The organism is Nocardia jinanensis (assembly GCF_014645735.1).
In the GTDB taxonomy this organism is placed as follows: domain Bacteria; phylum Actinomycetota; class Actinomycetes; order Mycobacteriales; family Mycobacteriaceae; genus Nocardia; species Nocardia jinanensis.
Genome location: NZ_BMMH01000012.1, coordinates 1 through 114,742 on the forward strand (window position 1 = coordinate 1; position 114,742 = coordinate 114,742).

General features: G+C 67.6%; 109 protein-coding genes and 1 pseudogene (1 of these 110 cut by a window edge). 57 read left to right on the top strand and 53 right to left on the bottom strand.

What is annotated here, in order from left to right; genetic code table 11:
• Positions 1–1,836: RNA polymerDNA-directed RNA polymerase subunit B (locus IEY68_RS24550; RefSeq protein ID WP_505784553.1), on the bottom strand; the 1,836-nt coding region annotated here is incomplete at its 3' end.
• Between the two features lie 781 nt (positions 1,837–2,617).
• On the opposite strand from IEY68_RS24550, the gene IEY68_RS24555 reads away from it, so the two are divergent.
• The gene (locus IEY68_RS24555; RefSeq protein ID WP_062999237.1) at positions 2,618–3,865 is read left to right on the top strand and encodes an MFS transporter; all 1,248 of its coding nucleotides are present in this window, start codon (positions 2,618–2,620) and stop codon (positions 3,863–3,865) included.
• 122 nt (positions 3,866–3,987) lie between these two features.
• Here IEY68_RS24555 and IEY68_RS24560 read toward each other — a convergent pair whose 3' ends face one another.
• Positions 3,988–4,620, bottom strand: coding sequence for a TetR/AcrR family transcriptional regulator (locus tag IEY68_RS24560; RefSeq protein WP_062999238.1), 633 nt, complete (start codon positions 4,618–4,620; stop codon positions 3,988–3,990).
• A gap of 67 nt (positions 4,621–4,687) precedes the next feature.
• On the opposite strand from IEY68_RS24560, the gene IEY68_RS24565 reads away from it, so the two are divergent.
• From IEY68_RS24565 to IEY68_RS24590, 6 genes are all read left to right on the top strand, one after another.
• Positions 4,688–6,235: a flavin-containing monooxygenase gene (locus IEY68_RS24565; RefSeq protein ID WP_062999239.1), complete on the top strand. Its 1,548-nt coding sequence runs from the start codon at positions 4,688–4,690 to the stop codon at positions 6,233–6,235.
• Positions 6,232–7,062, top strand: coding sequence for an SDR family NAD(P)-dependent oxidoreductase (locus IEY68_RS24570; RefSeq protein WP_062999240.1), 831 nt, complete (start codon positions 6,232–6,234; stop codon positions 7,060–7,062). The genes IEY68_RS24565 and IEY68_RS24570 overlap by 4 nt, the downstream gene beginning before the upstream one ends.
• 22 nt (positions 7,063–7,084) lie before the next feature.
• On the top strand, positions 7,085–8,008 hold the full coding sequence (locus IEY68_RS24575; RefSeq protein ID WP_062999242.1) for an alpha/beta hydrolase: 924 nt from the start codon (positions 7,085–7,087) through the stop codon (positions 8,006–8,008).
• 127 nt (positions 8,009–8,135) lie between these two features.
• On the top strand, positions 8,136–9,929 hold the full coding sequence (locus IEY68_RS24580) for an AMP-dependent synthetase/ligase (RefSeq protein WP_062999258.1): 1,794 nt from the start codon (positions 8,136–8,138) through the stop codon (positions 9,927–9,929).
• A gap of 301 nt (positions 9,930–10,230) precedes the next feature.
• Entirely contained in the window at positions 10,231–11,319 is a 1,089-nt protein-coding gene (locus tag IEY68_RS24585; protein WP_268241632.1) for a patatin-like phospholipase family protein, read from the top strand.
• Positions 11,316–12,833, top strand: coding sequence for an HAD-IB family hydrolase (locus tag IEY68_RS24590; RefSeq protein ID WP_062999246.1), 1,518 nt, complete (start codon positions 11,316–11,318; stop codon positions 12,831–12,833). Before IEY68_RS24585 ends, IEY68_RS24590 begins: the two co-directional genes overlap by 4 nt.
• On the opposite strand, the gene IEY68_RS24595 is transcribed toward IEY68_RS24590, so the two are convergent.
• The 3 genes from IEY68_RS24595 to IEY68_RS24605 all read right to left on the bottom strand — a co-directional run bounded on the left by IEY68_RS24595 (position 12,763) and on the right by IEY68_RS24605 (position 16,475).
• Positions 12,763–14,241 (bottom strand): MDR family MFS transporter, encoded by a 1,479-nt coding sequence (locus IEY68_RS24595; protein ID WP_062999252.1) that lies wholly within the window; start codon positions 14,239–14,241, stop codon positions 12,763–12,765. The genes IEY68_RS24590 and IEY68_RS24595 overlap by 71 nt on opposite strands.
• 211 nt (positions 14,242–14,452) lie before the next feature.
• Complete coding sequence (locus tag IEY68_RS24600) at positions 14,453–15,355, bottom strand: glycine betaine ABC transporter substrate-binding protein (protein WP_229718963.1); 903 nt, start codon at positions 15,353–15,355, stop codon at positions 14,453–14,455.
• 205 nt (positions 15,356–15,560) lie between these two features.
• Complete coding sequence (locus tag IEY68_RS24605; protein ID WP_062999260.1) at positions 15,561–16,475, bottom strand: helix-turn-helix transcriptional regulator; 915 nt, start codon at positions 16,473–16,475, stop codon at positions 15,561–15,563.
• 131 nt (positions 16,476–16,606) lie between these two features.
• On the opposite strand from IEY68_RS24605, the gene IEY68_RS24610 reads away from it, so the two are divergent.
• Complete coding sequence (locus IEY68_RS24610; protein ID WP_062999256.1) at positions 16,607–17,524, top strand: SDR family NAD(P)-dependent oxidoreductase; 918 nt, start codon at positions 16,607–16,609, stop codon at positions 17,522–17,524.
• Positions 17,525–18,118: 594 nt separating this feature from the next.
• On the opposite strand, the gene IEY68_RS24615 is transcribed toward IEY68_RS24610, so the two are convergent.
• The 3 genes from IEY68_RS24615 to IEY68_RS24625 all read right to left on the bottom strand — a co-directional run bounded on the left by IEY68_RS24615 (position 18,119) and on the right by IEY68_RS24625 (position 20,978).
• Positions 18,119–19,324 carry an NAD(P)-dependent malic enzyme gene (locus tag IEY68_RS24615; RefSeq protein WP_062999262.1) on the bottom strand — a complete coding sequence of 402 codons (1,206 nt, stop codon included), beginning with the start codon at positions 19,322–19,324 and terminating at the stop codon, positions 18,119–18,121.
• 536 nt (positions 19,325–19,860) lie between these two features.
• Positions 19,861–20,127, bottom strand: coding sequence for a hypothetical protein (locus IEY68_RS24620; RefSeq protein WP_062999264.1), 267 nt, complete (start codon positions 20,125–20,127; stop codon positions 19,861–19,863).
• A complete protein-coding gene (locus tag IEY68_RS24625) occupies positions 20,124–20,978 on the bottom strand; it encodes a PHP domain-containing protein (RefSeq protein WP_062999266.1) in 855 nt (284 codons plus the stop codon). Before IEY68_RS24625 ends, IEY68_RS24620 begins: the two co-directional genes overlap by 4 nt.
• Before the next feature lie 122 nt (positions 20,979–21,100).
• Between IEY68_RS24625 and IEY68_RS24630 the strand changes: the two are divergent.
• A pseudogene (locus tag IEY68_RS24630) lies at positions 21,101–22,173 on the top strand (magnesium and cobalt transport protein CorA).
• A 22-nt stretch (positions 22,174–22,195) separates the two neighbouring features.
• Here IEY68_RS24630 and IEY68_RS24635 read toward each other — a convergent pair.
• From IEY68_RS24635 to IEY68_RS24645, 3 genes are all read right to left on the bottom strand, one after another.
• Positions 22,196–22,777: a suppressor of fused domain protein gene (locus IEY68_RS24635; protein WP_189094490.1), complete on the bottom strand. Its 582-nt coding sequence runs from the start codon at positions 22,775–22,777 to the stop codon at positions 22,196–22,198.
• Positions 22,778–22,780: 3 nt separating this feature from the next.
• The gene (locus IEY68_RS24640) at positions 22,781–23,272 is read right to left on the bottom strand and encodes a YflT domain-containing protein (RefSeq protein WP_030522047.1); all 492 of its coding nucleotides are present in this window, start codon (positions 23,270–23,272) and stop codon (positions 22,781–22,783) included.
• A gap of 235 nt (positions 23,273–23,507) precedes the next feature.
• Positions 23,508–24,452 (bottom strand): HpcH/HpaI aldolase/citrate lyase family protein, encoded by a 945-nt coding sequence (locus IEY68_RS24645; protein ID WP_062999270.1) that lies wholly within the window; start codon positions 24,450–24,452, stop codon positions 23,508–23,510.
• A 53-nt stretch (positions 24,453–24,505) separates the two neighbouring features.
• On the opposite strand from IEY68_RS24645, the gene IEY68_RS24650 reads away from it, so the two are divergent.
• The 10 genes from IEY68_RS24650 to IEY68_RS24695 all read left to right on the top strand — a co-directional run bounded on the left by IEY68_RS24650 (position 24,506) and on the right by IEY68_RS24695 (position 32,782).
• Entirely contained in the window at positions 24,506–25,786 is a 1,281-nt protein-coding gene (locus IEY68_RS24650; protein ID WP_062999272.1) for a magnesium transporter MgtE N-terminal domain-containing protein, read from the top strand.
• 14 nt (positions 25,787–25,800) lie between these two features.
• On the top strand, positions 25,801–26,391 hold the full coding sequence (locus IEY68_RS24655; RefSeq protein WP_062999275.1) for a DUF1003 domain-containing protein: 591 nt from the start codon (positions 25,801–25,803) through the stop codon (positions 26,389–26,391).
• Between the two features lie 144 nt (positions 26,392–26,535).
• A complete protein-coding gene (locus tag IEY68_RS24660) occupies positions 26,536–27,873 on the top strand; it encodes a lytic transglycosylase domain-containing protein (protein ID WP_063916362.1) in 1,338 nt (445 codons plus the stop codon).
• Positions 27,874–28,150: 277 nt separating this feature from the next.
• Entirely contained in the window at positions 28,151–29,005 is an 855-nt protein-coding gene (locus IEY68_RS24665) for a lytic transglycosylase domain-containing protein (protein ID WP_058854022.1), read from the top strand.
• 19 nt (positions 29,006–29,024) lie between these two features.
• Positions 29,025–30,161, top strand: a complete 1,137-nt coding sequence (locus tag IEY68_RS24670) for an Mrp/NBP35 family ATP-binding protein (protein WP_058854023.1) — start codon at positions 29,025–29,027, stop codon at positions 30,159–30,161.
• A gap of 19 nt (positions 30,162–30,180) precedes the next feature.
• Positions 30,181–30,498, top strand: a complete 318-nt coding sequence (locus IEY68_RS24675; RefSeq protein WP_058854024.1) for a DivIVA domain-containing protein — start codon at positions 30,181–30,183, stop codon at positions 30,496–30,498.
• Positions 30,495–31,076: a DNA-3-methyladenine glycosylase I gene (locus IEY68_RS24680; protein ID WP_058854025.1), complete on the top strand. Its 582-nt coding sequence runs from the start codon at positions 30,495–30,497 to the stop codon at positions 31,074–31,076. Before IEY68_RS24675 ends, IEY68_RS24680 begins: the two co-directional genes overlap by 4 nt.
• A 158-nt stretch (positions 31,077–31,234) precedes the next feature.
• The gene (locus tag IEY68_RS24685; RefSeq protein WP_011211259.1) at positions 31,235–31,402 is read left to right on the top strand and encodes a DUF3117 domain-containing protein; all 168 of its coding nucleotides are present in this window, start codon (positions 31,235–31,237) and stop codon (positions 31,400–31,402) included.
• The gene (locus IEY68_RS24690; protein WP_058854026.1) at positions 31,389–32,258 is read left to right on the top strand and encodes a putative RNA methyltransferase; all 870 of its coding nucleotides are present in this window, start codon (positions 31,389–31,391) and stop codon (positions 32,256–32,258) included. Before IEY68_RS24685 ends, IEY68_RS24690 begins: the two co-directional genes overlap by 14 nt.
• Positions 32,259–32,374: 116 nt before the next feature.
• Entirely contained in the window at positions 32,375–32,782 is a 408-nt protein-coding gene (locus tag IEY68_RS24695; protein ID WP_058854027.1) for a group I truncated hemoglobin, read from the top strand.
• Positions 32,783–32,797: 15 nt separating this feature from the next.
• Here the strand turns inward: IEY68_RS24695 and glgA are convergent, their stop codons facing one another.
• Complete coding sequence (glgA, locus tag IEY68_RS24700; protein WP_058854090.1) at positions 32,798–33,955, bottom strand: glycogen synthase; 1,158 nt, start codon at positions 33,953–33,955, stop codon at positions 32,798–32,800.
• A gap of 123 nt (positions 33,956–34,078) precedes the next feature.
• On the opposite strand from glgA, the gene glgC reads away from it, so the two are divergent.
• The gene (gene glgC / locus IEY68_RS24705) at positions 34,079–35,293 is read left to right on the top strand and encodes a glucose-1-phosphate adenylyltransferase (protein WP_058854028.1); all 1,215 of its coding nucleotides are present in this window, start codon (positions 34,079–34,081) and stop codon (positions 35,291–35,293) included.
• A 65-nt stretch (positions 35,294–35,358) separates the two neighbouring features.
• On the opposite strand, the gene IEY68_RS24710 is transcribed toward glgC, so the two are convergent.
• From IEY68_RS24710 to IEY68_RS24725, 4 genes are all read right to left on the bottom strand, one after another.
• Positions 35,359–37,014 (bottom strand): ABC transporter permease, encoded by a 1,656-nt coding sequence (locus IEY68_RS24710; RefSeq protein WP_058854029.1) that lies wholly within the window; start codon positions 37,012–37,014, stop codon positions 35,359–35,361.
• Positions 37,011–37,931, bottom strand: a complete 921-nt coding sequence (locus tag IEY68_RS24715; protein ID WP_058854030.1) for an ABC transporter ATP-binding protein — start codon at positions 37,929–37,931, stop codon at positions 37,011–37,013. The genes IEY68_RS24710 and IEY68_RS24715 overlap by 4 nt, the downstream gene beginning before the upstream one ends.
• A 79-nt stretch (positions 37,932–38,010) precedes the next feature.
• Positions 38,011–38,790, bottom strand: coding sequence for a TetR/AcrR family transcriptional regulator (locus IEY68_RS24720; RefSeq protein ID WP_063916363.1), 780 nt, complete (start codon positions 38,788–38,790; stop codon positions 38,011–38,013).
• Positions 38,791–39,015: 225 nt separating this feature from the next.
• Positions 39,016–39,648, bottom strand: a complete 633-nt coding sequence (locus tag IEY68_RS24725; protein WP_373293008.1) for an O-methyltransferase — start codon at positions 39,646–39,648, stop codon at positions 39,016–39,018.
• 453 nt (positions 39,649–40,101) lie between these two features.
• On the opposite strand from IEY68_RS24725, the gene sigE reads away from it, so the two are divergent.
• From sigE to IEY68_RS24755, 6 genes are all read left to right on the top strand, one after another.
• Positions 40,102–40,776 (top strand): RNA polymerase sigma factor SigE, encoded by a 675-nt coding sequence (gene sigE, locus IEY68_RS24730; RefSeq protein ID WP_373293011.1) that lies wholly within the window; start codon positions 40,102–40,104, stop codon positions 40,774–40,776.
• Positions 40,777–40,840: 64 nt separating this feature from the next.
• Positions 40,841–41,236 carry a zf-HC2 domain-containing protein gene (locus IEY68_RS24735; protein ID WP_058854032.1) on the top strand — a complete coding sequence of 132 codons (396 nt, stop codon included), beginning with the start codon at positions 40,841–40,843 and terminating at the stop codon, positions 41,234–41,236.
• 10 nt (positions 41,237–41,246) lie between these two features.
• On the top strand, positions 41,247–42,788 hold the full coding sequence (locus IEY68_RS24740) for a S1C family serine protease (RefSeq protein ID WP_058854033.1): 1,542 nt from the start codon (positions 41,247–41,249) through the stop codon (positions 42,786–42,788).
• Positions 42,789–42,821: 33 nt separating this feature from the next.
• Complete coding sequence (gene tatB, locus IEY68_RS24745; RefSeq protein ID WP_058854034.1) at positions 42,822–43,238, top strand: Sec-independent protein translocase protein TatB; 417 nt, start codon at positions 42,822–42,824, stop codon at positions 43,236–43,238.
• A 51-nt stretch (positions 43,239–43,289) separates the two neighbouring features.
• Positions 43,290–44,150 (top strand): hypothetical protein, encoded by an 861-nt coding sequence (locus IEY68_RS24750; RefSeq protein WP_058854035.1) that lies wholly within the window; start codon positions 43,290–43,292, stop codon positions 44,148–44,150.
• A 231-nt stretch (positions 44,151–44,381) separates the two neighbouring features.
• Entirely contained in the window at positions 44,382–44,810 is a 429-nt protein-coding gene (locus IEY68_RS24755) for a hypothetical protein (protein ID WP_058854036.1), read from the top strand.
• A gap of 32 nt (positions 44,811–44,842) precedes the next feature.
• Here the strand turns inward: IEY68_RS24755 and IEY68_RS24760 are convergent, their stop codons facing one another.
• From IEY68_RS24760 to dapE, 5 genes are all read right to left on the bottom strand, one after another.
• Complete coding sequence (locus IEY68_RS24760; RefSeq protein ID WP_058854037.1) at positions 44,843–45,781, bottom strand: glucosyl-3-phosphoglycerate synthase; 939 nt, start codon at positions 45,779–45,781, stop codon at positions 44,843–44,845.
• Positions 45,778–46,659, bottom strand: a complete 882-nt coding sequence (folP, locus tag IEY68_RS24765; RefSeq protein ID WP_058854038.1) for a dihydropteroate synthase — start codon at positions 46,657–46,659, stop codon at positions 45,778–45,780. The genes IEY68_RS24760 and folP overlap by 4 nt, the downstream gene beginning before the upstream one ends.
• A 101-nt stretch (positions 46,660–46,760) precedes the next feature.
• Positions 46,761–47,336, bottom strand: a complete 576-nt coding sequence (locus IEY68_RS24770) for an LOG family protein (protein ID WP_058854039.1) — start codon at positions 47,334–47,336, stop codon at positions 46,761–46,763.
• On the bottom strand, positions 47,330–48,133 hold the full coding sequence (locus tag IEY68_RS24775; RefSeq protein WP_058854040.1) for an LOG family protein: 804 nt from the start codon (positions 48,131–48,133) through the stop codon (positions 47,330–47,332). Before IEY68_RS24775 ends, IEY68_RS24770 begins: the two co-directional genes overlap by 7 nt.
• Positions 48,134–48,219: 86 nt before the next feature.
• Positions 48,220–49,317 (bottom strand): succinyl-diaminopimelate desuccinylase, encoded by a 1,098-nt coding sequence (dapE, locus tag IEY68_RS24780; RefSeq protein WP_058854041.1) that lies wholly within the window; start codon positions 49,315–49,317, stop codon positions 48,220–48,222.
• Positions 49,318–49,377: 60 nt separating this feature from the next.
• On the opposite strand from dapE, the gene dapD reads away from it, so the two are divergent.
• Positions 49,378–50,325 (top strand): 2,3,4,5-tetrahydropyridine-2,6-dicarboxylate N-succinyltransferase, encoded by a 948-nt coding sequence (dapD, locus tag IEY68_RS24785; protein ID WP_058854042.1) that lies wholly within the window; start codon positions 49,378–49,380, stop codon positions 50,323–50,325.
• Positions 50,326–50,373: 48 nt separating this feature from the next.
• On the opposite strand, the gene IEY68_RS24790 is transcribed toward dapD, so the two are convergent.
• A complete protein-coding gene (locus IEY68_RS24790; RefSeq protein ID WP_058854043.1) occupies positions 50,374–50,742 on the bottom strand; it encodes a PPOX class F420-dependent oxidoreductase in 369 nt (122 codons plus the stop codon).
• Between the two features lie 83 nt (positions 50,743–50,825).
• Positions 50,826–52,244, bottom strand: a complete 1,419-nt coding sequence (locus IEY68_RS24795; RefSeq protein ID WP_058854044.1) for an acyl-CoA synthetase — start codon at positions 52,242–52,244, stop codon at positions 50,826–50,828.
• Positions 52,245–52,508: 264 nt separating this feature from the next.
• Between IEY68_RS24795 and IEY68_RS24800 the strand changes: the two genes are divergently transcribed.
• Positions 52,509–53,396 carry an oxygenase MpaB family protein gene (locus IEY68_RS24800; protein WP_082681214.1) on the top strand — a complete coding sequence of 296 codons (888 nt, stop codon included), beginning with the start codon at positions 52,509–52,511 and terminating at the stop codon, positions 53,394–53,396.
• A gap of 39 nt (positions 53,397–53,435) precedes the next feature.
• Here IEY68_RS24800 and IEY68_RS24805 read toward each other — a convergent pair whose 3' ends face one another.
• On the bottom strand, positions 53,436–54,080 hold the full coding sequence (locus IEY68_RS24805; RefSeq protein ID WP_058854046.1) for a TetR/AcrR family transcriptional regulator: 645 nt from the start codon (positions 54,078–54,080) through the stop codon (positions 53,436–53,438).
• Between the two features lie 128 nt (positions 54,081–54,208).
• On the opposite strand from IEY68_RS24805, the gene IEY68_RS24810 reads away from it, so the two are divergent.
• Complete coding sequence (locus tag IEY68_RS24810) at positions 54,209–55,075, top strand: oxygenase MpaB family protein (protein WP_082681215.1); 867 nt, start codon at positions 54,209–54,211, stop codon at positions 55,073–55,075.
• 494 nt (positions 55,076–55,569) lie between these two features.
• Here the strand turns inward: IEY68_RS24810 and IEY68_RS24815 are convergent, their stop codons facing one another.
• The 5 genes from IEY68_RS24815 to IEY68_RS24835 form a co-directional block, all read right to left on the bottom strand.
• A complete protein-coding gene (locus IEY68_RS24815; RefSeq protein ID WP_058854048.1) occupies positions 55,570–56,520 on the bottom strand; it encodes a proline dehydrogenase family protein in 951 nt (316 codons plus the stop codon).
• A 70-nt stretch (positions 56,521–56,590) separates the two neighbouring features.
• Positions 56,591–58,228 (bottom strand): L-glutamate gamma-semialdehyde dehydrogenase, encoded by a 1,638-nt coding sequence (gene pruA / locus IEY68_RS24820; protein WP_062999277.1) that lies wholly within the window; start codon positions 58,226–58,228, stop codon positions 56,591–56,593.
• Positions 58,229–58,327: 99 nt separating this feature from the next.
• Positions 58,328–59,446: a succinyldiaminopimelate transaminase gene (gene dapC / locus IEY68_RS24825; RefSeq protein ID WP_189094492.1), complete on the bottom strand. Its 1,119-nt coding sequence runs from the start codon at positions 59,444–59,446 to the stop codon at positions 58,328–58,330.
• Between the two features lie 12 nt (positions 59,447–59,458).
• Complete coding sequence (gene fdxA / locus IEY68_RS24830; protein WP_058854051.1) at positions 59,459–59,782, bottom strand: ferredoxin; 324 nt, start codon at positions 59,780–59,782, stop codon at positions 59,459–59,461.
• 291 nt (positions 59,783–60,073) lie between these two features.
• On the bottom strand, positions 60,074–62,656 hold the full coding sequence (locus tag IEY68_RS24835; RefSeq protein WP_058854052.1) for a bifunctional FO biosynthesis protein CofGH: 2,583 nt from the start codon (positions 62,654–62,656) through the stop codon (positions 60,074–60,076).
• A 521-nt stretch (positions 62,657–63,177) separates the two neighbouring features.
• Here IEY68_RS24835 and IEY68_RS24840 point away from each other — a divergent pair.
• Together IEY68_RS24840 and IEY68_RS24845 are read left to right on the top strand one after the other, a co-directional pair.
• Entirely contained in the window at positions 63,178–63,690 is a 513-nt protein-coding gene (locus IEY68_RS24840; protein ID WP_058854091.1) for a PH domain-containing protein, read from the top strand.
• Complete coding sequence (locus IEY68_RS24845) at positions 63,687–65,321, top strand: PH domain-containing protein (RefSeq protein ID WP_058854053.1); 1,635 nt, start codon at positions 63,687–63,689, stop codon at positions 65,319–65,321. The genes IEY68_RS24840 and IEY68_RS24845 overlap by 4 nt, the downstream gene beginning before the upstream one ends.
• A 181-nt stretch (positions 65,322–65,502) precedes the next feature.
• Here the strand turns inward: IEY68_RS24845 and IEY68_RS24850 are convergent, their stop codons facing one another.
• Both IEY68_RS24850 and IEY68_RS24855 read right to left on the bottom strand, forming a co-directional pair.
• Complete coding sequence (locus tag IEY68_RS24850) at positions 65,503–65,853, bottom strand: hypothetical protein (RefSeq protein WP_058854054.1); 351 nt, start codon at positions 65,851–65,853, stop codon at positions 65,503–65,505.
• A 180-nt stretch (positions 65,854–66,033) separates the two neighbouring features.
• A complete protein-coding gene (locus tag IEY68_RS24855; RefSeq protein WP_229718964.1) occupies positions 66,034–66,786 on the bottom strand; it encodes an Rv1157c family protein in 753 nt (250 codons plus the stop codon).
• A 515-nt stretch (positions 66,787–67,301) separates the two neighbouring features.
• Between IEY68_RS24855 and IEY68_RS24860 the strand changes: the two genes are divergently transcribed.
• Positions 67,302–68,465, top strand: a complete 1,164-nt coding sequence (locus tag IEY68_RS24860) for a mannosyltransferase (RefSeq protein WP_229718977.1) — start codon at positions 67,302–67,304, stop codon at positions 68,463–68,465.
• Here IEY68_RS24860 and IEY68_RS24865 read toward each other — a convergent pair.
• Entirely contained in the window at positions 68,413–68,700 is a 288-nt protein-coding gene (locus IEY68_RS24865; protein ID WP_058854056.1) for a 4a-hydroxytetrahydrobiopterin dehydratase, read from the bottom strand. The genes IEY68_RS24860 and IEY68_RS24865 overlap by 53 nt on opposite strands.
• Before the next feature lie 204 nt (positions 68,701–68,904).
• Positions 68,905–69,081, bottom strand: a complete 177-nt coding sequence (locus IEY68_RS24870; protein WP_169811917.1) for a hypothetical protein — start codon at positions 69,079–69,081, stop codon at positions 68,905–68,907.
• 148 nt (positions 69,082–69,229) lie between these two features.
• Here IEY68_RS24870 and typA point away from each other — a divergent pair, with 148 nt between their 5' ends.
• The 4 genes from typA to IEY68_RS24890 all read left to right on the top strand — a co-directional run bounded on the left by typA (position 69,230) and on the right by IEY68_RS24890 (position 74,397).
• A complete protein-coding gene (gene typA / locus IEY68_RS24875; RefSeq protein WP_058854058.1) occupies positions 69,230–71,128 on the top strand; it encodes a translational GTPase TypA in 1,899 nt (632 codons plus the stop codon).
• 32 nt (positions 71,129–71,160) lie between these two features.
• Positions 71,161–72,957, top strand: coding sequence for an ABC transporter family substrate-binding protein (locus tag IEY68_RS24880; RefSeq protein ID WP_058854059.1), 1,797 nt, complete (start codon positions 71,161–71,163; stop codon positions 72,955–72,957).
• Positions 72,954–73,850 carry an N-acetyl-1-D-myo-inositol-2-amino-2-deoxy-alpha-D-glucopyranoside deacetylase gene (mshB, locus tag IEY68_RS24885; protein WP_058854093.1) on the top strand — a complete coding sequence of 299 codons (897 nt, stop codon included), beginning with the start codon at positions 72,954–72,956 and terminating at the stop codon, positions 73,848–73,850. The genes IEY68_RS24880 and mshB overlap by 4 nt, the downstream gene beginning before the upstream one ends.
• 118 nt (positions 73,851–73,968) lie before the next feature.
• Positions 73,969–74,397: a hypothetical protein gene (locus IEY68_RS24890; RefSeq protein ID WP_058854094.1), complete on the top strand. Its 429-nt coding sequence runs from the start codon at positions 73,969–73,971 to the stop codon at positions 74,395–74,397.
• A 22-nt stretch (positions 74,398–74,419) separates the two neighbouring features.
• Here IEY68_RS24890 and IEY68_RS24895 read toward each other — a convergent pair whose 3' ends face one another.
• The 4 genes from IEY68_RS24895 to IEY68_RS24910 all read right to left on the bottom strand — a co-directional run bounded on the left by IEY68_RS24895 (position 74,420) and on the right by IEY68_RS24910 (position 78,935).
• The gene (locus tag IEY68_RS24895) at positions 74,420–75,136 is read right to left on the bottom strand and encodes a DUF1906 domain-containing protein (RefSeq protein WP_058854060.1); all 717 of its coding nucleotides are present in this window, start codon (positions 75,134–75,136) and stop codon (positions 74,420–74,422) included.
• Between the two features lie 658 nt (positions 75,137–75,794).
• Positions 75,795–76,976, bottom strand: a complete 1,182-nt coding sequence (locus tag IEY68_RS24900; protein WP_229718965.1) for a hypothetical protein — start codon at positions 76,974–76,976, stop codon at positions 75,795–75,797.
• A 48-nt stretch (positions 76,977–77,024) separates the two neighbouring features.
• Positions 77,025–77,162, bottom strand: a complete 138-nt coding sequence (locus IEY68_RS37170; protein ID WP_373293009.1) for a hypothetical protein — start codon at positions 77,160–77,162, stop codon at positions 77,025–77,027.
• Positions 77,163–77,504: 342 nt separating this feature from the next.
• On the bottom strand, positions 77,505–78,935 hold the full coding sequence (locus IEY68_RS24910; protein ID WP_373293012.1) for an MFS transporter: 1,431 nt from the start codon (positions 78,933–78,935) through the stop codon (positions 77,505–77,507).
• An 83-nt stretch (positions 78,936–79,018) separates the two neighbouring features.
• Between IEY68_RS24910 and IEY68_RS24915 the strand changes: the two genes are divergently transcribed.
• Positions 79,019–79,540 (top strand): MarR family winged helix-turn-helix transcriptional regulator, encoded by a 522-nt coding sequence (locus IEY68_RS24915; RefSeq protein WP_058854062.1) that lies wholly within the window; start codon positions 79,019–79,021, stop codon positions 79,538–79,540.
• A gap of 52 nt (positions 79,541–79,592) precedes the next feature.
• The gene (locus IEY68_RS24920) at positions 79,593–80,186 is read left to right on the top strand and encodes a TerD family protein (RefSeq protein WP_058854063.1); all 594 of its coding nucleotides are present in this window, start codon (positions 79,593–79,595) and stop codon (positions 80,184–80,186) included.
• A gap of 13 nt (positions 80,187–80,199) precedes the next feature.
• Here the strand turns inward: IEY68_RS24920 and IEY68_RS24925 are convergent, their stop codons facing one another.
• The 5 genes from IEY68_RS24925 to IEY68_RS24945 all read right to left on the bottom strand — a co-directional run bounded on the left by IEY68_RS24925 (position 80,200) and on the right by IEY68_RS24945 (position 85,984).
• Positions 80,200–80,613, bottom strand: coding sequence for a TIGR03668 family PPOX class F420-dependent oxidoreductase (locus IEY68_RS24925; RefSeq protein ID WP_189094493.1), 414 nt, complete (start codon positions 80,611–80,613; stop codon positions 80,200–80,202).
• Between the two features lie 43 nt (positions 80,614–80,656).
• Positions 80,657–82,609: a vWA domain-containing protein gene (locus IEY68_RS24930; RefSeq protein ID WP_062999281.1), complete on the bottom strand. Its 1,953-nt coding sequence runs from the start codon at positions 82,607–82,609 to the stop codon at positions 80,657–80,659.
• Between the two features lie 28 nt (positions 82,610–82,637).
• Positions 82,638–84,035, bottom strand: a complete 1,398-nt coding sequence (locus tag IEY68_RS24935; RefSeq protein WP_058854064.1) for a sigma 54-interacting transcriptional regulator — start codon at positions 84,033–84,035, stop codon at positions 82,638–82,640.
• Between the two features lie 90 nt (positions 84,036–84,125).
• A complete protein-coding gene (locus IEY68_RS24940) occupies positions 84,126–84,764 on the bottom strand; it encodes a maleylpyruvate isomerase family mycothiol-dependent enzyme (RefSeq protein WP_058854065.1) in 639 nt (212 codons plus the stop codon).
• 137 nt (positions 84,765–84,901) lie between these two features.
• Positions 84,902–85,984: an NAD(P)H-dependent flavin oxidoreductase gene (locus IEY68_RS24945; protein ID WP_267886560.1), complete on the bottom strand. Its 1,083-nt coding sequence runs from the start codon at positions 85,982–85,984 to the stop codon at positions 84,902–84,904.
• 203 nt (positions 85,985–86,187) lie between these two features.
• Here IEY68_RS24945 and IEY68_RS24950 point away from each other — a divergent pair, with 203 nt between their 5' ends.
• Positions 86,188–86,658, top strand: coding sequence for an SRPBCC family protein (locus tag IEY68_RS24950; RefSeq protein WP_058854066.1), 471 nt, complete (start codon positions 86,188–86,190; stop codon positions 86,656–86,658).
• 107 nt (positions 86,659–86,765) lie between these two features.
• Here IEY68_RS24950 and IEY68_RS24955 read toward each other — a convergent pair whose 3' ends face one another.
• The 3 genes from IEY68_RS24955 to IEY68_RS24965 all read right to left on the bottom strand — a co-directional run bounded on the left by IEY68_RS24955 (position 86,766) and on the right by IEY68_RS24965 (position 89,248).
• On the bottom strand, positions 86,766–87,188 hold the full coding sequence (locus IEY68_RS24955; protein WP_058854067.1) for a PPOX class F420-dependent oxidoreductase: 423 nt from the start codon (positions 87,186–87,188) through the stop codon (positions 86,766–86,768).
• A 70-nt stretch (positions 87,189–87,258) separates the two neighbouring features.
• Positions 87,259–88,695 carry an MFS transporter gene (locus IEY68_RS24960; RefSeq protein ID WP_058854068.1) on the bottom strand — a complete coding sequence of 479 codons (1,437 nt, stop codon included), beginning with the start codon at positions 88,693–88,695 and terminating at the stop codon, positions 87,259–87,261.
• A gap of 73 nt (positions 88,696–88,768) precedes the next feature.
• Complete coding sequence (locus IEY68_RS24965) at positions 88,769–89,248, bottom strand: MarR family winged helix-turn-helix transcriptional regulator (protein ID WP_058854098.1); 480 nt, start codon at positions 89,246–89,248, stop codon at positions 88,769–88,771.
• Positions 89,249–89,651: 403 nt separating this feature from the next.
• Between IEY68_RS24965 and IEY68_RS24970 the strand changes: the two genes are divergently transcribed.
• The 3 genes from IEY68_RS24970 to IEY68_RS24980 all read left to right on the top strand — a co-directional run bounded on the left by IEY68_RS24970 (position 89,652) and on the right by IEY68_RS24980 (position 91,825).
• Positions 89,652–91,058 (top strand): flavin monoamine oxidase family protein, encoded by a 1,407-nt coding sequence (locus IEY68_RS24970; protein ID WP_058854069.1) that lies wholly within the window; start codon positions 89,652–89,654, stop codon positions 91,056–91,058.
• An 86-nt stretch (positions 91,059–91,144) separates the two neighbouring features.
• On the top strand, positions 91,145–91,432 hold the full coding sequence (locus IEY68_RS24975) for an ArsR/SmtB family transcription factor (RefSeq protein WP_058854099.1): 288 nt from the start codon (positions 91,145–91,147) through the stop codon (positions 91,430–91,432).
• A 3-nt stretch (positions 91,433–91,435) separates the two neighbouring features.
• Positions 91,436–91,825: a VOC family protein gene (locus IEY68_RS24980; RefSeq protein WP_058854070.1), complete on the top strand. Its 390-nt coding sequence runs from the start codon at positions 91,436–91,438 to the stop codon at positions 91,823–91,825.
• A 72-nt stretch (positions 91,826–91,897) separates the two neighbouring features.
• Here the strand turns inward: IEY68_RS24980 and IEY68_RS24985 are convergent, their stop codons facing one another.
• Positions 91,898–92,704 (bottom strand): NmrA family NAD(P)-binding protein, encoded by an 807-nt coding sequence (locus IEY68_RS24985; RefSeq protein WP_058854071.1) that lies wholly within the window; start codon positions 92,702–92,704, stop codon positions 91,898–91,900.
• Between the two features lie 166 nt (positions 92,705–92,870).
• On the opposite strand from IEY68_RS24985, the gene IEY68_RS24990 reads away from it, so the two are divergent.
• Together IEY68_RS24990 and IEY68_RS24995 are read left to right on the top strand one after the other, a co-directional pair.
• Complete coding sequence (locus IEY68_RS24990) at positions 92,871–94,133, top strand: MFS transporter (RefSeq protein WP_058854072.1); 1,263 nt, start codon at positions 92,871–92,873, stop codon at positions 94,131–94,133.
• Positions 94,134–94,348: 215 nt separating this feature from the next.
• Positions 94,349–94,930, top strand: coding sequence for a hemerythrin domain-containing protein (locus tag IEY68_RS24995; protein ID WP_058854073.1), 582 nt, complete (start codon positions 94,349–94,351; stop codon positions 94,928–94,930).
• Positions 94,931–95,037: 107 nt separating this feature from the next.
• On the opposite strand, the gene IEY68_RS37375 is transcribed toward IEY68_RS24995, so the two are convergent.
• The gene (locus IEY68_RS37375) at positions 95,038–95,364 is read right to left on the bottom strand and encodes a VOC family protein (RefSeq protein WP_505784552.1); all 327 of its coding nucleotides are present in this window, start codon (positions 95,362–95,364) and stop codon (positions 95,038–95,040) included.
• On the opposite strand from IEY68_RS37375, the gene IEY68_RS36415 reads away from it, so the two are divergent.
• The 3 genes from IEY68_RS36415 to IEY68_RS25010 all read left to right on the top strand — a co-directional run bounded on the left by IEY68_RS36415 (position 95,309) and on the right by IEY68_RS25010 (position 97,495).
• Complete coding sequence (locus tag IEY68_RS36415; RefSeq protein ID WP_505784554.1) at positions 95,309–95,737, top strand: WCX domain-containing protein; 429 nt, start codon at positions 95,309–95,311, stop codon at positions 95,735–95,737. The two genes, IEY68_RS37375 and IEY68_RS36415, sit on opposite strands and share 56 nt — an antisense overlap.
• 101 nt (positions 95,738–95,838) lie before the next feature.
• Positions 95,839–96,156 (top strand): hypothetical protein, encoded by a 318-nt coding sequence (locus IEY68_RS25005; protein WP_058854074.1) that lies wholly within the window; start codon positions 95,839–95,841, stop codon positions 96,154–96,156.
• A gap of 610 nt (positions 96,157–96,766) precedes the next feature.
• Positions 96,767–97,495 (top strand): hypothetical protein, encoded by a 729-nt coding sequence (locus tag IEY68_RS25010; RefSeq protein ID WP_156426094.1) that lies wholly within the window; start codon positions 96,767–96,769, stop codon positions 97,493–97,495.
• Between the two features lie 221 nt (positions 97,496–97,716).
• On the opposite strand, the gene IEY68_RS25015 is transcribed toward IEY68_RS25010, so the two are convergent.
• Positions 97,717–98,316, bottom strand: coding sequence for an ABATE domain-containing protein (locus IEY68_RS25015; protein ID WP_058854076.1), 600 nt, complete (start codon positions 98,314–98,316; stop codon positions 97,717–97,719).
• 88 nt (positions 98,317–98,404) lie between these two features.
• Here IEY68_RS25015 and IEY68_RS25020 point away from each other — a divergent pair, with 88 nt between their 5' ends.
• Positions 98,405–99,550, top strand: coding sequence for an MFS transporter (locus IEY68_RS25020; RefSeq protein WP_199804898.1), 1,146 nt, complete (start codon positions 98,405–98,407; stop codon positions 99,548–99,550).
• 226 nt (positions 99,551–99,776) lie between these two features.
• On the opposite strand, the gene IEY68_RS25030 is transcribed toward IEY68_RS25020, so the two are convergent.
• From IEY68_RS25030 to ychF, 3 genes are all read right to left on the bottom strand, one after another.
• Positions 99,777–100,190, bottom strand: a complete 414-nt coding sequence (locus tag IEY68_RS25030) for a PIN domain nuclease (protein ID WP_058854078.1) — start codon at positions 100,188–100,190, stop codon at positions 99,777–99,779.
• Positions 100,181–100,405 (bottom strand): type II toxin-antitoxin system VapB family antitoxin, encoded by a 225-nt coding sequence (gene vapB, locus IEY68_RS25035; protein WP_058854079.1) that lies wholly within the window; start codon positions 100,403–100,405, stop codon positions 100,181–100,183. Before vapB ends, IEY68_RS25030 begins: the two co-directional genes overlap by 10 nt.
• Before the next feature lie 276 nt (positions 100,406–100,681).
• Positions 100,682–101,761, bottom strand: coding sequence for a redox-regulated ATPase YchF (gene ychF, locus IEY68_RS25040; RefSeq protein WP_058854080.1), 1,080 nt, complete (start codon positions 101,759–101,761; stop codon positions 100,682–100,684).
• A 174-nt stretch (positions 101,762–101,935) separates the two neighbouring features.
• On the opposite strand from ychF, the gene IEY68_RS25045 reads away from it, so the two are divergent.
• From IEY68_RS25045 to IEY68_RS25060, 4 genes are all read left to right on the top strand, one after another.
• Entirely contained in the window at positions 101,936–102,778 is an 843-nt protein-coding gene (locus tag IEY68_RS25045; protein ID WP_062999283.1) for a helix-turn-helix domain-containing protein, read from the top strand.
• Positions 102,779–102,782: 4 nt separating this feature from the next.
• On the top strand, positions 102,783–103,211 hold the full coding sequence (locus IEY68_RS25050) for a VOC family protein (RefSeq protein ID WP_058854081.1): 429 nt from the start codon (positions 102,783–102,785) through the stop codon (positions 103,209–103,211).
• Between the two features lie 145 nt (positions 103,212–103,356).
• Positions 103,357–104,445 (top strand): DNA polymerase III subunit beta family protein, encoded by a 1,089-nt coding sequence (locus IEY68_RS25055; protein WP_058854082.1) that lies wholly within the window; start codon positions 103,357–103,359, stop codon positions 104,443–104,445.
• A 32-nt stretch (positions 104,446–104,477) separates the two neighbouring features.
• Positions 104,478–104,954 carry a hypothetical protein gene (locus IEY68_RS25060; RefSeq protein ID WP_058854100.1) on the top strand — a complete coding sequence of 159 codons (477 nt, stop codon included), beginning with the start codon at positions 104,478–104,480 and terminating at the stop codon, positions 104,952–104,954.
• A 16-nt stretch (positions 104,955–104,970) separates the two neighbouring features.
• Here the strand turns inward: IEY68_RS25060 and IEY68_RS25065 are convergent, their stop codons facing one another.
• Positions 104,971–105,492, bottom strand: coding sequence for a pyridoxamine 5'-phosphate oxidase family protein (locus IEY68_RS25065; RefSeq protein WP_058854083.1), 522 nt, complete (start codon positions 105,490–105,492; stop codon positions 104,971–104,973).
• 87 nt (positions 105,493–105,579) lie between these two features.
• Here IEY68_RS25065 and IEY68_RS25070 point away from each other — a divergent pair, with 87 nt between their 5' ends.
• From IEY68_RS25070 to IEY68_RS25090, 5 genes are all read left to right on the top strand, one after another.
• Positions 105,580–106,947 carry a hypothetical protein gene (locus IEY68_RS25070; RefSeq protein ID WP_189094494.1) on the top strand — a complete coding sequence of 456 codons (1,368 nt, stop codon included), beginning with the start codon at positions 105,580–105,582 and terminating at the stop codon, positions 106,945–106,947.
• A 140-nt stretch (positions 106,948–107,087) separates the two neighbouring features.
• Positions 107,088–109,349, top strand: a complete 2,262-nt coding sequence (locus tag IEY68_RS25075; RefSeq protein WP_058854085.1) for a carbon starvation CstA family protein — start codon at positions 107,088–107,090, stop codon at positions 109,347–109,349.
• A complete protein-coding gene (locus tag IEY68_RS36960; RefSeq protein WP_308434993.1) occupies positions 109,346–109,609 on the top strand; it encodes a YbdD/YjiX family protein in 264 nt (87 codons plus the stop codon). Before IEY68_RS25075 ends, IEY68_RS36960 begins: the two co-directional genes overlap by 4 nt.
• Positions 109,610–109,793: 184 nt before the next feature.
• Positions 109,794–111,326: an Ada metal-binding domain-containing protein gene (locus tag IEY68_RS25085; RefSeq protein WP_058854086.1), complete on the top strand. Its 1,533-nt coding sequence runs from the start codon at positions 109,794–109,796 to the stop codon at positions 111,324–111,326.
• Positions 111,326–111,862 (top strand): methylated-DNA--[protein]-cysteine S-methyltransferase, encoded by a 537-nt coding sequence (locus IEY68_RS25090; protein WP_058854087.1) that lies wholly within the window; start codon positions 111,326–111,328, stop codon positions 111,860–111,862. The genes IEY68_RS25085 and IEY68_RS25090 overlap by 1 nt, the downstream gene beginning before the upstream one ends.
• Before the next feature lie 8 nt (positions 111,863–111,870).
• Here IEY68_RS25090 and IEY68_RS25095 read toward each other — a convergent pair whose 3' ends face one another.
• Positions 111,871–114,742, bottom strand: partial view of an AAA family ATPase gene (locus tag IEY68_RS25095; RefSeq protein WP_058854088.1) — the 3' portion only. Its footprint extends 428 nt past the window's final position; only the last 2,872 of its 3,300 coding nucleotides appear in the window; the start codon falls outside the window, past its right edge — the gene reads right to left on this strand; the stop codon is at positions 111,871–111,873.

The window sequence follows — 114,742 nt, forward strand, 5'->3', positions numbered from 1 at the left end:
CACAGGAGCCTCGGAACGGATCAACGGCACCGCCTGACGCTGCATATTCGCACCCATCAAGGCACGATTCGCGTCATCATGCTCCAGGAACGGAATCATCGCCGTCGCCACCGACACCATCTGCCGCGGCGACACATCCATATAGTCCACTCGGCCGGTATCGACGAGTTCGACCTCGGAGAATCTGCGCCGCACCGCGATCCGCGATTCCACGAATCGCCCCTCGGCATCGAGCGGTTCGTTCGCCTGCGCCACTACGTGCCGGTCCTCTTCGTCGGCGGTCAGGTAGACGATATCGTCGGTCACCTTGCCGTCGATCACCTTGCGGTACGGCGTTTCGAGAAACCCGAACGGATTCACTCGCGCGTACACCGACAGATATCCCATCAGCCCGATATTGGGACCCTCCGGCGTCTCGATCGGGCACATCCGGCCGTAGTGGCTGTAGTGCACATCGCGCACCTCCAGCCCGGCCCGCTCCCGGGACAAGCCGCCTGGACCGAGTGCCGAGAGGCGTCGCTTGTTGGTGAGGCTCGCGAGCGGGTTGCGCTCGTCCATGAACTGCGAGAACTGGGAGGTTCCGAAGAACTCCTTGAGTGCCGCCACCACGGGACGGATATTCATCAGCGACTGCGGCGTGATCGCCTCGACATCCTGGGTGGTCATCCGCTCCCGGACCACACGCTCCATCCGGGACAGGCCGACCCGGAACTGGTTCTGGATCAACTCACCGACCGTGCGCACGCGGCGATTTCCGAAATGGTCGATATCGTCGACCTCGACCGGCACCTCGACACCGTCCGGTACGGTCATCGTCCGTTCACCCGCGTGCAAGCGCAGCAGGTATTCGATGATGCCGGCGATATCCTGCTCGGTGAGCACCCGGGACCCCGCCACCGCGCCCGTCCCGGCACCGAACTTCTTGTCGATCCGGTAGCGACCGACGCGGGCCAGATCGTAACGCTTCTCGTTGAAGAACAAGTTCTCCAGCAGCTTCTGCGCGGACTCTTTGGTCGGCGGTTCACCGGGCCGGAGTTTGCGATGGATATCGAGTAGTGCCTCATCGGTACTCGCGATATTGTCCTTCGCCAGCGACGCCATCATCACACCGGAGAAGCCGAACCGTTCGGTGATCGCCGCCGCGCTCCAGCCGAGTGCCTTGAGCAACACAGTCACCGGCTGGCGCCGCTTGCGGTCGATACGCACACCAACGGTATCGCGCTTGTCGATATCGAATTCCAGCCACGCGCCGCGGGACGGGATGACCCGCGCACTGTGCAGATCCTTCTCGGTGGACTTGTCGACGGCGTGGTCGAAGTACACGCCCGGCGAACGTACCAGCTGCGAGATGACGACACGTTCGGTGCCGTTGACGATGAAGGTGCCCCGATCGGTCATCATCGGGAAATCACCCATGAAGACCGTCTGGCTCTTGATCTCACCGGTATCGTTGTTGATGAACTCCGCGGTCACGAACAGTGGCGCGGCGTAGGTCAGATCCTTGTCCTTGCATTCCTCGATCGAGGCCTTGACCTCCTCGAAGCGCGGTTCGGACAGCGACAGCGACATGGTGGCCGAGAAATCCTCGATCGGGCTGATCTCCTCGAGCACCTCCTCCAGTCCGCCGGCGCGCGAGTCACCGCGCGCCGCGGCCCGCGCCCGCCGGGCCGGTGCGCCGATCAACCACGCGAACGATTCGGTCTGGATCTCCAGCAGCCCCGGAACTTCCAGGGGTTCGCGAACTCTGGCGAACGAGAGCCGCACCGGGCTCCCGGGGATCCGGCTCTCGACGGATATTCCGGCAGCGACCTCGGTCTGATTCGGGAGTGCCAAGATGCGTCCTTCCAGCACCTCACGCCGCCCATACCTCGTATGGGCGTCATGTATCTGCTTGTCCTGTGGCGGTATTCGGATCGCACGCCACGGGCGGAAGCCGCCCGAACACGACTCGACAACTACGCGAGAAGAGCAGCACACAGACAGTGCCACTTTCCACAGCGGTTTCTTATTTCGAGAGTTCGGACAGCACACGCCCCGGCGCGAAGCCTTCAAATTACACGCGAAATACAGGAATGTCGAGAGACATGAAAAATAAAGCAACCGTTTTCCGGTGCTTTCCTATTTCAATAATTACACCCCGGCATCGCATCCGTCAACCCGAATGGCGGAAATCCGCCGACACCGCAGGATCCACGGCACGGAGGTGGCCCGTAGGGGCAGCTCTCGACAGGCTCACCAGACTCCCGCGCACGGCGTGTCACCTCGTTATCGCTGGTCGTCGACGTGACTCGTCAAGCCCTGACAGCGAGTACCGGACGAGACGTGGCGAACCGCCCGGGAAACCGGCCTCGGTATGAATTCGAACCGGGCACATCACAACAATCGAAAAGATTCGCGGCGAAGTACGCCGTGACAATAGAGATATTCCCCGTCCCATTCGAATATAGCGTGCTGGAAATACACGGCGAGCACCGGGCCTCGCTTTTCGCGGAATCGGCGCTCCGCCGCACAACGGCCGGTTGTGGGCGACCGCCGCCCGGTTGTTCGACCGCGGTTCGGTTTTCTGCTTTGCTCGCGCAGGTCACCGGGAGAATGCGTGAACGAGAGGTGTGCCGAGATGGCAGGCGGGCGGTCCCTGGGGTCGGCGTTCGGATGGCTGTGGGCCGCCTACGCGGTCAGCCGGTTCGGTACCGCGTTGGCGTTCAATGCCTTCGGCCTGGTCGCCATCCTCGTGCTGCACGCCGGACCCGCCGAGGTCTCGATCCTGGCCGCGGCGGGTCTGGCGGTCGGTGCGCTGGTAGCGATTCCGCTGGGCCCCTGGGTGGAGTTCCGGCGCAAGCGTCCCGTGCTGATCGCGATGGACCTGATCCGTTTCGCGGCCCTGCTGAGCATCCCGATCGCCTTCGCGTTCGGAGTACTCGGTTTCGTCCAACTGCTGGTGGTCGCGATCGTCGCCGCGACCGCCGATATCGGTTTCACCGCCGCGTCCGGCGCCTACCTGAAAACACTGGTGCCACCGAATGATCTGCTCGTCGCGAATGCCCGGTTCGAATCCACGAACTGGACCGCCATCGTGCTCGGTCCACCGCTGGGTGGTGCCGCGGTCGGACTGTTCGGACCGATGGTCACCCTGGTGGCGGATGCGCTGAGCTATCTGGCCTCGGCGGCGGGTCTGCGCGCGATCGGCGACCGGGATCCACTTCCGGTGCGTTCCGGGACTGTCCGGACCGGTGATCAGTTCGAGGGCTGGCGCTATGTGCTGGGCCATCCCGGCCTACGCCCGCTGCTCATCAACGACGCCCTGGTCAGCGCCTTGATCATGGCGACCCAGCCACTGCTGTCGGTTCTCATGCTGGCGCAACTCGGCTTCGCGCCCTGGGAATTCGGACTCGCGTTCGCACTGCCCTGCCTGGGCGGATTGATCGGGGCACGACTGGCGACCGGCCTCGTCGAGCGGTTCGGGCATCGGCGGGTCCTGCGAGTATCCGGGGCCCTACGGGTGTGCTGGCCGGTAGCGCTGGGCGCCGTGAGCGCCGGTGCCGGTGGATTGACGCTCGTCCTGGTGGTCCAAACCGCGGTGATCATCTGTATGGCCGTGTTCAACCCGGTCTTCGGCGCCTATCGACTCGAGCAGTTACCGGCCGATCGGGCGACCCGCGCGCTGGCGGCCTGGGCGATTTCCAAGAAGGCCACGATCGCGATCGTCACCGCGCTGTGGGGTCTGCTCGCGGCGTGCACCGGACCCCGAACCGCGATCACGCTCGCCGGCGTAATACTCCTGGCGACCCCATTGTTTCTGCCCCGTCGCGATACGGGCGGAGCACCGGAGAACTCCGCGGCCGCGAAGGCGGGCTCGGCGCCCTGACCACGCCGCGGCTTGCGCGCGAAGGTGGAGGGCTGTGCTTCGGGCCTCGTAAGACTCCGCAAGGGTTGCGCGCTGTTCGTGGAAGGGATCGGATGCGAAGTGGTCGGGTGACTCGGTGACCCTCAGGCGCGCAGCGCAGCGGCCAAGGCCGGGTCAACCGCCATCGACAGCGCGAGTAGCGACTCCACCAGTAGTTCGATCAGCTCGTCGCGGGAGATGGGTTCGCCGCGCAGCCACGACAGGGTGGTCTCCTCGGTGAAGGCCACCCAGCCCCGGACCACGAGAACCAGGCGGGGCTGTTCGCGTTCCTCCGCGGACAGCGGTACCTGGGTGAGGATGATGTCGACGATCGCACGCCGGGTCTGCTCCACCATGCCGACCAGATCCGGGCTGGAACTGGTGGGTCCGCGCAGCAGCGCCAGGTACGAGGTGCGGTTCTCGCTGACGTAGTCGATATAGCGCCCTACCGAGTCGCGCAGCATATCGAACAGGCCCAGGGTGGGGTCGGGGACGACGCGGACCAGCAGTTCGGCGTTCGCGTGCCGGACCACTTCGAGCTGGAAGTCCTGTTTGGTGGGGAAATAGTGGAACAGCAGGCCCCGCGAGATCCCCGCCTGAGCCGCGATCTCGCTGACCGATATGTCCTCGATCGCGCGTTCGCCGAGCATCTTGACACCGAGAGTTATCAGCTGCTTCTTCCGTTCGTCCGGGCTCAATCGGACGCGTTTGGCGGGTGCTTCCGGGCTCGTACTCACCTGTCCATCCTACTGAATGCTGTTCAATACTGTTGACTGCGACTCAATAAGCCCTTACGCTGACTACATGAGTCGCAAGGTTACAGACAATACTGTCGCTAACCAGCCCACCCGTCATCTGCGGACGATCATCATCGGCAGCGGTTTCGCAGGCCTCGGCCTCGCCATCCGGCTGACCCAGCAGGGCCGCGAGGATTTCCTCGTACTGGAACGCGGTAGCGATGTCGGCGGGACCTGGCGGGACAACACCTACCCCGGCGCCGCGTGCGATGTGCCGTCGCACCTGTACTCGTATTCGTTCGCCCTGAATCCGGAATGGTCGCGATCGTTCTCCCGCCAGGAGGAGATCCAGGCCTACATCAAGAGCGTCGCCGACAAGTACAACGTGCGCGATAAGCACCTCTTCGACTGCGATGTCACCGGCGCCCGCTGGAACGCCGAGACCACGCAGTGGGAGGTGACCACGAACAAAGGCGATTTCACCGCGGATACCGTCGTCTCCGCGGTCGGTGCGCTGTGCGAGCCCAACCTGCCCGATATCAAGGGCATCAACAGCTTCGCGGGCGAGTTCTTCCATTCGGCCCGGTGGAACCACGATTCCGACCTCGCCGGAAAACGCGTCGCGGTCATCGGCACCGGCGCCTCCGCCATCCAGATCGTCCCGGCCATCGCGGGCAGCGTCGAGCATCTCGACGTCTACCAGCGCACCGCGCCCTGGCTGCTGCCCCGGATGGACCGTCCCTACCTGCTGCCCGAGCGGCTGGCCTTCAAACACATCCCGGGCGTGCAGCGGCTGTCCCGGGCCGCGATCTACGCCGCCCGCGAGACCCAGGTCGTCGGTCTCGCGAAGTTCCCGCCGCTGATGCGCGGTTTCGAGGCACTGGCCAAGGCCAAACTCGCCCGCGAGATCCGCGATCCCGAACTGCGCAAGAAGGTCACCCCGAACTTCCGGATCGGCTGCAAGCGCATGCTGATCTCCAACGAGTACTACCCGGCCCTGGACCGCGACAATGTCGATGTGGTCACCGACGGCATCGCCGAGATCCGCGCGAATTCGATCGTCACGAAAGACGGCACCGAACGTGAGGTCGACGCGATCGTGGTCGCCACCGGATTCCACGTCACCGATTCCCCGGCCTACGAGACCATCTACGGTCGCGACGGCCGCAGCCTGACCGAGGTGTTCGACGATATCGGCCAGCAGGGCTACAAGGGTTCGGCTATCGCCAATTTTCCGAATATGTTCTTCCTGCTCGGCCCCAATGTCGGCCTGGGCCACACGTCGATGGTGTACATGATCGAATCGCAGATCAATTACATCGCCGACGCGCTGGCGACCTTCGAGAACCGCGGTCTGCGCACCGTCGAGGTGCGCCGATCGACCCAGGACGCCTATAACTCCGCCCTCCAGAAGAAACTCACCAAGAGCGTCTGGAGTACCGGCGGCTGCGCCAGCTGGTACCTGGACAAGCACGGCAACAACACGACCCTCTGGCCGGACTTCACCTTCGAATTCCGGCGCATCACAAGGAAATTCGACGTGGCCGCCTACGATACGACGACGGCTGCCGACGCATCCGCTCGACCTGATCTGAAAGTGGTGACCGCACCATGACCAACGATTCGTACTTCCGCGACAAAGTCTGTGTCATCACCGGAGCCGGCTCCGGAATCGGGCGGGCGCTGGCCGTCAACCTCGCCCGGCGCGGCGCGAAACTGGCACTCTCCGATATCGATACCGAGGGGCTGGCCGAAACCACGCGTCGCTGCGAAGAGCTGGGCGCGGAGGTGAAATCCGACCGGCTGAACGTGACCGAACGTGAGGCCGTACTGCTCTACGCCGACGCGGTGAAACAGCATTTCGGCGTCGTCCACCAGATCTACAACAATGCCGGTATCGCCCATCACGGCGATGTCGTCAAAACCGATTTCAAAGACATCGAACGCATCATGGATGTCGATTTCTGGGGTGTGGTGAACGGGACCAAGGCGTTCCTGCCGTTCCTCATCGAATCCGGTGACGGTCACGTGGTGAACGTGTCCAGCCTCTTCGGCCTGATCGCGGTACCCGGCCAGGCGGCCTACAATTCGGCGAAGTTCGCTGTCCGCGGCTTCACCGAGGCGCTGCGCCAGGAAATGCTGGTGAATCGCACGCCGGTCGAGGTCACCTGTGTGCACCCCGGCGGTATCAAGACCGCCGTCGCGCGCAACGCCACCTACAGCGACGATATCGACGGCGCGGAAGCCAGCTCGATGTTCGACAAGTACCTCGCCATCCACAGCCCCGAGATGGCCGCGCAGACCATCGTCGACGGGGTCCGTAGGCGCCGCGGGCGGGTGCTCATCGGCTGGGAGGCCAAACTGCTGGACCTGTTCGTGCGCACCACCGCCGCCGGGTACCAGCGCATCGCGGTCGGCGTCGAACGACGCTTCCTGCCCTGATCGGTACCGGAGAAGGAACGAGATGCGAGATATCGCGCTGCCACTGCCGCTGGCGCGGGCGATCCTGGGCCCCATGTACCGGGTATCGCTGCATTCCCGGCTGCCCTGGCGGGTCCAGCGGGCTCTGATCGATGCCGGTTCGGCATTGCAGCCCGTGCCCCCGGGCGTGCGGGTCGAACGGATCCGGCTGGGCGACCGGCCGGCCGAACGGCTCGCACCGAGCACCCCGGCTCCGGCCGTACCCGCCGCCGTGCTGTATCTGCACGGCGGCGGTTATGCCGTGGGTTCGCTGGCCACACACCGATCGCTCAACGGGCGACTCGCCGCCGAGACCGGGCTGCCGGTCTACGCCGTCGACTACCGGCTGGCTCCCGAACACCCCTACCCGGCGGCACTCGACGATGCGGAAGCAGCCTTCCGCGAGCTCGTCACCGAACACGGTTACCGGCCGGAACGGATCGCGATCGCCGGTGATTCGGCCGGTGGTGGTCTGGCGCTGGCGCTGGCGCAGCGGCTCATCGCCCGGCACGGCTACACACCGGCCGCGCTCGGCCTCATCGCGCCGTGGGCCGACCCCAACGAGCTCGCCGAACGTCCCCGCGATCTGGTCGTCAACGGGCCGTGGTCGCGGGCGTGCGCCGCGGCCTACCTCGGTGCGGGCGATCCCGCCGACCCCGGTTACGCCCCGCTGCACGGCGTCCTCGCCGGGTTGCCCCCGGTCTACATCCAGGCCGATGTCGACGAACTACTGCACCCGCAGTGTGTCGGCCTCGCCGCGGCGCTCCGGGACGCCGGGGTGGAGGTCTCCTTCACCGAGAGCCGCGGCCTCTGGCACGTCGCCCAGCTACAGGCCGCCCTGGTGGGTCGAGCTGCCGCGGTGCTGACCGAAATGGCCGGTTTCCTGCGGCAAGCCGTCGATCAGCTACCACTGCGCGACCTAGGATGAAGGCCTGATCGGGACCGGTTCCGCCCTGGTTCCAGGGTGAGATCCAGGGCGTTTACCGGTGGCCCGCGCCCGGCGCGGTTCCGGTGGCGTAAATTACCGACGAGTTGGCAAACAGGGAAAGGCAATGATGCGCGAGTTCGAAGCCCCGGCTTCCTACACCATCCCCGAGGACGCGAACAATTCCGACAACGTGTTCCGCTACGCGAAAGAATCCCCCGCCGCGGTGATGTTCAACGTCCCCGACGGTAAGGGCGGGTGGCGCGATGTGCGGGCCGCGGAGTTCGCGACGGCGGTCACCGATGTGGCCAAGGGCCTCATCGCGTCGGGGGTCGAATCGGGCGACCGGGTCGCCATCATGGCCGCCACCCGCTACGAGTGGACCCTGCTCGATTTCGCCATCTGGGCGGCCGGCGGTTGCACCGTGGCCATCTACGACAGTTCCTCGGCCGAACAGGCCCGCTGGATCCTGCAGGATTCGGCCACCGCGCTGCTGGTCGTCGAGAACGACAAGCACCGCGGCGTGATCTCCGAAATCGACCCTGCCGAACTGTCCGCGCTGCGCGAGACCCTGCAGATCGACAAGGACGCGATCGACGAACTCGTCCGGCGCGGCGCCGACCTCGACGAGCAGATCGTGCACGACCGGCGCGCCCAGGTGAACGCGGCCTCCCCGGCCACTCTGATCTACACCTCCGGGACCACGGGCCGGCCCAAGGGCGTCATGCTGAGCCACGCCAACCTCTACGCCGAATCCCGGGCCGACCGGATCGCGCTGGCGTCGTTCCTGACGCCCGGTAAGAAGACGCTGATGTTCCTGCCGCTGGCGCACGTCTTCGCCCGTGCGGTGAGCCTGGCCGCCTTCGATGCCAAAGTCACCGTCGCGCACACCGCCGACTGGGGCACACTGGTGCAGCAGTTCGCCGAGCACCGGCCCGATTTCGTGCTGTCGGTACCGCGCGTATTCGAGAAGGTGTTCAACGGCGCAAAGCAGAAGGCGCACGACGAGGGCAAGGGCAAGATCTTCGACGCCGCCGCGGCCACCGCCATCGAGTACAGCCAGGCCCTGGGCTCCGGGAAGCCGGGCCTGGTGCTGCGCGCCAAGCACGCCCTGTTCGACAAACTCGTCTACGGCAAACTGCGCGCCGCCCTCGGCGGCAACTGTCAGGCCGCGGTCTCCGGCGGCGGCCCGCTCGGCGCCCGCCTCGGCCATTTCTTCCGCGGTGTCGGCGTCACCATTTTCGAGGGCTACGGCCTCACCGAAACCACCGCCGCCATCGCGGTCAACACCCCCGAACACATCCGGGTGGGGTCGGTCGGCCGCCCACTCGAAGGCCACGGCGCCAAGATCGGTGAGGACGGCGAACTGCTGGTGCGCGGCCCGGTGGTTTTCGCCGGCTACTGGGGCAACGAGCAAGCGTCCGCCGATGCGTTCGCGGACGGCTGGTTCAAAACCGGTGACCTGGGCGCCATCGACGCCGACGGTTTCATCACCATCACCGGCCGCAAGAAGGAAATCCTGGTCACCGCGGGCGGTAAGAACGTCTCCCCCGCCCCGATGGAGGATCAGCTGCGCGCGCATCCGCTGATCGGCCAGGTGATGGTGGTCGGGGACGGGAAACCGTTCATCGGCGCGCTCATCACCCTGGATCCGGAGGCGCTGCCGGGCTGGAAGGAACGCAACGGGATCGCCGCCGATATCGATATCGCCGAACTGGTGGTGAACGCGACGCTGGTCGCCGAGGTCGAGGCCGCGGTGGCGGAGACCAACAAGAAGGTCTCCAAGGCCGAGCAGATCAAGAAGATCAATATCCTGACCTCGGATTGGACGCAGGAAACCGGCGAACTCACGCCGAAGATGTCGCTGAAGCGTGCCGTTGTCATGAAGCAGTACTCCGCCGAGGTGGACAAGATCTACAGCTGATCCCCCGCGACGCGAGCGGCCTCGGTGAGTTCATCGCTCACCGGGGCCGCGGTCGTTGCCGAGAGGCGCGACACGGCCTCAGCCGAACGTAAAAGGCGTTCACATCGGTTGCGAATCCTCATGGCGCACGGAACTATTCCCAGCGAAAGTTCGTGCGACGGAAAGTGGGAGTCGGCCATGCCGAGTGCGCCTACGGCAGGGGCAGCGCCCGCACCGGGTGGGAAGCCACGGTGGCGATCGCCGGCCCGACGCCCCCGGTCGGCCTGATATGGTCCGGAATTCTCGCGCCGGTATCGAGAACATGTGGAACCCGGACCATCCGGTACTGAAGATTCTCCGGCAGCGACGGGACTCGGGAAGCACACCGGGAAACCGGCGCGATTCAGCCAAAGTCGCGTTGACCGTCGCGGGCGGAGGCATGCGGGGGGCGATTTCCGCCGCAATGTGCACGCAGCTCGACGATTCGGGCTTCAGGGATGCGTTCGACGTCGTCTACGGGTGTTCCGCGGGTGCGATCAATGCCGCGTACTTCCTCGCTCAACCAGCGGGCACCTGCTGGTATCCCCTATCGATCTATTACCAGGACCTCACCGCGGACCAGTTCATCCGGTACACGCGACCGCTGTCCGGCGGATCGATCCTCGATCTCGACTACGTCTTCGAGGAAGTTCTCGAATCGAAGAAACCGTTGAAATACGACTCGACGGTGCGGTCTCCTCTCGATTTGGTGGTGTTGACGACCGACCTGGCTGCCCGGGAAACGTTCGCGGCGCGCGACTTCGCCACAGGTGCGGAGTTGAAGGAATTTCTGCGGGCGAGCGCGCGGCCACCGCTGGTGGTGAAAGGCGAATCGAATATCGATGGCCGTCGCCTGGTCGACGGTGCCCTCCTGGCCCCGCGTCAGTTCCGGCCGGCCATCGCGGACGGCTGTACGCACATCCTCTCGCTCGGCACACGCCGAATGGGGAGTTCCCGGGAACGCGTCCCTCTGGGAGTCCGCGCCTACGCGCGCTATCTCGAAAGGATGCGAGAGGGTCTGGGCTCGGCCTACCTGGCGGCGCACCGTCGACGTGCGCGAGATCGAGAAGTGCTGTCCGGACAGCGTTTCGCGACCGGCGGCCCGGGACCGCATGTGCTGGGCATCGGCCCGTTGCCGTGGATGACCCCGGTCCGAACCCACGAGACAGATCCGTCCCGGATCCTCGGCAGCATCCGGGACGCGTATTCGGTTTCCTATTGCGCCACTGAAGGGATCGGTATCGATCGACTCCAGGGCGGGCTGGTCAGCGCCCTGACCAGGTTCGCGATCGCCGGCCACGGGGGCCCGGAGCGACCGACTCGACCGGAGGAGCCCACTTCCGATACCGGAATGGCGGTCTCGACGCCATGAAGGGAGCGAGGCCCCCGGCGTATTCGGTCGAGTCGGAGCTGAGAAGAATACGCATCGGCCCCGACGGGCCCCGCATCGCCGCATTCTTCGATTTCGACGGCACGATCATCGAGGGAATCACGCCCGTCCGCTCCGGTCTGTCGGGTCTGCACGGCGCAAATACTGCCGCACCACTTCTCTCCGGTCTGACGGGGCGAAAGAGCGATGCCCACCGCAGATCTGTGCAGCGCCTCGTCTCCGAGAGTTGGCGGGGCCGGGCGGTCGGAGATCTCGAAGAAGCCGAGGAACAACTGTTCCAGAAACATATCGCGCGCAACCTCTACCCCGAAGCATGGGAGCTCGTCCGCGCACACCAACGCGCGGGTCATACGGTTGTTCTGGCAACGTCGGCCACCCGATTCCAGGTCCGCCGCCTCGCCGCGGAACTGGGAATCGAGCACACGCTGTGTACCGAGCCGATCGTTTCCGACGAACGAATCACCGGTGAGATCGCGGGCGAACTGGTCTGGGGCCGGTACAAGGCCGAACTCGTGAAAGAGTTCGCGGTGGCTCACGATATCGACCTCGAGAAGAGCTTCGGTTACTCCAACGGCGGAGTGGACACTCCCATGCTCCGGCTGACCGGCAACCCGACGGCGGTGAATCCGGACCGCGCGCTCACGCGTGCGGCGACCGGACCGGGATGGCGTGTTCTGCGCTTCGAACGTCGACGTCCGGGCCCCTACCGGATCGGCCGGACCCTTATCGGCGCTCTGGCAATGGTGGTGGCGGCCTGCGCGGGATTCCTGTGCGCACCGGCCGGTGACCGTCGAACCGCGATCGATCGGATGTACCGATGGGTGTCGACGGCCGTCCTTCGAGGCGCGGGCCTGCGCATACGGGTGACCGATGCGGACAAGGCCCGCGTAATCCGCCCCGCGGTTTTCGTTTTCAACCATCAGAGCCAGATCGACAGCATGATAATCCCGTACATCCTGCGGGAGTCGTTCACACCAGTGGTGACGATCAAGGTGAAGCACTATCCGGTCTTCGGCGCTCTCCTGAGGTTCGTCGGCACCCTGTTCATCGACCGCTCCACCCCCGGCGGAGCCAAAGAAGCTCTGAATTCACTGGTCGTGCAGTTGCGCACGGGAAGGTCGGTGGCCATCGCGCCCGAAGGCCGGATCTCGCCGACTCCTCGGCTGCAGGACTTCAAGCAGGGAGCTTTCCGCCTCGCCGCGCAGGCAGGAGTTCCGATCGTTCCCATCGTCATCCGTGATGCCGGCCGAGCCATGTGGCGAAAAGCCCTGACCATCCGGCCCGGAACGATCGATGTCATGATCCTCGACCCGATCGATACCTGTTCGTGGGAGCCCGAGGACCTGGGCACGCAGATCGCGGCCGTCCGCCGCCTGTATCTCGACACGCTGGAACAATGGCCGGACGCGACCTGCGAAGCACCCTCTAGTGAGCGAGAGAATCAGCGCGCTCGGGTCGCGCAGGACCTGTCGGCCCGCCTGCCGCATGGCGAATGAAAAGCGCCGAGGCGACCACACCGACCAGCAGTAGCGCGGCCGGCAGCAGCGTGGCCTGACTCAGGGCGGTACTGAACGCCTGCCGCACCGGTTCGGGCACCTGGCCGGTACCCATCCCCTCCCCGGCCGGGGCGTCACCCAGACCCGTCGCGCTCATCCGGGCGGCTACCAGGGCGCTGATCGCCGCGCTACCCAGTACCGACCCGACCTGACGGGTCGTGTTGTAGACACCCGCACCCGCACCCGCCTGCGAAATGGGCAGATTATGGGTGGCCGTGGTCGCCAGGGGCGCCCAGATACAGGCGTTCGACGCGCCGGCCACCGCACCGCCCACGACTATCAAGGTGATATTCGCGTGCGGATCGCGCATCACCAGAGCGAACCAGAAGATCGAGATCGCGAAGACCAGGAACCCGATGGTCGGAATGAGCCGCGGATGCATCCGGTCGGAGAGCCGGCCGACCACCGGCGCGGCGAACCCGGTGACGATGGCCATCGGCGCCAGCACCAGCGCCGACCGGGTCGGCGACATCCCGTGCACGGCCTGCAAGTAGAAGTAGATCGGCACCATCAGTGCTGTGACGGCCGCACCCATACTGGCGATGGCCAGATTCGACAGCGAGAAGTTGCGGTCGCGGAACAGTTGCAGCGGCAACAGCGGCTCCCCCGAACCGCGGGCCTGGGTCACCACGAATACCGCCAGCACCACGACCCCCGCGACGATCATCGCCCAGATCTTCCCCGACCAGTCGCTCGAATTACCTTCCTGGATGCCGAACACCAGCAGGAACATGCCCACCGCACTCAGCACCACACCCACCAGATCGAATTTGTGCTCATTCGTCGGAAGGGCCGGAACCAGCCAGACGGCGAGCGCGAAGGCCACGATACCGACCGGCACGTTGACGATGAAGATCCACGCCCAACCGAGACTGTCGACCAGCACACCACCCAGAATCGGGCCCACCAGCGTCGCCAGCCCGGCGACCGCACCCCACATACCCATCGCGGCTCCCCGGCGGTCCGGCGGGAAGGTCCGGGTGATCACCGCCATGGTCTGGGGGGTCATCAACGCAGCGCCCAGCCCCTGCACGGCTCGCGCGGCGATCAGGGTCTCGATATCACCGGCCAGCCCGCACGCCAGCGAGGAGAGCGTGAATACCGCGAGACCGAACAGGTAGATATTCTTGGGCCCGTACCGGTCGCCGAGCCGCCCGGTGATCAACAGCGGTACAGCGTAGGTGAGCAGGTAGGCGCTCGTCACCCAGATGACCTGCGAGATATCCGCATGCAACTCGGTCATGATCGCCGGGTTGGCGACTGCCACGATGGTCACATCGAGCAGGATCATGAAGAATCCGACTACCAGTGCCCCCAGAGCGAGCCACGGATTGCGTTGAGTGGGCATAGCTTCCATTCCTGTCCGAGCGGCGCCCGCTGCGCCGGTTCGTGGATCTGTCGCGGTGCGTCACGATCGCACCACCCGGTGGCTACCGGCTCACCGTACGGACGGAGCACGGGAGACGCAGCCTGCTCATGCCGTGGTCACTCCGGACTCCTGGTACGACGCCACGCGCCGCGCCAACATTCCGGGCATATCGGACCGATCGTAGTCCGGGTCAGAGACCGTGCGCGTCCAGCCAGGTGCGGGCCAGCTCCCCGGGATCGGCGGCTTCGTCACGGACCCGCGACACCAGAGTCGCGAGCTCATCGGTGGTCAGTTCCCCGGCCACATAGTTCAGCTTCTCCAGCTCACGATCGTCCAGCGCCCCCTTGCGTACAAGAGCGAGCGGATTCTCCGGCCTGATCGCGTCCTCCGGGTCGGCCAGTACCTTCAGTCCCTCGGTGCCGCCGGACAGGAATTCGGCCGGACCGCCCAGCACACCCGCCTGCACCCGCCCTTCCAACAGCGCGCGGTGCAACTCCTCAGGTCCGGAGAAGACCTCGGTCGATGCGAATTCACAGCCGGAGATCTTCCCGGCGACCTCGGGCAACTCGAACAAATCCGGGACAACCGCCACTCCGGCGACCATCGACGGACACTGCGCGCCCAGTTGCTCCACCGACTCGATCCCCCGCTGTTGCGCGGTGGCGGTGGTCACCAGAACCCGTGGTTCGAAATCCGCGCCCTCGGCCGGATCGGAGGTGATCGTGCCCTGCGGCAGCGAACCGTTCAGTTCCTCCGTCACCTTGTCGGAAGTGGGCGCCTCGGCGCCGGTGTTCAGTACCGCGAGCAGCGCCCCGTTGTGATCCGCCGTCACCGCGATGTCCCCCGCGTCCAATGCCGCGAACACCTCGCTCCGGCCGCGCAACCCCGGCTCGATCCGCACCGCCGCCCCGGTTCGCGCCAGCGCCTGCGCGTAGATCTCGGCCAGCACCCGCGACTCCGCCGACTCCGCAGCCCCCACCACCAGCGGTTGGGCCTCGTTCGAACCGCAGGAGACAGCCAGCACGGCGAGAACCGGCGCCAGCACCCGAGCAAGGACACGCATCGACGCCGCCAGCACCATCGCGCGAGACACCCACTTCCCTAACCAGCGCCGCACCCGTCCCGGGCGCCCGACAACCACCAGAATCTACAGTCGCCCCGAACCATCCGGACGACCCACCCCGAAGCCGGATCGGTTCGCAGCGCCGGCAGCGCACACCTATGAATCCCCGGCCGCACGATACCAGTTCAGCGTGGCCGGCCCGGAACCGACAGGGCAGCGGGCTCGTCGGTATCGGCTATCCCCGCCGCTCGCCGCGCGAATCGAGACCCGACTCCAGCTGCGGACGCGGGGGCGCGAGAGTGGCACCGCCCCCGGTGACCCGCAGCAGATCGAGTTTGCCCGCGTCGCTGCTTTCCGCCGCGGCCGTATAGGCGACCAACCGCAGGTCCACACCCGGAACCAGGAGCACGTCACAGTCGACCCGTATATCGCCGACCTCCGGGTGCCGGATCGTCTTCCGCTCGCTCACATGCGGGGCCGCCGCGGTGCCGGTGGCCCACAACCGGGCGAAATCCACCGACTGCGCGCAGAGCCCCTGGACCAGCCGGTCGAGTTCGGAATCGGCGGGATAGCGGGCCACCGCGTCGCGCAGATCGGCGACGATGGACGCCGCGAAGACCTCGTCGCCGCGTTCGGACCGCACCGAGGCCACCGCCGCACGTGCCGCACCCGAGCCGAAGAGCCCACGCGCCAGATTGCGATCGGCGGCCGGAACCAGGGCCGGATCGCCGAACAGCGCGGACCACAGCGGGTTCCACCAGACCAGGGTCCAGTCGGCACTGAACACCCCGATCGGCACATCGCCGAGGCGCGCGGCGAGCCGCGCGACGCCCGGGGGCACCTGGGTGCTGATCGTCTCGTCCCGCGGCGGCAGCAATCCGGCGCTGCGGTAGAGCCGGTCGCGTTCGGCGCGCGACAGTTGCAGAGCGCGGGCAAGCGCCCCTGCGACCTGGGCCGAAGGATGCCGGGCGCGCCCCTGCTCCAAGCGCAGGACATAGTCGACGGAGAGACCGGCCAGTTGCGCGAGTTCCTCACGCCGCAGCCCCGGAGCGCGGCGGCCGGGCGCAGCGGGGAAGCCGGCGTCGGCAGGAGCGAGACGGTCACGCCAGGCGTGCAGCAGGCGGCCGAAGCCGTGGTCAGAGGCACCCATCCAGCCATTGTCACCCGGCACCGGCGCCACAGCCTGGGTACTGCGAGTCCAGGGTCCGGCAGAGGTACTGGCCGATAGGGCGGGCGACCGGTCAGCCTGAAGGTCCGGGCACCGAAGCAGGGAGCAACACCATGCCGCACACCATCGTCATGACAGGCGCGAGTCGCGGGATAGGACGGGCAGCCGCCGAGCGCATCCTGCGCGGTGCCCCGGATGCGCACTTGGTCCTCGTGACCCGCGCCCCTTCCGGGCCCGAGCTACCGGTGGCCCCGGGAGGCGGCAGCGTATCGCACTGCACGGCCGACCTGAGCTCGCTCGACAGCGTGCGCCGCGCCGCCGGACAGATCGCCGACCGGTTGCGTGGCGGCGACCTACCGCCGCTGTCCGGGTTCGTCGGCAATGCCGGAATCCAGTACACGAACGCCCGAACCACCGGAGCCGACGGCCTCGAAGCGACCTTCACCGTCAACGTGCTGGCCAATCACCTCTTCGTTCGCGTTCTCCGCGACCATTTCCGCACCCCCGCCCGGATCGTGCTCACCACCAGCGATACCCATTTCGGCGATCTCCGGCACAACCTGGCCATGGTGCCCGGGCCGGTCTGGCGGCCACCCGAGGTGCTCGCCCGCCCGGGCGCCTTCCCGGCGCCGGAGAGCACCGCCGCCGGCCGCACCGCGTATTCGACCAGCAAACTGGCTGCCATCTATCTCGTACACGAGTACGCCCGGCGACTGCCCGCCGGAATCGACGCAGTCGCCTTCAACCCCGGATTCGTGCCCGGCACCGGGTTGGCGCGGCACGCCGATCCGCTGTCCCGCTTCGCGATGCGCTACCTGCTGCCGGCGCTGACTCTCACCCCGCTGGCGGTCTCGCCCCGCACCGCCGGCCACTTTCTGGCCGATATCGTCCTCGGGGCGACGCCGGCGCCGAACGGGTCCTACGTGGACCGGCGGCGGGTCGCGCGCTCTTCGGCAGCGTCCTACGCCCCGGATCGCGAACGCGACCTCTGGGCCACCGTCGAGTCACTGACCGCCGACCGCGCAGGCTGAGATTCCGGCAACCCCGAGCACTCGCCCGCCTTGTCCGGAGACCACAGCCGGGCCCGCACCGGCTCTGGAGCAACGAAGCGAAGGCACAGCAACCGAGCCCGCACAGCCGACCGTCGACAAATGAACGACTACCGAGCACCGGCAGTCCCGCGAACCGACCCCGGGCCGATCGAGATGAAGCCCACACACGCTCCCGTCCGCTCCGGATGTTCACCATCCCGTGGTGGGGTCCGCCCCAATTCTGGAGCAACCAAGCCGAGGCACCGCAACCGAGGGTGTGCATCCGCCCGTCGCCGGATAATCGACCACCGAGCACTTGCAGACCCACAGACCTATCCGGCCGATCGAGGCGCAAGTTCACACATCCCCCTCCCCGTCTATCCCGGATGGTCACCATCCGTCGGCGGGGCCCGCCCCGGTTCTGGAGCGACGTAGCGAAGGAGCGCAGCGACTGAGCGAAGGAGTGAAGAACCGGGGTTAATAGGGCCCCGCCCCGCGGCGCCGAAGGCGCCGCCAAAAACTACAGCACCCGGCCCAGGGTGGCGGCCGAGTGCTGTAGTTGCGGTTACCGCCCGGGTAAGGCGGAACGTTTTATCAGGCGACGCCTTCCGCGCGGGCGGCGGCGGCGACCGCGTCGGCCACCGCGGGGGCGACGCGGGGGTCGAGCGGGCTGGGGACGATCTTGTCGATGGCGAGTTCGTCGGCGACGACGCCGAGGATGGCGTCGGCGGCGGCGATCTTCATACCTTCGGTGATCCGGCGGGCGCCCGCGTCGAGCGCACCCTTGAACACGCCCGGGAAGGCGAGCACATTGTTGATCTGGTTCGGGAAGTCGCTACGGCCGGTAGCGACGATTCCGGCGTACTTGCGGGCGACGTCCGGGTGGATCTCCGGGTCCGGGTTGGACATGGCGAACACGATCGACTCCGGTGCCATCGAGGCGATGAGCTCTTCGCCGATGGTGCCCGCCGACAGGCCCAGGAAGACGTCGGCGCCGGTGAGGGCGTCGGCCGCGGTGCCGGTGAGCCCGCGCGGGTTGGTGCGCTGGGCGAGGTCGGCTTTCACCGCGTTGAGATCGGTGCGGTCCCGGCTGACGATGCCCTTGGAGTCCAGCACCGTGACATCGGCGACGCCCGCGGCGAGCAGGATGTTGGTGCACGCGACGCCGGCGGCTCCGGCGCCGGACACGACGACCTTCAGGCCGGAGGTGGCCCGTCCCTGGACGCGCGCGGCGCCGTTGAGGGCGGCCAGCACCACGATGGCGGTGCCGTGCTGGTCATCGTGCATGACGGGGCAGTCGAGGGCTTCGATGACCCGCTTCTCGATTTCGAAGCAGCGAGGCGCGGAGATGTCCTCGAGGTTCACGGCGCCGAAGCTGGGACGCAGCCGGATGAGGGTTTCGACGATTTCGTCGACATCCTTGGTGTCCAGCACGATCGGGATGGAGTCGAGTCCGGCGAACTTCTTGAACAGCGCCGATTTGCCTTCCATGACCGGCAGGGAGGCGCGCGGGCCGATATCACCGAGACCCAGGACCGCCGACCCGTCGCTGACCACGACCACCAGACGGTCGGTCCAGGTGTAGCGCTTGGCCAGTTTCTCGTCTTCGGCGATGGCGCGGCTCACCTGCGCCACGCCGGGGGTGTAGGCGATCGATAGGTCGCGCTGGGTGTTCAGCGGCGAGCTGAGCTCGACCGAGAGCTTGCCGCCGAGGTGACCCGCGAAGATCTCCTCGTGAGTGATCGCCGAGAGGTCTTCGACCTCATCTTTGCTGGCGGTGGCGTTCGGTGCGTCAGTCACAGAGGACACGATTTCACTCCTGCTGGTTGCGGTCGTAACCGGTGGACGGTTACCGCCGGGTATTTGGTGTTATCTGCGTCATATCGTTCATCGGCGGCGCGACCAGGATGTTTCCCGGTAATGCCAGGACCCGGACGATCCGGGGACCCCGGACACAAAGTGATAGACGGTGGCGCTGATTTCGAGCAGCGACGGTCCGGGTGGATTTCGGACTGGTTGGTCCGACTGAACTCGACTGGCGCCCTTTTCCGGCCGCGACGGTGCGTCGCGGTGCGGCGGGCGCCGGATATCCCCGACCCGGCGGTGGCAACGATCGGGAATCCGCAATATTCTGCCAGGTCCCGGACCGTTCGCCAAACCGGACGGCGCGGATTGCGCGTTTCGGACACCACGGGGTCAGCGTAGGCCGTGAGCATTACCTTCCCGTGAGCGGAAACTCGCGAGCGGTGGCATCTGCCGGTGAGACATCTCAGTGCGGTCACGGGCAGTCGAGTGAAGCGGTACTCGCGCACGACCGGAATGCGGTACGCGGCCCGTCAGCCCCACCACTGGGTCCACAGCAGGACGGTACCCGAACCGAGCACCACCACCGCCGCGCCGAGACTCGCGGCACCGCGCGCACGATCCGAATACACCTGTGCCACAACGGCGATCACCGCGACAACGATATGCCAGGCCACCGATTCCACACCGGGGCCAGGGAAGCCGCGGCGTTCGCCGATCAATGCCGCGCCGACCACGACCACTGCCAGCAGTACGAGTCCTGCCGCCGCGATACCGCTGAGCCCGCGTACCAGTCTCATGAAGCCAGCACCGGTACGCCGGTAGCTCGGCCGACGAGCTTTTCGAACTGCGCGGGTTCGGTGGTGCATTCGCCGAGGACGATGGTCTTGTTGTCGCCGTGATAGTCCGAGGATCCGGTCATCAGCAGGCCGCATTCGCCGGCCAGGTCACGCAGGGTCGCCCGATCCTGCGCACTGTGATCGGGGTGATCAACCTCCAGGCCGCCCAGCCCGTGCGATACCAGATCACGGACGTCCTGCAGGTCCAGTAGCCGGCCCCGGCTGCGGGCCCGCCCGTGCGCGAGCACACTGACGCCGCCGGCCTCGGCGATCATCGTGACCGCCCGGCGCAGCGCGGTGTCGGCCTTCTCCACGTAGTACGGGCCGTCCGAGGCGAGCAGATCGGTGAAGGCGGCATTCACCGACGGCACCACCCCCGCCTCCACGAGGGCACGGGCCAGATGGGGGCGCCCGGCGGCGGGCCCGGCCGCGGCGAGCACCGCGTCCGGATCGATCGGCAGTCCGTCGGCGGCCATCTGCTCGGCCATGGCGCGTAGCCGGTCGACCCGCTCGGCGCGCAGCCGTTCCCGTTCGGCCGCGAACCCGCGGTCGGCGGGGTCGAACAGGTACGCCAGCAGATGTACCGAGACCGGGTAGCCGTTTACGCCGCGGCCCACGCACGACATCTCCATCCCACGGATCAGTGTCAGCTCGGCCGGACGGGCCGCCTCGGCCTCGGCCCAGCCGGCGGTGGTGTCGTGATCGGTGATCGCGACCACGTCCAGCCCGGCGTCGGCCGCTTTGCGCACCAGCTCGGCCGGGCTGTCGGTGCCGTCGGAGGCGGTGGAGTGGGTATGCAGATCGATGCGCACGCCGCCCAGTCTTCCAGTGCGGGGCGGCGGCGCCGTCGGGGCGGGCCGGAACACCCGCGTGGCGGTGCCGCGGAACCTCCCGATGTCCCGGAGTCCCTGGTGCCGCGAAGTAGCATCGACGCGTGCCCTCGATTCCGCTGCCGTTCCATGGTCCGGGGCGGATCCGGCGCTCCACCGCGGTACCGCATATCCGGGTGCCCACCGCCCGCGCGATCGTCGACTGCGCGGTCTACGTGGACGGTGAACGGCTACCGGGCCGGTTCACCCACGAGCAGGCGCTCGTGGCGGCACGCGAGCGGGGCGGCTTCGTCTGGCTCGGGTTGCACGACCCCGACGCCGATCAGATGGGCGAGGTGGCCGCGACCTTCGACCTGCACGCTTTGGCGGTCGAGGACGCGGTACAGGCCCATCAGCGACCCAAACTGGAGCGCTACGACGACACCTTGGTGATGGTCATGCGCACTGTCGCCTACCGGGAGCACGAGCTCCATACGGTCAGCGAGATCGTCGAAACGGGCGAGTTGATGATCTTCACCGCCCCGGATTTCGTGATCGCGGTCCGGCACGGCGAACATTCACCGCTCGCGATGGTGCGCCGCGAACTCGAGGCGGATCCGGACCGGTTGCGGCTGGGAACGGGCTCGGTGCTGCACGCCATCGCCGATCATGTGGTCGACACCTACATAGCAGTCGTGCAGGCCGTGGAATTCGATATCGACGCGATGGAGGAAGAGGTGTTCACCCCGCGCACACCCATCACGGTCGAGGCGATCTACCAGCTCAAACGGAAGTGGTGGAATTGCGGCGCGCGGTGAATCCGCTGGCGCTCCCACTACAGTTACTCGTGCACAAGGAGGATCTCCCGCTCGACGCGGAGATCCGGCGCTATCTGCGCGATGTGGCCGACCATCACACCGGCGTCGCCGAACGCATCACCGATTTCGACGATTCGCTCAGTGCCCTCATCAGCGCCGCGCTGACCAAGATCACCGTCCAGCAGAACACCGATATGCGCAAGATCTCGGCGTGGGTCGCCATCGCCGCGGTGCCGACCATGATCGCCGGAATCTACGGTATGAATTTCGACCATATGCCCGAGTTGAAGACCAGCTGGGGTTATCCGGTGGTGCTCGTCGTCATCACCGGGATCTGCCTGACACTGCTGGCACTCTTCCGCCGCAACAACTGGCTCTGACCGACCCACACGAGCCGGGCCGCTAGAGCGAGGCCGCTCCCCGGTCCGGGTCCAATACGTCGATCCCGGCCTCGGCCCAGGCATCACGCAGCGCCTGCGCCCCACGCACCCGGACCCACGCCGCCTCGGTGGCCGTCACCGGGGTCACCGCGAAATACCGCACCGGCTCGGCCGGATCCGGTAACTCGATCTCGGGGATCGCACCCGCGCCGAGCAGTACCGCTGTGAACGGCGCGTCCTGCCAGATCGGCTCACCCAGATCCAGTAGCGCATCGGCCTGCAACACAACACCTTCGACCGCCGGCGCCGCGGCCAGCACACCCAGCGACCGGGCCACGCCCGCTCCCGCACCGGCCGCCGACCGCATTGTCAGCATCAGCTCGGCCCGCGGCCCGCGCACTGGATCGGCGTGTAGATCCCCCGGATCGCCCATCGGATGCCGCGACCCACCGACGGTGGCGTAGTGGGTCACCCCGTCGCCGGGGACACGCAGGATCTCGATCGGCTCCAAACCGAGGAACGTCATCGAGGCCGTATCGACCGCGGCCGCCTCCACACCGAAATACCCCAACACGGCCGACCGGACGCGTTCGATCACGTCCATTCGCTAGATGGCCAGCTTCGCGAGCAGATCCCGGGCCTGTTCGGCTGTCTTCGGATCGCACAGCACGTCGTAACGCCCCGCCACCAGTTGCATGGTGGAGGCGAAATCCCGCTGACCCCGGGTGGCCGCGTACGGGATGGTCGTCGAGATGACGCCGAAGATGATGCCGCCGACCAGACCCACCACCAGCGGGCCCGCCATGCCGTTGGTGGTGAACAGGCTCAGCAACAGGCCCAGGAACAACCCGAGCCAGGCACCCGACACCACGCCCCCGCCGATCACCTTGCCCCAGTTCAAGCGGTACAGCACCCGCTCGACCTGCATCAGGTCCACACCGACGATGGTCACGTTCTGCACGGGGAACTGGTTGTCGGCCAGATGGTCCACCGCGCGCTGCGCCTCGGCATAAGTCGGATACGAACCGACCGGCCACCCGGAAGGGGGCGTGGGCAGACCCTGTCTACCGCGATTCGAGCCTCCAAGGGGGTTCGTCATACGTCCATTCTGTCTTATTTGCGGCGCCTTCGGCGCCGCAGGGCGGGGGCCTGTGTTTGATTGCCCCGCCTTCGGCGGGGCGGGGCGGGGCCCTATCAACCCCGGTTCTTCACTCCGGCGCTCAGTCGCTTCGCTCCTTCGCTCTGCCGCTCCAGAACCGGGGCGGGCCCCGCCATGGATGGCGACCACCTTCACGAGCAAGCCCGACCCGGCCGACATATAGCGTCGGGTGCGCTCATTCCGGCGGCGTGAAAACCGTGGTCCGAGTCATTCCGGCGGCGCGGCCCTTTTCCGCTATGACCACGGCCATTTTCGCGCTGGCCTCGTCGATCATCTCGTCGCCGAGCATCACCGCGCCACGGGCGCCACCGGCCGAGGAGGTGTGGTACGCGTAGGCATCCAGAATGAGTTCGGCGTGGTCGTACTCGGATTGCCGGGGGCTGAAGATCTCGTTCGCCGCGTCGACCTGGCTCGGGTGCAGGACCCATTTGCCGTCGAAGCCCAGGGCGGCTGTGCGGCCCGCTGCCCGGCGGAAGCCGTCGATATCGCGGATCTGCAGGTAGGGGCCGTCGATGGCTTGCAGGCCGTGGGCGCGCGCGGTGAGCAAAATGGTCATCAGGATGTGGTGGTAGGCGTCGCCGGTGTCGTACCCCTCGGGCTGCTCACCGACCACGAGGGTGCGCATATTGATACTTGCCATGAAGTCGGCCGGGCCGAACACCAGGGTCTGCACGCGCGGGCTGGCGGTGGCGATCTCGTCGATATTGCGCAGGCCCAGCGCATTCTCGATCTGCGGTTCGATACCGATACGACCGGGTTCGATGCTATTGGCCCGTTCCAGCTGGCTCAGCAGCAGATCCAGCGCGCGCACCTGGCCGGCGTCGGTCACCTTGGGCAGCAGGATCGCGTCGAGCGCGGTCCCGGCACCGTCGACCACCGAGATCACGTCGGCGTAGGTCCACTGCGTGGTCCAGTCGTTGACCCGGACCACTCGCAGTTGCTCGCCCCAGCCGGAGTCGTTGAGGGCGGCCACGATATTCGCGCGAGCGGCGGCCTTGGCGTCGGGCGCGACCGCGTCCTCGAGGTCGAGGAAGACCTCGTCGACCGGCAAGCCCTTGGCTTTGGCGATCATCTTCGGGTTGCTGCCCGGTACGGCGAGCACGGAACGGCGCGGCTTCATCAACACTCCTGGGGTCGGCCCGGTCCGGCCCCGGAACATCTAGCCTGGCAACCATGGCAGCTACCAGGGTGTATATCGCCAGGCTGACGGGCCTGGCGGTGCTGGGGCCGGACGGCGAGTCTATCGGCCGTGTTCGTGACGTCGTGGTCGCCGTCCGGTACGACCGGCAGGAACCGCGTGTCCACGGCCTCGTGGTGGAGTTGCCGACCCGGCGCCGGATCTTCGTCCCGATGCTGCGGGTGACCACCATCGAACCCGGCTCGGTGACCCTGAACACCGGCAATGTGAGCCTGCGCCGCTTCGCGCAGCGGCCGGGTGAGCTACTGGCCATGGCGCAGATCGTCGACTCCGCAGTGCGCGTGGAGGATCCGGATCTGCCCGATCTGGCCGGGATCGATGTGTTCGTGGTGGATCTGGGAATCGCGCTGACCCGGACCCGGGACTGGCGGGTCTCCCGGGTCGCGGTGCGCGGGCATCGCCGGCTCGGGCGGCGACGCACGGTGCACGTGGTGGACTGGGGGCAGGTCCAGGGGCTCACCCCGTACGAGCTGGGGCGGCCGGGGCAGGATGTGAGCACGCTGCTCGAACAGTTCGAAGGGCAGCGCGCCGCCGATGTCGCGCATATGTTGCGCGAGCTTCCGGAGAAGCGCCGGCTGGAGGTGGCGGTGGCGCTCGACGACGAACGGCTCGCCGATGTGGTTCAGGAGCTGTCCGGGGATGACCAGCTGGAATTGCTGGGCAAACTCGAGATCGGGCGGGCGGCCGATGTCCTCGAGGCCATGGATCCCGACGATGCCGCCGACTTGCTGGGTGGGCTACCGGAGAACGAAGCCGAATCGCTGCTGACGCTGATGGATCCGCAGGAATCGGAGCCGGTCCGCCGTCTGCTCGAACATTCCCCGGATACCGCCGGCGGCCTGATGACGCCGGAGCCGGTGGTACTCACACCCGCGACAACCGTCGCGGAGGCACTGGCGCGGGTCCGCGATCCCGATCTGACACCGGCGCTGGCCTCGATGGTGTTCGTGGTCCGGCCGCCGACGGCCACCCCGACCGGGCGCTATCTGGGATGTGTCCATCTGCAACAGTTGCTTCGGGAACCCCCCGCGCATCTGGTGGGCGGGTTCCTGGATACGGATCTGACGACACTGCGCCCGGACGCGCCGCTCACCGCGGTGGCCCGCTTCTTCGCCAGCTACAACCTGGTGTGCGCGCCCGTGGTGGACGATCAGAATCATCTGCTCGGTGCGGTGAGCGTGGACGATGTGCTGGACCATCTGCTGCCGCGCGATTGGCGTGAGGACGAACAACTGTTCGAGGGTGTACGGCAGTGACGGAGAAGAGCACGGTGAGCCGGGCGGCGGCAAGCGCCCGGCAGCGGTTGGAGACCCCGGTCGAATCCCGGTTCCGATTCGATTGGGACGCCGACGCGTTGGCGCGTGGCAGCGAACGGATCGCCCGGTTCCTCGGCACCGGGCGCTATCTGGCGTTGCAGACGGTGGTGGTGATCGTCTGGATCATTCTGAACATCTTCATCATCACGCTGCGCTGGGACCCCTACCCCTTCATCCTGCTGAATCTGGCCTTCTCCACTCAGGCCGCCTATGCCGCGCCGCTGATCCTGCTGGCCCAGAACCGGCAGGACAATCGGGACCGGGTATCGCTGGAGGAGGACCGGTTACGGGCCGCGCAGACCAAGGCGGATACCGAATTCCTGGCGCGGGAACTGGCCGCGCTGCGGCTGGCGGTGGGCGAGGTGGCCACCCGTGACTATCTGAGGCGGGAACTGGACGAGATCCGCGACGCACTCGATCGGCTCGAGACCGCGGCCGGGGTGGGTCCGACGCGCCCGGAAAAATCTGCGAAGCCGAAACGCAAGAAAACCTCCGGTCACAAGCCGGTTACGGGCTCGGTTTCATCGCCTGTCGCGGACGATTGACCGGAAATCCACAATATGCTCCTGACCGGTAGGTAACCTGGATCACGTTGTCCCGAGCGTGCCGTCCGGGAATGTCCGAGACGGCCGCTCACCTGTGACATAGAGGAATGGTGGAGCCGAATGCGGATACCTACCCCTGTGGCAATGTCGGCTCTGGTCATGATGGGCCTGGTAGCAAGCGGTTCGGCCGCCCACACCACCTTGTCCTCGACTCCCCCGGAGGCTCCCGGGGCTCGACTCGCCGCCGATTCCGGTCACCTCGGTGACCCGGGTGTTACCACCGATGCACCACTGCCCCAGACACTCGGAATGTTACCGGTCGAGCGCTCGACGCCGCGGAAACTTCGCGCACTCAGCCCCTCCCCGGCCGATGGGATCCCGCCGTTCGGTGGCATCGTCCCGCTGCAGACCATCAACCTGCCTCATGGCGTCGGCGCCCTGGGTATTCCGGAGATCGTGCTGGCGGCCTATCGCAATGCCGAACTGGCACTGCAGTCCTCGACACCCGGTTGCGGCGTCACCTGGAACCTGCTCGCCGGGATCGGCCGGATCGAATCCGGGCACGCGAGCAACGGGCGCACAGATATCGCCGGCACCACCAACCCGCCCATCCTCGGTCCCGCACTGGACGGCTCGCTGCCCGGTAACGAGGTGATCCGCGCGGCCGACGGCGGCTACGTCCGGGCGCTGGGACCCATGCAGTTCCTGCCGAGCACCTGGTCGCGCTACGCCGCCGACGGGAATGCCGACGGCCGTGCCGATCCGCACAATGTCTTCGACGCGGCGCTGGGCGCCGGAAAGTATCTGTGCTCGGGTGGTCTGAATCTGCGCGACCCGCAGCAGGAATTGCGGGCGGTGCTGCGCTACAACAACTCGATGTCGTATGCGGCCAATGTGCTGAGCTGGTCGGCGGCCTATCGGACCGGTGGGCGTCCGGCCCCGGTCACCATCTCCCCCGATCTGGTCCCGCCGGGAAGCACGCCCGAATTCCCACCCGGCCCAACGGATCTCCTGGCCGCGCAGACCGATACCCGGGTCCCGCCGCCCCCACCGTCGCTGCCGGTGCAGACGCCCCGGCCCGAACCGATGATCCGGATTCCGGGCCTGCCGCCGATCCCCTGCGGACTGCTGTGCCCGCCCGCGCCGGGAGCCCCGAAGGTCGGCGAGGCGCTGCCCGATCCGGCTCCGGTGGTTCCGGATCCGCCGACCGGACAGACCACCCCGGAGACACCGGGCGCACCGGCCGAATCCGCGCCGGCCGCACCGGCTCCCGCCGAGAACCAGAACCCACCTGTCCCCGCACCTGCACCTGCACCTGCGGCGCCGCCGTCGATCACCCTTCCAGGCGGGATCGTCATCCCGCTCCCGATCGCCGTGGCCCCGGCTCCCACCGCGGCGGCTCCGGCACCCGCGGATACCGCCCCGGCGGCTCCCGCCGCAACGGCCCCGGCCGCTGCGGCCGAACCCGCCCCGCCCGCCTGACCAGACGATTCCGGCTCGGGCGTACTGCTCCCACCCGCGCCCGCGACCGGGTCCGGTCGGCGACCGGACCCGGTCGCGGGCGCGGTCTCCGGCCGCGGGCGGACCGAGTTGCCAAGCGGCACCGGAACTTCCTCCCTTCCCACGCCGACCGAAATAATGGTCACGGAGGAGTAACAAAGTGATCTCGGATGCGGTATCCTCGACGCAACAGGTCACGGAGCGGCAACGAACCACCATGTGACCGCAGGCTGTGCGTTGAGATGAAGGGCTTGAGTACGTGGGGCGTCACCGTAAACAGCAACCTGCCACCGTTTCCCGCAGCTCGGTGATCGCACTCACCGGGCTGGTCCCGGCCGGTGTAGTGGCCACCAACGCCGCCGCGGCGGTGGCCACCGATCCCACCGCGGCGTCGGTGGCGATGCAGGTCTCGGCCCTCAGCGCCGATCCCGCGCGGCCCGCCGCCGGCGCGGCGATCGACCCCTACGCCGTGCATGCCATGGCGAAACAATCCCCCGAGGCGCGGGTCGAGGTGAAATCGGTCGCGCTGGATCCGAACCGCCCTCGTAACGATCTGCCCGTCGCGTCGTCGGGTATCCCTGGTATCGCCGAGGCCGCCTATATCGGCGCCGCGCAGATCCTGGCCGACGAGAACCCCGACTGCAATATGCCGTGGACCATGCTGGCCGGGATCGGCCGGGTGGAATCCACCCATCTGAACAACGGCCGGGCCGACGCCGACGGTAACGCCCTCGCCCCGGTGTTCGGCCCGGTTCTGGACGGCAGCCTGTCGGGCAACAATGTCATCCACGATTCCGACAGCGGCGTGCTCGACGGGTTCAGCGGCTACGACCGCGCGGTCGGCCCCATGCAGTTCCTGCCGGAGACCTGGACCAGTTTCGCCGCCGACGGCAACCGCGACGGTATATCCGATCCGCAGAACTACTACGACGCGACACTGACCGCCGGCAAGTACCTGTGCTCGGGCGGACTGGATATGCGCGATCCCACCCAGCAGACCAGGGCGATCCTGCGCTACAACAACTCGATGGCGTATGTGGCGAACGTGATGGCCTGGGAACAGTCGTACCAGACAGGTATCGCACCACGGCCCGCGGAACTTCCCAAGATCTGACGGCACTACCATCGGCACTATGCCAGTGGTAACGGAAGCGGACGTGCGGGGCGCCCTCGCAAAGGTCGACGACCCGGAGATCCGCAAACCGATCACCGAACTGGGCATGGTGAAGGGCATCCGGATCGAACCGGACGGCAATGTGCATGTCGACGTCTACCTCACCACGGCCGGTTGCCCGTTGCGCACCGAGATAACCCAGCGGGTCAGTACGGCGGTCGCCGATGTACCCGGTGTGGGCGTGGTATCGGTCGATCTCGATGTGATGAGCGACGAACAGCGCACCGAACTGCGCAAACAGTTGCGCGGCGATTCCGCCGATCCCGTCATCCCCTTCGCCCAGCCCGGTTCGCTGACCCGTGTGTACGCGGTCGCCTCCGGGAAGGGCGGTGTGGGGAAATCGAGCGTGACGGTGAACCTGGCCGCCGCGCTCGCCGAGCGTGGACTGTCGGTCGGTGTGCTCGACGCCGATATCTACGGCCATTCCATCCCCCGCATGCTCGGTACCGATGCCCGGCCGACCCAGGTCGAGCGGATGATCATGCCCCCTGTCGCGCACGACGTGAAGATGATCTCGATCGCGCAGTTCACCAAGGGCAATACCCCGGTGGTATGGCGCGGTCCCATGCTGCACCGCGCCTTGCAGCAGTTCCTCGCGGATGTGTTCTGGGGCGATCTGGACGTCCTGCTGCTGGATCTGCCGCCCGGCACCGGCGATGTAGCGATCTCGATCGCCCAGCTGATCCCGAACGCGGAGATCCTGGTCGTCACCACCCCGCAGATCGCGGCCGCCGAGGTCGCCGAACGCGCGGGTGCCATCGCCCTGCAGACGCGGCAGCGGATCGCCGGTGTGGTGGAGAACATGTCCTGGCTGGATCTCCCGGACGGCAGCCGGATGGAGCTGTACGGGTCCGGCGGCGGTCAGGTGGTGGCCGATCGGCTCACCCGCGCGGTCGGCGCGGAGGTGCCGCTGCTGGGCCAGATCCCGATCGAACAGGCACTGCGCGAAGCCGGCGATGCGGGCACCCCCATCGTGCTGAAGGATCCGGAGAGTCCGTCCGCCGTCGCGCTGCGTGGCGTGGCGGATAAACTCGCGATCCGCCGTCGGGGCCTGGCCGGTATGTCGCTCGGTATCGACACCACCCGCCATCTCTGAGCACACATAGACTCGATCCATGCTCACCCTGCTGCTCTACGTACTGATCGTCGGTTTGGTGGCCGCAGTCCTGTTCCTCCTGGCCAGCGCCCTGTTCGGGCGGTCGGAGGAATTGGGTCCGCTACCCGAGGGCACCACGGCGACGGTCCTGCCGGTGGAGGGCATCAGCGGTGCGGATGTGCGCTCGTTGCGCTTCCAGCAGGTGGTCCGCGGTTACAAGGCCGGTGAGGTCGATTGGGCGCTGGCCCGGCTCGCCGCGCGTATCGACGAACTGCAGTGTCAGCTGGCCGAGGCACGCGCGGCCGGCGCGGCGCAGCACGCCCCGGAGCAGTCGTGACCGGGGCCGTGGCGGCCGATACGCTGGTGCGCTGCCCGTGGTCGGTGGAATCACAGCTCTATCGCGACTACCACGATCAGGAGTGGGGCCGGCCCCTCCACGGTGACGACGCGCTGTTCGAGCGCCTGTGCCTGGAGGCTTTCCAGTCGGGCCTGTCGTGGATCACGATCCTGCGCAAACGGCCTGCTTTCCGGGAGGCATTCGCCGGATTCGTCATCGACCGGGTCGCGGAGTTCGGTGACGCGGATCGTGAACGCCTGCTCACCGACGCCGCCATTGTGCGCAATCGCGCCAAAATAGACGCGTGTATCGCCAATGCGAAAGTCGCGCGCGACCTGGATATCGGTCTGGACGAATTGCTGTGGTCCTTTGCGCCGCCGTCACGGCCGCGTCCGGGCGCACTGCCCGATATTCCGGCCACGACACCCGAATCCATCGCACTGGCAAAAGAATTGAAGCGGCGCGGTTTCCGTTTCGTCGGACCGACCACCGCGTACGCGCTGATGCAGGCCACCGGCATGGTCGACGACCACCTGGCCGAATGCTGGGTCGATACCCGGCAGACCGCGATCGGCTGACCGATCACATTTGGACGTCGAGTGTCCGTCATCTCATGCGATAGGGAAGAATAGATCGAGTGCGGTCCGTCGTCTCAACCGGCGGACCGCCCGGTTGGTGACAACTGGAGTTCCGAGCAAGTGCGCAGCATACAGCGCAGATCTGGAGGGAGCAGAGGATGGCGGCCATGAAGCCCCGTACCGGGGACGGTCCCCTCGAGGCAACCAAGGAAGGCCGTGGGATCGTCATGCGGGTCCCACTCGAGGGTGGCGGGCGTCTGGTCGTAGAACTCACACCGGACGAAGCCGCGGCACTGGGTGACGAATTGAAGAGTGTCACCAGCTAGACAGGTAGCCGAACAATCGGCGCTCGCCGCGGTCGCCGAGGTACTGAGCTGCCCCGAATGCGACCGCGGCCTGTCGCCCGCGGAGAGGGCACTGCGCTGCGCCCGCGGGCACAGTTTCGATATCGCCCGGCAGGGTTATATCAGCCTGCTCACCGGTGCGGCCGGCAAACTGACCGGTGATTCCGCCACCATGCTCGACGCGCGGACCGCTTTTCAGGGTGCCGGATATTTCTCCCCGATCGCCGACGCGATCGCGGCAGCCGCAGGAGCCGGGCACGACCCCGGCACCGGCGGGATCATCGCGGATATCGGTGCGGGTACCGGCTACTATCTGGCGCGCGTCCTCGACGCCTACCCGGCGGTCCGCGGTATCGGATTGGATATCGCCAAATCGGCCGGGCGCCGCTGCGCCCGCGCCCATCCTCGCGCGGCGGCGGTGGTGGCCGATGCCTGGCGCGGTCTGCCGATCCGCGACCACACACTCACGGCCGCGCTGTCGGTATTCGCCCCGCGCAACCCCGACGCTGTATCCCGGGTACTGGCTCCCGGCGGGCGCTATATCGTCGTCACCCCCACCGTCTCCCATCTCGCCGAGCTCATCGAACCGATCGGCATGGTCACCGTCGATCCGGAGAAGGACCGCCGTCTCGCCGAAGCCATGGCCGGGCGGTTCACCCGCACGGAGCAGCGGCGGATCGAATACGTGATGACCCTGCCCCACACCGATATCGCGAATCTGGTGGCGATGGGCCCGTCCGCACACCACGCGGACGCGACCGCGGAACGGATCGCCCGCCTACCGGAGCCCTTCGAGGTCACCGCGTCGGTCACCGTGGGGACCTACCTCACCACCTGACCTCACCGAGCGCGGACCGCCACGGTGAGAACAGGGCAATCGTGCTGGCACACAGAGCAATCCACTCGCGACATCGACCTGATCGCCGGGTAACACCGTCCTGATGTCCTTGACGTATGCGGATACCGACCTTCGGCAAGCGGAAAGACACCACCACTACCAGCATCTACGAGCAGATCGGCGGCCACGAGGCGCTCGAAGCGGTTGTCGCCGATTTCTACACCCGGGTCCTCGCCGACCAGGAGCTGGCCGGTTTCTTCAGCGGGACGAATATGTCCCGGCTCCGAGGTAAACAGGTCGAATTCTTCGCCGCCGCACTGGGCGGCCCTGAACCCTATACGGGCGCGCCGATGAAACAGGTGCATCAGGGTCGCGGGATCACCCTGCATCATTTCGGTCTGGTGGCCGGTCATCTGACGGATTCGCTGACAGCGGCCGGTGTAGGAGACGAGACCGTCGCCCAGATCATCGCGGCCGTCGCCCCGCTCGCCGACGATATCGCCTCGGGTTCGTCCTCGGCTTGACCGCCGGTGACGGGCTCACCGTTTACAGACGGTGTGGTACACGGCCATGGTCTGCTCGGCGATCCGGTACCAGTCGAACTCGGCCCGCGCGCGTCGGCGGCCGGCCGCGCCGAGTTCGGCCGCCGACGCCCGGTCCAGTGCCAGCTCGTTGATCGCGGCCGCCAGTCCGTCCTCATACGTCCCGGTTTCCCCCGCCTCGTAATGCACCAGCCGGCCGGTCCGGCCGTCTGCGACCACCTCGGGTATCCCACCCACATCCGAGGCGATCACCGCCGTCGAACAGGCCATGGCCTCGAGGTTCACGATCCCCAGTGGTTCGTAGACCGACGGGCAGACGAATACGGCGGCGGCCGCCAGCAGCTGCCGGATCTGTTCGGTGGGCAGCATTTCCCGGACCCAGAACACATTGCCCCGGCGGTGGTGCAAGTCGGCCACGGCACCGGCCACCTCCGCCTCCAGCGCCGGGGTGTCCGGGGCGCCCGCACACAGGACGAGCTGGATCGCCGGATCGATGGCGTGCGCGGCCGCCAAGAGATGGCCGACGCCCTTCTGCCGGGTGATCCGCCCGACGAACACGGCCAGCGGCCGATCGGCCCGCACGCCGAGTTCGTCGAGGATCCGGCGGCTACCCGGTTCCGGCGGGCCGGGATGCCAGACATCGGCATCTATCCCGTTGCGCACCACCTGCACCCGCGTCGGATCGAGCGCGGGATAGGCGTCCAGGACATCACGGCGCATCCAGTCGCTCACCGCGATCACGGCGTCGGCGTGTTCGAGCGCGTTACGTTCCGACCAGGACGACAGCCGGTATCCGCCGCCCAGCTGTTCGGCCTTCCACGGCCGGCGCGGCTCCAACGAATGGGTCGTGACCACATGGGGAATCCCGTACAGCGTGGCGGCCAGATGACCTGCCAGCCCCGAGTACCAGGTATGCGAATGAACCACGTCCACCGCGCCGACCGCATCGGCCATCCGCAGCTGCGCCGACATCATCCGCAGGGCGGGATTGGCGCCGGCCAGGGCCGGATCGGGATCGTGCACCCGGGCCCCGTCACGGGGGACCCCCATACAGTGCACGGTCACCGCGCTCATCCGCCGCAACCGCGCCACCAGTTCGGTGACGTGTACGCCCGCACCCCCGTAGACCTCGGGTGGAAACTCTCGGGTCAGCATGGCGACCCGTAGCTCATCGGCTGCGGACAACTCGGCCGCACCGCTGGAACCGGAACTCACGGATTCACGGTAGCCGCCGAGCGGTCGATGCCCGCCGACCACCTCGTTCGGTAGTTTGGCACTGTGAGGAGCCAGCCGCACGTACTAGGAATCGTGCTCGCCGGTGGCGAGGGCAAGCGACTCTTTCCGCTGACCGCCGACCGGGCCAAGCCGGCCGTCCCCTTCGGGGGTGCCTATCGCCTCATCGACTTCGTACTCAGCAATCTCGTCAATGCCGGTTTCCTCCGGATCTGCGTGCTCACCCAATACAAATCGCATTCGCTGGACCGGCATATCTCGCAGACCTGGCGGCTCTCCGGATTCGCCGGTGAATACATCACGCCGGTTCCCGCGCAGCAGCGGCTCGGCCCGCGCTGGTACACCGGCAGCGCCGACGCGATCATGCAATCGCTGAATCTCATCTACGACGAGGACCCCGACTACATCGTCGTATTCGGCGCCGACCACGTCTACCGGATGGACCCGGAGCAGATGGTGGCCAGTCATATCGATTCCGGCGCCGGCGTCACCGTGGCCGGTATCCGGGTACCGCGCAGCGAGGCGGGCGCTTTCGGGTGTATCGATTCCGACGAGTCCGGCCGCATAATCGGTTTCCTGGAGAAACCGACGCATCCGCCGGGAATCCCCGACGACCCGAATTCGACCTTCGCCTCGATGGGCAACTATGTGTTCACCACCAAAGTGCTGGTGGATTCGATCAAGGCCGATGCCGAGGATTCCGATTCCGACCACGATATGGGCGGCGACATCATTCCGAGTCTGGTCTCGGCGAGTCAGGCCGCGGTCTACGATTTCGCCGACAACGAGGTGCCCGGCGCCACCGACCGCGACCGCGGCTACTGGCGCGATGTCGGCACCATCGACGCCTTCTACGAAGCGCATATGGATCTGGTGTCGGTGAATCCGGTGTTCAACCTCTACAACCGGCACTGGCCCATCCGGGGCGCCGCCGAAAATCTCCCGCCGGCGAAATTCGCGCAGGGCGGCCTGGCCCAGGAATCCATTATCGGAGCGGGCAGTATCCTGTCCGCGGCGACCGTGCGCAATTCGGTACTCAGCGCCAATGTGATGGTGGACGACGGCGCCACGGTCGAGGGCAGTGTGCTGATGCCCGGCGTCCGGATCGGGCGCGGCGCGGTCGTGCGGCGCGCGATCCTGGACAAGAACGTCATGGTCTCCGAGGGCGAGATCATCGGAGTGGATCTGGAGCGCGACCGCTCCCGCTTCGCGATCAGCAACGGCGGGGTGGTCACCGTCGGCAAGGGCACCTGGGTCTGACCGCACCCGGCACGAATGCGCCCTCTCCCCGGAAGGAAGAGGGCGCACCGCCCTTCGTGGTTTGCTCAGCGCACGTCGCGGCCCCGCACACCGGCGAGCCCGGCCGCGAGCAGTACCGCGGCGATCACCGTCACCGCGATCACCGGAGTCGCGGTGAACTCCGAGCCCGGCACCTTCGGTGCGTGACTGAACGGCTCCAGATCGCGGAACCACTGCGGGGCGCCGGAGAACGAACCGAGCAGGAAAACAGCGATCGTGGCCGTCAGCAGACCCCACGCCACCGGCGTCCAGCGCGGAACGAGCCCGAACAGCGCCAGGGTCGCACCGGCGAAGAACCAGATCGCCGGCAGCTGGACCAGTGCCGCGGCGACCACGCCGGGCAATTCCCCGCCGATATCGCCCTTGGCGATGCCGTAGGCCACGCCCCCGAGCAAACCGGCGGTCAGCATGATCACCACGGGCCCGCCGAGAGCGAACATCAGGTGGGTGGCGGCCCAGCGCAGCCGGCCGACAGCACCGCTGAGCACCGATTCGGCCTGGTGGCCGTTCTCCTCACTGAACAGCCGCAGCGTCGCCGAGACGGCGTAGGCCGCGCCCGCGATCCCGAGCATGGTGAAGGCGTAGGAGATGAACGAATCCTCGATCGAGTCGGAGCCCCCCATCCGGGTGATCATATCGCGCAGCGTCTCGTTCTCGGCGAAACTGTCCCCGATACCCGCCACCACACTGCCGATCACCAGGCCGTACAGCCCGACGCCGATCGTCCAGGCCAGCAGGGTACCGCGCTGCAGATGGACGGCCAGCCCGAATGGTCCGGCCAGGTCCGGCCCCGCCTGTGCGGCGCCCGATCGTTCCGCGATGAGTCCCGCACCGACATCGCGGCGACGCAGTAGCGCGTATGCGGCGGTCACCAGCACCACCACCAGCACCAGGTGCAGGACCAGCACCCACCAGCGGTCGCCGGCGTACGGACGCACCTGTAGCGACCAGCCCTGCGGGGACAACCACGTCAGCGGACTCACCGCGCCCGCCCCCGCGCCAGCGTCACCGACCGCCCGGAGGGTGAAGGTGGCCGCGAGTACCGCGAAGGCCAACCCGCGGGCCAGCCGGGCCCCGGTGCAGACCTGCGCCGTCACCGCGGCCACGGCCGCGAACACCGCGCCGGACCCGGCCAGCGCGAGCCCGAAGGCCAGCGAGCCGCTCGCCGGGACATCGGCCGCCGTCAGACTCACCGCGCCGAGCAGACCCGTGAGCAACGATCCGCCCACCGCCAGCGTCAGCGCGGCGGTCAGGTTCGCGTAGCGACCGACGGACGTGGAGGCCAGGATCTCGCTGCGACCCGTCTCCTCCTCGGCCCTGGTGTGCCGGATGATCGTGAGGATGGTGGCCACCGCGATCAGCGTGTGGAACATCCCCGCTTTCCAGATACCCACCGCGCCGATCGAGGTGTTGTAGATCGGCCCGTACATGGCCAGCTGCGCGGGACTGGACAGGATGGTGGCCGCGAACGAAGCCCGATCGGCCGCGGTGGGGTACACCGATTCGATACTGGCCACATAGACCCCACCCAGTGGCAGGGACAGCAGCAGAATCCACAGCGGCGCCACGATCCGGTCGCGACGCAGGTACAGCCGCAGCAAGCGGGTGGTGCCGGTGAATCCGGTGCGAATCGGCCGGTGATCGAGCACGCTGTGCCGTGCTCCGGCGACGGCGGTCGTCATTTCCGCGCCTCTTCCAGTTCGCCGGCCTCCCGGCCGTTGGTCGAGTAGTGACGCATGAACAGCTCTTCCAGGGTGGGCGGCCGGCTGGTCAGACTGCTGACCCCGGTATCGCCGAGCACGCGGATGAGTTCGGCGAGATGTTCGCCGTCGACCTGGCAGCGCAGGGTGTGATCGTCCATGCTGAAATCGGCCACGCCGGGGATGGCCGCGATATCACCGGGGTCGCCGGTCAGTTCCGCGGTGATGGAGGTGCGGCTCAGATGCCGCATCGACGCGAGTGTCCCGCTCTCCACTGCGCGCCCGGACCGGATGATGGTGACCCGTTCGCACAGGGCTTCCACCTCCGACAGGATATGGCTGGACAGCAGGACGGTCGCACCCCGCTCGGCCGCCTCGGCGACGCATTCCCGGAACACCTGCTCCATCAACGGGTCCAGACCCGAGGTCGGCTCGTCGAGCAGTAGCAGCCGGGCGTGCGAGGAGAAGGCGGAGACCAAGGCGACCTTCTGCCGGTTGCCCTTGGAGTAGGTGCGCGCCTTCTTCCGCGGATCGAGCTCGTAGCGTTCGATCAGCTCGGCCCGGCGCGCGGTATCGAGACCGCCGCGCATCGACGCCAGCAGATCGATGGTCTCGCCACCGGACAGCGACGGCCACAGGGTCACATCGCCGGGAACGTAGGCGATCTCCCGGTGCAGTGCCACCGCATCGGCCCAGGGGTCGCGTCCGAGCATCCGCACCTCACCGGAGGTGCGCGCCAGCAAACCGAGCAGGACCCGGATGGTCGTGGACTTACCGGCACCGTTGGGGCCCAGGAATCCGTGGACTTCGCCCTCGGACACTTCCAGGTCGAGCCCGTCCAGTGCCCGGACCTTCCCGAAGTGTTTGTGCAGATCCCGGATCCGAATTGCCGAAATCATCGTGTCTCCTTGTGGGACAGAGAGATAGAGCGTGGATGGAGATAGTTCGCAGACGCGGCGGATCGGACGCCGCGCCGGCTCAGTTCGCGTTACCGGCAGTCGGTGCCGGTAACGGCGTTTCTGGTGGATGCGGTATGGACGCTTCGGGTGATCCGGCGGCGTCACCGCTGGTGGCGTCCGGGGTATCGGACTGCGGACGCGCCTCGGTTCCGGTGGCACCGCCGGCGCGACTCGCCGCGTCGGCCAGCAGGGTTTCCAGCATCGTCGAATCGGGGAGCAGGCCCTCGGTCATGACCTCCACCGCGGGCAGCAACATCTGGTCGCCGTACTCCCGGAGGGCCTGCCGGTAATCGACGGCGCCCGAAGGGCCGGCGTGCATCTGGATGAACAGCAGCATGCCGCCGCCGTTGGTGGTCGCGAGATAGCGCGCCATCGCCTTCAGATCCCGCGGTCTGCGTAGCGCGCCGGAGGCGACGCCCGCCTCGAGATACTGCTCCACATCCTCGACCATGTGCTCGAACAGCGACGCCGCGAGATCACCTCCGGCCTGGAAGCTACGCATTATGTAGGCGATGAACGGGGCGAACTCCTCGATCTCGGCCAGCTGTTGCAGTGTATTGCCCGGCGACGGCCGGTTCATATAACTCATCTTCGATTCGCGGATGACTGCGCGCACATGATCGTCGCATTCGCGCCGCAGTCCCTCCTTCGAACCGAAATGGTGGTTGACCAGCCCCGGCGACACTCCTGCCGCAGCGGCGATAGCACGTACGCCGACCCCGAACCCCTCCTCCCCGAACAGGACGAGGGCCGCATCGCGAATGCGGGCCCGCGTGTTCAGATCATCGCTTGAACGCATGTTCAGTACGTTAAACACTTGTTCAACCGTGATGCAAGAGGTGACCCCGTAGAGATTCCGTAAAGAGAGTTCAGCGCCGGGCGATCACATCGAGCGGCCACCGGAAAAGGCGAGGCCGGCGCACAGGTGATCTCAAGATTATGTGATTTACATCACACAAGAGAGGAGAGGTAGATCGACAGGCCGCTCAGAGCCGGACGGCCGGGACCGGCCCAGGACCCCGGGCTACCCCTTCGAAGCGCAGAGCAGCCCATCTCCGAGCGGGATGAGAACGCTGGTCAGACCGGGATCCTCGGCCACGTACCGGGTGGCCGAACGTACCGCCTGGGTCGCCGCGTCACGATTGGCCGGATCGGGGACCCGGCCGCCGAGCAGGGCATTGTGCAGCAGTACGGCACCGCCCGCACGCAGCAACCGCACCGCTTCGGCGATGTACTGCGGGTGCTCGATCGGCGAGGCATCGAGAAAAACCAGGTCGTAGGCCCCATCGGCCAGTCGCGGCAGTACATCCAACGCGCGCCCGTTGATCAGCCTGGTACGAGCGAGGGGGATATCGGCGCCACGGAAGGATTCTTTGGCGGCCCGCTGATGTTCGGGCTCGGAATCGATAGTGGTCAACGTGCCGTCCTCGCGCATCCCGTCGAGCAGCCACAGCCCGCTGACCCCGGCACCGGTCCCCACCTCGACCACCGCCCGCGCGTCCAGCAATTGCGCGTACATGCTCAGCAGAGCCCCGACCGACGGCGGCACCGGAGCCACTCCCAGCTCGGTGGCCCGTTCGCGGGCGCTGACGAGTACCTCGTCCTCGACGACGGATTCCTCCACGTAGGCGAGATTGAGCTCCAGGTTCGATGCCACGCCCAAGAGGCTATGCCAAACGCGGCAATGCCGGTCGCAACATTCTCAGGTGTCCCTCAGGATCCCCATATCCGGCCCACACCGGGAGACGGAAGAGTGAGGGTTACGCAAGATCAGCCGACCGAACGCGCAGGAACGGGAACAACAGAGCACCGATCCACCGTTGTAACCCATGAACAACGGCCCGAACAACGGGCCGCATATTCGATCCTACGCCTCGGTCCCGATCAGGAGGTCGTCACCATCCACATGGTCGATGCGGCACGCGAGTCCGCCACCTTGCCCGAACTGCCCCGGGCCCGCCGTTCGGCGACGCGGGCCGGCCACGGCCTGCCCGGGCCGGACGAATTCGGCCCTCGGCCGTTTACAGGGCCGGACTCGGAGGTAGCCGCACACCACGACCCGGTGACCAAGGATCCCGCTCCGCCGGACGCCCTGATGGAGGTGCCCGATATGTCCAGTACCGACGAGCGAGTCGAGGAATACGACGTCGTACAGGCTGTGCAGGCCGCAACAGCCGACGCGTCGTCCGAACTCGACAGCATGCTGCCGCTCACCGGCACCGCCGCCTTCGATGCCACCGGCGACCGAACCGTCATGCCGACCTGGGACGAACTGGTCCGCGAACACGCCGACCGGGTCTACCGGCTGGCCTATCGCCTCTCCGGCGACGCCCAGGACGCCGAGGACCTCACCCAGGAAACCTTCATCCGGGTCTTCCGGTCGCTGTCGAACTATCAGCCCGGCACATTCGAGGGCTGGCTGCACCGCATCACCACCAACCTCTTCCTGGACATGGTCCGGCGGCGCAGCCGCATCCGGATGGAGGCGTTACCGGAGGACTACGACCGGGTTCCCGCCGACGGACCCGGGCCCGAGCAGGTCTTCCACGATGCCAGGCTCGATCCGGATCTACAGTCCGCGCTGGATTCGCTGGCACCGGAGTTCCGCGCCGCGGTCGTGCTCTGCGATATCGAGGGCCTGTCCTACGAGGAGATCGGCGCCACGCTCGGCGTGAAACTGGGCACGGTGCGCAGCCGTATCCATCGCGGTCGGCAGGCACTGCGCGAGTATCTTGCGCATAATGGAGTCCAGGAGCGTTTCGCCGCCGAGGCGAGCTTCGGGTGATCCTGCGATCATGACGCCGGGATCACAGCAGTTTGTGATACCGGTCGGGAAGGATGGGCAGCGAATGAGTGGCGACTCCGAAACGCCCGGTCGTCGTTCCCCGCAGTTCCACTCCACCGAACACCTGGCGAGCGAGGCAGTCGCCGCCTATGTCGATGGCGAACTGCGGATGAATCCCTATCTGCGTGCGGCCCAGCATCTTTCGGTGTGTCCGGAATGCGCGGCCGAGGTCGAGGCTCAGCAGCAGGCGCGGATCGCCCTGCGCCGCGCCTCCCAGGTCTCGATACCCACCGGCCTGCACGACAGTCTCTCCCGTATTCCACTGGCCGAACCGCCCAGCGGAGCACAATCGCGCAATTCTGCCGGAAATCCGCGTAACGAGGCGGTATTCGGCTTGGCCGGACAATCTTTCTCGGCAACCTTCGACAGCTTCCGGTGGTCGGTGTGGTGGCGCAAGTAGAGTTTGCCGCGTGAGTTCCGAACCGACGCAGAATTCCCCTGCCGATAACCCTGATTCGGCGGATGAAAACGGCACGACGACCGACAACGGCACTCTGCGGCCGCGCGAGGCGCCGGTGCTGGCCCCGCGGCCGGTCTATCGGCCCCATGTGGACTCACATACCGCGAACGCCTTCCGCCGTCCGGCGGGTCAATCCGGCTCCTTCGCCGCGCACGGCGCGCGCCAGGACGCCTCCTCCGCTTCGATCGCGCCCAAGGGGCCGCCCGGGGCGGTGCTGGCAGAGGCCTTCGGCCGCCCGCCCGGTTCCACCGAACTGCTGCAGCGCGACCCGGACGCCGATAGCGGCCACGAACCGGTGGCCGGCCCGGCCGACCCCTGGCGCGATCCGGAATCGGCGGCCCGCCTCGGCGCTCCTGCCGTCCCGACGCCCAGCGCCCGGGAACTCCCGCACACCGAGCAACTCTCCGCGCGTCAGGTGCTGTTCGGATCCCGGGTCGCACCCCGGGCACTGCTCGTTCTCGGTGCGATCGCGCTGGCGATCGGGCTGGTCGGTGGCCTGGTGGGCCGGTTGACCGCGGAGACCGCATCGACTCTGACCTCGCGCAAGGTCAGCCTCGAACAAACCGACAGCGAGCAGCCGCACGGCCCGATCGCCCAGGTAGCGGATGCGGTACTGCCGTCGGTGGTATCCATTCGCACCACGGTCGGCGAGAACGGTGCCACCGGTTCCGGAGTCGTCATCGACGGCAACGGCTACATCGTCACCAACAACCACGTCATCTCCATGGCGGCGCAGGACCAGTCCGGGCGGGCCCGGATCCAGATCACCTTCTCCGACGGCACCCGGGCCCCGGCGAATATCGTCGGCCGCGACCCCAAAACCGATCTCGCGGTACTCAAGGTAGATGTGAAAAATATCACGGTTGCGCAGCTCGGGAAGTCGGGTGACGTACAGGTCGGGGACGCGGTGCTGGCCGTCGGTTCCCCGCTGGGCCTGAGCAAAACGGTCACTTCCGGCATCGTCAGCGCGCTGCACCGCCCCGTGAAACTCGAAGGTGAGGGCAGCGATACCAAGGCGGTCATCGACGCCGTGCAGACCGACGCCTCGATCAACCCGGGCAATTCCGGTGGCGCTCTGGTGGATGCGGACGGCCGGGTCATCGGTATCAACACCGCGATCCGCAGTGAGAGCGGCGGTTCGGTGGGGCTCGGGTTCGCCATCCCGGTGGATCAGATGACCCAGGTCGCCCAGACTCTCATCCGCGACGGTTCGATCCACCACCCGATAATCGGGGTGAGCGCCCGCCAGAAGACTGTGGCCAACGAAGTCATGAGCGGTGCCGAGGTCGCCGATGTGGCACCGGGCAGCCCGGCCGCGAACGCCGGCATCGTCGAGGGCGATGTGATCGTCCGGATCGATGATCGTGAAGTCACCAATCCCGACGAGCTCGTCGTGGCGGTTCAAACGAACAAAATCGGACAGACGGTGAACGTGCAGCTCATCCGGGAAGGCCGGCAGGTGGACATCCCGGTGACGCTGGCCTCCGACTGACCCGCTGGTCGCGGCGCCGGGTAGCCTGTAGAGGTGTTCAGCAGTATCGGGTGGGGCGAGATGCTCGTGCTACTCGTCGCCGCCCTCGTGATCCTCGGCCCGGAGCGCCTACCCGGCGCCGCGCGGTGGACTGCGCGCAGTCTGCGCCAGATTCGCGATTACGCGACGGGCGCGACTTCGCAATTGCGGTCCGAGCTCGGTCCCGAATTCGAAGAGCTGCGTAAGCCACTCGCCGATCTTCAGGAATTACGTGGGATGTCGCCGCGTTCGGTAGTGACGAAACACCTTCTGAACGGCGATGATTCCCTTTTCCGGGATCTCGACGGTGCCCTACCGGACAGCAAGAATGTGCTGGGTACCCACAGCGGCATGCCAGATTACCCGAAGCACAAGTTGGATAAACCCTTGGAGCGCAACGAACGTCCCCCGATCGATACCGACGCCACCTGACCGTCAACCAGTCTAGACGCAGTTCAGCGACTCGCTGTCTAGACTTCGCACATGTCGGCCGATGACGTGGCGCGAATATTCGCGATCGAAGACAAAGTCGAGCGACTCAAGGCCGCCACCGAAGGTGTCGCAGCGGCTCAGCAGACCATCAACGAGCTCACCCGAATTCGGCGCGCGGTGATCCGGGAGTTACACGCCGAGGGGTGGACTTTCGCCAGAATCGGCGCCGCCGCCGGTCTTTCCCGCGCCCGCATCCATCAGGTGAGCACACAGGGTCCGGCGCCCGAGGGATTGTTCTTCGGACACGGGCCGCTGACTCTGCTGGTCCCGGATACCCGAGCGGGCAGGCTGATCGGAGCACCGGACCCGGCGGCCGCGCCGCGGCTGGCCGAACAGCTACGGGACCTCGGCTTCGCGGTCACCATCGAACCCTTCCCGCCGGGACGCCCGATCGATCTGCTCCGCGACGGCCTGATCGTGCTCGGCGGCCCCGAACTCTCCCCCAGCCTACGGCATCTCATCGCCGCCGATCCCCGGCTACGCCGCGCGGTCGCCCGGCCCGGGGACGGCCGTCGCGGTATCGAGGATCGCGCCGCCCGGCGGATCTACCGGCCGGCCAGCCCGGAACCGCACGATATCGCCTACCTGGCACGGCTGCCGCGCCCGGACGGGCGCGGTTCGATCCTCGTTCTCGACGGATTGCACCCGCCCGGCTCGCTCGGCGCGGTCCGGCTGCTGGCCACCCGGCTGGCGACCCTGCACGAGCGCGCGGCCAATCGCCGCTTCTCGGTACTCGTCGGTGTCCGTTACGAACGCACCACCGGTGAGCCGGTGGACGCGGATCTGCTCACGCCGGTCTACCTTCACGAACCGGTGGATTCGCGCCCCCAGGCGGTACGCCAGCGACGCTGACCGCACCAGCGCACCGGAAACGGTGAAAGGCGGCGGCCGCTGTTTTCCGACACGCCGGAAACAGCAATAGCGACAGCGAATATTAGCTGGTCGAAGAATTGCTACCCTGTGCGCAGTAGGCCGATTACCTTTACCGCGACCGGTTGACCGGGGCCGGCCGTTCGATAGCCATAGAAATACTTTGTGCCATTCAGTGCATCGTGGCGATGTCCGGCTCCGAAGAGATAATTCGTGGAGGCGCAGGTGAATGCGTGGATCATCGTGGCGGTCGCCCTGGTCGCGGCGGGATTGCTGATTTCCGTGATCCTGTGGCTGCGCACTCCGGGTTCCGGCGAGAGCGAGTACGTGACCGTCGCTGAACTCCGAGCGCGTCTCGAACACGAGCAGGAACCCGACGACCAGGCCGAACATACCGACGAGCGGGAACAGCCGGAAACCGACGAATCCGCAGCGGAATCGGCGGAGACGAGTTCCACGACCGCTGTCACGCCCGAGGAACCCGCCGACCACGAACCCGGTGCGCGGCCCGCCGAGAAATCCACGACCGATACTCCCGGAGACGAACCCGAAATCCTCGGCCGCCCCACGCAGAAGGCCGCGGAAGAGCAGACCCCGGAGACAGAAGAACCCCCCTCCGGCGAAGCGGACCGGAACCACTGACCCTGTGTGCGCGGTGGCTCCGGCCCGGCGGCTCAAGCAGCCGCGACGTCCGGCCGGATGGTGTTCATCGGCGGCCGATCGACCAGATCCACCGCAGTGCTGTGCGGGGTGAACTCGTCGCCGATCAACGAGAACTGGGTCAGCGCGGCCCCCGAATCCGAGACGCCACTGCGGCCCAACACCGTACCCAGGATCTGCCGGCTCATCACACCGAGATCGGCCAGCGGCCGGTTGCGATGCGTACGAACCCCGAGATCGACCTGGCCGATCGCGCTCAGTCCCAGCCGATCGTAGGTATCGAGCAACAGCCCGATCTCCACCCCGTACCCCGGCGCGAACGGGACAGCCGTCAGCAGCTCCCTGGTCCCGGCGTACTCGCCACCCAGCGGCTGCAGTACCTGGGTCAGCCCGGGGCGCAGCGCGGCCAGCAGCGGACGCGCCACGAGTTCGGTCACCCGGCCGCCACCGTGCGCGTCCACCCCGCCGCCGTGCCGCAGCGGACGCCGGTAGTAGGCCTTCACGAGATGCAGATCAGGAGTGGTGAGCAGCGGGCCGAGCAGTTTCGGCACGAATTCCGGGTCCGGATCGATCAGATCGGAATCGACGAACGCCACCAGATCACCGCTGGTCACCGCCAGTGAACGCCACAGCACCTCCCCTTTGCCCGGGAAGGGCTCCAGCTCGGGCACCGCCTGCTCCCGGGTGATCACCTCGGCACCGGCCGCGCGGGCGCGGTCGGCGGTGGCGTCGGTGGATCCGGAATCCAGCACTATCAGTTCGTCCACGAGGGTGCCCAGCAGTGGACGAATGCTGGCCACCACATCGGCGACGGTTCTCTCTTCGTTCAGCGCGGGCAGCACCACCGATACGGTGCGGCCGGCCTTGGCGGCGACCAGCTCGGTCACCGACCAGTCAGGAGCGTCCCATGTATGGGTCGACGCCCAGTCGGGCTCGTGATGGGGAAATTTCATACGAGACCTCGCAGAGTTCGTACGGGGGGCCGGACACCCTGGATCGCGGCGATCATGTCCACGACGCGACGAGTCGCGGCGACCTCGTGCACACGGAAAACGCGAGCACCGGCCGCGGCCGACCATGCTGTTGCCGCCAATGTGCCCTCCAGCCGTTCGGAAAGTCCGACACCTAATGTCTCTCCGATGAAATCCTTGTTGCTCAGCGCCATCAAGACCGGCCACCCGCTTTTAACAAGAACGTCCGCTGCCCGCAACAGTTCGAGCCCGTGATAAGTGTTCTTCCCGAAATCATGGGTCGGATCGATGAGAATCGAATCGCGGCGCACCCCCGCCGCCGCGGCCCGCTCCGCTGCCCGGACCACCGTATCGGTGACCTCCGCCACCACATCGGCGTACCGCACCCGATGCGGCCGCGTTCGCGGCACCGCCCCACCGGTGTGACTGCAGACGATCCCGGCCCCGGTCTCGGCGGCCACCGGCACCAATTCCGGATCCGCGCCCGCCCAGGTGTCGTTGATCAGATCCGCACCCTCGGCAACTGCCGCCCGCGCGACCCCCGACCGCCAGGTATCGACACTGATCAGCAGATCGGGATACGCCTCCCGGATCGCCGCCACGAACGGCACCACCCGCCGCGACTCCTCCACCGCGTCCACATGTTCACCCGGCCCGGCCTTCACCCCGCCGATATCGACCAGGTCGGCGCCCTCGTCCACCGCGCGCGCCACGGCGGCCAACGCGGCCGAATCGCTGAAGGTCGCCCCGCGGTCGTAGAAGGAATCCGGGGTGCGATTGACGATGGCCATCACCAGTGCGCGATCCGTCGCGACGGTCCGGCCGCAGAGAGTCGGCGACGGCCGGACGGGCTCGAACATGAACCGAGTTTATGGCGTCGGCTCCGGCGCGCGGGTCGACCCCCCCGGGGAGGTCCCACCTCGCCTGTACCGCTGGGCCTCGCTCGATACCGCCCATCCCGTCAGACAGTGCCCCCGCTACCTGTCGAACCGCGGTTCAGCGCTTCGAAAGCCGCCGTCAGGTCGGGGGTGACCGTAACGCGGTCGAGGGCGTCCTGTGGGACGAAGCCACGGTCGTGGAGTTGGGCAAGCCAGGTGAACAGGCCGCTGTAGTGTCCACCAGGGTCCAGGATCGCCATGGGTTTGTCGTGCTGACCCAGATGGCCGCCGGTCCACGTTTCGAAGAATTCCTCGAGGGTGCCGATTCCACCTGGCAGCGTGAGAAAGGCGTCGGCGCGGTCCTCCATCACCTGTTTGCGTTGGCGCATGGTGTCGGTGACCACCAGTTCGTCGGAATCCACATCGGCCACTTCGCGATGGACCAGATGTTTCGGTATGACGCCGATCGTATTGGCGCCGCCGGCCCGGGCGGCGGTGGCCACCGCGCCCATCATGGAGACGTTTCCACCACCCGACACCAGTTGCCACCCGCGCCGGGCCACCTCGGTGCCGACCTCGGCCGCGAGTGCCAGGTGTTCGGGGTCGGTGGTGCCGGCCGAGCAGTACACGCAGAGCGCGAAAGGTCGCGGGGTCACCATTGGTCCTCCGTACCGACCTGCTCGACGGGGGCGCCGCCGGGCGCGTACTCCTGGATGACGCGCACCACGTCCTCGATCTCGTCGGTGACGTGCAGCAGGTCGATATCGCCCGGGGAGATACGGCCGTCGGCGGCCAGTGAGTTACGGATCCACTCCACCAGCGGGGCCCAGTACTTGCTGCCGAAGAGGATGATCGGAAACCGGGTGATCTTGCGGGTCTGCACCAGGGTGAGCGCCTCGAACAATTCGTCGAGGGTTCCGTATCCGCCGGGCATACAGACGAAGGCCTGCGAGTACTTCACGAACATGGTCTTGCGGACGAAGAAGTACCGGAAATTGATCCCCAGATCGACCCAGTCGTTGAGGCTCTGTTCGAACGGCAGCTCGATACCGAGCCCGATGGAGTAGCCGCCCGCTTCGGACGCCCCGCGGTTGGCGGCCTCCATCACACCGGGGCCGCCGCCGGTGATGACCGCGAATCCGGCGGTCGCCAGGGCCGCACCCAATTCCCGCGCGGCCTGGTACTCCGGGTTACCCGGGTCGGTACGCGCCGAACCGAACACACTCACCGCACGCGGGACCTCTGCCAGCGCGCCGAAGCCCTCGACGAATTCGGCCTGGATCCGCAGTACCCGCCACGGGTCGGTGTGTACCCAGTCGCTGTCGCTGCGCTGATCCAGCAGATGCTGGTCGGCGGTGGTGCCCCGCGGGGTCCGTTCCCGGCGGAACATGATGGGCCCGCGAAAACGGGTCTTGGGTTTGCCGGCCATCCCGGATTCGGCGGCGTCGGTTGACATGGCCGCAGTGTATTTGGCGCGCCGCCGGGCGCGAGGTCGAGGCCGTGTTTCCGGCGGCGCGGACAGTGCGTCCTGAGCCGCAGCGCCTAGGGCGAACCGGTGAGGTAGCGGCGCAGCATTTCGGTGACCGCGGTGATCTGTGCCAGCGGGACGTGCTCGTCGCGTTTGTGGGCGAGGTTGGGGTCGCCGGGGCCGAAGTTCACGGCGGGGATACCGCGGGCGGCGAAGCGGGAGACATCGGTCCACCCGTACTTGGCCCGGATTCCCGCCGAACCGTGCGCGCGCACCGTATCGACGAGGCCGCGGGCCGCGGGGGCCGTGAGCCCGGGCAGCGCGCCGGCCGCCGTATCGGTGACCTCGAATTCGAGCTCCAGCCCCGCGAACACCTCGCGCACATGGTCGATCGCCTGCTCCACCGACCGATCCGGGGCGAACCGGAAGTTCACCTCGACCTCGGCCTCGTCGGGCACCACATTGCCGGCGACCCCGCCTGCGATGCGGACCGCGGACAGTCCTTCGCGGTAGCGGCAACCGTCGATATCGACTTCTCGCGCGCGATATTCCGAAAGTCGCGTCAGCACCGGCGCCAGCCGGTGTACGGCGTTGTCGCCGAGCCAGGAGCGGGCCGAATGCGCGCGAACACCCGCGGTGCTCAACCGGACCCGCAGCGTCCCCTGACAGCCGGCCTCGATCCAGCCACCGGAGGGTTCGCCGAGAATCGCCAGATCGCCGTCCAGCCATTCCGGCACCTCCCGCTCGATGGCGGTGAGCCCGTTGAATTCGGCGGAGATCTCCTCGCAGTCGTAGAAGATCAAGGTCAGATCGTGGACCGGGTCGGCGACGGTGGCCGCGAGATGCAGGAACACCGCGTCACCCGATTTCATATCGACCGAACCGCAGCCGTACAAGACCTCGGCGCCGTTCTCGGTGGTGAACCGGCCCGGCACATTATCGGCGATCGGCACGGTATCGAGGTGCCCGGCCAGGACCACCCGGGTCGGCAGCCCGCGGTTCGTCCGCGCGAGCACCACATTGCCGCGGCGCAGCACTTCGAAACCACTGGTCTGGGTGCGTAGTGCCGTCTCCACGGCCGCGGTGATCGCGGCCTCGTCCCGGGAAACGCTCGGGATATCCACGAGAGCCGCGGTGAGTGCGATGGGGTCGGCGTGCAGGTCGAGTGTCACGGAGTACGAGCGTAGAGGGGCCCCACCGTTTCGGACCGCCGGTGGGTAGGCTTCGGTGTCGTGAGCACTCAGGGAGCATCCGCCATCGGCATCGCCAACGTGACCTCGGACGGGACCGTTCTGGACACCTGGTTTCCCGGCCCCGAGCTGGGCGAGTTCGGTGACACCGGCACCGAACGTCTCACCACGGCACCCGCCGGACTCGCCGAACTGGTGGGCCCGGACCAGGCGCGCGGCGTCGAGGTCGTCGCGGTGCGCACCACCATCGCCGATCTGTCCGCCGCCCCCGTGGACGCCCACGATGTCTATCTGCGGCTGCATCTGCTCTCCCACCGCCTGGTGCGGCCGCATCAGGTGAGCCTCGAGGGTCAGTTCGCCCTGCTCAGCAATGTGGTGTGGACGAACCACGGTCCGGCCGCGGTGGAGGGGTTCGAGATCACCCGCGCCAAACTGCGCGCGCGGGGACCGGTCACCGTGTACAGCATCGACAAGTTCCCGCGCATGGTCGACTACGTGGTCCCCTCCGGCGTCCGTATCGGTGACGCCGACCGGGTACGCCTGGGCGCGCATCTGGCGGCCGGAACCACCGTGATGCACGAGGGTTTCGTGAACTTCAACGCCGGCACCCTGGGTACCTCGATGGTCGAGGGCCGGATCTCGGCCGGCGTGGTCGTCGGCGACGGTTCCGATATCGGTGGCGGCTCGTCCACCATGGGCACCCTGTCCGGTGGCGGTACCACCGTCATCTCGATCGGTGAGCGGTCGCTGCTGGGCGCCAACTCGGGTCTGGGCATCCCGCTCGGCGACGACTGTGTGGTCGAAGCAGGCCTCTATCTCACCGCCGGCACCAAGGTCACCACCCCGGACGGCACCGTGGTGAAGGCGGCCGCGTTCAGCGGCAAGGACAATCTCCTCTTCCGTCGCAACTCGCGCACCGGCACTGTGGAGGTGGTGCCGCGCGCCGGCACCGGTATCGAGCTCAACGAAGCGCTGCACGCCCACAACTAGCAGCCGGGCACCCGGACCGTCCGGTTCCGCGCTTCCCGACAGCTCCCCTTAGAGCCCGAAGGCGAGGACCCGTGCGGGGTGGATACGGATCAGCTCGCTTTCGTCGGGGCCGATATAGGTGACGGTATCGGTCAGCGCATCGGCCGTACCCCGGATCTCCAGGCACCGGACCCGCCACGGCTGGACCGAGGCGATATCGTCGACCACGAACGCCACCCGGTTGTTGCCCGCGAGATTCCGGAACTTCCGGGACCGTCCCATATTCCAACCCGCGATATCGATGGTGCCCAGTTCGGGGTTGTAGCGGAATCCGACCGGATTGTTCTGCGGCGCCCCGTCCGGCGCGACAGTGGCCAACCGGCCGAGCCGTTGTCCGGCGAGGTAGTCGATATGTTCCCGGGTGAGCGTCGTGTTCATGATCAGAACGTATGACCTGAACACAGGTTGAGGTCAATGGTGATGGAGCCCCGCCTTGAAAGCCGGGCGAAAAACACCAGCACTCACCCCAGCTGTGTCTTTTGGACCTTGCCCATCGCGTTTCGCGGGAGAGAGTTCACGAAACGGATTTCCCGGGGCCGCTTGTGTACCGAGAGCTCGCCGGCCACATGGTCGATGAGTTCCTTTTCCGCCGGTGCCACGCCGCGCGGGACCACGAAGGCGACGATCCGCTGCCCGAGATCCGGATCGGCGAGGCCCACGACCGCCACCTCGGCGACAGCCGGGTGACCCAGCAATGAGGTTTCCACTTCCCCCGCGCCGATCCGGTAACCGCCGGATTTGATGAGGTCCACCGATTCGCGGCCGACTATCCGATGGAATCCGTCCGCGTCGATGGCGGCCACGTCTCCGGTGCGGAACCAGCCGTCTTCGGTCCAGCATTCGGCGGTGGCTTCCGGGCGGCCGTAATAGCCGTCGAAGAGCATCGGTCCGCGCACCTGGAGACCGCCGATACCGGAACCGTCGTGCGGCACCGGCTGTCCTGTTTCATCGCGGAGCCGGGTTTCGACGCCGTGCACCGGTATCCCGACCCAGCCGGGTCGCCGTTCGCCGTCGGCCCGGGCCGAGAGAGTGATCATGGTTTCGCTCATCCCGTACCGTTCGACCGGCCGGTGCCCGGTGAGTTCCGCGAGACGCTCGAAGACCGGTACCGGCAGCGGAGCGCTGCCGGAGATCAGCAGCCTCGCCGCGGCCAGTTCTTTCGCCGCGGCCGGATCCTCGGCGATCCGGGTCCACACCGTCGGTACGCCGAAGTACATGGTGCCCGGGGTCGCCGCGTAGTTCGCCGGGGTCGGTCTACCGGTGTGCACAAGTGGGCTACCGACCCGCAGCGGCCCGAGCAGTCCCAGGATCAGGCCGTGTACGTGGAACAGCGGCAGGCCGTGGACCAGCACATCGGCCGCGGTCCAGGACCATGCGTCGGCGAGCGCGTCGAGTCCGGCGGCGAGGGCACGGCGGCTCAGTACCACCCCTTTGGGAGCGCCGGTGGTACCGGAGGTGTAGAGCACGAAGGCCGGGGCGCCGGGATCGGGTTCGGGGTAGGTGTGCCAGGAGCGGGCGTGCAACCGCACCGGTACCACCGGTAGCGATGTGCCCTCGGGTGCTTCGCCCAACCACGCCTGGGCTCCGGAATCGGCGAGCATATGGTCGAGTTCGGCCGGCCCGGAATCGGGCGGTACCGGTACCACGGTGACACCGGCGATCAGGCATCCGATCACGGCGAGCACGGTCGCCGGTGTCGGCCGGGCCAGTACCGCGACCCTTTCGGCGCGGGCGACGCGTTCGGCCACCGAGGTGGCCGCACCGAGTAGATCACTGCGGGACAGCACCACGCCGTCGATGGTCACGGCATCCGGGATATCGGCGCCCGCCGCGACGGCGAGCGGGTCGAGGGAGCTGAGCAGGCGGTGGCCGTAGGACATGCGCCCAAACTACTGCCCCGGCCCGAGCCGGATACCCGGCCCCTGCCCGGGCCGGTCACGGAAATCCGCCGGTCGGACGCCGCTATTTCATTGCGCATCGATTCCGCACCCACTAGTGAAATTCCAGCGATTCAAATTGCCCTTCATCGTATGGGTGCCGGAATTCGCACGAGATCGGATTATTTTCGGCGCTACTTGACACATATGCGCTACGGCGAGAAGGTGAGGCGTCAGCTTTCTCGAGCACTCGGAACGGTTGTTTCCATGACCAGCTCTCCCCCCACCGGGCCGCCCGCACCCCGTTCTGCCGACGAATCGTCCGATTCCGCCGGTGTAGTGCACGAAGAGGAATTCGATTTCCGCCCGTATATCGACGGAGCCGCGATACTCGGTGCCGCCGCTAATGTCATCATGCAACTCGCCGCGCCCGGAGTCGGTTACGGAGTGCTGGAAAGCCCGGTCGACAGCGGAAAGCTGACCCTCCACCCGGTGAAACGCACTCGCACCACACTCACCTATCTGTCGGTCGCCCTGCTCGGCAGCCCCGGCGAACGGGCGGCCTACCGGAAAGCCGTGGACACTTCACATCGCCAGGTGCGCTCGAACGCCCAGAGCCCGGTGCGGTACAGCGCCTTCGACCGGGATCTCCAATTGTGGGTTGCCGCGTGCCTGTACTGGGGCGCACGCGATATCCGGGAGCGGATGCGTGGCCGGCCCGATCCCGAGCTCGAGGAGACGATCTACCGCCATTCCGCGCGTTTGGGTACGACACTCCAGGTGCCGCGGGAGTCGTGGCCCGCGAACCGGGCCGCCTTCGACCGCTACTGGACCGAAAACCTGGCCGCAACCAGGATCGATCCGCCGGTACGAGCCATGCTGAACGAAATCGTGGACCTGAAGATGTTTCCCCGCCCCGTCCAGATCCTCGGCGGCCGTTTCAACCGGTGGGTCACCGCCGGCCTGCTGCCCCCGCAGCTGCGCGCGGAAATGGGTATGGACTGGTCGACGGGCGACGAACGCAGATTCGGTCGCATACTGCGCGGATTGGGGCGTGTATCGGCGAAACTTCCGGTACCCCTGCGCAGTTTCCCGATCAACGCGTACCTGTTCGATTTCCGGATCCGCCGCCGATTCGGACTGAAACTCGTCTGAGTCGAATTCGCGAATATGAAATCAGCCCTGTTCGAAATCTCAGGAATCGACCACCTGGCCCGGCACGCGGAACGAGACCGCCACATGATCGCGCGCGTATTTGCGCACAGCGATATCGTCGTTCAGCGGGATGACCGTCTGCGGCGTCAGCGCCAGCGACAGCGCGGTCCGCGCGATCATCTCGGCCAGCGGCAGCGGATCGTAGGCCGGCAGTTTGCCTTCACCCTGGAGGCGGGTGATGAATTCGGCGACGTAATCGCGACCCAATTCGATGACCGGAGCACCCTTGGTCGTCAGATAGGGCAGCACGATTTCCGGTTCGGTGTTCAGCAGCCGGTCCAGCAGTTCGTTACCGCGCAAACCGGCGAGGAACGCGACGAACAGTTCCACGATCTGATCCTCGGCACCGGCGTCGCGCTCGATCTGCTGCTGAACCGCGGCATCGACACCCTCGATGAAATCGCGGGTCTGCGCCAGTCCGACCGCCTGGATCAAGTCCGATTTGCTGGAGAACCGCCGGTAGAGTGTGGCCAGCGAGAGGCCGCCACGCCGGGCCACCTCGACCATGCTCGTGCGTTTGATCCCGAAATCGAGAAACGCGTGCAGGGCCGCGGCCAGCACGGATTGATCTTGATCCCGGCGCGGTGTTCGCACCAGAGGCAACAATTGAGCCAGCGCACCCATCTCGGCACCTTTCCGCGCTCGGCGATGCAATGACGTTATAAGCATCGCACAATTGCACAAGCGGTTGACGCAAGATCGAGAGAATGAGATGGTTATCATATAATCTTCTCATAGGAAAGAGGTCACCGATGACCGCTCCCTGGCCCGCGCCGATGAGCGAACCCGAACCCCAGCGGCTGTACGCGCCGGACTTCGATGTGAACGACCACATCGTCGGAGTCACCGCCTTCCTCGGCGGCACCGCGAACGTCATCATGCAGCTGGGTCTGCGGCCGGTCGCCTACGGCGTGATGGAGAGCGACGTCAAAAGCGGCAACGTCATGGAGCACCCCTTCAAGCGGTTGCGCACCACCCTCACCTATCTCGCGGTCGCCATGCTGGGCACCGAGGAAGAACGCAATGCCTACCGGCTCGCGGTCAACACCTCCCACCGTCACATCCGCACCAAACCCACCAGCCCGGTCAAATACAACGCCTTCGACCCGAAACTCCAGGTCTGGGTCGCGGCCTGCCTCTACTTCGGATTCGTCGACCTCCTGGAAAAGGTCCAGGGCCCGATGGACGAAGCCACCGCCGACACCTTCTACGCCCACAGCATCCGGCTCGGCACCACACTGCAGGTTCGACCGGAGATGTGGCCGCCCAACCGGGCCGCGTTCTGGCAGTTCTGGGAAGAAAACCTGGACGCCCTGGAAATCGACGACACCACCCGCGCCTACTTCAACGACCTCATCGACCTGAAGATGGTGGCACGCCCGATCCAGTGGGTATCGGCGAAATTCCACCGCTTCGTCGTCACCGGCTGCCTCCCCCCACAGATCCGCGAAAAGATGCATCTGACCTGGACCGAAGGTAACCAGCGCTGGTTCGACCGCACCATGAAGATCATCGGATTCGGCCTCGAACTCCAGCCCCGGGTCCTACGCCAGTTCCCGATGAACTACTACCTGTGGGATATGCGCCGCCGCATGCGCAAAGGCAAACCCCTGGTGTGAGCTGTGTTTATTTGCGCCGCCTTCGGCGGCGCGGGGCGGGGCCCTATTAACCCCGGTTCTTCACTCCTTCGCTCAGTCGCTGCGCTCCTTCGCTACGTCGCTCCAGAACCGGGGCGGGCCCCGCCTATTGCGGTGGACCATCCGGAGTAGACGGGGAGGGTGGAGCGAAGGTGCGCCTCGAGCAACGTGGGTAGGCACGACTCTGCCGGGGCCCAATGGTCACCAACCCATGGATGGGGATTCTGATTCTGCGCGCGATCGGTCGCTGTGTTCCTTTGCCTCAGAACCGGGGCGGGCCCGGCACGAACGCTGACCATCCGGAGTAGCCGGAAGTGGGCGCGGAGGTGCGCCTCGAGCAGCCTGGGTAGGCCCACGACTCCGCCAGCGCTCAATGGTCACCGATCTACAGCCGACGACCGACCGCACGCGCTCAGGCGCTACGCTCCCTTGCCACGTCGCTACGGCACCGGGCGGGACCGAGGTCTCACTTGCCCTCAACGCCCGGCCAGCGCGCGGAGGAAGAAAGTCAGGTTCGCCGGCTTCTCCGCCAGCCTGCGCATGAGGTACCCGTACCACTGGCGACCGTAGGGCAGGTAGACCCGTACGAAATCGCCGCGGTCGGCCAGGCGGAGTTGTTCGTCGGTGCGGATGCCGTAGAGCATCTGGTATTCGAGGTCGCCGGGGCGGCGGCCGGTGATCGTCGCGAGGTCGGCCGCTGCCGCGAGCACCACCGGGTCGTGGGACGCCACCAGCGGCCGGCCCGCGCCGTGCATCAGGACTCGTAGGCAACGCAGGTAGGCGCGATCCACATCGACACGGCGTTGGTAGGCGACGGTTTCCGGCTCCCGGTAGGCCCCTTTGCACAGACGTACCCGGGCGCCCGCGTCGGCGAGATCACGGCAATCGTCCTCGCTGCGGTACAGGTACGCCTGGATCACGGTGCCCAGCCAGGGAAAGTCCGAGCGAACCTCCCGTGTCGCGGCGAGGGTGGCGGCGGTGGTGGTGTGGTCTTCGGCGTCCACGGTGACCCACACCCGGGCCTCGGCCGCCTTGATACACAGTGTGCGCAGATTCTCGGTGGCTATCGCCGGACCGTCGGACCCCAGCGCCTGACCCAGCGCGGACAGTTTGACCGATACCTCCAGCGGTGCGGCACCGGCGGGCACCTCCGTGGTGGGCAGCGCGGCGAGGTCGTTGATCAATGCCAGGTATTCGGCGACCGCGGCTTCGGCCTGTGCTCGGTCGGTGGTGTTCTCGCCGAGGAAATCGACGCTCACCGCACGCCCGCTCATGAGTAGCCTGCCCGCTGCCGCGACCAGATCCGCCCGGGCTTCTCCGGGTACGAAACGCTGCACCATCGCGGCGGTGGCCGGACTCGTGGTCAGAGTGCGTTTCACCCGGTCCGACCCGGCCGCGGCCAGGATCGCCGGGCGCAGCGGATTCACCGTGGCCCCCGGCCGGGGCGGTGACGCCCCACCACGACCGCATACTGTGCGCGGGGCCGGTAAGGGCCGCTCATTGCTGCTCCATATGCGGATACCGATGGTCGGTGTGCGGGATGAAGGTTTCCTTGAGGGTGCGCGGCGCCACCCAGCGCAGCAGGTTCAGTGGCGAACCCGCCTTGTCGTCGGTGCCCGAGGCGCGTGCCCCGCCGAACGGCTGCTGCCCCACCACCGCACCGGTCGGCTTGTCGTTGACATAGAAGTTGCCGGCCGCGAAACGCAACAGGTCGGCCGCTTCCGCCACAGCATGCCGGTCCTGGGCGAAGATCGCACCGGTGAGTGCGTACGGGGCGGCCGACTCCACCTCGGCCAGAATCGTCCGATATGCGTCGGGCTGGGAATCGTCGTACACGTGCACCGACAGGATCGGGCCGAAGTATTCGGTGGCGAACGATTCGTCGCGCGGGTCCTCGGCGAGCAGCACGGTGGGCCGGACGAACCAGCCCTCAGTATCGTCGTAGGTGCCGCCCACCGGCACCTCCACGCCCGCGGACCGCGCCCGTTCGATCGCACGCACGCTCTTGTCGTAGGCCCGCCGATCGATCACCGCGCCCCCGAAATTCGACAGATCCGCGATATCGCCGTAGTTCAGGCTCTCGGTGATCCCGAGGAAATCCTCACCCATCTCCCGCCACAGCGACCTCGGCAGATAGGCCCGCGAGGCGGCCGAACACTTCTGCCCCTGATATTCGAAGGCGCCGCGGATCAGCGCCGTACGCAACGCGGCTGGGTCCGCCGAAGGATGCGCGACGATGAAATCTTTGCCACCGGTCTCCCCGACCATCCGCGGATACCCGTGATAACGCCCGATCTCGGCCCCCACCCGACTCCACAGATACTGGAAAGTGGCGCCGGAGCCGGTGAAATGGATCCCGGCCAGGCGCGGGTCGGCCAATGCGACTTCGGAGAGTTCGCGCCCGTCGCCGGTGACCATATTGATCACACCGGGCGGCAGGCCGGCGGCCTCCAGCAGTTTCATCGTGTAGTAGGCGGCCAGCGTCTGGGTCGGCGCCGGTTTCCAGACCACGGTGTTGCCCATGAGCGCGGGCGCGGTGGGCAGATTGCCCGCGATCGCCGTGAAATTGAACGGGGTGATGGCGTAGACGAAGCCCTCCAGCGGGCGATAGTCGAGCCGATTCCACACCCCCGCGCTCGATTGCGGCTGCTGCGCCAGGATGCCGCGGGCGAAGGAGACATTGAACCGCCAGAAGTCGACGAGTTCGCACGGCGCGTCGATCTCGGCTTGCGCCACCGATTTCGACTGACCGAGCATGGTCGCGGCGGCCAATGTCTCCCGCCACGGACCGGCCAGCAGATCCGCGGCCCGCAACAGCACCGCGGCGCGTTCGTCGAACGGCAGTGCCCGCCAATCCGGGGCGGCCGCGATCGCCGCGTCGATAGCGGCGGCGGCTTCGGTATGTGTGGTGTCGGTGTAGGTCCCGAGTACCTGCCGGTGTCTGTGCGGTGCCACGATCTCGCGACGCTCACCGGTTCCCGGACGATGCTTACCGCCGATGACCAGGGGGATCTCGGCCGTGCTGTCGGAGATATCGGCGAGCTCACCGAGCAACCGTTCCCGCTCAGGGCTGCCCGGCGCGTACGTGTGCACCGGCTCGTTACCGGGGGTTGGGACAACCGTGACAGCGTCCATACCCCAGGCTAGCGCCGCACGACCGGCCCCGCCCGCACTCGACGCGCGAATCTCTGCGGAGTCGTTACCGCACTGCCGCGCCACAGCGGCAGTGCGGATTCATCCGCGCAACCGCTGGGCCGCCGTATCGATCCGCTCGTCGGTCGCTGTCAATGCGATACGCACATGTTCGGCACCCGCCGGTCCGTAGAATTCGCCCGGAGCGGCCAGGATGCCGCGGTCTGCCAGCCAGTCGAGTGTGGTCCGGCACGGCTCACCGCGTGTCGACCACAGATACAGCCCGGCCCCGGAGTGATCGATCCGGAAACCGGCGTCCAGCAGCGCGGACCGCAGGATCTCGCGCCGGGCCCGATACCGTTCCCGCTGCACCGATTCGTGCGCGTCATCGCCCAGCGCCGCCGCCATCGCGGCCTGAACGGGGAAGGGCACCATCATGCCGGAATGCTTACGCACCTCCAGCAACTCGGCGACCAGCTCCGGATCGCCGGCCACGAACCCGGCCCGGTAGCTCGCCAGATTCGATGTCTTGGACAACGAATGCACCGCCAGCAGACCGGTATGGTCGCCGTCGCAGACCCGCGGATCCAGTATCGATACCGTCGGCTCATCCCAGGCGAGCCCCAGGTAGCACTCGTCGGAAGCGACGACCACGCCGCGTTCGCGCGCGAAGGCCACCACCTTCCGCAGATGCTCGACACCCAGTACCTTGCCGGTCGGGTTCGACGGTGAATTGAGATAGATCAGCGCCGGACTCTCCGGACCCAGCCGGGTGAGCCCGTCGGCGCGCAGGATCCGCGCCCCGGCGAGCAGTCCGCCCACCTCGTAGGTGGGATAGGCGACCTCGGGAATCACCACCAGGTCTGTGGCACCCAGCCCGAGCAGCCGTGGCAATCCGGCGATCAGCTCCTTGGTACCGATCACCGGCAACACCGCCGCCTCGCCCACACCGGTGATACCGAAACGCCGCGCCAGCGCGGCCACCGCAGCGGCACGCAACTCCGGTGTGCCGTGCGTGGTCGGGTAACCGGGCACCTCGGCCACCGAGGTCAACGCCGACCGGATCAGCGGATCCACCGGATCTACCGGCGTACCCACCGACAGATCGACCAGCCCCTCCGGATGCGCCGCGGCCCGTGCCTTCACATCGGCGATGGTGTCCCACGGAAAATCGGGCAGCGCGGCGCTCACCCGCCGGCGAGCGGAAACCTCGGTACTCATCGGACGAACGCTCTACTCATCCGCCATGGGAGGCAGCTCTTTGATGAACGGCGGATCGAAATCGACCTTACCCAGCTTCGTGGCGCCGCCGGGCGAACCCAGCTCGTCGAAGAAGTCGACATTGGCATTGACGTAACCGCTCCACTGATCGGGGGTGTCGTCCTCGTAGAAGATCGCCTCCACCGGGCAGACCGGCTCACACGCACCACAGTCAACGCATTCGTCGGGATGGATGTAGAGCATGCGACCACCCTCGTAGATGCAGTCCACAGGGCATTCCTCGATGCACGCTTTGTCCTTCACGTCAACGCACGGTTCGGCGATGATGTACGTCACTCCCGCTCCTAGTCTTCCTTCTTCTCCGGGTAACTGCGCCCGCACACAAGTATCCCTGGCGCCCCAAAGGCTACCCCCGGTCAGCCTGCCCTAATACCTGGCTGTGTTTTCTGCCCGGCCTTCGGCGGGTCGGGGACCTATCGACCCCGACCACTGGAGCCGGCCATCCGGACGGACGACACGACTGTCCAGCGGTGCGGCCGGAGCACGCCGGCACACTGTGCGCGCGGCGCGGCTACCTCCGCGGCAGTACTTACTTCCCGTCCGGGCGAACGAACAGAGACCACACGTCTAGACCAGTTCCAGTCCTGGTACCGCGGCACTTCTCTCGGGCGGGACACCGTATGTGGTGGTGCGTTCCCGGACCGGCCGACCGATACCCTCGGCGATCTCTGTGAGTTCTGCCACCGTTTTCGCCGATCCGTGCTGTGAACCGGCCATCCGGGAGATGGTCTCCTCCATCAGGGTGCCGCCGAGGTCGTTGGCGCCGCTGCGCAGCATCACCTGGGTGCCGGTCGTGCCGAGTTTCACCCAGCTCGTCTGGATATTGTCGATCCGGCCGTGCAGCATGATCCGGGACAGGGCGTGCGCGGCACGGTTGTCACGGTTGGTGGGGCCCGGACGGGAGGCGCCGGCCAGGTAGAGCGGGGCGCTCTGATGGACGAACGGGAGCAGGACGAATTCGGTGAAACCGCCGGTCTCGTCCTGGATACCGCGCAGCACCCGCAGGTGCCCGACCCAGTGGCTGGGATTGTCGACGTGCCCGTACATCATGGTCGAGCTCGAACGGATCCCGACCTGATGGGCCGTGGTGACCACATCGATCCAGGCGGAGGCGGGCAGTTTGCCCTTGGTGAGCACCCACCGGACCTCGTCGTCGAGGATCTCGGCGGCGGTACCGGGAATGGTGCCGAGCCCGGCTTCCCGCAGTGCGGTCAGCCAGTCCCGGACGCTCTCGCCACCTCGTGCGGCACCGTTCACGATCTCCATCGGGCTGAAGGCGTGGACGTGCATCGACGGCACCCGGGCCTTCACCGCGCGGACCAGGTCCGCGTATCCGGTGACCGGCAGGTCCGGGTCGATACCACCCTGCATGCAGACCTCGGTCGCGCCGTCGACGTAGGCCTCCCAGGCTCGGTCGGCGACCTCGTCGGTGCTGAGCGTGAAGGCGTCGGCATCGCCCTTGCGCTGCGCGAACGCACAGAAACGGCAGCCCGTGTAGCAGATATTGGTGAAGTTGATATTGCGGTTCACCACGTAGGTGACATCGTCGCCGCAGACGTCGCGGCGCAACTGGTCGGCGAGACCCGCGACGGCGTCCAGGTCGGCACCGTCGGCGGTGGCCAGCGCCAGATATTGAGCATCGGTGAGACCGGCCGGATCCCGTTCCGCGGCCCGCAGGGCGTCCAGCACATCGGAGCCCAGCCGTTGCGGCGCGGCGGCCAGATCGCGGACCTGTTCGCGGATGGTGTCCCAATCGCCGAACGCGTTGTCGATATCGCTGCGGGTATCGGTATTGCGGCCGGTGGTATCGATCTCGGTGTTGAGATCGGTGCGCCCGGCCGATTCCCAGCTCTCGTCGGGTTCCTGCCAGGGCAGACCCACCGGGAGCGCCCCGGCCTTCGCCAGTCCGGTTTCCGCGTCGGTGAGGGCCGCGACATGCGCGCCGATCCGCGGATCGATCCACGGGCTCCCGGCGCGTACGTATTTCGGATGCGCGGAGGTGCGTTCCACCAGTTCGAAACCGGCGCCGGCGGTGATCTCGGCGAGGGTGTCCAGGTTCGGCCAGGGCCGTTCGGGATTCACGTGGTCGGGGGTGACCGGCGAGACGCCGCCCCAATCGTCGATCCCGGCTTCCAGCAGGGCACGGCATTCCGCACCGGAGACCAGATTCGGCGGTGCCTGCACCGAGACATCGGGTCCGAGCAGCAGCCGGGTCACTGCGACGGTGGCCAGGAATTCGGTGAAATCCGCGTCGGGCGCGTGCCGCATCGCGGTGTCGTCCTTGGCCCGGAAGTTCTGCACGATGACTTCCTGGATATGGCCGAACGCCTTGTGCTGCTTACGGATCGCGGCGATCGTATCGGCGCGCTCGGCCATGTTCTCGCCGATACCCACCAGGATTCCGGTGGTGTAGGGCACCGAGAGCCGGCCCGCGTCGGTGATGGCACGCAGCCGTACCGCGGGATCTTTGTCGGGGCTGCCGTAATGGCAGTTGCCCTTCTCGGTGAACAGCCGCGTCGAGGTGGTCTCGAGCATCATGCCCATCGACTGCGCCACCGGTTTCAGCCGCGAGATCTCCTCCCACGACATCACCCCGGGATTCAGGTGCGGCAGCAGCCCGGTCTCCTCCAGCACCAGGATGGACACCGCGCGCAGGTAGTCCAGGGTGGAATCGTAACCACGTTCGTCCAGCCACTGCGCGGCCTCCGGCCAGCGGGCTTCGGGCCGGTCACCGAGGGTGAACAGCGCCTCCTTACAACCCAGTTCCGCACCGCGGCGGGCGATATCGAGCACTTCGTCGGGTTCCAGGAACATCCCGCGACCCTGAGCACGCAATTTGCCCGGCACCGTCACGAAGGTGCAGTAGTGGCAGGTGTCGCGGCACAGATGGCTGAGCGGGATGAAAACATTGCGCGAATAGGTGATCATGCCCACTCGCCCGGCCGATGAGAGCCCGGCGTCGCGCACCCGGGCGGCGCTGCGACACAGATCGGCGAGGTCCTCGTCGCGAGCGTGCAACAGCACCGTCGCCTCGTCGACGTTCAGTGTGACCCCGTCGCGTGCCCGGCGCAGCGCCCGGCGCATGGCGGACGGGGTCGGCACAGGGGTCGGGACGGTCGGTTCGGGTAGCTCGGTCACGCCCTCGATCATGCGGCACACATCCGGAACTGTCTCCTCCCAGGTCGTTGAGCGTTCACAACCGCGGTGCATCTCGGGCTATTCCATGTTTATTTGCGGCGCCTTCGGCGCCGCTGGCGGGGCCCTATTAACCCCGGTTCTTCACTCCTTCGCTCAGTCGCTGCGCTCCTTCGCTACGTCGCTCCAGAACCGGGGCGGGCCCCGCCGACTGAGGTGGACCATCCGGAGTAGATGGAAGGTGTTCGCGAACGTACACCTCGATCGACCCGAGCAGGTTCACGACACTGCAAGTGCTCAATGGACGCCGACCCACGAACGGCCGACAGCACACGCTCGGTCGGTGCGCTCCCTCGCTCTGTCACTCCAGAACCGGAGCGAGCCCCGACTACGAACACCGACCATCCGGGGAAGACCGAAGATGCGCGCGAACGTACACCTCGATCGACCCGAGCAGGTTCACGACACTGTGAGTGCTCAATGGTTGCCGATCTACGGACAGTAGAACGCACATCACGCCGTGCGACGATGAACATATGTCGCCGGACAGCTCGCCGCGGTCACCGAATCTCCTGGCCGATCCGTCGTGGCGGCCCAGCCCGCGCGCGAAGACCCTGTGGACCGTGCAGATCGCGTTGTCGTGGCTCGTCGTATTCGCCGTACTGCTCGGGTGGGTCGTCTTCGACCCCGGACGCCGGTCCTGGCAGGTCGCGGTGGCGGTGGGTGTGGTGCTGGCGGCCGCGCTCACCACTGTGGTGGTGCCCCGGTGGCGCTACCGGGTCCACCGCTGGGAGGTGACCGACGAGGCCGTGTACTCCCGATCGGGCTGGCTGACCCAGGAGAGCCGGGTGGCGCCGATCTCCCGGGTGCAGACCGTGGATACCGAGCGCGGTCCGCTGGAACGGATGCTCGACCTGTCGACGGTCACGGTGACCACGGCCTCGTCCGCGGGCGCGGTGCACATCAGCCTGCTGGACCGGGCGGTGGCCGAGCAGACGGTGACCCGGCTGACCGAGATCGCCGCGCGGCATCGCGGTGACGCGACATGACCGGACCCGATGCGGCCGGCGGTGGGCCCCCGGCCCCGGAACAGGAGCGCGCCGCTTTCGATCGCGACGACGCCGAACCGTGGCTACGACTCGATCGCCGGATGCTGCTGGTACATCCGGTCCAGGAGGTCGTGAAGTTCCTGCCCGCGGTGATCGGCGCGGTGATCCTCGGTGTCAGTTCCGGGAACCCCCTGTACAGCCTTCTCGGCCTGGTGTTCGTGATCCCCTACGCGCTCACCCTCTGGTTCACCACCACCTACCGGGTCGGATCGACCCACGTCGAACTCCGCACCGGACTGATCCGGCGGAAACGACTGTCGGTGCCGCGAGCGCGGATCCGATCGGTCGATATCGAAGCCGACCCGCTGCACCGGGTACTGGGGCTCGCCGTGGTCGTGATCGGCACCGGCCGGGAGGCCGATGCCGATGACCGTTTCCGGCTGGACGCACTCGCCGCCGAGCACGTCCGGCCGCTGCGTACCGAATTGCTCGCCCACACCCGCGAAGTTCATATCGCGGCCGACGCTTCCGTGCCCGCCCACCTCCCGGATACCGGCGAACCCACCGGATCCGAGGAGCCCGGAGGCGAAGAGATCGCGCATTGGCAACCGGGCTGGGTCCGGTACGCACCGCTGTCATTGACCGGTTTCGCCCTCGCCGCCTCGGCGCTGGGCGTCGCCGCGCAATTCGGCTTCGGCTCCGCCGAGATCAGTATCAGCCGAAACACCGTCGACAGCGTGCGCGATATCGGCCTGCTGCCATTGCTGCTGCTCGCATTCGGCGCGCTGGCCGCCATGGTGGCGGTTGTGAGCATCGCCGCCTGCGCCCATTACCTGACCACCAACTTCGGGCTGCGCGTGACCGATTACGGCAGCACCCTGCAGATCCGCCGTGGGCTGTTCACCCTGCGCCGGATAACCCTGGACACCGCGCGGTTACGCGGCGCCACCATCCGCGAACCGCTGCTCCTGCGCCTGGCCGGAGCCGCGCAACTGGAAGCGGTGATGACCGGGGAGAATCCGCGCCAGAAGATCTTGCCGCAATCCCCGCGCGCGGCGGTCGAACGAACACTGGCGCGGCTGCTGAGCCCGCACCGGAACACGGACATCTCCGCCGTTCCGGCCGCTGCTCCAGCTCAGCTGTCGACCCTCGCCGACGTTCCGCTGACCCGGCACGGTCCGGCCGCCCGGCGACGCCGCTATATCCGGGCCTGCTGGCCGGTTCCGCTCAGCGCGGCGGTCCTGATCGCCACGTCGATGGCCGGCCCGCACGTCCCGGGCTGGTGGTGGTTGCTGCCGCTGGTCCTGACTGTTGTCTGCGCGCTGCTCGCCGAGGACCGCTACCGCGGCCTCGGCCATACCGTCGTACCCGCCGCCGACGGCTCCCCCACCTGGCTGATCGTCCGCTCCGGATCCCTCGACCGAGAACGCACCTGCCTGGAAGCGCCCGGCATCATCGGCTGGACTGTGCGGCAGACTTTCTGGCAGCGCCGGGCCGGGCTGGCCACGGTCGGCGCCGCCACCGCCGCGGGAAAGAAGCTGTACCTCATCGAGGACATACCCCTGGACCGGGCCTGGGATTTGCTGTATCTATCCGCCCCGCCTTCGGCGGGGCGGGCGGGGCACTGTTAACCCCGGTTCTTCACTCCTTCGCTCCAGAACCGGGGCGGGCTCCGCCCACGGATGCTGACCATCCGAAGTGCAGGTGTGGTGCGTACACGATACGAGCGCTTGCCGGCCGGGAAGGTCGACCGGGAACGTGCTCGTGGTCGCCGATCCCAGGACGATCGACAGTGAGCACGCCATCGGGATATCAGGTCTGGCAGTGCCGGGTGGCGGCTTCCCGCAGATCGGGTTCGTCGGCCACCACTCGCAGATCGGGGCGGGTATCCGGACTCGCGTGATCACCCATCCAGGACAGCAGCGACCACCGGGACAATCCGGACAACGCCGAGCCGAGACTCAGGAACGATCCGCTGGAAATCGCCGAACCGAATGATCCGATGGAGCCGATCGACAGGACCGACCCCACGCTTCCGATGGACAGAATCGAATACGCGGAGCCGATGGACAGGATCGATCCCTCGGAGCGGATCGACAGAATCGACCGTGCCGAGCGCCGGCTCCGAATACTGGGCTTGCGCGAACTTTCGACAGTCGCCATCACCCCGGTCTACCACAGCCGCGCGGCAGGCGTGGGACACCACGAGCCGACGCTCCGATTCCCCGGCGGAGGCCGCGGATCAGCTCACTGTTCGCGACCCGCGCGTCGCCGGGTGAACCCGACCTCCGCGAGAAGGAAACAGTGTCACCACCGACCCGAGGCCGGTGGTTCTACGGCGGCTCAACCTACGGTGAAGAAACCGAGGGTCGGCATGAATGTGCAGCTGCGGGCTTCGGTTTCGGTGGCCTGGGTGGTGAGCCCGCCGCCGATCACCGCGACGACGCGGCCGGTGCCGGTGTTCGCGATGGCCGAGAGGGTGGCCGGGCCGTCGGGGTTGATCTTCGCCTCGTCGGTCAGCGGCTGCGAGCCCGTCTCACCCGTATCCAGGTTGCGCCACTGCACCGTCATCGGCTGTACCTGTTGGGCCGTCGGACGTTCGGTGCCCAGTGCGGTGAACACGAAACCGGTCTGACCGGCGGCCGGTCCGGGCGGCGGCAGCTGCGCCGGGCCGGGTACCGCGAGGGCCGTGCCGACCGAATCGCCGGACGGCGCGATGCAGCCTTTGCCGATGGTCGGATACAGGAACTGGGCGATCGCCGGCCCGGATTCGGGGATCTCGGGACCACCGCCGCCGCTGCCGTCCAGGAACGTGATGACTCGTTCCAGCGTCGATTTGATCTGCGGGGGCAGGTTCACCGTGGCCAGCAGCGCGCGGGCCTGGGACAGGATGGCCTCCTGCGGGCTGCCCGGCGCGGCGATGTCCTTGGCCGCCGGGGCGCTGACGATGGCCGGGGCCAGGGCGGCGAGAACGTCGACGGGGACCCCTTCGGGGACCATCGGGACGTTGTTCACCGACGCCTCGGTGGCCGGAACCGCGACGGCTGTCGCGGGCGCCACGAGGGAGGCGCCGGCCGCAATGGCGAGCGCGGACATTGCGATCCGCGATCCTCGGGTGCGAAGCACTGGTCTAGCCGTCCTTACCTCGGGTACATCTGGGCGACGCTGAAAAGCCGTCGTTTCGGGGTCACTCTAAGGACACTGACGCGCGTTGTACAGCACCGGGGTCGGGATTGCGACCCCCAATTCGCTGTGCTACTGGACAGTAGCTAATAACGCAAGTGGCTGATGTGAAAATTGAGGCGAATGTATACCTGTGACACATTGGTTGCTCGATGGTTACCGGACCCGGTGCGCACTGTTTGCCGGGGGCGCCGTCGCGCACACTCCAGGCTCGCGATCGCGCGGAAAACGGTGGGGTTAATGTATTCCGGGCCGGAAAATCCGGCCGACGCGCCCCTCAGCACCGGGTCCGGCCGCCGGCCCGGACCGACTCGAAAGCTCGTGTATTGACTCAGCCCAGCGGCGCCCGGACCGATATTCGGGGGCTCGTACCGTTTCGCCTGGCCCTGGTAGCGCTCGGGATCACCGTGCTGGCGCGGCTGTTGTGGATGCTTCTTACTCCGAACGGCATGAATCTGGTCGACCTGCACGTCTATGTCGACGGTTCGGCGGCCCTGCTCACCGATCATCTCTACGATTTCACCTACGCCGAGAAGACACCGGATTTCCCGCTGCCCTTCACTTATCCGCCGTTCGCCGCGGTGGTGTTCTTCCCACTGCACTTCCTACCGTTCACCGTGGTCGCGATGCTGTGGTTGTTCGCCATCGTCGCGGCGCTGTACTGGGTGGTGCGAATCGCGTTCGAACTCATGCTCGGACGGGAGGCCCTGCGCGAACCGCGGTGGCGAGCCGCCATGGTGGCGTGGACCGCGGCCGGCCTGTGGTTCGAACCGGTCCGCACGACCATCGACTACGGGCAGGTCAACATCTTCCTGATGCTCGGGGTGATGATCGCGATCCGCAGTTCCCGGTGGTGGCTGTCGGGAACCCTGGTGGGCGCGGTCGCGGGTATCAAACTGACTCCGGCGATCAGCGGTCTGTACTTCGTGGCGCGGCGTCGCTGGACGGCCGCCGTCTGGTCGGCGGTGGTGTTCGGACTGACGGTGGCGGCCAGTTTCCTCATCAATCCGGAGGAGACCCGGCGGTATTTCGGCACCCTGCTCGGTGACGCCGACCGGATCGGGCCGGTGGGCTCGGTGTGGAACCAATCCATGCGCGGCGCGCTGAGCCGGCTGCTGGGCAGCGATGTGGGTACCGGACCGTGGTTGACGGCCGGTGTTCTGGTGACGGCGACGCTGGGCTGGTTCGCGTGGCGGGCCCTGCGCCGTGACGATCTGCTGGGCACACTGCTGATCGTGCAGTTGTTCGGGCTGCTGGTCTCACCCATCTCCTGGTCGCACCACTGGGGCTGGCTGCTGCCGACCGTCCTCTGGTTGCTCTACGGGCCGTACCGGGCAGTGGGCGGCGCGCGGATCCTGGCCGGGTATTGGCTGCTGACGACCCTGATCGGCGCGCCCTGGGTGCTGTCGTTCCTGCAGGATTCGATCTGGACCATCTCCCGCTGGGGCGTCTGGTCCTGGCTCGGCACGGTGTACGTGATCGGCGCGCTGGCCTTCTACGGCTGGATCATCTGGGCCGGTCGGGCCCCTGCCCGGACCGCTACCGCGCCAGCCGATCTATCTCCCGGGCCAGCGCCACGTCCCGTGCCGTGAGCCCGCCCACGGAATGCGTGGACAGGGTGAAGGTGACCTTGCGCCACCGGATATCGATATCGGGATGGTGATTCGCCGATTCCGCGATATCGGCGACCCGGCGCACGAGTTCGACCCCGGCGGGAAACGTGGCGGCCTCGACCGTGCGGGTCAGGGCATCACCGGACCGGCTCCACTCCGGCAGAGAGTCCAGAGCCGCGGTGATCTCGGATTCGGAGAGCAGTGTTGTGGTCATACCGCCGTAATACCCCCGAACACAGTTCCTACAACAACCCGATCCGTCTCCTACTACAACCCGAATCCCCGACAACCCGACCCGCCCAACAACCCGATCCGTTCAACAACCCGACCCGCCCAACAACCCGATCCGTCCAACCTTCGTGGCGGACGCCGGAGCGAAGGCGGAGGTCGCCCCGGAGCGAAGGCGGAGGTCGCCCCCTCAGGCGGCACGCGCCTTCTTCAAGCCTTTTTTCAATTCCTTGCCGGAGGCGCCCGCGGCCTCCAGGCGCTTCATCCGCATGATGACCACAGGGCATTTCACGCAGCGCGTCTTCTTACGACAGCACTTCTTCTTCGGCTTGAGGCTCGAAACCTCGCGCGCTTTGACCTTGCCCATGCGGGTTAGCATACCCTTACCTCTGGGCGCCGCCAGCAGGCCACCGGGTTCCCGGTAGTCTGTAACCGGCCCAGATGCTTGGTGAGTTTCGAATCTCCCTGTCGCAGGGTCCGGCCGCAAGCAACAGTTAACAGCAGGAGGAACAGGCGTGTCGTCTGCACGCGATTTTCGCAACGTCGCCATCGTGGCCCATGTCGACCACGGTAAGACGACGCTCGTCGACGCCATGCTGAGGCAGTCCGGCGCATTCGCCGAGCGCGCCGAACCGGTCGACCGGGTGATGGATTCCGGCGATCTGGAACGCGAGAAGGGCATCACCATTCTCGCCAAGAACACCGCCGTACACCGGCATCATCCCGACGGCAGCGTCACCGTCATCAATGTCATCGACACCCCCGGCCACGCCGACTTCGGTGGTGAGGTCGAACGCGGCCTGTCCATGGTCGACGGTGTGGTGCTGCTGGTGGACGCCTCCGAGGGTCCACTGCCCCAGACCCGGTTCGTCCTGCGCAAGGCGCTGTCGGCCTGTCTGCCGGTGATCCTGGTGGTCAACAAGACCGACCGCCCCGACGCGCGGATCGCCGAGGTCGTCGAGGAGAGCCACGACCTGCTGCTGGACCTGGCCTCCGATCTCGACGACGATGCCGCCGAAGCCGCCGAACTCGCCCTCGACCTGCCGGTCCTCTACGCCTCGGGCCGCGCGGGCAAGGCGTCCAAGGAACAGCCCCAGAACGGCGAGGTGCCGAACGCGGAGAATCTGGACGCGCTGTTCGACGTGCTCCTGAACAACATCCCCGCCCCCAAGGGCGATCCGGCCGCATCGCTGCAGGCCCATGTCACCAACCTCGACGCCTCGGCCTTCCTGGGCCGGCTCGCTCTGGTGCGGATCCACAACGGCGAGCTGCGCAAGGGCCAGAACGTCGCGTGGATGCACGCCGACGGGGTGAAGACCGTCAAGATCACCGAACTGCTGCAGACCGTCGGCGTCGAGCGGCAGCCGGGTGAGCTCGCGGTGGCCGGCGATATCGTCGCCGTCGCCGGTATCTCCGACATCATGATCGGCGATACCCTCGCCGATCCGGACGAGCCCGTCGCGCTGCCCCGCATCACGGTGGACGAACCCGCCATCTCGGTGGTCATCGGTACCAACACCTCGCCGCTGGTCGGCCGGGTCAAGGGCCACAAACTCACCGCCCGCATGGTGAAGTCCCGGCTCGACCAGGAACTGGTGGGCAACGTCTCACTGCGCGTGCTCGATATCGGCCGTCCGGACGCCTGGGAGGTACAGGGCCGCGGCGAACTCGCGCTGGCCATCCTGGTCGAGCAGATGCGACGTGAGGGTTTCGAACTGACCGTCGGCAAGCCGCAGGTGGTGACCCGCCAGGTCGACGGCAAGGTGCACGAGCCCTACGAAGAACTCACCATCGATTGCCCCGACGAATACCTGGGCGCCATCACCCAGTTGCTGGCCGCCCGCAAGGGCAAGATGGTGCAGATGACCAACCACGCCGCCGGCTGGGTGCGGATGGAGTTCATCGTGCCCTCGCGCGGGCTGATCGGGTTCCGTACCGATTTCCTGACCGAGACCCGCGGCACCGGTATCGCCAACGCCGTCTCGCACGGTTACGCGCCGTGGGCCGGTGAGATCCGGGCCCGGCACACGGGATCACTGGTTTCCGACCGGTCCGGCAGCGTGACCCCGTTCGCCATGATCCAACTGTCCGACCGCGGCCAGTTCTTCGTCGAGCCGGGTGCGGAAACCTACGAGGGCATGGTCGTCGGGATCAATCCGCGCGCCGAGGATCTCGATATCAATGTGACCAAGGAGAAGAAGCTCACGAATATGCGCTCCTCCACGGCCGATGTCATGGAGACGCTCGCCAAGCCGCTGCAGCTGGACCTCGAGGCCGCCATGGAGTTCTGCGCCGCCGACGAATGCGTCGAGGTGACGCCGGAGTTCGTGCGGGTGCGCAAGCTCACACTGGGCTCCAACGAGCGCGCCCGGGAGCTGTCGCGCCGCAAGGCACGCGACCGGGCCGCGCTGTAAGCGGTTTCGCCGCCGGACGGGGCGGCGCGGGTATGGGTAGAGTGCCGAACGTGATTTCGGGGAGGCGCGCGGCGCGGCGCGGGCTGCTTGTGCTCTTGGCGGTACTCGTTCCGGTCCTGGCCGGATGCACCGCCGACCCGCCGCCGCCCATCGCCAGTACGGACAGCCCGAAGACCGAACCGGCCCAGCCCACCAAGAACACGGTCGTGGTCGCTATCGACGACATCGGTATCGGGTTCAACCCGCATCTGCGGTCCGATCAGTCTCCGGCGACCGCCGCGGTAGCGGCCATGGTGCTGCCGAGCCCGTTCCGGCCGACCCCGGACCCGGCGCTCCCGGGCGGCACGCTCTGGGTACCGGATAGCGCGCTGATCGATTCGGCGTCGGTGACCGCCCAGGCGCCGTTGACCGTCACCTACAAGCTGAAGGATCAGGCCAACTGGTCCGACGGCGCGCCCATCGCGGCCGAGGATTTCCACTACCTGTGGCAGCAGATGATCACCCAGCCGGGCGTTATCGATCCGGCCGGTTATCGGCTCATCTCCGAGGTCCGGTCCTCGGGTGGCGGGAAAACGGTCTCCGTGGTGTTCGACCGGCCGTATCCGGCGTGGCCGCAACTGTTCGCGAATCTGCTGCCCTCGCATCTGATGAAGGATTCCCCGGGCGGTTTCCAGCGCACGCTGGTCGAGCAGATCCCGGTATCGGGTGGGAACTTCACCATCGAATCCGCCGACCCGGGCCGCGACGAGATCCTGCTGGAACGCAACGACCGGTTCTGGGGCACGCCGGCCCGTCCCGACCAGATCCTGCTGCGTCGCGGCGGGACCCCCGCCCAGCTGGCGGATTCGCTGCGCACCGGCGATACCCAGATGGCGCTCGTGCACGGTGGGGTGGCCACTCAGGCCCAGCTGGCCGCGATTCCCTCGGTCCGCACCGCGATCATGCCGCAGTCCCGGCAACTACGCCTCACCCTCAACGGACGCGAAGGAGTCCTCGCCGACCACCGGGTCCGGACCGCCATCCTGGCGCTGCTGGACCCCGCGCTGCTGGCCACGGTCGGCGCGCAGACCGGTAACTGGGTGGATCCGGTACGCGCGCAGGTGCTCTCCCCCTCCGATCCCGGCTATGCCCCGACCGAACCCCCCCGCCTCACCGCCGACCAGGCGTTCGGCCTGCTGGGCGAGGCCGGCTTCGGCCGCGCCCCGGAACCGCCGCCGGTCTCGGCGACCTCACCGGCCCCGCGCCCCCGCTCGCTGGCCCGTAACGGGGAACCGCTGGTATTGCGGATCGGCGCGGTGACCGGCGACGATACCGCGCTCGCGGTGGCCAATACCGCCGCCGACCAGTTGCGCAGCGCCGGGATCGACGCGTCGGTGCGCAATCTCGCGGCCGACGAGCTGTACGGCAAAGGCCTGGTGGACAACGAAGTCGACGCCGTCGTCGGCTGGGAGGCGACCGGTGGTGATCCCGCCACGGCGCTGGCCTCCCGCTACGGGTGCCCGCCCGCGGCACCCACCACGCCCACGACCGATGGTGAGACGACCGAGGTTCCGGCTGCCGTGGAAGCGGCCCGCCGGGCACCGAGCAATCTGTCGGGTCTCTGCGATCAGCAATTCCAGCCCTCGATCGACGGCGCCCTGCACGGAGTGGAGGTACCGCGGACCTTGGGCGAGGCCGAACCCCGGCTGTGGGGAGAGTCCACGGTGCTACCGATCGTGCAGGACAATGTGGTGGCCGCCGCCGGTCCGTCGGTGGACGGGGCTTCGCTGAGCGGCGCGATCCAGGCCGGGATCTTCGGCGACGCGGCGATGTGGCGGCGAGTCCCGTGACCGTATCCCGCGACCGGGGTACGGGTGGACTGTTGCTGGTCCACGCTCATCCCGACGACGAGACGATCACCACCGGCGGCACCATCGCCCGCTATCGGCGTCTCGGTGTGCCCGTGACCGTGGTGACCTGCACCCTCGGTGAAGAAGGCGAGGTGCTCGGCGAACAGTGGGCCGGGCTGACCGCCGATCGGGCCGATCAGCTGGGCGGGTTCCGGATCGGCGAACTCACCAGCGCCCTGGCCGAACTCGATGCCGGTCCGCCGTATTTCCTGGGCGGGGCCGGCCGCTGGCGCGACTCGGGTATGGCCGGGACCCCCGCCGCTGAACATCCGCGGGCATTCGTCGCTTCCGGTGCCGAAGCGGTGCGGGCCCTCACCGGCGTGATCCTCGAACTGCGGCCGCGGGTGGTGGTGACCTACGACCCGCACGGCGGATACGGCCACCCGGACCATATCCACGCCAACCGGGTGACCACCGAGGCCGTCGAAGCCGCGGCCGAGACAGGCTGGGACACGCCCAAGTTCTATTGGACCGTGACCGACGCGGATATCCTGAGCGACCATCTGCGCGCGCTGGCCCGGCGCACGGTCGACGGCCTGCCCGGTGCGCTGCCGCCCGGCTGGCGGCTGCCCGCGGAGAACGAGTTGGCCTGTGTACCCGGTAATTCGGTGACCACGACGATCGATGTCGCCGACGCGCTGCCCGAGAAGCGTGCGGCCCTGCGGGCCCACGCCACCCAGCTCACTGTCGCGCCGTCCGGCCGGGAATTCGCGCTGACCAATATGATCGCCCAGCCGGTCCTACCGGAGGAGCACTATATTCTGGTCCGCGGTCGCGCCTGGGCCGGCGGTCCGGACGGCCGGGAAGACGACCTCTTCGCCGGGTTGGTGTAGCCGGACGGCGCCCGCGCCCGAATAGACTCGGCGTCATGCAGCACTCGGATTCGGACAGCGGGATCGATCCCGGCGCCGCAGCGACCACGCGGTGGTATTCCGCGACTCGGTCGCGCCGATGACCGCGGCCGTCGAGCAGGCGGGTGCGGATACCCGTTCGCGATGGGCCGCACTGGCGAGCGGGATACTCGCTCCGGTGCTGATCGTGGTCCTGATCGTGGACGCGGTGATCACGCTGGCGCTGGAGGTGCTCTACCTGCCCCTCTATATCGGCAGTGTCGCGGTACCGCTGGCCGCGCTGATCGCCGCGCCGGTGAATGTGGCGCTGGTATGGGCGGCCGCCACGGTGACTACCCGGTCGACCGTGTTGTTCCTGCCGATCGCGGCCTGGCTGGCCGCCTTCCTGATCGCGGCGAGCCGCGGGCCCGGCGGGGACGTCCCGCTACGCAGCGATCTGCCGACCCTGCTGTTGTTCCTGTGCGGAGCGGTGGCACCGCTGGTCTACATGTACGTAGCCGCCAACCGGGCGAAACGCCCGCTGCGGTGACCCGGTCGCCGGGCGGCGGTGGTCACCAGGCTCCGTATTCCGGGACGAGGATGTTGTTCACATCCACTCCCACCCCGTCGACCGTGCGATTGTCGATCTCGAACTGGTGCAGATGCGCGGCCGGGTGGATATAACCCGGCGCCGTCCCCCAGTCGTGCTGCCAGAACCACGCGCCCACACCGGCCGTGCGGGCCAGATCGATGGTCGGGGCGTTGGCGTAGACACCGGTGTTCTCCCGGCCGATCACCGCCTGCCAGCCGAGCAGGTACGGCAGGATCATGGTCGCGAATTCCACCGCGTTCGGGTTGTCGTCGATCGAGGCGTAGATCGGCCGGTTGTCCGGCCCGCCGGCGGCCCGGTGCAGGGTCAGACCCCGCTCGGCGTGCCGGCGACCGGCGTCGTATCCGCCCCGCCAGTCGGCCGTGGAGCCTTTGCCGAACTGGTAGCAGGACACGATCGTCAGCCCGGCGGCCCGCAGATCCGCGACTTCTCCGGCCAATAGTGGTTTCCCGGCCATCCATTCCGCCCCCGGCCTGCGGTCGGATACATAGCGGATGACACCGGTATGACCGGCCGCGGTGATGGCTGCCGCGGACGGCACACCCCCGGCGTAGTCGAGCAGAGTTCCCAGCGCGGCGGCGCCGGCGCGGGGCGCTCCGAGGGCCGACCCCACAGCGCCCGCGGCCACGGCGGCAGCCGTGTAGCCGAGCAGAGCACGACGAGACAGTGCAGAAACCATCGCGGACTCCTTCGCACACCCCGGGTGAACAGAAACAGCGTGCCCGGCGCACCTTCCCCATGAGCACTACGTGCGCCGGGAGCCTCGAACGTGCGGTTATTCCACCATATGCACACCCCGACCGCCAGAACCAACGGCCCCACACGCCACAGCACTTTCGGCACCACCTCCCACGGCGCAGGTCGAGGACCCGATACGCCGCCCCCAACGGGCGCATCGACGCACCTGCCGCAATCCAACGCGCTCACCCGACCCGAAGCCCGCGTCGCCGAGAACCCTCCGGTGGCCTATCCGTCGCTGATCGACCTCAGTGGCCGCCACCCGACCTGTTCCGGAGCGACGAGGCGCGGCCGCGCGGCAACCGAGTGCGTGCGACGTGCGCTCGGCCGTTCATAGATCGCCGACTTCGAGCACTACGCCGACTTCGAGCACTACACAGCACCGTCCACTCACTCCGGCCGACCGAGGCCTACTCCTGCAACCCTCTCCCGCATGCAACTCCTGCACACCCCTCCCGTACCCCGGATGGTCCACCTCGGCAGGCGGGGCCCGCCCCGGTTCTGGAGCGACGAAGCGAAGGAGCGCAGCGACTGAGCGAAGGAGTGAAGAACCGGGGTTGATAGGGCCCCGCCCCGCGGCGCCGAAGGCGCCGCCGAAATCACAGCAGCCGGTCTATGCGGTCGCCCACGTCCAAAGTCCGCATCGCCGGGTCGGCCAGTTCGGCCCGGACCACCCGGACCACCCGCGCGACGATCTGTTTCTTGATTCCCGCCAGTACGCCGAGCACCGCCGCGCGCATACCCTGCGCCGCGTATTCGAGGCGGATGTTCTCCCGTACCGGCGGGTCGACCTCCACCACGATGAGCAGCGGATCGGCGGCATGCGCGGTGAGTTGCAGCGGTATCTCGACATCCGCGCGGTAGTGGTTGTCCTTGAGCACGCTGACCGTGATGTCGAGTGAGACCGGGACGAGCAGGTCGAACCGGACCAGCGCGATATCGTCGTCGGCCGGCGCCGCCTCCGGTACCCGGTCGGTGAGTACGGGCCGTCCGACCTCACCGCGTACCGTGACCTCGGCCGCCGCCCGGGGTCCGGTGCGCAGGGGGCCGATCTCGATCTGCCGGTCGGCGAGGTGGGTGACGAATTGTTCGAGGCGGTCGCGGGTGACGATGCGGGGGAAGAACCGCCGCCCGAATTCCGCGTAGTCGATCCAGTCGAATTCGGTGCGGGTGCGGTGTGGGGAGCGTGCACGGGCGACGATGGCCTCGACATCGTAGATACGGCTGCGCATCACCCCCGGGTCGCGCAGCATTGCGTTCACGCGGTACGCGACTTCGCGCTGCAACAACCCGGCGATCGGGTCGAGCAGCCATTCGGCCACCGAGTCGGCGGCGGACAGCCGCAGCAGCACACTGACATCCGTCGGCTGCACGCTCGGGATATCGATCACGATCAGCAGCGGGTCGGCGGTGCGGGCGTGGAAGGTGAGGCCGATCGACACCACTGTTTCCGACCGCAGTGGTTTACCACCGAGCAGGATCTTGACCCGAAGCGATACCGGTATCCGCACGTCGAAGGCGATTTCGGAGCCGCGTCGCACTACCACCGGCCGGTCGATCCGGCCTTCGGCGAGGAATCCGGCCAGCCCGGCGGGCGCCAGGTTGACCGGTCCGATGGTCAGCCCGCGGCCGGTGATCCCGGCGACCGCCGCCTCGATCCGCCGTTCGGTCACCGCGTGGGTGACGAACCGCTTGCCGAACTCGGCGTAGTCGATCCATCCCGGGTCGCCTACTTCGATCGGTTCCATGAGTCGTTCCGACACCCCTACCTCTACCTCCACCGGATGAGGGTCACGCTACGCGTAGAAGGTATCGACCCGGCAAGCCCGTCACCACCCGGGTTCGAGCCGCCCGTAACCGACGATGTGGATATCGGGTACCGCGGTGGGGTTCCAGCGTTCGATACCGACCGTGTCGCCCTCGTTACCGCCGATCGTGGTGAGGGTGCCGTTGTCCGCGGTGAGCACGATATTGGTGTGCTGGCCGAATCTGCTCGCCGGGGGATCACATCGCCGGTCGCCGGCCGGTATCCCGACCCGACGCCGGCGAAGCGGCCCGAACTCTCGTAGTACTCCTGCAAGGTGGAGACCCCGGGGATCCGCCACGACCCGGAATTCGGGTTGGCCAGCGGAATCCCGGCCGCGCGCATTACCCAGCTCACGAAGTTCGCGCACCACGGTTCGTCGTTTCCCTCCGAATACCCGCTTCCGGTTCGGGGGTCGGCGAATTCGGCCGCGGCGCCGTCGACGACGCGGGCCTGTTCCGGCGCCAGCGCGGTCCGGTCGATGACGGGGAAGGCGGTGAGGCGATCACCGGCTCTCGACGGCGTCCGTTCGCATGGGAATCAGGGTGGTGAGCGCTATGGCGACACCGGCCGCGGTGACCGAGATCAGGAACGCGGTCTGGAACGCGTCTCGGGACGGCAACTGATGGGTGCCCAAGGTGATGGTCATATTGGCCAGGACCGCGCTCATCACCGCCGCCGAGGTGGAGGTGCCGACCGAACGCATGAGCGCGTTCAGGCCGTTGGCCGCGGCGGTTTCGGTAATCGGCACCGCCCCCATGATCAGCGCGGGCATCGCCGCGTAGGCGAGGCCCACGCCGCCCGCCACCAGCACCGACGCGATCATGATCTGCCAGACGCTGTCCATGAGCGCCGCGGCGAACAGGTATCCGAGGCCGATCACCGCCGAACCCACTCCGAGGGTCAGTTTCGGTCCGAAGCGCGCCGAGATCCGCGCGGAGACCGGTGAGAGCAGCATCATCACGCATCCGCTGGGGGCCAGCGCGAGTCCGGCCGCCACCATCGACAGTCCGAGGCCGTAGCCGGTTTCGGTGGGAGCCATCAGCAGCTGCGGGAAGCTCAGTGACATGCCGTAGAGCGCGAAACCCACGGCGATCGAGGCGATATTGGTGAACAGCACCCGGGGTCGCGCCGATATCCGCAGATCCACCAGTGGATGCCGCCGCCCGAGTTCGTATCGGCCCCAGCCGAGGAACACCAGGATCGAGACCGCGAACAGGGTCATGATCGACGGGCTGGTCCAACCCCATTGCGCGCCCTGTGTGATCGCCAGGAGCAGCGCCAACAAGGCGGTGGCCAAGCCCGCGGCGCCGCCGAAATCGAAGGGAGCCGGGGTGCGGACCGATGATTCCGGCACGAACCGGAGGATCAGCAGCGCACCCGCGCCGCCCAACGCCGCAGCGGCCCAGAACAGGACATGCCAGTCGGCGTGTTCGACGATCAGCGCGGCGATCGGCAGTCCGATCGCGCCGCCCACGCCGAGTGTGGAGCTCATCACGGCCATCGCCGAACCGACGCGCTCCGGCGGAAGTTCGTCCCGCATGATGCTGATACCGAGCGGTATGGCGCCGATCGCCACTCCCTGTAGGGCGCGCCCGGCCACCGAGGGCAGCAGCGACGAGGACATCGCGCACAGCACCGAACCGACGATCATGGCCGCCAGATCCAACAGCAGGATGCGGCGTTTGCCGAACATATCGCCGAGGCGGCCGCTGATCGGTGTACACACCGCGGAGGCCAGCAGGGTCACCGTGATGACCCAGGAGGCATTGGTCGTAGTGGTGTTCAGCAGGGTTGGCAGGCTCGGGATGAGCGGTACGACCAGAGTCTGCATGAGCGAGACGACGATGCCGATGGTGCTCAGAGTGGCCACCAGCACGGTCGGTACGACGTGGGGACGATCCCGTTCGTCCGATCTGGAAGGGTCGTCGGCCACAGCAGTCACGAATATGCACGTTACATAACCTGTGTATCGTGCACAATTTTGTATTCGGGCGAAACAGGCGACATAGTGTCCAAATGTCCGATTCGGCTGCACTGCCCGCCACCACCGCGGTGGACCGCCGGGACCCCGCCGTCCTGGCGCGGCTCGTCCTGGAACTGAACCTGCTGTCCCGGCAGTACCCGGCCGCCCGCCGGAATTCGCCGTTCCAGCTGGACAGATCCGCGTACCTGATCCTGACCCGGCTGCGTCTGGGCGATCCGCTGACCCTGCGCGAGCTGGCCGAAGCGTTCGGACTGGACGTATCCACCGTGAACCGTCAGGTCGCCGCCATGCTCGACCAGGACCTGGTGGAACGGGTACCCGATCCCGACGGCGGAGTCGCCCGCAAGGTCCGCCCCAGCGAAAAAGGGCTGCGGCTGTTCGAAGCCGATCTCACCCTGCAGCGCCGCGGCGTCGGCTCGGTGCTCACCGGCTGGCCCGACGACGAAGTCGAACAGCTGGTCCGGCTGCTGGGGCGGTTCAACGAAGGGGTCGAGGGCCTGGCCCGCCACCCCTGGCCGCGGCCCCATCCGAGCACCGGTTACCCGCTCCTCTGACTGCGAACCCGGTGGTCACCCGGTGTTCTCCGGCAACCGGTACCGTTGAGCCATGATCACGCTCAAAAAGGAAGACGGCGCAGCGGATCTCGCAGGGATCGCCAAGCTGAGTGTCGGTGTCAGCTGGGACCCCTCCGCGGGCGCCAGCGGTGGTGCGCTCGGCTGGGCGCGCCGCAAGAAAGGCGTCGACCTGGACCTGATCGCCATTCTCATGCAGGGCAGCGAACCGGTCCGTTTCGCCGGACTGGATTCGCTGGACCCGCTGGGCAACGGCTCGGTCCAGCACTCCGGCGACGAGCAGACCGGCGCGGCGGCCGGTGACGACGAAACCGTCCACGTCACCTTCTCCGAGATTCCCGGCGGTATCGACGCCATCGTCTTCGTCGCGGCAGCCTTCAAGAAGGGCAGCTCGTTCGAGAAGGCGAACAACATCTCCTTCAAGGTCTACGACGCCACCGGCGGCAGCAGCCAGCAGGTGGCCGATATCTGGCCGTCGCTGCTGGGCAGCGACAATGCCAACGCCGTGGCCCGCACATTCCGCAACGGTGATATCTGGCAGCTCGAGGTACTCAACCGCAAAGGCAAGATCAAGCAGGGCGATAAGCAGGCGCTGCTGCGGTTCGCCATGGGCGGCGGCGGTGCCTGAGCCGCGGAGGTGATCAGCCCGCCGCCCAGCCCGACCAGCGCGTGATATCGAGCGCGAGAACCGGTCCGGGCGGCGGTTCCGATACATAGACGGGATAGCGCGCGGTCAGCTGTGCCAGACCTGCGTCGGCCTCGTCTCCCGTCACGATGCGTGCGGTCCCGTCGGCGCGCACCCACCACAGTCGGGACCAGTCCTCGTCGTAGAAATCGGCCAGCACGGTGATATGTGGGTCGGCTTCGATATTGGCGAGCCGACGCAAGGCGGTGGTCGTTTTCGGTTTGGCGTCGACCGCGGTGTAGACGGTATCGCCGGCGAGCACGAACACTATCGGCACGATATGCGGGGTCCCCTCGGCGGTGACGGTGGCGAGCCGGGCCACCCTGGCCGCGGCGAATCGTGCGCGCGCCCGAGCCCGATCCAACCGCATCAGACCTCCTCGCTCACCGACCCCAGGCATCCGCGGCACCGTGTCAACGCCGCCGGCCCCGCAGATAATCGCTGACCACCGCGGCACCGAGACCGTCCAGGTCGGGTGCCACCACCCGTCCGCCGCTGCGCCGGGCCACCAGATCCACGAACGCCGCCAGGCGTGGTTCCTCACCCAGCATGAACACCGAGACCGAGGCTCCCGAGCGGGCCAGCGAATCCACCTGGGCCACGGTCACCGCCAGCGTCCGGCGGTCCGGCGGCCAGTTGAAATAGGCCGTACCGTCGGACTCCAGGTGCGCGGTCGGCTCACCGTCGGTGACCACCAGCACCACCGGGACCGCGTCCGGGTGCCGGCGCAGATGCCGGTCGGCCAGCAGCAGCGCGTGGTGCAGGTTGGTGCCCTGCTCCCAGACCGGTTCCAACCCGGTCAGTTCCGCGATATCCACCGTCGCGGCGTGCCTGCCGAAGGTGATCAGTTCCAGGGCGTCGGATCGGAACCGGGTGCTGATCAGATGTTGCAGGGCCAGCGCCGTCCGCTTCATCGGCACCCAGCGCCCGTCCTGCACCATCGACCACGAGGTGTCGACGCAGAGGGCGACCGCCGCCCGGGACCGCTGTTCGGTTTCGGCGATCTCCACATCCGCGACATCCAGGGTCACCGAAGGGCTCCCGGTGGACGCCGAGCGCAGAACCGCGTTACGCACTGTGCGCGAGACATCCCACGGCTCGGTATCGCCGAACTGCCACGGCCGGCTCGCGCCGGTCGGCTCCCCCGCGGCCCCGGCCAGCGCTGTCTCACGCTGTCCCTTTCGGCTGCGGAGTTTTCCGACGATATCGCGGAGCGCGACCTCCCCCAGCCGCCGCAGCGCCTTGGGGGTCAATCGCAGCGAGCCGTCCGGGGCCCGCTCGAACAGTCCCTGCCGTCGCAGTTCCCGTTCCAGTTCGGCCAGCCGGGCCGCATCCATCCGGGCATCGACACCCAGCTGCCGCTCCAGCATCTCCAGATCGATATCCTCCAGCCGCGCACCGGGATAGGACTGGGCGAGCTGAGCGGCGAGTTCGTCGAGTTCGCCCAGGTCCTGCATGGCTTCCACGGCCTCGCCCATACCCAGCGGATCCTGGCCGCGGAAACGCCGCGCCGACTCCCAGTCCTGTCCGGGGCGCAGTGCGCGCAGGTTCGCATCGAGCTCGGCGATCTGCTGCGCGATCCGCGGATCCCCGAACGCCTGGCCGACGAGCTCGTTCAATTCCGCCTGCTGCTGTGCCGACATCGAATTCATCATCCGCTGCGCCGCCGCCGCACGCGCGGCCAGCGTATCGATCAATTCCTCGGTATCGCGCGGATTCTCCGGGAAGAACTCCCCGTGTTCGTCCATGAACTCGGCGAACTGCTCCTCGGTATCCGCACCGCGGGCGTGCGCGGCCAGCAGATCGTTGAGGTCCGACATCATTCGCCGGACCCGCTCCACATCGTGCGGAGTAGCGCTCTGCAAAGCCTGTTTCATCCCCTGGAAGCGGGATTCCAGCAGTTCTTCGCCGAGTAGATCGCGGATCTTCTGATAGTTCTCCCGGCCCGTTTCCGAGCGCCAGGGGTACTCGCCGAGCTCGTTCACCGCACCCGCCGTGCTCGACGGCAGAGCGTCCAACTGCATTTCGGCGAACCGCGCATCGTCGGACGGATCCGGGAACAGTGCACGGCGCTCGGCCTCCAGCGCCCGGTCCAGCAGTTCTCGTACCTGCTGCAGGGTGCCGTCCAAGCGGTGCGACCGCGAGATCTCGGCCCGCCGCTCCCACAGGCGACGCGTCAGTTCTTCCAGTCCGGGCATCCCGGACGTGCCACGCCGCAACAGTTCCTCGAGCGCCGAACGCGGCGAGGAACCTTCCATCACCTCACGCCCTATCTCCGAGAGTGCCTCCCGCAGATCGAGCGGGGGCGCCAGCGGATCGGGCCCTTCGTGATAGGGCCCGTAGGAATATCGGTCGGCCGCTGTCATCACACCTCTTCGAAACCGGTCGACGCGGTCACGCGCCGTACACCGCGCTACCCTCGTCGTCGGAATCCTTGGCCACCTGCCGCGCCAGATACAGGGACTCCAGGGCGAATTCGACCGCCGCCGCGATGCGCTGCGGCGGATCACCCACCGCTACGCCCAGCCGCAGCGCCACCTCGTGCAGCACCGGCAGCTCCGGCAGCGCCGACAGCACCTGCGTGCCGGGGACCCGCTCGCCCGTGGTCACCAGATGGCCCTCGTCCACCGCGTCGGCCAGCGGCCGCAGATCCAGTCCGCCCAGCCGGTCGCGGGCGGTATCCGCGAAAGCCCGCCGCAGCATATGGGTGAGATGCTCCTGCTCGCGGCCTTCCTCACCGGATTCGAATTCCAGTTTCCCGCGCAGTACCGCCGGCACCGATTCCAGATCCACCGGCCGGGCCACCGCGGGGTCCTCTCCGGTCAGCGCGGCCCGCCGCAGCGCGGCCGCGGCCACAGTCTCGGCCGCCGCCACCGCGAAGCGGGCCGACACACCGGAGCGCTGGTCGATGGCGGGAGACTCGCGTAGTCGCCGCACGAACCGGGCCAGCACCTCGATCAGCGGGTCGCCCACCTCGGCGACCAGTTCGGCCTCCTGCCGCACCAGCGCCATCTCCGCCTCGACGGTCAGCGGGTAGTGGGTGCGGATCTCGGCGCCGAACCGGTCCTTCAGCGGCGTGATGATCCGGCCGCGGTTGGTGTAGTCCTCGGGGTTGGCGGTCGCCACCAGCAGCACATCCAGCGGTAGCCGCAGCGTGTAGCCGCGCACCTGGATATCGCGCTCCTCCATCACATTCAGCAGCGCCACCTGGATCCGCTCGGCCAGGTCGGGCAGCTCGTTCACGGCCACGATCCCCCGGTGCGCACGCGGCACCAGCCCGAAATGAATGGTTTCCGGATCACCCAGCCTGCGCCCCTCGGCGACCTTCACCGGATCCACATCGCCGATCAGATCGCCCACCGAGGTATCCGGAGTCGCGAGCTTCTCGGCGTAACGCTGCGAACGATGCCGCCACACCACGGGTAGATCGTCGCCCAGTTCGGCGGCCAGCCGCCGCCCCTGCGGACTGATCGGTTCCAGCGGATGTTCGCCGAGTTCGGCGCCCTCGATCACCGGGGTCCATTCGTCGAGCAGTTCGACGACCGTCCGCAACAGGCGGGTCTTACCCTGACCCCGCTCACCCAGCAGCACCACATCGTGACCCGCCAGCAAAGCGCGCTCCAACTGGGGCAGCACCGTCCGATCGAAGCCGACGATCCCGGGCCACGGATCGTCTCCCGACGCCAGCCGGGCCAGCAGATTTTCCCGGATCTCGGCCTTCACACTCCGCGGCGCGTACCCGGCCGCCCGCAACGCGCCCGCGGTGGCGGGCAGGTCTGTTGGCACAGTCACCTCACCGACGCTACGACTATTTCTCCCATCGGTCGACAGGTACTACGCCGGACCCGCCGCTCGGAGCGCACCGGCAGCGCCGCGAGGGTGTCAGGAGGGCTCGGCTTCCAGCCGTCGCCGCAACGTATCCAGACCGTCCCCGTGCAGGTCGGCGACCGCGACGGCGCGCCCCGAGGACGCCAGCAGTAGCGACAGCAGCGGGCCACGCACCTGCGGCCCGGCGCCTGCGCTGAATTCCGCGTCATCGGCCACCAGTGTGAGCCCGGCGGCGAGTTCCTTCCCGCCGCCGAAGCTCGCCGAGGTCCGCAGCTGGAGCCGCAACGCGTCGGCCGTGGCCTCCATCGGGTATGCACGGGTGATTCCCAGCGGCCGCCGGATGTCCTCCCCGTGCACGATCATCTCGACCAGTCTGCTGTCCCGGGGAGCGGGTGGGCTCACCGTGCGGCCCAGCTCCACCCGCAACCGGTCCAGAGTTTCGGCGGGTGTCGCGGCGCGTTCCCGTGCGACCCCGGTCTCGGTGAACCGGTCGAAATCGAAGCGGGCACGGGCGAACTGCCAGAGGAAGACGGGTACGGAGGTTTTCGCGGTGGCCACGATATGCGCGAGCACATCGTGCACGGTCCACCCGGGGCACAACGACGGAGTCGCCCACTGGTCGCCGGTGAGCCCTTCGAGATCCGCGATGAGCGCCGTCCGCTCGGACCGGACGGTCGGCCACACGTTTTCCACAGCGCCTCCAGATCGGCTCGAACCCCGGGTCGCGGGGTGACGAACCGCACACTACGGACCGGCACCGACAATTCCGCCGGTCCGCGCCGCACATCGAGGACGCCGCCGGAGTGCGGCGCCATCGAGTTGGTGGTCGATCAGCCGCGCGCCGCCCCGGAGACCAGCGCCTCGTCCCAGAGCCGCCGCAGAATCGTCCCCGCCGGATCCGGCGATGCCTCCCGGAACCCCGTACCCGCCCACAGCGCCATATCGCCGGCGATGTACTTCTCGGCCGCGGCCGCCCGGATCGGACTGGTGAGGTGATGGATCTGCGGGTACGCGGCCGGCGCCGTGCCGTATTCGGCGATGAATTCATTGGCCAGCCCGCGGGCGGGCCGGCCGGAGAACACGCGTGTCACCACTGTGTCGGTGAACTGCGGATCGGCCAACGCGTCCTTGTGCGCCGTTCTCGCGCCGGATTCGGTACTGCGCAGGAATGCGGTGCCGAGCTGGACGGCCACCGCCCCGTGCGCGAGTGCCTCGACGATGCGCGCTCCGTCGGAGATCCCGCCCGCGGCGACCACCGGCAGCGGGCACCAGGCGGTGATCTCGTCGAGCAGTTCGATCAGCGGTGTCGTACCCGGCTCGTCCTCGACCCGGAACGTCCCCCGGTGACCCCCACCCTCGGGCCCTTGCAGGCACAGCGCGTCGACTCCCGCCTCCACCGCGGCACGCGCCTCGTCCGGACCGGTTACCGTCGCGATCACCGCGGACCCCGCGTCACGTAACCGTCGCACGGTGTCCACCGGGGGCAGGCCGAAGGTCAGCGAGACCACGGGCACCCGCTGGTCGACCAGCAGATCCACCTTCTCGGCGAACCGATCGTCGTCGAATTCCCGGACGGCGGGCAGATCGATCCCGTACCGGCGCGCGGTCTCCCCCAACCTGGCCCGGTACTCCTCCACTGCTGCGGCGTCGTACGAATTACGTTGCGGGACGAAGAGATTCACACCGAATGCCGCATCGGTACGCGCCCGGACCTCGCGTATCTGCAGCGCCACCGCCTCGGGGGTCTTGTACCCGGCTGCCAGAAAGCTCAGCCCGCCCGCCTCCGTGACACCGGCCACCAACTCCGGGGTCGAGGGCCCACCGGCCATCGGCGCCGCCACGATCGGCACGGCGAGATCTCCGAAATCGAACACGTCCACCTCCACGTCGACACCGACTCGGTCGACACCCACCCTCCTCACCTACCGGTACGGCGCGAACACCGGGTGGTACCGCTGTTCCCTCCGTCACGGATCGGGCCGGGCCCGCTTCGGCGAGGTTCGCCCGAAACGGGTGAACCGTGGCAGCGGTACCCGGACCTCATATCGATGCATAATTCCGGTGACCGTGGCGCATCTCGTGACCTCGCGCCTACCTCCCCGTAGGAGAAGAGGGTATGTCCGATTCGAGTACGTTCATCGTCGAACGCGCGACCACCATCGCCGCGCCCGAGCCCCGGATACGAGCACTCGTCGACGACTTCCATCACTGGCGTGACTGGTCGCCGTGGGAGGACGCCGACCCCGACCTGAACCGGACCTATTCCGGTCCGGGATCGGGAGTGGGCGCCCGCTACGACTGGGAGGGCAATCGCAGGGCGGGTGCCGGCACGATGACTATCACCGCGTCGGAACCGGGCCGGGTCGGGATCGACCTGGCCTTCCGCAAACCGTTCCGGAATCAGAACGAGGTGACATTCCGGCTGGTGCCGACCGGCGACACCACCGAGGTGACCTGGCGGATGACCGGCCGCAAGAACCTGTTCTTCAAAGTGTTCGGCTTCCTGTTCCCCATGGACCGGTTCATCGGGCCGGACTTCGAGAAGGGCCTCGTGCGGTTGAAGGGCCGGGCCGAAGCGGCTACCTGAGCGCCGCCGGTCGATTCGCGCCGGGGCACCGGCGGAAGCGAAAACGATGAACAACAGCGCGGTCGCGGTGAAGATCACGCGACCGCGCTGCCGGACCGGCACGGCCGTCAGTCGGCGGTGTTCGCGGCGGGATCCGGTGCGGAGAACCCGGTGATCCGCTCGGGTGTCACGCGGACGATGAACCGCAGGAGATCCGCGGGTTCGGCGGGCGGGTCCTGACCGAGGTACTTCCGGGAAAGCCGCAGCGGCAGCGCCTTGTCCGGGTCCTCGATCAGTTCGGCGGTGCCCTGGATATCCACGGAATGATAGGGGTTCGCGGAATCGAATACGGTGAGCCCGATCCGTGGGTCCCGGGCCAGGTTCCGGACCTTGCGGCGGTTGGTCGTCGAGGAGAACACGATCGAGTCGCCCTCCCGGTCCATCCAGACCACCGAGGTCTGCGGCCGGCCGTCCGGTTCGACAGTCGCCACCGTGGCGAAGTTCTTCCCGTCCAGCAGGCGGCGCGCTTCGTCGTTCAATTCGATCGTCATGACAATTCCTTTGCTGGTTTCCGATGGATACGCGGACGAGCGGGGGTGGTCCGGTGAGAGCCGGCCGGGGTCAGGCGGCCGGAGCGGCCGCGATATGCGCGCGAGCCGGGAGAGCGGCCGCGGCCACAGGTCGCAGCACTGTGGCCGCCACACCCAGCGCGGCCACCAGCAGTCCGGCCGCGATGGCGAAGGCCACCCGGTAACCGCCGGTCAGCGCGTCGGCAACGGGCGCCCCGGAGTTCAGCAGAGCACCGCTGCGGGACGCGGCGAGAGTGGTCAGGACGGCGACGCCGAGCGCCATCCCGATCTGCTGGGTGGTGTTGAACAACCCGGAGACCAGTCCGGCATCGTCGGCCGCGGCGCCGGACATACCCAGTGCGGTGAGCGCGGGAAGTACCAGCCCGAATCCGGCGAGCAGCGCCGTCACCGGCAGCAGGTCCGGCAGGTAGGACGCGTCGACCGGCAACCAGGCGAGCCGGACCATGGCGGCCAGCAGCAACAACAACCCCGCGATCAACACGGCGCGTTCGCCGAATCGGATGATGAGCCGAGCCGAGCCGAACAGCGAAACCCCGCCGATCGCGACGGCCGCGGGCAGCATGGCCAGGCCGGTTTCCAGCGCCCCGTATCCGAGCACACGCTGCAGATAGAGCGCGAGCAGGACCTGGAACGCGAACATCGCCGAAACGGTCAGCATCTGCACCAGATTGGCCCCGGAGACATTGCGCGAACGGAAGATCCGCAGGGGGAGCAGCGGATCACCGATCCGGGACTGCCGAAGCACGAACACCGCCAGCAGCGCGAGGGATACGGCTCCGAAACCGAGGGTATGGCCCGAGGTCCAACCGTGGTTCTCGATCTCGACCACCGTGTAGATACCGAGCATCAGTCCGGCGGTGACCAGCGCGGCGCCGGGGAGATCGGGTCGGCGGGCGGTACCGGTCGCGTGATCCGCCGGCAGGACCGCGATCGCCAGAGCCACCGTGGCCAGGCCGATCGGCACATTGATCAGGAAGATCCAGTGCCAGCCGAAAGCGTCGGTCAACACCCCGCCCAGCACCTGCCCGATCGCGGCACCGGCGGCACCGGTGAAACCGAAGACCCCGATCGCGGCCTTGCGCTGCCGGTTCTCGGTGAACAGTGTCACCAGGATGCCGAGCGCGACAGCGGAGGCGAAGGCGCTACCCACGCCCTGGAGAAAGCGGGCGGCGATCAGCTTCGCGGGAGTGGTGGCCGCACCCGCCATCAGCGACGCGGCCGTGAACACCGTGTTCCCGATGAGGAAGATCGTCTTGCGGCCGACGAGATCACCGAGGCGCCCGCCCAGCAGCAGCAGTCCGCCGAAGGCGATCAGGTAGGCGTTGACCGTCCAGCTCAACCCCGCGGCGGTGAACCCCAGGTCACGCTGGATCTCCGGAAGTGCCACGGTCACGATGCTGCCGTCGAGGACGGTCATCAGCGTGGCGGCCGACAGAACGGCCAGGGCGAGACGTGCGGGAAAGCTCATGGTGTTCTCCTGTCCGGAACCCGACAGGAGAGACTGTAATAGATAGTTTCGTTGCAGACAATCTATTGTAGAGCTATTGGCGCGCGCGGCGCGCGGCCGACGGCGCCTCCACCGTCTCGGCGAGATGCCCCTCGGTGAGGTTCCGCAGCGCACGTACCAGGGCCGCCCGCTCGGTCGCCGGTAGCGATTCGAGTGCCGCGCTGTGCACGCCGTCGACGATCCGCTGACTCCGTTCGGCGACCTCGCTCCCCGCCTCGGTGACGGCGATGATCCGGGCACGGCGGTCGGCAGTGGAGGGTCGACGCTCGGCCAGCCCGGCCTTCTCCAGCGCGTCGACAGTGACCACCATCGTGGTCTTGTCCATATCGCCGATTGCCGCGAGTTGGGCCTGGGTGCGCTCCCCCTCCAGCGCGTGGACGAGTACGCAGTGCATACGGGCGGTCAGCCCGATCTCCGACAGCGCCGCCGCCATCCGGGTGCGCAGGGCGTGGCTGGTGCGGTCGAGCAGGAACGACAGATCCGGTTCGGCGCGGACAGGAGCCATGGCAGTCATGAATCCCATGATAGTTCCGTTGCAGATCTTCTATGGCGAACCCGGCCCGCCTCCGGCCGAGCCGCAGGGCCCACCGCGAGCGCGCGCGTGGAGTGGCTCAGGTGGTGTCCACGGTCAGCGGGTCCGTCTCCGTTCTCCGTCTACGTCGCGCGCCGCTTCGGCCGCCGACCGGCCCGCGCGCATCACCGCGGCCGCCCGGCGCACCGGACGCCGCCCCGGTCGGGCAGCTCGGCACGTTCCGGACACACGCGGACTCCGGATACCGCCGACCCTCTAGGATTGCCGTACAACTCGAAGCGTTAACCGTTCTCTCTGGACGCGCGCCGCCGGATTCGTGGTGCGCCGACGAGTGCGCCCGCCCGCGCGGCGGCCGCGCACGAAACTTCGACCCGAGGCGGCGCTGATGACAGACGTCGACTATTGCGTAATAGGTGGGGGATTTGCCGGACTGACCGCGGCCCTGCGCCTGAAACAGGCGGGTCGCACCGTGGCGCTGCTGGAAGCCCGCGACAGGCTCGGCGGGCGCACGTTCACCGAAACCCGCGCCGACGGGTCCTGGATCGACCGAGGCGGAGCCTGGATCGGACCCGGCCAGGAGCGGATTCGCGCCCTGATGCAGGACTACGGGGTGCCGAGCTACAAGCAGTACACCGACGGTGAGGCGATGATGCTCGTCGAGGGCAAACAGTATCGCTATACCGGCACAATTCCGTGGTCGATGAGCCCGTGGGTGGCGATGAACCTCGGTGCCGCCCTGCTCGATCTCGGTCACCTGTGCAAATCGATTCCGCTCGACGCACCGTGGACGGCCGAGCAAGCCGACCGCTGGGATCGCATCACCCTGGCACACTGGCTGAACACTCACGTCGTGTCCAAAGCCGCGCACGAACTGCTCGAAACCGCCATCGCCGGTGCCTACACCTCCGCCGCGTCGGAAGTGTCGCTGCTCTTCGCGCTGTACCAGATGGCGTCCGGCGGCGGGCCCGGGTTCGTCCTGGGTATCGAGGACGGCGCCCAGGATTCCCGGCCGGTGGGCGGTATGGGTGCCATCTATCGCCCGATGGCCGCCGAACTCGGCGATGCGGTCCATCTCGCGCGGCCCGTGAAGCGCATCCAGCAAGATGCCGACGGGGTCACCGTCTTCTCCGGCAAGACCACCGTGCGCGCCCGCCGCGTGATCGTCGCGGTGCCCCTGGCCATCGCGAGCCAGATCCGTTACGAACCGCTACTGCCGGTCGACCGATCCTTCCTGCACCAGCGGATGCCCAGCGGCGCCATCATCAAGATCTCCTTCATATACGACGAACCCTTCTGGCGCGACGACGGTTTGTCGGGCCAGTCGGCGGCCCCGGGCTCACCGGCCACCATCACCATCGACGCCTGCACCGACACCGGCCGACCGGGCGTTCTGTGCGTCATCGTGGAAGGTCCCATCGCACGGCGGATCGGACAGCTCGACCCCGCCGAACGGCGGCGAACGATTCTCGATGCCCTGGCCGACCGATTCGGCGACAAGGCCCGCACCCCGGCCGACTGCATCGAACAGGACTGGAGCGCCGAGCGCTATTCCGGTGGCGGAATGCTCAGCCACGCACCGACGGGCGTTCTCACCCAGTTCGGCCACACCCTGCGGACGCCGTGCGGCCGGATCCATTGGGCCGGCACCGAGAGTTCCGCGGTGATGTGCGGGTGGGTGGACGGCGCGGTGCGTTCGGGTGAGCGCGCGGCCGACGAAGTACTGGAACAAGACATGGTGACCGCTTCCGGAAGTCCCGCGAACGACAGGGGGGCGCACCGAGGGAACCCGTGACCACGGCGACCGAACGTATCGGGCGAGCGATCACCGCGGGCGGCCCGGACGTGACAGGCAAGTCCCCACTTGCCTATAGTGGCGGCGTGAGCGAAGGTACCGACCCGGGCGAGGTGTTCAGAGCACTGGCCGACCCCACCCGCCGCGTGATCCTCGACGAACTCGCCGAACGCGACGGGCAGACATTGTTCGAACTCTGCGGCCGGTTGACGATGCGCCACCAGCTCTCGTCCACCCGGCAGGCCATATCCCAGCATCTCGACGTACTCTCCGGCGCCGGCCTGGTACGGACGAGCCGGGAGGGCCGGTACAAGTTCCACTACCTGAACCGAGAACCGTTGCGGAATCTCACCGACCGCTGGCTGAAGGAGTAGCAGATGCGGATAAACGTCACCAGCGTCTGGGTCGACGACCAGGCCAAGGCCCTGACCTTCTATACCGACACGCTCGGCTTCGTGAAGAAGATCGACGTCCCCGCCGGTGAGTACCGCTGGCTGACCGTCGTCTCCCCACAGGCACCCGACGGGGTCGAGCTACTTCTGGAACCCGACGCGCACCCGGCTGCCAAAACCTTCAAGAACGCGCTGGTGGAGGACGGTATCCCGTTCACCTCCTTCGCCGTCGACGATGTGCACGCCGAGTACGAACGGCTGCGGGGGCTGGGCGTGCTCTTCACCCAACCGCCGGTCGACCACGGCCCTGTCACCACCGCAGTCCTCGACGACACCTGCGGCAACCTCATCCAGATCGCGGAGCACAAAGCCTGACCCCGCACGACCCGGCACCGGTGATCGCCGAATACGATCCGGTGCCGGGCGATCCGGCGGGGAAGGCGCCGCTCAGAACCGATCCTTGTGTTCGCGGACCCAGTCGGCGAAAGTCCGGGCGGGCCGGCCCAGGATCCGGTCGACAGTGCCGTCCGGAATCCGCGCCTCCGGCGGCGGGTCGGCATGCCAGCCCACCACATACTCGGCATCGGACAGCGAGACCCCTTCGCGCAGGAACCTTTCGATCGCCCGCTCGCGGCCGATCTGCTCGAAGGCGATCTCACGACCGAGCGCCCCGGCGAGCAGCGCCACCCGCGCTCCGGTGGTCAGCGCCTCGGGACCGTTCAGGTTGTACGCACGACCCGAATGCCCCTCCTCCGTATGCGCGATCGCGGCCACGGCGCCCAGGTCCCCCTCGTGAACCACGGCACTGGGGATATCGAACGGCTCCCGCACTACGCCCTCGTCGCGAATGGATTCGGCCCAGGTGAGCGCATTGGACATGAATTCCTGCGGTTCGAGCCGCGTCCAGGCCACCCCGGATTCCTCGACCGCCTGCTCGGCCGGGCCGACATACCCGCCCCAGAGGACAGTGATCCGCTCTACCCCCGCGGCGACCGCGCGCCGGACCAGTTCGGGACCGGTATCGGCCACACCGGCCGTCACGGTGATGTGGAGTCCGGTGACACCGTCGAACGCGGCATCCAGCGACCCCGGCTCCGTATGGGTTCCGCCGGCCAGCTCCGTCCCGGCAGGCAGCAGATCCGCGGCCCGTCCCGGGTCCCGGGTCAGCGCCCGCACCCGGCTGCCCCTGCGGAGCAGTTCGGCCACCACATGCCTACCGGTGTTTCCTGTTGCGCCCGTTACCAAAATCGTCACGATGACTCCCTTCCGCGGGCGACGTTAGGACCTCAACAAATGTTCAGGTCAAATCGGGAATGCGAGCCCCCGGCCAGCGCCATCCGGCTACCGGTGAGCGAGCGCCGCGCCGACCTCCCCCTCCGAGCCGTCGGCGGAGATCGCACGGGTCTGCCAGGATTGCCGCATGAGAACCACGGCTCACCCCGGCACGATCCCCGCCGGGACTCTGGTTCTGCTGACCGCTCTCTATTTCGCGCAAGGCCTGCCGTACGGCTTCTTCACCCAGGCACTGCCCGTCGTGCTCCGCGAATCCGGTTTCTCGCTGATCGAGATCAGCGCCACCGGTGTCCTGTTCGCGCCGTGGGCGCTGAAATTCCTGTGGGCGCCCTACGTCGACCACTACGGCACCCGGCGGCAGTGGTTGCTCTGCCTGCAACTCGCCGCTTCGGCCGTGACACTCGGGCTCGCCTGTCTGGACCTGTCGTCCTCGCTGCGCTGGCTGCTGGTGGGCATCGCCGTCGTCAACGCCGTCTCCGCGACCCAGGATATCGCCACCGACGGTCTCGCCGTCCAGCTACTCGGACCTCGGCAACGGGGGCTCGGCAACGGTATCCAGGTCGGCGCCTACCGGATCGGCATGATCGTGGGCGGCGGCGCACTGCTGTGGCTGTTCGCGCTCGCCGGGTGGCGAAGCCTGTTCCTGGCGATGTCGATCCTCCTGCTGGCCACCGCGATCCCGGTGTGGTGGTCACCGCGCACCCCGATCCGCAGCACGCCGACCGAAGCGTCACCGAATCCCGGCCGGTTGCTGCTGGGCTGGTGGCAGCGGTTACGCCGGCCCGGAATGCTCGCCTTCATCCTCCTCATCGGCGGCTTCAAGTTCGGCGACTCCATGGGATCGGCGATGGTCGGCCCGTTCATGTCCGATACCGGACTCACGCTGACCCAGATAGCCCTGGTCAAGGGTGTTCTATCCTCCGCCGGGGCGCTCGCGGGCGCGGCACTGGGCGGCTGGCTGTGCTACCGGCACGGCCGCCGCCGCGCCCTGCTGATCGGCGGTGTCACCCAGACCGCGAGCCTGGCCCTCTACCTGTTCTGCGCGCTCGGGATCGGCGGATTCGAGTTGATCGTCACCGCGAGCCTGGCCGAACACATCCTCGGCGGCGCCGCGACGGTGGCTGTGTTCACCCTCATGATGGACGCCTCCGACCCCGACCACGCCGGAAGCGATTACACCCTGCTGGCCTGCGCGGTGGTGACGGTGCAGGGTATCGCGGGATTCGCCGCGGGGACGGTGGGCGAACTGCTCGGCTACCCGGCACTTTTCGGAACGAGCCTGGTGCTGTCGGGAATCGGTTGCGCGGCACTACTCATCGCGACGGATCGGGGAGCCGGGCCGGCCGGAGTCCACGCGGTGTGGGCGGCACCTACCCCGGCTACCCGCTGAAGCGCGACGCGCCCCGGGCCTACCCGCACACGCTGGTCCCGGGCGCGTGCCCGGCGACCGGAAACGAACGGGACGGCCGATAACCGGTGAGCCGGCGGCCGGGCGGCTGGGTGGTGCGTTATCGTCTGCTCCCTGATGGACCTGCCGACCGGCCCGGAGCGCGGCCCGCCCCGGCGTTCGGTACCGACCCGAAGTGCGGCACCAGGGAGGGAAGCATGGACATTACCGACCTGATCCTCGACGACCACCACGAGCAGCGGCGATTGTTCGCGATCCTGGAGCAGATCGACCGCGGGGATACCGCCGCGCTGTCCGCGATCTGGGGCAGACTGGCCGCCTTCCTCGAACTGCACGCGCAAGCGGAGGAGGAGATCTTCTACCCAGCGCTGCTACAGGTCGGTATCGCGGCCCGGCGCGCGGCCGGGGTGGAGGAAGAGACCCTCGACGCTGTCCACGACCACAACGAGATCAGGGATGCTGTCGCGGAAGTGGCGCGGCACCGAGTCGGCTCCGAGGACTGGTACACGGCCGTCGCGGCAGCCAACACGGCCAACAGCGACCATATGGCCGAGGAAGAACGCGAGGGCCTCACCGACTTCCGCCGCCTGGCGAAGCTGCCACGCCGTCATCAGTTGGCCGTCACCTTCGCCGCGTACGAGGCAATCAACTACGCCGGTGTCCGACCGGTCGACAAGGATCCCGCCGGTTACGTCCGCGCAGCCGAGGAAAAATCGCGGACCGCTGCGAGTGGATCGCTGAGTGTCGGCACCCTGAAGCAGAATCGAGCCTCCACCTAAAAGAAGACCGCCCGGCCTCCCTGGAGTTCGCCCGCATCCGGCGGCCTATCCCGAAACTCGTGTTCTCGCGCACGCTGAATTCGGTGGCAGGCAACACGCGCCCGGGGCTATCGACGACCTCGCCACCGAGGTCGACAGGCTGCGCCGACGGCCGGGTGCCGGGGTGGTATCCCTCGGCCGACCTCTGGATCTGCGCCTGACCGAGTCCCGAATTCTCGGCACCCGCGTCGTCTACCTTCGCTACCAGCGCACGCGCTGAGCAGGTTATACCGCCGATACGAACGTGGTGTCGGAGCTGTGCGAACCCGCCCCGGACGCCCGAGGCTCGCCTGGCCGGCAAATTTCGCGGCGGCCTGCGCGGTGACCGGGGTGAAGAGGTTGATCAGATTGCCATCGGGGTCGCGAAACAGCAACGACCGGTTCCCCCATGGCATCGTCGTGGGCTCGTTGACGAAATCGTTCGCTCCGCCCACCGGCTTCGAGCCGGCCGCTCATCTGCTGTCCGCACTTGCCACGGCGCCCTACCGGCACGAGGTATCGATCCGAGTTCAGGGCACACTCACCCAAGTCCGCGCACTGCTCCCCGCGACGATCGCGACCGTGCGCGAGATCGACTCCCCACCGCCTGACACTCGCCCGTGGGTGCGGGTCCGAATACGGGCCGAACAACTGGACTGGATTCCCCCCGTACTCGCCGGTCTGAACCGCCCGTTCGTCATCGAGCACCCCGATATTCTCAACGACGCTGTGCGCGCCCTGGCCCGCCGACTCACAGCGGCCGCCGACGAATCCGAAACCCACGGGTAGAAACCGGATGCCGGAGCAGGTTACCTGCCCCGGAACGGTTCGAGTAACAAGCGCGACCCCTGTGCGATGTGTTCAGACAACATCAAACCAGGAGGTTCCAAATGCTGTCTGCGAAGCGGCTTGCCGCCGGCGCCGTCGTTGCCACCGCGACTGCGGCCACTGTGCTCGCCGGTGGTGGCGTGGCCCAGGCCGACGTACCGGTGTGGCAGGCCAACTGTCACGTTTACAACGTCTTCAATACCGGCGGAATGGCCAATTGCGAGCTGCCGACCTGGCACCAGGTGAAGCTCACCTGCGTTGCCTGGCCCGTCCCGTTCACCTACTGGAAGTACGGCCCGGTGCAATACGGGCAGAACCAGTCCTGGGCCAGTTGCGACTCGTTCAACGCACTGGTGGGGATCGAGGTCATCCAGGCGTAATTCGCGCCCGGCCGATCTGCCCGGTGCTCGTTCCCTCGCGGCCGGACACCATGCCGCAGCCGAGTCTGCCGCATGCACCGTTTTGCCGCATACCGCGATGACAGCGCCGCAGCGACCGGTGAGGCACGTCGCGAGAACGCGTCGTCGCACGAGCGCGGTCACGGTATGTGACAAACGGCCGGCCCCGTGGCGTTCGTACGACGCACCGCCACAACACCGCGAGGAGATGGTGCATCGTTCACAACGAAACAGACAAACTATGTGATCCCGGGCCGTAGCCGCGCCCGCCGTCCGCTCACTAGCATTTCCGCCACGGCGTGACGAAAGCGGTAGTGAGCATGGCTGACACGATCTGGCAAGTTGTCCACCAGAGCACGCGCTGCGCCGACTCCCACCGGCTACCGACCGCGGCGCGCCGGCTCTGGTGAAGGCACCCGCTTCCGGGCCCGTCTCAGCGGCTCTGCGCCGGGCTGGAGCACAGTTGTCCCGAGCCCTGAACCCCGCGGCGATCCACACATCCGCCAAATACCGGAGTTTCGCTCGCGGCGTGCGGAGGACAGACGAACTGCCGGAGGCTGATCACCGCTCGATTCGCTCCAAATGGTATTTGGTGGGCGCAGCGGTGGGTGGATGGGCGGCCGGATCGGCGATATTCCACGCCGTCTACGAGGACCAGCCGGCCCCGCCGGTTACCTCCGAGATCGACCCCGCCGTAGAACGCCTCGCCGAGATGTCTCCCTTTCTGCGACAACAGTTGGCGGATCTGCGAGCCGAAGGATGGACGATCGGGTACGGCGCCATCGATTCCCTCGGCGCGACCCGGATGAAGTCCAAAACGATAGTGATCAACGAATCCCTGAAGAACGATCCGTTGGAAGCTACGTCCGTACTCGCGCACGAAGTCGGGCACGCATATCCCGGCCGCTTCGACGTCGAGCCCTTGTCACCCCGGTCCGATGAGGACTACGACGACTGGCTCGAACGGAATCTGTGGCTGCGCCGACTCTCCGAAGCCGAAAGCGAACTGGTAGCCGCTCAGGTGCGCTCGGAGATCAGGAGCGGAGGAGGCCCGGATATCGGACGGGTCGAAGACTATACGGTGGGCCTCTACCACGCGATCGGCGCAGGCGTTCTGTCGCGAGACGAAGCGCGCGAGCGTATGACCGAACATCTCGACTGGTACTCGTTCGAGTACTACCGGTCGGAACACGAAAAGCTATGGGACAGGCAATACGCCGATACACACGGTCCGTCGGTGGAGCGGTGGGATCGCGCCGGGTCATCAGGCCCTCCGAAAATGCCCCAGCCCATTCCGGAGACAAGCAACCCCTACCAGTAGGGACAGAGTCACCGGGCCAACGGAGACCTACCGTCGAAATCCCGTAATGCCGATGAGCGTGTCCCGCTGCTAGAGGGCCGTTGTCCGACAATCAGTCGGCCCGACTTGTCGGATATCTCGCCCACTCGACACGATTTCTCGACACCGTCCGACTTCGATCGCACCCAGATGGTGCGGTCAGCCCTGGCCAGGGTGCAACAACCGAAACGATTCTCAGCAGGTCAGTCCACCTTCGACTTGGCGCGGGCGTAGGCGCGGGCTGCGCGAGCGCGGTCGCCACAGCGCGTCGAGCACCAGTGACGGCGGCCGTGGCGGATCAGGTACCGATTGCACGGGACGGAGGCGCAGGTGGTCAGGAAACCGGCCTCGGCGCCGGTGAGTAGGTCGGCCGTATCTGCGGCGAGCGTCGCGAGCGCGCGGTCGAGGATCTCGTTGGGCGGACACAGCGCAGCGCGGTAGGGGCCATTCGTCTCATCCCATCGCAGCAGGGCAGCCGTTGGGGTCCTGCTCAACGCGTCGTTGACGGCGGACAGCGCTGCAGGCAATACCGGCTGCCGCGCGACACGGGCGGCGAACAATGCCCTGATGTGTTCGCGCAGCACGCGCAGCTGCGTCGCGCACATCTCCTGCACTCCGGCATCGGCAGGCGCGAGGCCGCGTTCGGCGAGCCACCGATTCGTCGATTCGGGGGTGCCGAGCAGGTCGATGAAGTGTCCGCCGGGCAGCACATAGGCGCTGTCGGCGAAGTCGAGAGCGAGGTACTGCTCAGCCCCGGGTGCGGGCGGTAACGCAGCGGTCGAGATCTCTCGCACGGCTCTCATATTTCTCATGTTACGGCTTGCTTTTATCCGTGAGAACAGCCTACCGTTCTCACGGATACATGTAGCTTCATCCGTGAGGAGTTTGCTGGTGGCTTCTGCAGGCACAACTGATCGGCAGGTCTGCGTCCGCGTATTCGGCGGTCCGACCGCACTATTCGAATACGGCGGGCTCAGGTTCCTCACCGACCCGACCTTCGACGCGCCCCGCGACTACCAGCAGGCCGGCGGCCTGCTGACCAAGACAGCGCCGGCCGCCGCCGCGCCGGCCGACCTCGGCCGCGTCGACGTGGTTCTGCTCTCACACGACGAACACCCCGACAACCTCGACCACTCCGGCCGGGCCCTGCTCGCCGACGTGCCGCTCATCCTCACCACGCCCGGTGGCGGGCAACGCCTCGGGAACCGGGCCAAAGGCCTGGTCGACTGGGAATCGATCGAGCTGGCTCGCCCCGGCGGCGGCACGATCACCGTGACGGGCGTGCCCGCGATCCACGGGCCGGGCGCACGCGAGGAGGTCGAACCGATCACCGGCCAGGTCGTCGGATTCGTACTGACCGGGAAAGGCCTGCCCACCGTCTATGTCAGCGGCGACAACGCCTCGCTCACCGCGGTCGAGGAGATCGCCGAACGTTTCGCACCGGTGGACACCGCCATCCTCTTCGCCGGAGCGCCCACTTCGCTGTTCTCTTCGACGGTGCGCCGATCGTCCTCGACAGTACCCAGACCGCCGCGGCCGCCGAACTCCTCGCACGACCACGGCCACAGTACCGCCGCCTCCGGCCTCGTCATTGCCATCCACATCGGCGCGATGTACCTGCCATCGCCGCTGACGGGCCGGCTCGTAGATCGCTATGGCCGCTCGACCATCGCCGCCGTCTCCGGGCTGACCCTGCTCGGCGCCGGAGTCGTCGTTTGTGCCGCCGGTGAATCCGTCACCCTGTCGGCGGCGGCACTCACGCTGCTCGGTCTCGGCTGGAACTTCGGCCTCGTCGCAGGCACCGCGATCGTCACCGACGCCGTGCCGCTGGCTACCCGTGCCAGAACCCAGGGCCTGGTCGACCTCACCATCGCCATCGCGGGCGCGGCCGGCGGCATGGCCTCGGGGCTGGTCGTCGCCGCTGCCGGCTATCCCGGACTGGCCATCGGCGGTGGCATCCTGGCATCGGCCACCGTGCCCGCCGTCGCCGCCGCGCGCAAATCCCCACCCGGCTGGGCGGTGTTTCACAAGCAGTGAAGATGTGGGCCCACCCAAGGCGCACGTTCGGCTGCCCGACTACGCGGGGGTGCTGGACTCCAGGGCGTCGACAGGACCACCGATCACCTCGCCGACGCCATAGGTGCCACCTCACGTGCCGCGAGGGACGACGCCTCGGTAGGTGTTGAGCCGCTACACGTTGAAGCGGAACTCGACCGGGTTCCGCAGCCTAACAACCTTCACAGCGCATAGCCCATTCGATCCACTACAAGAGAGTCTCGACAGGCTGTCCAGTGATATCGGCGATCAGTTCGAAATCCTTGTCCACGGCGAGCACGGTCAGGCCGGCTTTCTCGGCGGTGGCGGCGATCAGCAGGTCGGGGATGGACGGCGCCCGATGCTGTCCACGGTCAGCGAGCAGCATCTGCACCTCCCAAGCCCGATCCTCCATTGCGGGAGTCAGGTGCTCGATCGGCATCAGGGTCAGTGGCGGGGACGCGAAGGCACGTCGTCCCGCTGTTCCCGAACGAGCCGAGAACCCGAGTTCGAGTCGCGTGATCGTCGAGAGGTGCACGAGACCACGTTCGATTCGCGCATTCCACTCATCGAGGTTCCGAGCCTGGCCCAACTGCATTCTCGCGTAGGCCGATTTGTCGACGAGCCAGCTCGTCACCGCCATGCGGAATCCATTACCGAGGGGTCCGAAAGGTCGCTGAACGCTTCCGCAGACCGATCCCAATCCTCGGGAGTGAGAGTGGCGCCCTGCACGGGCGGCGTCCGACCCTCCAACTTCCGACGCAGGTATTCGTTGCGCGACAGACCGAGGGCGGCAGCATCGGCATCGATGCGATCCACCGCTTCGTCGGACAGGCCGCGAATGAGAACGTTCGGCATGATTTCCCACCTCCCAAAAGATTGATATCATGATATCACCTGCGGGTGATGACACTGGCCAGGTCGCTACCACACAGCCGGCACATGCCCGGGCGCTATGAACCAGAACACCTCCGACGGCACCCCACCGCTGTCGAACGCCGACACGATCAGCCACGAATCGGTCGAAGTCGGCGCGTGCGTCGACGAGCCGTGCAGCCCTCCGCCCCGATACACCATATCGGTGCGGAACCAGCGTGAGCCCGACCGATTGCCAGACGTTCGACCGGAACTCGACTACACGTTGAAGCGGAACTCGACCACGTCGCCGTCGGCCATGACGTAGTCCTTGCCCTCCATCCGGACCTTGCCCGCCGCCTTCGCCGCGGCCATCGACCCCGCCTCGACCAGATCGCCGAAGGCGACCACTTCGGCCTTGATGAAGCCGCGTTCGAAGTCCGTGTGGATGACCCCCGCCGCCTTCGGCGCGGTGTCGCCCTGGTGAATCGTCCACGCCCGGGCTTCTTTCGGGCCGGCCGTCAGGTAGGTCTGCAGGCCGAGCGTGTGGAAGCCGGCGCGAGCGAGGGCGTGCAGGCCGGGTTCGGTCTGGCCGATGGATTCCAGGAGTTCGGCGGCGGATTCGTCGTCGAGTTCGAGGAGTTCGGATTCGACCTTCGCGTCCAGGAACACCGCGTCGGCGGGCGCGACGGAGGCTTTCAGCTCGGCGACCTTGGCCTCGTCGGTGAGTATCGACTCGTCGGCGTTGAACACGTAGAGGAACGGCTTCGTGGTCAGCAGCGAAAGTTCTTTCAGCAGTTCGCCGTCGATCTCCTTCGCCGCGGCGAACAGGGTGCGGCCGTTGTTGAGGATCTCCTGCGCCTGCTTGGCGGCGTCGGCGCTGGGCTTGCGGTCCTTTTTGACCTTGGCTTCCTTCTCCAGGCGGACGACCGCCTTTTCGAGAGTCTGCAGGTCGGCGAGGATCAGTTCGGTTTCGATGACCTCGATATCGGAGGCCGGGTTCACCTGGCCGTCCACATGCACCACATCGTCGTCGGCGAAAACGCGGACGACCTGGCAGATGGCGTCGGCTTCGCGGATGTTGGCGAGGAATTTGTTGCCCAGGCCGGCGCCTTCGGAGGCGCCCTTCACGATGCCCGCGATATCCACGAAGGAGACCGTGGCGGGCACGATGCGAGCGGAGTCGAAGATATCGGCGAGCTTGTCCAGCCGGGGGTCGGGCAGCGGGACCACCCCGACGTTGGGCTCGATAGTCGCGAACGGGTAGTTCGCGGCGAGCACGTCGTTGCGGGTCAGCGCGTTGAACAGCGTCGATTTTCCGACGTTGGGCAGGCCGACGATTCCGAGGGTGAGACTCACGAGGACAGCAGTCTACGCGGGTAGCCGGGTGGGTCGGCGGTCGGCCGTACCGTGTGCGCGGGCGCCCGCTCGGAGGCTCGCGGCGTAGACGGTGAACTTCATACGGTCGCCCGGCTGCTCGGTGGATTCGCGGGCTCGAGCCCGATGCGCCCGTTCCGGCGTAGCGTGACACCTATGGAGCCGACCTCACAGGTGGTGACGGCCCACCCCGCCCCCGCACTGGCCGCCTTCATCGACCGGTACGTCGGATACCGCATGTCCGGATTCGAGGCGGGACTGCACCGCGGGCTGCCGTCCCGGCATATGACGTTCATCGTCGCCATCGGACCCTCCATCGACGTCATCAGCCAGACCGACGCCCGCCAATCCCCGGACGACTACCGCTGTGTGCTGAGCGGGCTCCAGGACACTCCGGCGATGATCGCGCACGACGGCACCCAGGAAGGTGTGGCCATAAAGCTCACTCCGCTGGGCAGCCGGGCGTTGTTCGGGCTGCCCGCGGCGGAACTGTGGAGTACCTCGATCGAGTTCGCCGACCTCATCGGCTCACCGGGTCGGCAACTATGGGAGGAACTGCAGGAGCAGACCGGGTGGCCGCAGCGGTTCGCGGCATGCGACCGGGTACTGACCCGGTTACTGGTCCCGGAGCGAGCGGTGGGACCGGAACTCAGCTGGGCGTGGCGCGCGGTGGCGGGATCGCACGGGACGATCGGGGTGGAAACGCTCGCCGAGCGCGTCGGCTGGAGCCGCCAGTACCTCACCAAACGGTTCACCGGCGAGTTCGGCTCGAGCCCGAAGGTAGCGGGGCGGGTGGCCCGGTTCGAGCGGGCCAAGCAGATGCTGCTGCACACCCCGTCGTTCGTATCGATCGCCCAGGTTGCGGCCACCTGCGGTTATTACGACCAGCCGCATCTCAACCGTGAGTTCGCGCGACTGGCCGGATGCAGCCCGACGCAGTGGCTGGCCGAGGAGATTCCATCCGTCCAAGACCCGGAGATGGCCGGCGAGCCAGGCTGAGAACATGACCGCAACAGCGAAAACCACCACGACAACCACCCCCGCGCCCACCGTCTGGCCGTGCCTGGCCTTCCGGGATGCCCGCGGCACCGCGGACTTCCTGGTCCGGGCGTTCGGCTTCGAACTGACGGCCATGTACGCCCGCGAGAGCGACCCGGCGGTGATCGAGCACGCCGAACTCCGCTGGCCGGAAGGCGGCGGAGTCATGTTCGGCACCGCGGACAAAGGCGGCGGACTGCCGGAACGCCGCACGCCGGGAACCGAATCCGTCTACATCGTCTGCGCCGACCCGGACGCCCTGTACGAGCGGGCCACCGCGGCCGGGGCGGAGACCATTGCCGGATTGAAAGACGAGGACTACGGGTCGCGCGGGTTCACGGTCGCGGACCCGGAGGGCAACTTCTGGAGTTTCGGGACCTATCGGGGCCGATGAGCCGCGTCGTTCCACGGGATCGGAGCCGGAGCGTGGTTCGCTGATCCGGGTGGCCGCGGCGGTGTCGAGCCCTGCCGCGGCGCCTCTGCAAATCGGCACTCGTACAGCTTGACCTTCAGGTTGCTCGAAGCCCGATGATGAGCGGGTGCCCGAATCCGACCTGATCACCATCGGTACGTTCGCCCGCTCGTGCGGTATCACGGCGAGCGCGCTCCGTTTCTACGACGACTCCGGTCTGCTGGCCCCGGCCGGGGTCGACGAGACCACCGGCTACCGCTACTACGCCCCGGCCCAGGTGGATCGGGCGGTGACCATCCGCCGGTTGCGGGATATCGATATGCCGCTGGACGGTATCGCCCGGGTACTCGCGGCCGACCCGCACGACGCGGCCCGGCTGATCGACCAACATATGACGCGACTGGTCGAACGCACCCAGCAGGCGCGTCGGACCGCCGAGGTCGTGAAGACCACACTGGGCGAACCCTCCGGGTGGTGGGTGGCGACCGTACGGGGGCCGGTGCTCGCGGCCGCGGTGGAGCAGATACTCGCCGCCACCGGGACCGACCCCGATCTGCCCGTCCTGGCCGGTGTCCGCCTGGAGGTGACACCGGAATCGCTGACGCTCACCGCCACCGACCGCTACCGGCTGTCCACCCGCACTCTCGTCCCCGAGCAGGCCGGGTCGCCCGACTGGGCCGCCACGGTGGACGGCGCCGACCTGAGCGCGGCGCTCCCGGAGATCCGGGGCGCCCATCTGCTCGATATCGAAGCCGGAGAGCGCAATGTCCGGTTCCGCACCCCCGAGGGGGCGGCGCGCGGCTGCCGGACACTCACCGGTCCTTTCCCCGATCACCATTCGCTGCTGGCGGCGCTGCCCGAGGCCCGAACCCATGTGGTGGTCTCGAAGCAGGAGCTGATGGGCGCGCTGGAACAGCAGCGGGCGCGATATCTGCGGCTCACGGTGGCGGCGGACTCGCTCGCCGTCTCGAGTACCACCGAACAACCTGTGACGGCCCTGTCCGCGCTGGTCAACGGCCCGCCCGGCGACCTCGTCTTCGGTTTCACCATCCTGTACCCGGCCGTCGCCACCGCCATCGGACCCGATGTGCGACTGGATATCGGCGGTCCCATCGACCCCATGGTCGTCCGGTCCGCAGACCACGGCGACCTCACCACCCTGGCCATGCCGGCCGACCCCGCGATCATCGACGCAGAGAACGGATCCCCCAGTTGACCTCCACCGAACAGTCGGCCCCCGACACCACCATGAACGCGATCACCGAAGCCGTCACGCTCGGTCGATCCGGTGAGATTGCCGCCGCCCGCGATCGTCTACTGGAGATCTGGCGCGATATCGGCGCTCTCGGAGATCCGCTGCACCGCTGCACCCTCGCCCACTACCTGGCCGACCTCTACGAGGACCCCGCCCGGGCCCTGACCTGGGATATCCGCGCCTTGGACGCGGCCGACTCCCTCACCGACGACCGGGTACAACGCCATCACGGGAGTTTGCAGGTCGCGGGGTTCTACCCGTCGTTGCACCTGAATCTGGCCGATAACTACCGGCGACTCGGGTCGTGGGACGCCGCGGACGAACATCTCGCCGCCGCACGGGAACGGCTGCAAGCCCTCCCCGACGACGCCTACGGCGCGATGATCCGGACAGCGCTCGCCGAAGTCGGGGAAGCGGTCGCGAGGCGCTCCACCGAGCGGCGCGCGAGTGCGCCGGGCCCGCACTCCTGACGGCTCGGCACCATGGTCATTTCGCAGTGAGCTTCGTGAAGTCGGGTGCGTAGACGGTCATCCAATGCGGGCGCAGCCGGTAGAAGACCACATCGTTGTCCCAGTCGAAGGCGTCGTCGCCGTAGAAATCCTTGAAATAGGCGAGCAGTTCCGGCCACTCGGTATCCGGCTCGCCGCGCTCCGGATTCAGGATCTCCGCGGCGCCGTGGGTGAACACCCCCAGCTCCTCACCGCGCATATGCGCCACACTGGCGGCCGGACGCGCGGCGAGATGGCGCGCCTTGGCGGCATTACGCGCGGTACCGAAGTACCACCGGCCGTGCAGGAAATGACCGTCGACACCGCTGATCCGCGGCTCACCCTTCGCGGTCACGGTGGACAGCGACAGGATGTGCATACCGGTGAGAACGGTGGTGAGTTGTTCGGCGGTCAGCGTGCGGTCGGTGGCGATGATCGAACGGAGATGGCTCGTCGAGCCCGTGAGGGACGCGTCGAGCAGAGCCTGCAATGCGATGAGTTCTTCCGGGGTTTCGCGCATCGGCCCACCGTAAGCGCGCCGGTCCTGTTACCGCTCGACCGAAATTGCTCGGTTGATGCGGAGGTCGCGTCCGTCTAGGTTCGGTGGGTGATCTCCTTCCGGAGCGCAGTGGGGGCTCTGTACGTCGCTGTCGCATTGGTTCTCACCCTCTTGATCGCCGTCCCGCAGGTCCGGCTGTACCGCGATGAACAGCCGCGCGCCGATATCGTCGGCCAGTTGCGATTCCTGCGTTCGGAATTGGGTTCAGGGCTCGGAGAAGAGATGCAGGCGATGTTCCCCGAGGGATACTTCTTCTCGTACGCCCTGTACGGGCTGGCGTGGACCGATATCGCACGCGGCGATACGACGTACCGGGACGAGGCCCTGCGCGAGGCCCGCTGGGCGCTGGCACGCCTGGAATCCCCTGCGGGAAAAGCGATTTTCGACGATTCCCTCCGCCCGGCGCACGGGGTCTTCTACGTCGGATGGTCCAGCCGGTTACGCGGGGCCGTGATCGAACTGGCCGGACCGGACGCGCCGGAGACCGTGCGGTTCGTCGCGGACTGCGCGGCCCTCGCGGCGGCCTTCGATACGGAGGGTCCGTTTCTCGAGGCGTATCCGGGCCAGGCCTGGCCGGTCGACAGTGTGGTGGCCGTGGCCGCGCTGAGTCTGCACGACCGCATCGCCGGGCCGCCACGTTTCGGGACGGTGATCGCCGAGTGGTCGAAATCGGCTCGCACCCGGCTGGACCCGGCGACCGGACTGCTACCGCACCGGGCGAAACCGGTGACGGAGGGCGCGCGCGGCTCGTCGCAGTCGGTGATCCAACGGTTCCTGCCCGAGATAGATACCGAATGGGCTCAGGAGCAATACCGCGCGTTCCGCGGTTCGTTCGTCGATATTCCACTCGGCCTGCCGGGAGTGCGGGAGTATCCGCGCGGCCGGAACGGGACGGGTGACGTGGACTCCGGACCGCTGATCCTGGGCGTCAGCGCCTCGGCCACGGTGGTCGCCATCGGTGCGGCCAGGGTGCACGGAGACAGGGCACTCGCCGGCCCACTCACCGGTCTCGGTGAAGGCCTCGGCGTCCCGGTCGGCGCCGGCGATACCAAGCGCTACGCCTTCGGCCTCCTCCCCGTCGGCGACGCTTTCCTCGCCTGGTCCTTCGCCGCGCCTTCCACCGCGGCACCGTCTTACCCCCCGGTGGTGCGCTGGTGGTGGCGGATGCCCTGGCACGTACTCGCGCTGACAATCGTCGCCGTGCTCCTGCTCCCGGCGATTCGCGTCGTCATCCGGAAGCCACGACGAGCCGGTATCCGAGGCAGCGACCCGGGTCGTCGGAGTCGAGGGAGTTACTCAGTCGCTACTCGGGGTCGTCGGGCAGGAGCCGGAAGGCCGCGTACCCGGTCAGCGGCCGCAGCGCACGGAAATCACGACGGTCCGGCGTCCGCACTGTCCCCTGGGGACAATCGCTGATTCGCGACAGCTCGGGCGAAACGAAGGCAGACCCGCTCGCCGCGTCACAACGACCGTTCATCGCAATCGGCGCGGCGCCGAGTGGCGATCGGTTACGTTCGTGTGACCGGCATGTCCGCTCGCTGTACAGGAGTTGCCCGATGGGGACTATCAAATACCTCGAGACCGACCCCGACCTACCACCTGTGGGTGTGGTCGACCGGTCCCCGATCACGCCTGTGAAGAAGGCGATCTTCGCGGCTATCGGCGTGCTCGGCGCCGTGGCCTGGACGATTCTCGCCGTCGCGCGGGGCGAATCCGTGAACGCCGTCTGGATCGTGATCGCCGCGGTATCCACCTACATCATCGCCTACCGGTTCTACGCGCGGCTCATCGAATACAAGGTGGTCAAACCCCGCGACGACCTGGCGACTCCGGCCGAGATCCTGGACAACGGCAAAGACTTCATGCCGATGGACCGCCGGGTGCTGTTCGGGCACCATTTCGCGGCCATCGCGGGTGCGGGGCCGCTGGTCGGGCCGGTGCTCGCCGCCCAGATGGGGTACCTGCCGGGCACGATCTGGATCATTGTCGGCGTCGTGTTCGCCGGCGCGGTGCAGGACTACCTGGTGCTGTGGGTGTCGATGAAACGGCGCGGGCGCAGCCTCGGGCAGATGGCACGCGATGAGCTCGGGGTGATCGGCGGCGTCGCCGCGATCATCGGCGTGCTGGTGATCATGATGATTCTGCTCGCGGTCCTGGCGCTGGTCGTGGTGAACGCGCTGGCGCACAGTCCCTGGGGCGTCTTCTCCATCGCGATGACCATCCCGATCGCCCTCTTCATGGGCGTCTACCTGCGGTATCTGCGGCCGGGAGCGGTCGGCGAGATCTCGGCCATCGGCTTCGTGCTGCTGATCCTGGCGATCATCGCGGGCGGCTGGGTATCGCACAACGACACCTGGGCCGGATGGTTCACCTTCCATCCGGTCACCATTTCCTGGATGCTGATCGGCTACGGCTTCGTGGCCTCGGTACTGCCGGTATGGCTGCTGCTGGCCCCGCGTGACTACCTGTCGACGTTCATGAAGATCGGCACCATCGGCCTGCTCGCGGTCGGCATCCTGGTGACTCTGCCGGTGCTGAAGGCGCCCGCGGTCTCGGAGTTCGCGACCTCCGGCACCGGGCCGGCCTTCGCCGGCAGCCTGTTCCCGTTCCTGTTCATCACCATCGCCTGCGGTGCGCTGTCCGGTTTCCACGCGCTGGTGTCCTCGGGTACGACACCGAAACTGCTGGAGAAGGAATCGCATGCCAAGATGATCGGCTACGGCGGCATGCTGATGGAGTCGTTCGTGGCGGTGATGGCGATCATCACGGCCTCCATCATCGATCAGCATCTGTACTTCGCGATGAACGCACCGGCCGGCGCGACCGGCGGGACCGCGGAAACCGCGGCAGCCTATACGAACAGCTTGGGGCTCTCCGGTCCCCCGACGACCGGCGCGGAACTGAGCCAGGCCGCGACCGACGTCGGTGAGGAATCGGTGATCTCGCGCACCGGTGGCGCGCCGACGCTGGCCATCGGTATCTCCGAGGTGTTCTCCGGCTTCCTGGGCGGCAGCGGGATGAAGTCGTTCTGGTACCACTTCGCGATCATGTTCGAGGCGCTGTTCATCCTCACCACCATCGACGCGGGTACCCGCGTGGCGCGGTTCATGCTCTCCGATTCGCTCGGCAACCTGCGAGGCCCGGCGCGTAAATTCGCCGATCCGTCGTGGCGGGTGGGCGCCTGGTTGTGTTCGGCGGTCGTGGTAGCGGCCTGGGGATCGATCCTGTTGATGGGCGTGACGGATCCGCTGGGCGGTATCAACGCGCTGTTCCCGCTGTTCGGTATCGCCAACCAGCTGCTGGCCGCGATCGCGCTGGTGGTGGTGCTGACCATCCTGGTGAAGAAGGGCCTGACGCAATGGGCCTGGATTCCCGGTATCGCACTGGCCTGGGACCTCATCGTCACCATGACCGCCTCCTGGCAGAAGATCTTCTCCGCCGACCCGAAGGTGGGCTACTGGAAGCAGAACAGCATCTGCCGGGCCGCTCGCGATGCCGGTGAACTGTGCCTGACGGCGAAAACACCCGGCGACGTGGACGCGGTGATCCGCAATACGTTCATCCAGGGTGTGCTGTCCATCGTCTTCGCGGTGCTGGTGCTGATCGTGGTGCTGGCGGCGGCGTGGGTCTGCTATCGGACCGTGAAATCGGGTGATACCTCGACCACCGAATCGCCGGAGGAACCGTCGAAGATCTTCGCGCCCAGTGGTTTCCTGCCCACTCCGGCGGAGAAGGATCTGCAGCGGCAGTGGGATGAGCGGATCGCCGCGGGTGAGGTCGCGGTGCCCGGCGCCGCGCACGCGGAGGTGCGGAGTTGACCGGGCGGCTCGCGGCCGATCCGACTTCCCGGGCGGAGGCCCCCGGGTGGCCGGGTCTGCGCGGCGCCCCGGCGGCGCTGGCCCGGGGCGTGCGGGCGGTGTTCTGGTACCTGGATTCCGTCGTCGGCGGACAGGACTATCAGCGCTACAGCGCGCATATGCACCGGGTGCACCCCGATCGCCCGATCGCGAGTGAGCGGGAGTACTGGCGCGAACGGTACGCCGACGCGGAACGTAATCCGGGCGCACGCTGCTGCTGAGTGTCCGTCCCGGATAGCGGGGCCGGTCGAACCGGCCCCGCTGTCACGTTTTCGCGGCCGGCGGGTGGACCCCGCGACGGCGACCGGACCTGCGCCGCACGGTGCTGTTGCCACTACGCCACGTTCGGCGTTGATGTCTGTTTTCCGCTAGCTCGAGACCTCGCGAACTGACATCGTGTGTGGGGTGAGCATCACGGCCTTGGATTTCGAACGCTGCTATCGCGCGGTCTCGGCCCGCGACTCCCGTTTCGACGGACAGTTCTACACCGCCGTGCGCACCACCGGAATCTATTGCCGGCCCTCCTGCCCGGCGATCACTCCGAAGCGCACCAATGTCACCTTCCTGCCCACGGCGGCCGCGGCCCAGCAGGCGGGCTACCGCGCCTGCCGCCGCTGCCTACCCGATGCCGCACCAGGCTCGCCCCTGTGGAATACCCGCGCGGATCTGGCTGCCCGGGCCATGCGGCTCATCGGGGACGGTGTGGTGGAACGCGGCGGCGTACCCGCGCTGGCCGCGGCGCTCGGCTACTCCCAGCGCCAGCTCACCCGGGTACTCACCACCGAACTCGGCGCCGGGCCCCTGGCGCTGGCCCGGGCACACCGGGCGCATACCGCGCGACTGCTGATCCAGACCACCGCCATGTCGATGTCGGATATCGCCTTCGCCGCGGGCTTCGCCAGTATCCGGCAGTTCAACGACACCGTGCGCGAGGTGTTCGCGGTCAGTCCGAGCACCATGCGCACCGAAGCGCAGCGCACTGCCGGCCGCCCCGCCGCGGTGAACGGCACACTCTGCCTGCGCCTGCCCTACCGGGCTCCCCTGGACCGCGACTGGCTGGACTGGTTCCTGTCCGCCCATGTGGCGCCCGGTCTGGAACTCTGGCAGACCAGCTCCGACGGCGAGAACCACTACCTGCGCAATATTCGCACCCCGCACGGCCACGCCGGAGTGCGGCTGGCGGTCCGGCCCGGATACGTCCACGCGGAACTGACCCTGCGCGATATGCGCGATCTCGCGCCCACGGTGGCCCGGGTCCGGCATCTGCTCGACCTCGACGCCGACCCCGTAGCGATCGACGAGGCGCTCAACAGGTCGGATGAGGACACCGGCGCACCGCCCGGCCCCGGCACTCGTTTCGATCCCGGGATACGAGTGCCCGGATCCGTGGACGGCCCGGAATTGTTGCTGCGCACCATGATCGGTCAACAGATCTCGGTGGCGGCGGCCAATACCCACACCGCCCGGCTGGTCGCCGCACTCGGCGAACCGGTGGACGGACCGGTGAGCCGCCTTTTCCCCACCTCGGCCGTAATCGCCGAACGAGGCGCCGAAGTGCTCACCGGACCCGCCCAGCGGATCCGGTCCATCACCGCCGCCGCGGCGGCGCTCGCCTCCGGCGACCTGGTCCTGCACCAGGGTCGTACCGCGGCCGAGCTGCGACGCGATCTGCTCGCGCTCGACGGGATCGGTCCGTGGACCGCCGACTACGTCACGATGCGGCTGCTCGCCGACCCCGACATCATGCTGCACACCGACCTGGTCATCCGCCGCGGCGCTGTCCGGCACGGTATCGAGCTGACCGATACGACCCGCTGGTCGCCCTGGCGGTCCTATCTCTGTATGCACCTGTGGCGGACCGAACTGCGCACCCGGACCGAGTCCCGGGCCTCCGCCACACTCACCACCGATTCCGACGCGAAAGCGAGTACCGACTGATGTCCGCATCCACCGCCACCCTGCCCGCCCCGGTCGCCACCGGCACCGCGGATTTCGCGACCGTCGACACCCCGCTCGGCCCGTTCACCACGATCGTGGCGTCCGACGGCGCGGTGCTGGCGTCCGGGTGGACCGCTGTGACCGAAGAGCTGCGCACCGTGGTCCATCCCGGTCTGCGCCCCGCCGACCTGCGCGCCCGCCGTGAACTGGGGGCTGTGACCGACGCGGTCATCGCCTACCACCGCGGCGACCTGACCGCGATCGATCCGATCGCGGTGCGTCAGCGGTCGGGTGAATTCCTCCAGCACGCGTGGGATGTGCTGCGCACGGTTCCCGCGGGCGAACCGATCACCTACACGGCCTTCGCCGCGCGCTCCGGTCGTCCGGCGGCCACCCGCGCCGCGGCGAGCGCCTGTGCCCGCAACGCGGCCGCGCTGTTCGTTCCCTGTCACCGGATCGTGCGCACCGACGGCACGCTCGGCGGTTTCCGCTGGGGCCTGGACATCAAGCGGCGGCTCCTCGACCTCGAGGCCTGAGATCCGGGTCAAGCGATGGTGGCGTGCAACTGGGAACCGTTGCGGCCGCGTACGACGTGCAGGCGGCTGGGAATACGCTGGCGCATCTCGTCGACATGGCTGACCAGACCGACCACCCGGCCACCGGCGCGGAGTTCGTCGAGTACACCCATCACCGCGTCGAGAGTGTCCGCGTCCAGGCTCCCGAATCCTTCGTCGATGAACAGGGTATCCAGAATGATGCCACCGGCCTCGGCCGCGACGGTATCGGCCAGACCCAGCGCCAGCGCGAGAGAAGCCATGAATGTCTCACCGCCGGAGAGGGTGCGGGCGGGCCGGACGGCACCGGTGTAGTCGTCGCGGATGTCCAGGCCGAGCCCGCCGCGGCGGCCGTGTGTGCCGGCCCGATCGGTGTGCACGAATTCGTACCGGCCGCCCGACATCCGGCGCAGCCGGGCCGAACCCGCCACCGCGACCTCCTCGAGCCGCGCCGCGAGAACATAGGAGCGCAGCGACATACGCCGGTTGTTCTCGCCGCGACCCGCGACCACTTCGGCCAGCTCCGCCAGTTCCTGATGGGCCCGCTGCGCCGGGGCGATCAGATCCACCGCCGCCCACAGCTGTCCGCACAGGGTCTCCAGCTGGGTGACCCGGTGCACGGCGGCCGAATGGGCCGCCACCGCCTCGTCCAGGGCGATCCGCGCGGTCCGCACGGCCGCGGCCAACGCTTCCGGATCACCGGGCGCGGCAGCCGCGGCCGCCCGGATCTCCGGTTCGTCGAGTACCGCCTGGGCGGCGGCGCGGATCTCGTCGGCCGCGGCCAAGGCCGAGTTCAGCGCGTCCTGCCGCTGCGGGGTCCGGGTGGCGGCGCCGATGAGCGGGGAGTACACCCGCAGAGTCTCGAGTACCTCCGCCGACGTGGAATCGGATTCATGCCCTTCGTCGCTCGGACCACCGGCCCCGGCGTCCGGATCGGCATCGGTGGAACTCGTGGGCGGAACCAGTCCCGCCGATATAGCCAGCCGCTCGACCCGTACGACGCAGCCGGCCACGCGCTCCCAGCCCGTCCGCACCGCGGCATACGTATCCCGCCGATCACCGGCGGCGGCGATCAGCATGTGCAGGCGCTCGCGACGACGCCCGATGGTCCCGTCCCGGCCGGCGGCGGTACGGAGCTTGCCCTCGATCTCGGTGAGCCGGGCTTCGACGGCCTGGATCCGCGCCGCCACGGATCCGGCGCGCGTCTCGGCGTCCCGCAACGCGTCGTGCAACCGGGTCTCGTCGGTGCGCAGGCGAGCGACCTCGGCGGTGCAGGCCACCGCCGATTCGGCCAGTTCCTCCGCGTCGCCGCACCTTTCGGTGGCTTCCCGCAGGGCCGCGGCGAGTTCGACCCGGTCGGTATCGCCGCCGCGCGCGAGCAGTGCCTCGATCTCGCGCTCCACCTCGGTCAGTGCCGTCTGGGCGCGATCGCGCGACGCCTCGGCGGTACGTTCGGTGGCGACCGCGGCCGTCTCGTCCTCCTTCGACACCGCGCCCGCCGCAAGTCGCGCGGGGTGGGGATGTTCGGCCGATCCGCAGACCGCGCACGCCTGCCCGTCCACCAGATTCCCGGCCAGCTCCGCCGCCATTCCGGCCAGTCGCCGCTCCCGCAGGTCCAGGACATGTTCGCGGGCCGTCAGGTGCCGGGCTCGCGCGGTATCGAGATCCACCCGCAGCCGATCGAGCGCGGACCGCGACCGGGCCAGCTCCACGGCCGCGGTCGCGGCCTCCTGCAATCGCTTACGTTCGGCCCGCAGGCCGGGCAGCGCCGCTTTCGCATCGTCGGCCTCGCGCGCCCGCGCCTGCGCACCGGCGATGATCGCGGGCAGCCGGGCCCGGTGGTCGGTGAGTTCGGCCGAGCGCTCGCCGAGGTCTTTCGCGGTGGTGTGCAGTCCGGCCAGTTCATCGCGCAGTGTATCGGCGGTCGCCGCGTCGGCGCGGATCTCGTCGAGTTTGCCCAGTACCGCGCTCCATCCGCGGATCGCGGTATCCAGTCCGAGATCCTCGTCGTAGCCGGCCCGATCGTCGACCGGGTCCGGTTCGTCGGCACCCGGATCGAAACCCTCCCGCGGCGGACCTTCGACGGCCACGTCGAACAGCGCGAATTCGTCCTGGCCGGTGCTTCCGACCGGCAGCTTCCGGATTTCCTCGTCCGCGACCCGGGCAGCGGCCGGGCCGGGCCGATCATCCGGATCCTCCTCGGAGAGGCTCGATACCAGATGGATGCCCGGGATATCGACGCTATCGGGTTCGGCGGCCAACCGGGCCAGCCGTTCGGCCGCCGCAAGGGATTCCGCTTCACGATCACGAGCCGCGCGGACCGCGGTCTCGGCCTCTGCGAGCGCTCCGGCCACTGGTTCGGCGCGCCGGGCACGATCCAGTTCGCCGCGGTCCGCGGCCCGTACCTCGGCATCGGCGGTGTACCGCGCGAGCTGCTCCTGGGCCGACTCCAGCCGGCGCCGCTGCTCGGCGGCCCGCCGTTCCCGTTCCGCCCGCTCGTCCGCGCGCGCCGACTCCGCGCGCCGACTGTCCAGTTCGCGCTGCGCGGTCTCCAGGTCGCCCCGGGCGGCGGTGAGCAGATCCTGCGACCATTCGACCGCGTCGAGGATATCGATCCGCTCGGTGCGGTCGATACCGGCCGTCACCGCGACCCGGGTGATCAGATCCTCCACATTGCGCTGCTGAGTGCCGATCTGCTCGCCCGATGCCTTGCGCTGCGCGGTCAGCCACTGTTCGGCCGACCCGAAACGACCCGTATCGAACAGTTTCTCGAGCAGCCGTTCCCGGTCCTCGTTCTCCGCGCGCAGGAACTTCGCGAAATCCCCCTGCGGTAGCAGCACCACCTGGAAGAACTGATCGGCG

Coding starts and splice junctions, on each gene's coding strand:
- IEY68_RS24555 (WP_062999237.1), top strand. CDS start 2,618: ATGGCAGGCGGGCGGTCCCTGGGGTCGGCGTTCGGATGGCTGTGGGCC.
- IEY68_RS24565 (WP_062999239.1), top strand. CDS start 4,688: ATGAGTCGCAAGGTTACAGACAATACTGTCGCTAACCAGCCCACCCGT.
- IEY68_RS24570 (WP_062999240.1), top strand. CDS start 6,232: ATGACCAACGATTCGTACTTCCGCGACAAAGTCTGTGTCATCACCGGA.
- IEY68_RS24575 (WP_062999242.1), top strand. CDS start 7,085: ATGCGAGATATCGCGCTGCCACTGCCGCTGGCGCGGGCGATCCTGGGC.
- IEY68_RS24580 (WP_062999258.1), top strand. CDS start 8,136: ATGCGCGAGTTCGAAGCCCCGGCTTCCTACACCATCCCCGAGGACGCG.
- IEY68_RS24585 (WP_268241632.1), top strand. CDS start 10,231: ATGTGGAACCCGGACCATCCGGTACTGAAGATTCTCCGGCAGCGACGG.
- IEY68_RS24590 (WP_062999246.1), top strand. CDS start 11,316: ATGAAGGGAGCGAGGCCCCCGGCGTATTCGGTCGAGTCGGAGCTGAGA.
- IEY68_RS24595 (WP_062999252.1), bottom strand. CDS start 14,241: ATGCCCACTCAACGCAATCCGTGGCTCGCTCTGGGGGCACTGGTAGTC.
- IEY68_RS24605 (WP_062999260.1), bottom strand. CDS start 16,475: ATGGGTGCCTCTGACCACGGCTTCGGCCGCCTGCTGCACGCCTGGCGT.
- IEY68_RS24610 (WP_062999256.1), top strand. CDS start 16,607: ATGCCGCACACCATCGTCATGACAGGCGCGAGTCGCGGGATAGGACGG.
- IEY68_RS24620 (WP_062999264.1), bottom strand. CDS start 20,127: ATGAGACTGGTACGCGGGCTCAGCGGTATCGCGGCGGCAGGACTCGTA.
- IEY68_RS24635 (WP_189094490.1), bottom strand. CDS start 22,777: ATGGACGTGATCGAACGCGTCCGGTCGGCCGTGTTGGGGTATTTCGGT.
- IEY68_RS24640 (WP_030522047.1), bottom strand. CDS start 23,272: ATGACGAACCCCCTTGGAGGCTCGAATCGCGGTAGACAGGGTCTGCCC.
- IEY68_RS24645 (WP_062999270.1), bottom strand. CDS start 24,452: ATGAAGCCGCGCCGTTCCGTGCTCGCCGTACCGGGCAGCAACCCGAAG.
- IEY68_RS24650 (WP_062999272.1), top strand. CDS start 24,506: ATGGCAGCTACCAGGGTGTATATCGCCAGGCTGACGGGCCTGGCGGTG.
- IEY68_RS24660 (WP_063916362.1), top strand. CDS start 26,536: ATGTCGGCTCTGGTCATGATGGGCCTGGTAGCAAGCGGTTCGGCCGCC.
- IEY68_RS24670 (WP_058854023.1), top strand. CDS start 29,025: ATGCCAGTGGTAACGGAAGCGGACGTGCGGGGCGCCCTCGCAAAGGTC.
- IEY68_RS24675 (WP_058854024.1), top strand. CDS start 30,181: ATGCTCACCCTGCTGCTCTACGTACTGATCGTCGGTTTGGTGGCCGCA.
- IEY68_RS24685 (WP_011211259.1), top strand. CDS start 31,235: ATGGCGGCCATGAAGCCCCGTACCGGGGACGGTCCCCTCGAGGCAACC.
- IEY68_RS24695 (WP_058854027.1), top strand. CDS start 32,375: ATGCGGATACCGACCTTCGGCAAGCGGAAAGACACCACCACTACCAGC.
- glgA (WP_058854090.1), bottom strand. CDS start 33,955: ATGCTGACCCGAGAGTTTCCACCCGAGGTCTACGGGGGTGCGGGCGTA.
- IEY68_RS24710 (WP_058854029.1), bottom strand. CDS start 37,014: ATGACGACCGCCGTCGCCGGAGCACGGCACAGCGTGCTCGATCACCGG.
- IEY68_RS24715 (WP_058854030.1), bottom strand. CDS start 37,931: ATGATTTCGGCAATTCGGATCCGGGATCTGCACAAACACTTCGGGAAG.
- IEY68_RS24720 (WP_063916363.1), bottom strand. CDS start 38,790: ATGCGTTCAAGCGATGATCTGAACACGCGGGCCCGCATTCGCGATGCG.
- sigE (WP_373293011.1), top strand. CDS start 40,102: ATGTCCAGTACCGACGAGCGAGTCGAGGAATACGACGTCGTACAGGCT.
- IEY68_RS24735 (WP_058854032.1), top strand. CDS start 40,841: ATGAGTGGCGACTCCGAAACGCCCGGTCGTCGTTCCCCGCAGTTCCAC.
- IEY68_RS24750 (WP_058854035.1), top strand. CDS start 43,290: ATGTCGGCCGATGACGTGGCGCGAATATTCGCGATCGAAGACAAAGTC.
- IEY68_RS24760 (WP_058854037.1), bottom strand. CDS start 45,781: ATGAAATTTCCCCATCACGAGCCCGACTGGGCGTCGACCCATACATGG.
- folP (WP_058854038.1), bottom strand. CDS start 46,659: ATGTTCGAGCCCGTCCGGCCGTCGCCGACTCTCTGCGGCCGGACCGTC.
- IEY68_RS24770 (WP_058854039.1), bottom strand. CDS start 47,336: ATGGTGACCCCGCGACCTTTCGCGCTCTGCGTGTACTGCTCGGCCGGC.
- IEY68_RS24775 (WP_058854040.1), bottom strand. CDS start 48,133: ATGTCAACCGACGCCGCCGAATCCGGGATGGCCGGCAAACCCAAGACC.
- IEY68_RS24790 (WP_058854043.1), bottom strand. CDS start 50,742: ATGAACACGACGCTCACCCGGGAACATATCGACTACCTCGCCGGACAA.
- IEY68_RS24795 (WP_058854044.1), bottom strand. CDS start 52,244: ATGTCCTACGGCCACCGCCTGCTCAGCTCCCTCGACCCGCTCGCCGTC.
- IEY68_RS24800 (WP_082681214.1), top strand. CDS start 52,509: ATGACCAGCTCTCCCCCCACCGGGCCGCCCGCACCCCGTTCTGCCGAC.
- IEY68_RS24805 (WP_058854046.1), bottom strand. CDS start 54,080: ATGGGTGCGCTGGCTCAATTGTTGCCTCTGGTGCGAACACCGCGCCGG.
- IEY68_RS24810 (WP_082681215.1), top strand. CDS start 54,209: ATGACCGCTCCCTGGCCCGCGCCGATGAGCGAACCCGAACCCCAGCGG.
- pruA (WP_062999277.1), bottom strand. CDS start 58,228: ATGGACGCTGTCACGGTTGTCCCAACCCCCGGTAACGAGCCGGTGCAC.
- dapC (WP_189094492.1), bottom strand. CDS start 59,446: ATGAGTACCGAGGTTTCCGCTCGCCGGCGGGTGAGCGCCGCGCTGCCC.
- IEY68_RS24835 (WP_058854052.1), bottom strand. CDS start 62,656: ATGATCGAGGGCGTGACCGAGCTACCCGAACCGACCGTCCCGACCCCT.
- IEY68_RS24840 (WP_058854091.1), top strand. CDS start 63,178: ATGTCGCCGGACAGCTCGCCGCGGTCACCGAATCTCCTGGCCGATCCG.
- IEY68_RS24845 (WP_058854053.1), top strand. CDS start 63,687: ATGACCGGACCCGATGCGGCCGGCGGTGGGCCCCCGGCCCCGGAACAG.
- IEY68_RS24850 (WP_058854054.1), bottom strand. CDS start 65,853: ATGGCGACTGTCGAAAGTTCGCGCAAGCCCAGTATTCGGAGCCGGCGC.
- IEY68_RS24855 (WP_229718964.1), bottom strand. CDS start 66,786: ATGTCCGCGCTCGCCATTGCGGCCGGCGCCTCCCTCGTGGCGCCCGCG.
- IEY68_RS24860 (WP_229718977.1), top strand. CDS start 67,302: ATGCTTCTTACTCCGAACGGCATGAATCTGGTCGACCTGCACGTCTAT.
- IEY68_RS24865 (WP_058854056.1), bottom strand. CDS start 68,700: ATGACCACAACACTGCTCTCCGAATCCGAGATCACCGCGGCTCTGGAC.
- IEY68_RS24870 (WP_169811917.1), bottom strand. CDS start 69,081: ATGGGCAAGGTCAAAGCGCGCGAGGTTTCGAGCCTCAAGCCGAAGAAG.
- IEY68_RS24880 (WP_058854059.1), top strand. CDS start 71,161: ATGGGTAGAGTGCCGAACGTGATTTCGGGGAGGCGCGCGGCGCGGCGC.
- IEY68_RS24890 (WP_058854094.1), top strand. CDS start 73,969: ATGACCGCGGCCGTCGAGCAGGCGGGTGCGGATACCCGTTCGCGATGG.
- IEY68_RS24895 (WP_058854060.1), bottom strand. CDS start 75,136: ATGGTTTCTGCACTGTCTCGTCGTGCTCTGCTCGGCTACACGGCTGCC.
- IEY68_RS24915 (WP_058854062.1), top strand. CDS start 79,019: ATGTCCGATTCGGCTGCACTGCCCGCCACCACCGCGGTGGACCGCCGG.
- IEY68_RS24920 (WP_058854063.1), top strand. CDS start 79,593: ATGATCACGCTCAAAAAGGAAGACGGCGCAGCGGATCTCGCAGGGATC.
- IEY68_RS24925 (WP_189094493.1), bottom strand. CDS start 80,613: ATGCGGTTGGATCGGGCTCGGGCGCGCGCACGATTCGCCGCGGCCAGG.
- IEY68_RS24930 (WP_062999281.1), bottom strand. CDS start 82,609: ATGACAGCGGCCGACCGATATTCCTACGGGCCCTATCACGAAGGGCCC.
- IEY68_RS24950 (WP_058854066.1), top strand. CDS start 86,188: ATGTCCGATTCGAGTACGTTCATCGTCGAACGCGCGACCACCATCGCC.
- IEY68_RS24955 (WP_058854067.1), bottom strand. CDS start 87,188: ATGACGATCGAATTGAACGACGAAGCGCGCCGCCTGCTGGACGGGAAG.
- IEY68_RS24960 (WP_058854068.1), bottom strand. CDS start 88,695: ATGAGCTTTCCCGCACGTCTCGCCCTGGCCGTTCTGTCGGCCGCCACG.
- IEY68_RS24965 (WP_058854098.1), bottom strand. CDS start 89,248: ATGACTGCCATGGCTCCTGTCCGCGCCGAACCGGATCTGTCGTTCCTG.
- IEY68_RS24970 (WP_058854069.1), top strand. CDS start 89,652: ATGACAGACGTCGACTATTGCGTAATAGGTGGGGGATTTGCCGGACTG.
- IEY68_RS24980 (WP_058854070.1), top strand. CDS start 91,436: ATGCGGATAAACGTCACCAGCGTCTGGGTCGACGACCAGGCCAAGGCC.
- IEY68_RS24990 (WP_058854072.1), top strand. CDS start 92,871: ATGAGAACCACGGCTCACCCCGGCACGATCCCCGCCGGGACTCTGGTT.
- IEY68_RS24995 (WP_058854073.1), top strand. CDS start 94,349: ATGGACATTACCGACCTGATCCTCGACGACCACCACGAGCAGCGGCGA.
- IEY68_RS37375 (WP_505784552.1), bottom strand. CDS start 95,364: ATGCCATGGGGGAACCGGTCGTTGCTGTTTCGCGACCCCGATGGCAAT.
- IEY68_RS25005 (WP_058854074.1), top strand. CDS start 95,839: ATGCTGTCTGCGAAGCGGCTTGCCGCCGGCGCCGTCGTTGCCACCGCG.
- IEY68_RS25015 (WP_058854076.1), bottom strand. CDS start 98,316: ATGAGAGCCGTGCGAGAGATCTCGACCGCTGCGTTACCGCCCGCACCC.
- IEY68_RS25030 (WP_058854078.1), bottom strand. CDS start 100,190: ATGGCGGTGACGAGCTGGCTCGTCGACAAATCGGCCTACGCGAGAATG.
- vapB (WP_058854079.1), bottom strand. CDS start 100,405: ATGCCGAACGTTCTCATTCGCGGCCTGTCCGACGAAGCGGTGGATCGC.
- IEY68_RS25045 (WP_062999283.1), top strand. CDS start 101,936: ATGGAGCCGACCTCACAGGTGGTGACGGCCCACCCCGCCCCCGCACTG.
- IEY68_RS25050 (WP_058854081.1), top strand. CDS start 102,783: ATGACCGCAACAGCGAAAACCACCACGACAACCACCCCCGCGCCCACC.
- IEY68_RS25060 (WP_058854100.1), top strand. CDS start 104,478: ATGAACGCGATCACCGAAGCCGTCACGCTCGGTCGATCCGGTGAGATT.
- IEY68_RS25065 (WP_058854083.1), bottom strand. CDS start 105,492: ATGCGCGAAACCCCGGAAGAACTCATCGCATTGCAGGCTCTGCTCGAC.
- IEY68_RS25075 (WP_058854085.1), top strand. CDS start 107,088: ATGGGGACTATCAAATACCTCGAGACCGACCCCGACCTACCACCTGTG.
- IEY68_RS25090 (WP_058854087.1), top strand. CDS start 111,326: ATGTCCGCATCCACCGCCACCCTGCCCGCCCCGGTCGCCACCGGCACC.